75 protein-coding genes and 1 pseudogene are annotated in these 84699 nt (G+C 44.7%); 37 read left to right on the top strand and 39 right to left on the bottom strand.

Annotated elements, in window-relative coordinates; all coding sequences use genetic code 11:
* From ACQEXT_RS13890 to ACQEXT_RS13880, 3 genes and pseudogenes are all read left to right on the top strand, one after another.
* Nucleotides 1-515 (top strand): annotated as a pseudogene (locus tag ACQEXT_RS13890) (hypothetical protein); the annotation flags it as partial.
* Nucleotides 515-2149, top strand: a complete 1635-nt coding sequence (locus ACQEXT_RS13885) for a BatD family protein (RefSeq protein ID WP_426952579.1) — start codon at nt 515-517, stop codon at nt 2147-2149. The pseudogene ACQEXT_RS13890 and the gene ACQEXT_RS13885, both read left to right, overlap by 1 nt.
* A gap of 161 nt (nt 2150-2310) precedes the next feature.
* Nucleotides 2311-2787 carry a L,D-transpeptidase family protein gene (locus tag ACQEXT_RS13880; protein ID WP_426952577.1) on the top strand — a complete coding sequence of 159 codons (477 nt, stop codon included), beginning with the start codon at nt 2311-2313 and terminating at the stop codon, nt 2785-2787.
* Here the strand turns inward: ACQEXT_RS13880 and yddG are convergent.
* From yddG to ACQEXT_RS13850, 6 genes are all read right to left on the bottom strand, one after another.
* Nucleotides 2777-3682, bottom strand: coding sequence for an aromatic amino acid DMT transporter YddG (gene yddG, locus ACQEXT_RS13875; RefSeq protein WP_331417464.1), 906 nt, complete (start codon nt 3680-3682; stop codon nt 2777-2779). The genes ACQEXT_RS13880 and yddG overlap by 11 nt on opposite strands.
* Nucleotides 3683-3740: 58 nt before the next feature.
* Nucleotides 3741-4139, bottom strand: a complete 399-nt coding sequence (locus tag ACQEXT_RS13870) for an OsmC family protein (protein WP_138973210.1) — start codon at nt 4137-4139, stop codon at nt 3741-3743.
* A gap of 11 nt (nt 4140-4150) precedes the next feature.
* A complete protein-coding gene (locus ACQEXT_RS13865; protein ID WP_426952575.1) occupies nt 4151-5149 on the bottom strand; it encodes a Gfo/Idh/MocA family protein in 999 nt (332 codons plus the stop codon).
* A gap of 35 nt (nt 5150-5184) precedes the next feature.
* Nucleotides 5185-5799, bottom strand: coding sequence for a LysE family translocator (locus ACQEXT_RS13860; protein ID WP_331417466.1), 615 nt, complete (start codon nt 5797-5799; stop codon nt 5185-5187).
* A 110-nt stretch (nt 5800-5909) separates the two neighbouring features.
* On the bottom strand, nt 5910-6830 hold the full coding sequence (locus tag ACQEXT_RS13855; RefSeq protein ID WP_138973207.1) for a LysR family transcriptional regulator: 921 nt from the start codon (nt 6828-6830) through the stop codon (nt 5910-5912).
* Nucleotides 6820-7272, bottom strand: coding sequence for an Lrp/AsnC family transcriptional regulator (locus ACQEXT_RS13850; RefSeq protein WP_331417468.1), 453 nt, complete (start codon nt 7270-7272; stop codon nt 6820-6822). The genes ACQEXT_RS13855 and ACQEXT_RS13850 overlap by 11 nt, the downstream gene beginning before the upstream one ends.
* Before the next feature lie 203 nt (nt 7273-7475).
* Between ACQEXT_RS13850 and yjeH the strand changes: the two genes are divergently transcribed.
* On the top strand, nt 7476-8735 hold the full coding sequence (yjeH, locus tag ACQEXT_RS13845) for an L-methionine/branched-chain amino acid transporter (protein WP_426952572.1): 1260 nt from the start codon (nt 7476-7478) through the stop codon (nt 8733-8735).
* Here yjeH and ACQEXT_RS13840 read toward each other — a convergent pair.
* Nucleotides 8728-9486, bottom strand: a complete 759-nt coding sequence (locus tag ACQEXT_RS13840) for a class II glutamine amidotransferase (RefSeq protein WP_331428032.1) — start codon at nt 9484-9486, stop codon at nt 8728-8730. The two genes, yjeH and ACQEXT_RS13840, sit on opposite strands and share 8 nt — an antisense overlap.
* Before the next feature lie 38 nt (nt 9487-9524).
* A complete protein-coding gene (locus ACQEXT_RS13835; protein WP_426952569.1) occupies nt 9525-10946 on the bottom strand; it encodes a PLP-dependent aminotransferase family protein in 1422 nt (473 codons plus the stop codon).
* Between the two features lie 96 nt (nt 10947-11042).
* On the opposite strand from ACQEXT_RS13835, the gene ACQEXT_RS13830 reads away from it, so the two are divergent.
* Entirely contained in the window at nt 11043-11702 is a 660-nt protein-coding gene (locus ACQEXT_RS13830) for a pyridoxamine 5'-phosphate oxidase family protein (RefSeq protein ID WP_426952567.1), read from the top strand.
* Here the strand turns inward: ACQEXT_RS13830 and ACQEXT_RS13825 are convergent.
* Nucleotides 11699-12718, bottom strand: a complete 1020-nt coding sequence (locus ACQEXT_RS13825; protein ID WP_426952565.1) for a helix-turn-helix domain-containing protein — start codon at nt 12716-12718, stop codon at nt 11699-11701. The genes ACQEXT_RS13830 and ACQEXT_RS13825 overlap by 4 nt on opposite strands.
* A 108-nt stretch (nt 12719-12826) precedes the next feature.
* Between ACQEXT_RS13825 and ACQEXT_RS13820 the strand changes: the two genes are divergently transcribed.
* The 6 genes from ACQEXT_RS13820 to ACQEXT_RS13795 all read left to right on the top strand — a co-directional run bounded on the left by ACQEXT_RS13820 (nt 12827) and on the right by ACQEXT_RS13795 (nt 20409).
* Nucleotides 12827-13150, top strand: a complete 324-nt coding sequence (locus ACQEXT_RS13820) for an MFS transporter (protein ID WP_269375671.1) — start codon at nt 12827-12829, stop codon at nt 13148-13150.
* The gene (locus ACQEXT_RS13815) at nt 13150-14373 is read left to right on the top strand and encodes an HlyD family secretion protein (protein ID WP_426952563.1); all 1224 of its coding nucleotides are present in this window, start codon (nt 13150-13152) and stop codon (nt 14371-14373) included. Before ACQEXT_RS13820 ends, ACQEXT_RS13815 begins: the two co-directional genes overlap by 1 nt.
* A 196-nt stretch (nt 14374-14569) precedes the next feature.
* Nucleotides 14570-15916: a magnesium transporter gene (locus ACQEXT_RS13810; RefSeq protein ID WP_426952561.1), complete on the top strand. Its 1347-nt coding sequence runs from the start codon at nt 14570-14572 to the stop codon at nt 15914-15916.
* Between the two features lie 727 nt (nt 15917-16643).
* Nucleotides 16644-17882, top strand: coding sequence for a cytosine permease (gene codB, locus ACQEXT_RS13805; RefSeq protein WP_138973200.1), 1239 nt, complete (start codon nt 16644-16646; stop codon nt 17880-17882).
* Nucleotides 17883-17891: 9 nt separating this feature from the next.
* The gene (locus ACQEXT_RS13800) at nt 17892-19169 is read left to right on the top strand and encodes a cytosine deaminase (RefSeq protein WP_426952559.1); all 1278 of its coding nucleotides are present in this window, start codon (nt 17892-17894) and stop codon (nt 19167-19169) included.
* Between the two features lie 790 nt (nt 19170-19959).
* Complete coding sequence (locus ACQEXT_RS13795) at nt 19960-20409, top strand: dCMP deaminase family protein (protein WP_138973198.1); 450 nt, start codon at nt 19960-19962, stop codon at nt 20407-20409.
* On the opposite strand, the gene ACQEXT_RS13790 is transcribed toward ACQEXT_RS13795, so the two are convergent.
* Entirely contained in the window at nt 20410-23046 is a 2637-nt protein-coding gene (locus ACQEXT_RS13790) for an ATP-binding protein (RefSeq protein WP_426952558.1), read from the bottom strand. It abuts the gene before it with no gap.
* 153 nt (nt 23047-23199) lie between these two features.
* Here ACQEXT_RS13790 and ACQEXT_RS13785 point away from each other — a divergent pair, with 153 nt between their 5' ends.
* From ACQEXT_RS13785 to ACQEXT_RS13775, 3 genes are all read left to right on the top strand, one after another.
* Nucleotides 23200-23622 carry a hypothetical protein gene (locus ACQEXT_RS13785; RefSeq protein WP_426952556.1) on the top strand — a complete coding sequence of 141 codons (423 nt, stop codon included), beginning with the start codon at nt 23200-23202 and terminating at the stop codon, nt 23620-23622.
* Nucleotides 23597-24670, top strand: coding sequence for a porin (locus ACQEXT_RS13780; protein ID WP_426952554.1), 1074 nt, complete (start codon nt 23597-23599; stop codon nt 24668-24670). The genes ACQEXT_RS13785 and ACQEXT_RS13780 overlap by 26 nt, the downstream gene beginning before the upstream one ends.
* A 337-nt stretch (nt 24671-25007) precedes the next feature.
* Complete coding sequence (locus ACQEXT_RS13775; RefSeq protein WP_426952553.1) at nt 25008-26444, top strand: glyceraldehyde-3-phosphate dehydrogenase; 1437 nt, start codon at nt 25008-25010, stop codon at nt 26442-26444.
* A gap of 195 nt (nt 26445-26639) precedes the next feature.
* On the opposite strand, the gene ACQEXT_RS13770 is transcribed toward ACQEXT_RS13775, so the two are convergent.
* The gene (locus ACQEXT_RS13770; RefSeq protein ID WP_426952551.1) at nt 26640-26846 is read right to left on the bottom strand and encodes a hypothetical protein; all 207 of its coding nucleotides are present in this window, start codon (nt 26844-26846) and stop codon (nt 26640-26642) included.
* Nucleotides 26847-27099: 253 nt separating this feature from the next.
* Here ACQEXT_RS13770 and ACQEXT_RS13765 point away from each other — a divergent pair, with 253 nt between their 5' ends.
* Both ACQEXT_RS13765 and ACQEXT_RS13760 read left to right on the top strand, forming a co-directional pair.
* Nucleotides 27100-27585, top strand: a complete 486-nt coding sequence (locus tag ACQEXT_RS13765; protein WP_269375683.1) for an acyl-CoA thioesterase — start codon at nt 27100-27102, stop codon at nt 27583-27585.
* A 123-nt stretch (nt 27586-27708) separates the two neighbouring features.
* On the top strand, nt 27709-27954 hold the full coding sequence (locus ACQEXT_RS13760; protein WP_138973194.1) for a hypothetical protein: 246 nt from the start codon (nt 27709-27711) through the stop codon (nt 27952-27954).
* Between the two features lie 336 nt (nt 27955-28290).
* On the opposite strand, the gene malG is transcribed toward ACQEXT_RS13760, so the two are convergent.
* The 3 genes from malG to malE form a co-directional block, all read right to left on the bottom strand.
* A complete protein-coding gene (malG, locus tag ACQEXT_RS13755) occupies nt 28291-29181 on the bottom strand; it encodes a maltose ABC transporter permease MalG (RefSeq protein ID WP_138973193.1) in 891 nt (296 codons plus the stop codon).
* Nucleotides 29182-29193: 12 nt separating this feature from the next.
* Complete coding sequence (gene malF, locus ACQEXT_RS13750; RefSeq protein ID WP_426952550.1) at nt 29194-30768, bottom strand: maltose ABC transporter permease MalF; 1575 nt, start codon at nt 30766-30768, stop codon at nt 29194-29196.
* A gap of 74 nt (nt 30769-30842) precedes the next feature.
* A complete protein-coding gene (gene malE, locus ACQEXT_RS13745) occupies nt 30843-32024 on the bottom strand; it encodes a maltose/maltodextrin ABC transporter substrate-binding protein MalE (protein WP_138973191.1) in 1182 nt (393 codons plus the stop codon).
* Nucleotides 32025-32677: 653 nt separating this feature from the next.
* Here malE and malK point away from each other — a divergent pair.
* Nucleotides 32678-33796: a maltose/maltodextrin ABC transporter ATP-binding protein MalK gene (malK, locus tag ACQEXT_RS13740; RefSeq protein ID WP_138973190.1), complete on the top strand. Its 1119-nt coding sequence runs from the start codon at nt 32678-32680 to the stop codon at nt 33794-33796.
* Between the two features lie 225 nt (nt 33797-34021).
* Here malK and ACQEXT_RS13735 read toward each other — a convergent pair whose 3' ends face one another.
* A complete protein-coding gene (locus ACQEXT_RS13735) occupies nt 34022-34852 on the bottom strand; it encodes a phosphate ABC transporter substrate-binding protein (RefSeq protein WP_426952548.1) in 831 nt (276 codons plus the stop codon).
* Between the two features lie 172 nt (nt 34853-35024).
* Between ACQEXT_RS13735 and ACQEXT_RS13730 the strand changes: the two genes are divergently transcribed.
* Both ACQEXT_RS13730 and ACQEXT_RS13725 read left to right on the top strand, forming a co-directional pair.
* Entirely contained in the window at nt 35025-35378 is a 354-nt protein-coding gene (locus ACQEXT_RS13730; protein ID WP_426952546.1) for a DUF3024 domain-containing protein, read from the top strand.
* Between the two features lie 413 nt (nt 35379-35791).
* The gene (locus tag ACQEXT_RS13725; protein WP_138973187.1) at nt 35792-36421 is read left to right on the top strand and encodes a response regulator transcription factor; all 630 of its coding nucleotides are present in this window, start codon (nt 35792-35794) and stop codon (nt 36419-36421) included.
* An 84-nt stretch (nt 36422-36505) separates the two neighbouring features.
* On the opposite strand, the gene rnb is transcribed toward ACQEXT_RS13725, so the two are convergent.
* Entirely contained in the window at nt 36506-38512 is a 2007-nt protein-coding gene (gene rnb / locus ACQEXT_RS13720) for an exoribonuclease II (protein WP_426952544.1), read from the bottom strand.
* Between the two features lie 405 nt (nt 38513-38917).
* On the opposite strand from rnb, the gene ACQEXT_RS13715 reads away from it, so the two are divergent.
* A complete protein-coding gene (locus ACQEXT_RS13715; protein ID WP_426952542.1) occupies nt 38918-40870 on the top strand; it encodes a DEAD/DEAH box helicase in 1953 nt (650 codons plus the stop codon).
* Nucleotides 40871-40927: 57 nt separating this feature from the next.
* Here ACQEXT_RS13715 and ACQEXT_RS13710 read toward each other — a convergent pair whose 3' ends face one another.
* Nucleotides 40928-41914, bottom strand: a complete 987-nt coding sequence (locus tag ACQEXT_RS13710; protein ID WP_138973184.1) for a chemotaxis protein — start codon at nt 41912-41914, stop codon at nt 40928-40930.
* Between the two features lie 179 nt (nt 41915-42093).
* Nucleotides 42094-42516 carry a hypothetical protein gene (locus ACQEXT_RS13705; RefSeq protein WP_331417489.1) on the bottom strand — a complete coding sequence of 141 codons (423 nt, stop codon included), beginning with the start codon at nt 42514-42516 and terminating at the stop codon, nt 42094-42096.
* Nucleotides 42517-42651: 135 nt separating this feature from the next.
* On the opposite strand from ACQEXT_RS13705, the gene ACQEXT_RS13700 reads away from it, so the two are divergent.
* On the top strand, nt 42652-42789 hold the full coding sequence (locus tag ACQEXT_RS13700) for a hypothetical protein (protein ID WP_331417490.1): 138 nt from the start codon (nt 42652-42654) through the stop codon (nt 42787-42789).
* A gap of 16 nt (nt 42790-42805) precedes the next feature.
* On the opposite strand, the gene ACQEXT_RS13695 is transcribed toward ACQEXT_RS13700, so the two are convergent.
* The 6 genes from ACQEXT_RS13695 to rbsD all read right to left on the bottom strand — a co-directional run bounded on the left by ACQEXT_RS13695 (nt 42806) and on the right by rbsD (nt 48756).
* Nucleotides 42806-43810: a substrate-binding domain-containing protein gene (locus ACQEXT_RS13695; protein ID WP_426952538.1), complete on the bottom strand. Its 1005-nt coding sequence runs from the start codon at nt 43808-43810 to the stop codon at nt 42806-42808.
* Between the two features lie 27 nt (nt 43811-43837).
* A complete protein-coding gene (gene rbsK / locus ACQEXT_RS13690; RefSeq protein WP_331417492.1) occupies nt 43838-44764 on the bottom strand; it encodes a ribokinase in 927 nt (308 codons plus the stop codon).
* Between the two features lie 123 nt (nt 44765-44887).
* On the bottom strand, nt 44888-45766 hold the full coding sequence (rbsB, locus tag ACQEXT_RS13685) for a ribose ABC transporter substrate-binding protein RbsB (RefSeq protein WP_331427631.1): 879 nt from the start codon (nt 45764-45766) through the stop codon (nt 44888-44890).
* Between the two features lie 60 nt (nt 45767-45826).
* Nucleotides 45827-46810, bottom strand: a complete 984-nt coding sequence (gene rbsC / locus ACQEXT_RS13680) for a ribose ABC transporter permease (protein WP_426952535.1) — start codon at nt 46808-46810, stop codon at nt 45827-45829.
* Nucleotides 46807-48312 (bottom strand): ribose ABC transporter ATP-binding protein RbsA, encoded by a 1506-nt coding sequence (gene rbsA / locus ACQEXT_RS13675; RefSeq protein ID WP_331417494.1) that lies wholly within the window; start codon nt 48310-48312, stop codon nt 46807-46809. The genes rbsC and rbsA overlap by 4 nt, the downstream gene beginning before the upstream one ends.
* A 24-nt stretch (nt 48313-48336) precedes the next feature.
* Entirely contained in the window at nt 48337-48756 is a 420-nt protein-coding gene (rbsD, locus tag ACQEXT_RS13670; protein WP_138973177.1) for a D-ribose pyranase, read from the bottom strand.
* A gap of 309 nt (nt 48757-49065) precedes the next feature.
* Here rbsD and ACQEXT_RS13665 point away from each other — a divergent pair, with 309 nt between their 5' ends.
* Nucleotides 49066-49329 (top strand): DUF3012 domain-containing protein, encoded by a 264-nt coding sequence (locus ACQEXT_RS13665; protein ID WP_331417496.1) that lies wholly within the window; start codon nt 49066-49068, stop codon nt 49327-49329.
* 62 nt (nt 49330-49391) lie between these two features.
* Here ACQEXT_RS13665 and ACQEXT_RS13660 read toward each other — a convergent pair whose 3' ends face one another.
* The 4 genes from ACQEXT_RS13660 to ACQEXT_RS13645 form a co-directional block, all read right to left on the bottom strand.
* A complete protein-coding gene (locus tag ACQEXT_RS13660) occupies nt 49392-50060 on the bottom strand; it encodes a LuxR C-terminal-related transcriptional regulator (protein ID WP_426952532.1) in 669 nt (222 codons plus the stop codon).
* A 208-nt stretch (nt 50061-50268) separates the two neighbouring features.
* Nucleotides 50269-51264 (bottom strand): trypsin-like serine protease, encoded by a 996-nt coding sequence (locus ACQEXT_RS13655; protein WP_426952581.1) that lies wholly within the window; start codon nt 51262-51264, stop codon nt 50269-50271.
* Nucleotides 51265-51364: 100 nt separating this feature from the next.
* Entirely contained in the window at nt 51365-52483 is a 1119-nt protein-coding gene (gcvT, locus tag ACQEXT_RS13650) for a glycine cleavage system aminomethyltransferase GcvT (protein WP_331417498.1), read from the bottom strand.
* Between the two features lie 258 nt (nt 52484-52741).
* Entirely contained in the window at nt 52742-53362 is a 621-nt protein-coding gene (locus tag ACQEXT_RS13645; RefSeq protein ID WP_138973173.1) for a helix-turn-helix domain-containing protein, read from the bottom strand.
* Between the two features lie 372 nt (nt 53363-53734).
* Between ACQEXT_RS13645 and ACQEXT_RS13640 the strand changes: the two genes are divergently transcribed.
* The 10 genes from ACQEXT_RS13640 to ACQEXT_RS13595 all read left to right on the top strand — a co-directional run bounded on the left by ACQEXT_RS13640 (nt 53735) and on the right by ACQEXT_RS13595 (nt 72634).
* Entirely contained in the window at nt 53735-55030 is a 1296-nt protein-coding gene (locus ACQEXT_RS13640; protein ID WP_331427635.1) for a serine hydroxymethyltransferase, read from the top strand.
* A 34-nt stretch (nt 55031-55064) separates the two neighbouring features.
* Complete coding sequence (gcvH, locus tag ACQEXT_RS13635) at nt 55065-55445, top strand: glycine cleavage system protein GcvH (protein ID WP_138973171.1); 381 nt, start codon at nt 55065-55067, stop codon at nt 55443-55445.
* Between the two features lie 121 nt (nt 55446-55566).
* Nucleotides 55567-58440, top strand: coding sequence for an aminomethyl-transferring glycine dehydrogenase (gene gcvP / locus ACQEXT_RS13630; protein WP_426952529.1), 2874 nt, complete (start codon nt 55567-55569; stop codon nt 58438-58440).
* A 580-nt stretch (nt 58441-59020) separates the two neighbouring features.
* A complete protein-coding gene (gene lnt, locus ACQEXT_RS13625) occupies nt 59021-60556 on the top strand; it encodes an apolipoprotein N-acyltransferase (RefSeq protein ID WP_426952527.1) in 1536 nt (511 codons plus the stop codon).
* Nucleotides 60549-61076 (top strand): hypothetical protein, encoded by a 528-nt coding sequence (locus ACQEXT_RS13620; protein ID WP_426952525.1) that lies wholly within the window; start codon nt 60549-60551, stop codon nt 61074-61076. Before lnt ends, ACQEXT_RS13620 begins: the two co-directional genes overlap by 8 nt.
* Nucleotides 61073-68095, top strand: a complete 7023-nt coding sequence (locus ACQEXT_RS13615) for an RHS repeat-associated core domain-containing protein (RefSeq protein ID WP_426952523.1) — start codon at nt 61073-61075, stop codon at nt 68093-68095. The genes ACQEXT_RS13620 and ACQEXT_RS13615 overlap by 4 nt, the downstream gene beginning before the upstream one ends.
* Before the next feature lie 3 nt (nt 68096-68098).
* Nucleotides 68099-68440: a hypothetical protein gene (locus ACQEXT_RS13610; RefSeq protein WP_426952521.1), complete on the top strand. Its 342-nt coding sequence runs from the start codon at nt 68099-68101 to the stop codon at nt 68438-68440.
* A 239-nt stretch (nt 68441-68679) separates the two neighbouring features.
* A complete protein-coding gene (locus ACQEXT_RS13605) occupies nt 68680-70158 on the top strand; it encodes an RHS repeat-associated core domain-containing protein (RefSeq protein ID WP_426952519.1) in 1479 nt (492 codons plus the stop codon).
* A 386-nt stretch (nt 70159-70544) separates the two neighbouring features.
* Nucleotides 70545-70922, top strand: coding sequence for a hypothetical protein (locus ACQEXT_RS13600; RefSeq protein ID WP_426952517.1), 378 nt, complete (start codon nt 70545-70547; stop codon nt 70920-70922).
* Nucleotides 70923-71872: 950 nt separating this feature from the next.
* Entirely contained in the window at nt 71873-72634 is a 762-nt protein-coding gene (locus ACQEXT_RS13595) for a hypothetical protein (protein WP_426952515.1), read from the top strand.
* 169 nt (nt 72635-72803) lie between these two features.
* On the opposite strand, the gene ACQEXT_RS13590 is transcribed toward ACQEXT_RS13595, so the two are convergent.
* The 7 genes from ACQEXT_RS13590 to ACQEXT_RS13560 all read right to left on the bottom strand — a co-directional run bounded on the left by ACQEXT_RS13590 (nt 72804) and on the right by ACQEXT_RS13560 (nt 77351).
* Nucleotides 72804-73232, bottom strand: coding sequence for a hypothetical protein (locus ACQEXT_RS13590; RefSeq protein ID WP_426952513.1), 429 nt, complete (start codon nt 73230-73232; stop codon nt 72804-72806).
* A gap of 54 nt (nt 73233-73286) precedes the next feature.
* Nucleotides 73287-73676: a hypothetical protein gene (locus ACQEXT_RS13585; protein WP_426952512.1), complete on the bottom strand. Its 390-nt coding sequence runs from the start codon at nt 73674-73676 to the stop codon at nt 73287-73289.
* A gap of 209 nt (nt 73677-73885) precedes the next feature.
* Entirely contained in the window at nt 73886-74239 is a 354-nt protein-coding gene (locus tag ACQEXT_RS13580; RefSeq protein WP_426952510.1) for a hypothetical protein, read from the bottom strand.
* A complete protein-coding gene (locus tag ACQEXT_RS13575; RefSeq protein ID WP_426952508.1) occupies nt 74227-75525 on the bottom strand; it encodes a pesticin C-terminus-like muramidase in 1299 nt (432 codons plus the stop codon). Before ACQEXT_RS13575 ends, ACQEXT_RS13580 begins: the two co-directional genes overlap by 13 nt.
* A gap of 312 nt (nt 75526-75837) precedes the next feature.
* Entirely contained in the window at nt 75838-76098 is a 261-nt protein-coding gene (locus ACQEXT_RS13570) for a DUF5062 family protein (protein WP_138972736.1), read from the bottom strand.
* A 216-nt stretch (nt 76099-76314) separates the two neighbouring features.
* Complete coding sequence (locus ACQEXT_RS13565) at nt 76315-76491, bottom strand: hypothetical protein (protein ID WP_426952506.1); 177 nt, start codon at nt 76489-76491, stop codon at nt 76315-76317.
* The gene (locus ACQEXT_RS13560) at nt 76485-77351 is read right to left on the bottom strand and encodes an MBL fold metallo-hydrolase (protein WP_426952504.1); all 867 of its coding nucleotides are present in this window, start codon (nt 77349-77351) and stop codon (nt 76485-76487) included. The genes ACQEXT_RS13565 and ACQEXT_RS13560 overlap by 7 nt, the downstream gene beginning before the upstream one ends.
* A gap of 108 nt (nt 77352-77459) precedes the next feature.
* On the opposite strand from ACQEXT_RS13560, the gene ACQEXT_RS13555 reads away from it, so the two are divergent.
* On the top strand, nt 77460-78347 hold the full coding sequence (locus ACQEXT_RS13555) for a LysR family transcriptional regulator (RefSeq protein WP_426952502.1): 888 nt from the start codon (nt 77460-77462) through the stop codon (nt 78345-78347).
* A 47-nt stretch (nt 78348-78394) separates the two neighbouring features.
* Here the strand turns inward: ACQEXT_RS13555 and ACQEXT_RS13550 are convergent, their stop codons facing one another.
* Nucleotides 78395-79321, bottom strand: a complete 927-nt coding sequence (locus ACQEXT_RS13550) for a DMT family transporter (RefSeq protein ID WP_426952500.1) — start codon at nt 79319-79321, stop codon at nt 78395-78397.
* Nucleotides 79322-79412: 91 nt separating this feature from the next.
* On the opposite strand from ACQEXT_RS13550, the gene ACQEXT_RS13545 reads away from it, so the two are divergent.
* Nucleotides 79413-80354: a LysR substrate-binding domain-containing protein gene (locus ACQEXT_RS13545; protein ID WP_331428442.1), complete on the top strand. Its 942-nt coding sequence runs from the start codon at nt 79413-79415 to the stop codon at nt 80352-80354.
* 17 nt (nt 80355-80371) lie between these two features.
* On the opposite strand, the gene ACQEXT_RS13540 is transcribed toward ACQEXT_RS13545, so the two are convergent.
* From ACQEXT_RS13540 to ACQEXT_RS13530, 3 genes are all read right to left on the bottom strand, one after another.
* Nucleotides 80372-80911 carry an isochorismatase family protein gene (locus ACQEXT_RS13540; protein ID WP_138972734.1) on the bottom strand — a complete coding sequence of 180 codons (540 nt, stop codon included), beginning with the start codon at nt 80909-80911 and terminating at the stop codon, nt 80372-80374.
* Between the two features lie 58 nt (nt 80912-80969).
* Nucleotides 80970-82040 carry a threonine aldolase family protein gene (locus ACQEXT_RS13535; protein ID WP_331418652.1) on the bottom strand — a complete coding sequence of 357 codons (1071 nt, stop codon included), beginning with the start codon at nt 82038-82040 and terminating at the stop codon, nt 80970-80972.
* A 104-nt stretch (nt 82041-82144) separates the two neighbouring features.
* A complete protein-coding gene (locus ACQEXT_RS13530; RefSeq protein WP_426952497.1) occupies nt 82145-82759 on the bottom strand; it encodes a LysE family translocator in 615 nt (204 codons plus the stop codon).
* A gap of 32 nt (nt 82760-82791) precedes the next feature.
* Here ACQEXT_RS13530 and ACQEXT_RS13525 point away from each other — a divergent pair, with 32 nt between their 5' ends.
* From ACQEXT_RS13525 to ACQEXT_RS13515, 3 genes are all read left to right on the top strand, one after another.
* On the top strand, nt 82792-83031 hold the full coding sequence (locus ACQEXT_RS13525; protein WP_426952495.1) for a cupin domain-containing protein: 240 nt from the start codon (nt 82792-82794) through the stop codon (nt 83029-83031).
* Between the two features lie 54 nt (nt 83032-83085).
* Nucleotides 83086-83985 carry a DMT family transporter gene (locus ACQEXT_RS13520; protein WP_426952493.1) on the top strand — a complete coding sequence of 300 codons (900 nt, stop codon included), beginning with the start codon at nt 83086-83088 and terminating at the stop codon, nt 83983-83985.
* 137 nt (nt 83986-84122) lie between these two features.
* A complete protein-coding gene (locus tag ACQEXT_RS13515) occupies nt 84123-84584 on the top strand; it encodes a copper resistance protein NlpE (RefSeq protein ID WP_426952491.1) in 462 nt (153 codons plus the stop codon).
* The last annotated feature ends 115 nt before the right edge of the window (nt 84585-84699 follow it).

Below are 84699 nucleotides of genomic sequence, written 5' to 3'. Positions count from 1 at the left end.
AGCAACAGCAACAGCAACAGCAACAGCAACAGCAACAGCAACAGCAACAGCAACAGCAACAGCAACAGCAACAGCAAGGTGAGTCGTCTCAGCAAGAGAGTCAACAACAAAATGGCTCTCAATCCGCCTCATCTTCACAAAATCAGCAAGAGAATAAAGGCGATCAACCATCGTCAGACTCTCAGCAAAGTGCTTCCCAGCCGTCAAGCGAACAAGAGCAGTCCGGTCAACAAAACGATCAGCAAAGCCCATCTGATTCGACTCAACAGAGTTCAGAGCAGACACAACTTGCGCAACAAAATCAAAAAGCAAACGATCAGCAGAAGCCGGAGGATTTGTCCCAAGAGCAAATCGGTGAGGCAACAACACAAGACAATCAACAGGCGATTGAGCCTGAGCTAAGGAAGCTTCAGCAGGTAGAAAGTGCGCGTGACCCAAGCCGACTTCTCCGAGCTCAAATCTTGCTCCAAGCTCAGCAAAAGAAACCGCCTCAAGATACAGGTAAGAAATGGTAATGAAGAGAATCATCAAACGACCTATTGTCGGCTTATTGGTCGCCGTGCTCACACTAATGAGCCCGCTAGCGCTAGCAACCAACATCACTGCCACAGTAAGTACCAACAAAGTAGTGAAAAACCAAGTGTTTCAGTTACGAGTGGTGGTTGACTCAAAAGTCTCATCTGATGCGTTGGATTTGTCTGGACTTGAAAAAGACTTTTATGTCGGCAGACCCAGCTTTGGCAGTTCCATGAACTTCATCAACGGAAAACGTTCCAACAGCAGTGAATGGAACATATCGCTTGCTGCACAACGCCTCGGTATCGCGACCATCCCTAGCTTTACCGTAGACGGCGCCACATCTCAGCCGATCACGATTCAGGTATCCGTTGACAATGATCAACCTCAAGTCCGTGATTTGGTTGAACTGCACAGTAGCCTCGGTAAAACAACACTTTACCCAAAAGAAAGCACTCAGTTGACCACCCGATTAATTGTCAAAGCCGACCCAAGACGACTACAAAATCCCAATATCATTGCGCCAAGATCACAAGGTATTGTTCTAGAGCCGATGGGAGAACCCAATCAGTATCAAGCTGTCGTTGATGGTGTTGAAGTCACGGTCGTCGATCAAAACTATCGAGTGACAGCACAACAATCTGGGCAATTCACGGTGTCGGGCATCGGCTTCACTGGCAGTGTCGTCTTTGGCGACAATCGGACTGGCACGACCAAACTGGTGTCAGCAAACACGCCAGCCGAAGAATTTCAAATCATAGTACAGCCCATTCCGAGTGAGTATCAGGGACAATGGCTACCAGCGGCAGCGCTGACCTTATCCCAACAATGGCGTGATTCCAATGGTCAGAACATCGATCCTTCTCAGCCATTTACGACCTCGGTCGGAGAGTCGCTCACCCGAGAGATTTACCTAGACATAGAAGGTTTATCTCGCGAGCAGTTTCCCGACCTCAAAGTAAACTACCCAGATTCAGTACGAGTCTATCAAGAGAAACCTCAGTTTAGCGATCTCGGGGATGGAAAAACGCGCATGACTTTAAAACAAGTCCTTATTGCTCAGCAACAAGGTCAAATCGAACTAAGTCAGATTGAATTGAATTGGTGGGATAGCAGCAATCATCATCAGGCAAAAGCCAGTTTAGACGGTTTACAGCTTTTCGTGAATCCCGCTGACCAAGTCAACAACGAGCCCATTTCAGCACCGACAGTGTCGTCGCCACAATCAAAAACCGTCACCATTTATCAAGCTGGAATCTGGCCCTATTTGACGGCGCTATTTGCCCTACTCTGGCTGGCTACCTTAGTATTGTGGAACAGAGCACGCCACGCAGACATACCTAACAACACCGAATCTGTTGCCAGTCCGACAGAAGATAAACTCAAGGCTGCCTTGGCGGCTGACGACAGATTACAGGCTAACTTCCTGCTCAATTGCTGGCTAGAAGAACACCCTCAAATAAACGCCGAGATTCGCCAACAAATTGAGCAACAACGTTCGATGATGAACCAGAGCAGTTACTCTCAATCCGAACAGTCATGGCAAGCAACTGAACTGCTCAGTTTGCTTAAAAAGGCTCGCAAATCGAAAACGAGTCGCAGCAACAAAACCTCTCAGCTCGCCTCTCTGTAAGCCGCTTAATAAAAACCAGGGCAGCCCATATGTGGCGGCCCTGTTCACTTTAACTCAGTTGATGATGAACTTTCAGTTTAATACCAAGTGATGAAATCACTCCTTATTAGTAAAAAGATCGATTAGACTGATAAAAGTATAGTTAGCAAGGGAATGTGGTTTTGGCTAAGTGGTTGTTCGTTGCTGGTTTAGTGTTTTGCTTGCCTACTTGGGCGAGCGTAGATCTCATTAAAGTCGATAAATCAAAGCGTCGAATGTATTTGATTGAAAACAACGAGGTGATCAAAGAGTTTCGAATTGCGCTTGGTAAGAGACCAAAAGGTCATAAAGTCTATGAAGGTGACCAACGCACACCTGAAGGACGTTATTTTTTAGATTTTGTTCTTGAGGACTCAGATTTTTATCGCTCTATTCATATCAGTTACCCTAACCAACAAGATTTAGCCTACGCAGAAAAGCGTAACTTAAACCCAGGTGGCAACATAAAAATCCACGGTCTCAAAAATGGTGAGACTCGCCCAGTCAACTTTGTGCAAAGCTTTGACTGGACGGATGGATGTATCGCTATCAGTAATCAGGAAATGGATCAGTTGCTTCAATTAGTTGAAGTGGGGACGCCAATAGACATTACTTGGTAGCTGATGGTAATTTTTCGCGAGTCACCCACCAGCACATCAAAGAGCCAATAGTCACCATTACCACCCCTTGAATAAAACTTTGAGTCAACACCAACCCCAAAATAAACGAAGAGATCACCGTCGATAGCACGGGAGTAAAGTAGGACATAGTCGCTAACAGCACCATGTTACCGCCTATAATCGCGTAGTTCCAAAGCGCGTATCCACTGCCCATTGCGATACCCGACACCAATAGAAGCCCACCGGATTCAAGAGTCAGAGTCATGCCAGTTTCATCACTGAAGGCGTACTTAATCCACAAAGAAACCGCCGTCATGATAAAAAATAGCGTTATCGCATTCTGACCATTGGAGATTCGTTTCGTCAGATTGCAGTAGATCGCCCAAAGAAATGCACCAATAAAGGCCATGGCATAAGTCGTGGGATTGGTCGCCACATTCGCGGCTATCTGCGCGAGAGACAGCCCCTGATCACCAGTGATGCTCCAAGCAACACCAAAGAAAGCCAACGCAATACTCGGATAAACCAATAGGTTGGTTTTCTTGCCACTGCCCAACACCGCAAGCAACACCGTTAGCGCAGGCCAGAGGTAGTTGATCACGAGCATCTCAATCGCTTGTTGTCGCGAGTTTGCCATTGCCAGAGCCAGCGCCAGACAAATTTCATACGCAACGAACAAGCCACCACCAATCAGAACGTAGCGCAAAGAGTATTGACGCAGTTTAGGTGCCCCCATCACCAGCACCAAAAACAGTGACGCTACTGTATAAATTGATGCCGCTCCGCCAACCGGCCCGAGCATTTCAGTGACGGCCCTTGCCAAGCCCATAACACTGCTCCACAGAAGAATAGCGATCATTCCGGCAATGGTGAATTTATGATTAGTATTGTTCATCGCAATTTGCTCAAAAAAAAACCGAGCTGAACGCTCGGCGTTATCAAGTGAAAGGGAGTTAGACGATTGCCCAGCTGTGTGTCATCTCGACACCTTTTCCAAGCATTAAGCACACTGAACAATACTTCTCTAGCGAATCCGCTGCCACTTTCGCCACGACTTCAGGCGATAAGTTGTCACCTGACACCTCAAAGTGGATATTGACCTGAGTAAAAATACGCGGCGCGGTTTCACGGCGTTCTGTGGTCAGTTTTGCTGTACATGCTGTCACTGCCTGACCCGCTTCTTTAAGACCATCAACCACGTCAACGGAACTACAACCGCCCGCTGCCATCAACACCATTTCCATTGGGCTTGGTGCCGTAGCTCCGCCGTTACCGTCCATAACGATTGAGTGACCCGACTGAGATTGACCCAGAAATTTAAACTCTTCTACCCACTTTACTTCAGCTTGCATGTATCTCTTCTCTATTGTTTAGGAGAAATGGCGTCATCTGTCGGGAATACTACCCCTGTTTGACGACGAATTTCTTCAAGTAACTTAGCGACAACGAGTGAACGTTGAGTGCATTGTTTATTGGCTGATTGTTGCTTAAATTGGTCTGCAAATTCAAGTGCTTCGTAATACATTGGGTTACTGACCTGATCGACGCTTTCATCAACCCGACACTTATCACTGCGTAGGATTTTCGTCAGCTTGCTAGCAGTGGAAATCATTTCCATCTGCAACACCCCTTCTTCCCCCTGAATCTCACTAGGCAAGTAAGAGTCACTGGTCTTTGAGTGCAGGAGTACGACTTCAAAGCCCTCATAATTAAGAATGACACTCCCACTACCATCGACACCTGAATCAAGCAGTTGCGCTTGTGCCTTAACCATCGTCGGTTCGCCAAATAACTCAATTGCCGAGCTCAGACAGTAAAAACCAATGTCCATGATTGAGCCATTGCCAAACTGAGGATTAAAGGTGTTAGGATTTTCACCAGCTAGATACTTGGGATAACGGGATGAGTACTGACAGTAGCTAATCATTCCTTTGCGTATCTGACCAATCGACGGTAACAACTGCTTTAGCTTTTTAAAGTTAGGCAAATGAGCCGACATAAACGCTTCAAATAGCAGCACATTATTTTGCTCTGCTACCTCAAACATCTTCTTAGCTAGCGCGTAATTGGATGCCATTGGCTTTTCAACAATGACATGTTTTCCTGCTCGCATCATCTGAATAGCCTGTGGGCCATGCAACGAGTTGGGACTGGCGATATAGACCACATCGACTAGCGAAGAAGCGCCAAGCTGCTCTAGATCATCGAACAGTTTTGGAGAGCCATATTTTTGTGCAAAACGGCTTGCCTGCTCCATCGAACGCGAATAAACCGCTGTCAGCTGATATTCCTTGGTCATCAAAGCTGCTTCGATAAACTGATCCGTGATCCAGTTTGTTCCTATGACCGCTAGCTTTATCATTACAAGATCTCCTTAGTGAAGCGCAATTGTCTGTCCTAAACGGTCATGACAACGCGCAACGCAAGTAAAATTAACACTGCACCAGACAAGCGGTCGATCAACATCGCTTTGGAACGAATTTTATCAATCAGCTTAGGACTGGAGAGTAAAAAGGTAATTAGGGTATACCATAAGCCGTCAACAATCAGCGGCGTCATGACAATCAGACTTTTGGCGGTATACGTATCCCCTACCGCAACAAACTGGCTAAATAATGCAATAAAAAACAGGGCAATTTTAGGGCTTAGCAGAGAGATCAAAAAACCTTCTTTTGCCGATTGCCACACGCTAGTTTGTTCTCCTGATTCAAGTCGAGCGGCTACTCCCCCTTTTGAACGCAGTGCGTTGTAACCCAAATAAGCTAAGTAGGCTGCGCCAGCGTAACTGATTGTTTTAAAAAGCAAGGGAGATTGCTGTAGCACGACGGCTAAGCCAATGAGGGTGATAAAGGCATAGATGCCAATACCAAAGGCATGTGCCCACGCTGTCGCTAAACCGTTGACTCTGCCACCAGCGAGGCTATGTTTGGCAACCATCGCTAAACTCGGCCCCGGAGACATAGCCCCGAGAATACAAATGGTGAAAAGTGAAAGCCAAATCGTGAACGTCATTGATATTATCCTTGTTGGAGTCGAGCGATCTCGACATTGCTAACTGGCTATCCAAATTAAATCATACTGATAATGATCTGAAATCAAATGTTGTCATGGCCATAATGATTTCAAATCATACCTATTGAGTAAGGAGATGTCTGCATTGCATCAAGGAGATTGCTGCGCATCCACTGGTGAGCCTTATCCTGATCATACTTGGGATGCCACATTAACCAATACAGATGCTCACTGGTGTCAAAAGGCAGAGGACGATAGGTCAAATCTGACTCCCTAGCCAGATGAAAAGCAATGTGTTCAGGCACTATCATCAGGTAATCACTGCTTTTCAGTGCATTCGCGGCAGCAGAGAAAAATGGCACTTTCAAAGCAATCCGTCGTTGATAACCTAGCTCAGCCAGAGCCAAGTCAGCATGGCTATCCTTGTCACCCCCTCCTGTCACCTTGAGGTGAGGATAGGCGACCAGCTCTTGGCAAGTGATGCTTTCAAGACGAGCAAGCGGATGCTCTTTGCGCATCACACACATCGATTTATCATGACCAATTTTGATACTGCTTAAATGTTCGGGCTTATGTGACAGCATCGTTGACGCTAAATGAATCCCTGTCTGGTCAAACTGTGCCAAATACTCAGGCTGCCATAAGCGGTAAGCAATATTGACCTTAGGCGCCTGAGCGGTAGTCAAAGACACCACGTCCGGTAAAATATACTGGGCAACATAATCACTGGATGACAACACAAACTCTTGCTGCCATACCTTAGGATCAAACGGCTTATCGGCCAGAAGAGCATCAAACTCTCCAAGCAAGCTACGTAGCTTGTCCTGCATTTCAAGGGCTCTTGGTGTCGGCACAAGCTGGTTACCATCACGAACCAGTAACGGATCACCGCATACATCACGCAGTTGCGATAGCTGTCGGCTCACAGCAGATTGTGTAATATGCAGTCGCTGTGCCGCTCTGCTGACGTGACACTCTTCAAGTAAAACATGCAGCGAACGCAACAGATTGAGATTTAAATTACTTAGCATGGTGTAAGGTGTTAAAAAATTCGGTTAGCACGGTGTGGGTCATCAAATGACGAAGCTCTGGGATTTTTTGCAATCGATCTCGAATCGCATTCAATTGCGTCATCGTTTCAACTTCAACGTAAAGCATCATATCGGTTTCTCCACTAATTGCATGGCACCATTTGACCCCATCAATTTGATAGATTTGATCGGCGTAGGTCTCGCAATATTGAGTCGAACTCGACATATCAAATTTCAACGCTAGATAAGCCTTAATGAATTCGGTGCTCTCCTTTTTTGCCACCGATGCGTGATAACCAAGAATAACCTTCTCGGATTCTAGTTTTTGAATGCGTGCGGTCACTGCTGAGCGCGAAAGATTTACCTGGCGTGCAATATCGCTTACGCTCTCTCGGGCATTGAGTTTTAAGATATTAAGAATCTGCTGATCAAACTTGTCCATTAAGTTACTTCCCATATGCTCCAACTTATCCTGTCGGTTGAGTGCAATGTGACATAAAAAGTCGCCAGATGAAAGCAGACAAATTGACAGCGCTTAGTTAGCAAACCGACAATATGACGGCAAACTGCGACGAAATGACTAATGCATAGATAAGCCGCTTCAGCTAATCTATGTGAAAAAATATGCAGGGATGCAAGGAAGACATGAGCCAATTAAAACAAGAGATTACATTGCTGTCAGGGATCGGACAGCTATCAACGACCTTGCTAGGCACGGGATTATTTATGGTGCCAGCCATCGCTGCAGGCATCGCTGGTCAGTTGTCGTTATGGGCATGGCTGGTGCTGTTTATTGCCATCTGCCCTATCGCTTTAACCTTTGCTCAACTGGGTAAACACTTTCCCAACGCTGGCGGCACCGCCTATTTTGTTCGCAAAGCATTCAATACCAAACTTGAAAAAAGCGTCGCTTGGCTGTTTTTAAGCGTCATACCGGTAGGGGTGCCTGCCGCGATCGCTTTAGCCGCGGGTTTCCTGCAACAACTACTACCCGACGGCCTCGGGTCCTCGTTAACAGCGCAAATAGTAACCGTTGCACTGTTGGTTAGCGTCAATCTGGCAGGTGCGAAATCATCAGGCCGCCTACAGACCGTCATTGCCATCGCCATTTTTTCTTTGATTACGGCATTTTGGTGGAAAGGCGGCTTTACTGTCCAAGACCTCACCTTGCCTCCTCTCACCACTGAAGGCTTACTGCCGATTGGATTGGCTCTTGGCGTGATGTTTTGGTGCTTTGTTGGTATTGAAGCCTTTGCCCATATGGGAGAAGAGTTTAAGAATCCACAACGCGACTTTCCAATCGCTATCATTATTGGCTGTTTTGTCGCGGGGGCTACTTATTGGATCTGTTCAATCATCATTCTCAAAATGGGCGCGTTCGGTAACCCCGCGTTCGACAGTACCTCTATCCCCTGGATATCAGAGCAGTTGTTTGGGGTTGAATTCAAAACACTCATCAGTGTGATTGGTTTTGCTGCCTGTTTTGCCAGTGTCAACCTATACACTCAGAGCCTGTCACGTATGTTGTGGGCACAAGCAAGAGAGTACACACCTCAAAGCGCAATCGCTCGTTTATCCATTCGAGGGGTACCCGCCAACGCCACCCTAGCCGTCGGCGCAGTGGTTTTGGTGTCATGTCTGTTCGGTGAAATGTCTGGCTTAGACTTGGAGTTTTTCCTTAAGCTCGCGAACGGAATCTTTGTACTTATCTACCTGCTCGCGATGCTGTCAGCCTATAAGCTACTGACCGGTTTTAGCCGCAAGCTTGCGGGTCTCTCACTAGTGCTGTGTAGTGCAGTATTTGTCTGCCTAGGTTGGTCGATGCTTTATGCAGTCTCTGTGTTCGCCATACTAAACCTACCTTGGAAAAGATGGCGAACGCTAAGACAGAGCAACGTTAGATAAGAAAACTTTCGACAACGTCAGAGTGGATTTGGAGAATACTTTGTGGTGTAACCGATTTCCACTCACTGCTTTGCTCTAAAGGCTCAGAAGCCAATACGATGTTGGCGCCATCTTGTTTGATAAACACGGTCGGCGCATCTTGGTTAGAGCTATAACGCACTACCCAGAAGTGTTGACCATCAGAAATACAGATCGACGCTTTTAGCGGATCGCCAATCTGTTTCTTTTCCATCTCGATACGAATCGTTTCCAACGTTTTTCTTATCGCTTCAATCGGGTTGTCTACCAAACCATTTTGCAACATTAACAGGAAAATCAACTCGCTGTCAGTTGTCCCCATACGTTTCAAAAATAGTGGCTCACTGAGCAATAGCTGCAATGGGTATTTAACCTGATCAAAACCACCTATCTGACCATTATGAAGAAACATCCAGTTCTCATAGATGAATGGATGGCAATTAGAGCGCGAAACTTGCGTTCCGGTGGACGAGCGTACATGTGCCATAAAGCGATGTGAACGGATATGGTGAGCCAAAGAGCGAAGATTCTCATCTCCCCACGCTGGTAAAACTTCATGGAACTGGCCCGGCGTTTTCCGCTCAGTATACCAACCCAGTCCAAAACCATCAGCGTTGACTCGAGTCACTGCTTTTCTCGCTTCTAAGCTTTGATGGACCAATGAGTGTTCCGGCTGATAAACCAACTCATCTAAATAGATCGACTCTCCCTGATACGCTAACCAGCGGCACATGTTCTTCCCTTATATGATGTTTACTTTGCTTCATATCATCACGATTCAAACAACTCGGCAAGCGTTTGAATGTGCATTTCTATCTCGTTTAACGCAACGTTTCCAAAACCAAGTACTGCACCAGACCAGTCTCGTTGAGTTTGACTAGTATGTTCATAATAGCTCAAAGGACGAATCACGATTCCACGTTGTTTCGCTAAGTCCGTCCACTGCTGTTCATCAACATAACCTCGCCATTTAAGGGTAATGTGTAAACCTGCCGCTTGGCTGATGACTTCAACCTTATCCGCAAAATAGAGCGTGATCATTTCAAGCATTCGTTGATGCTTTAGCTTATACAAACGGCGCATCTTGCGAATATGGCGGATAAGATCGCCTTCTGAGATAAAGTCTGCGAGAGCCGCTTGGGCATGAGTGGGCGAGTCCCCTGTTAGCGCATCTTTAATCATCAACGCCTTCTTAACCTGCGATTCCGGAACCACAAGGTAGCCGAGCCTCAAGCCGTTAAACATCACTTTGCTCAAAGAGCCTACATAAATCACATGATCGTCATAACCGGTTTTTGCCGCCAATCCCTGTAAACTTGGGTAAGGACGATGAGCAAACTGGAACTCACTGTCGTAATCATCTTCAATGATCCACCCCTGCCTCTGCTGCGCCCACTCAATCAACCTGAGTCGTTGATTGATATCGAGCGTTGTCCCCATTGGATATTGATTACTGGGTGTCACATAAATCACCCGTGCTTCGCTTTGCTCAACCCTCTCTAAATCGAGGCCATTTTTTTCTGTCACTGTCGCTTCAAGCAACGCTAAGTTGAACAGTTTGAGTACTTTAGCCATTTGTGTATAACCAGGCTGTTCCATTAACACACCTGAGTCCTGCTGCTTAGTTAACAACGCGGCAATGGCCAAAGCCTGCTGAGCACCAGATGTAATAATGATCCGACTGGGCTGACAAACCACGGAGCGACTTGATGCCAGATAGCTAGATAGCGCCTGACGCAACGTCATATCTCCTTGCACCTCTTGCCCTCCTAATAACGAGGCTCGACCTAAGTGACGCATGAGTAGCCTTTGCCATTTCTGCTGAGGGAATTGAGCCAAATCAGGAACTCCGGGAGCAAACGCTTGATTATTAATCGAAGAGGTAGTCACACACTGAGGTTCGGCCCGCGCCACAGAGGTGGCAACAAACTGATCGGGCAGTTCAAGTGCGACGAAGTAACCTGACCCGATGCGACTTTCTAAATAGCCTTCTGCGTGAAGCTGTTCATAGGCGTGTATCACGGTGTTTCGACTCAGATTGAGCTCTTGTGCCAGTTTTCTCGTCGAGGGAAGCTTTAAGCCTTTACCCCATAACTGCGCGACTATCTTGTTGCGAATCGCCTCAAACAACGCGGTTTGTTTGGTGGTCGTCTTGTCATCAAGTTGCAAGTCGCCAATATCAATCAACGCCATAAAGTGGATCCATCCATTATCTAAAACTGGCTCTAAATTAAGATCCAATCTAAAGCTACATTAACGATAAATCAAACCGTTATCGAGGAGAGAGTCATGTTATCGACCACCAGCCGAACTGAAATTAAGAAAGGGGCGCATAAAGCCGTCAGCGACAGGCAAGCTTTGTACGACATCATCGATGAATCACTGGTCGCACATATTGCGATTACCACTCAAGATCAACCCTACGTGATCCCAATGCTCGCTTGGCGTGTTGACGACTATGTCTACATCCATGGCGCTCACAATAGCCGCTTATTGCGCAATTTAAAAAGTGGAGCTCAGACATGTTTGACCTTCACTCTGTTTGACGGTTGGGTATTGGCAAGAAGTGCATTTCACCACAGCGCTCACTATCGCAGCGCGGTTGTATTGGGCCAGTTTACTCCGATTGAAGATCTGAGTGACAAAGACAGACTGCTCAATCACTTTATTGAGCAAATCGCGCCACAACGTACACAGGATGTCCGTTTAAGTAGCACTAAAGAGTTAAACGCCACCATGCTGCTCGCTATTCCTTTGACAGAAGCGTCAGTGAAGATCAGTTGTGGTGAGGTAAACGACGATCAGAGCGATCTCTCACTAAACACTTTTGCCGGCTACCTACCCTATCGCACCGTTGTTGGTCCCCTAACGGCCGCCAGTGATTCCAAGCATCAGCACCTCCCTGATTACAGTCAGGCCTATGGTTCTCGTTGGCACGAGGAGACTTAATTCACTCTCTGCCCATCCAAAGCAAAATGCTGTATGTATTGGCTGGGCGTCATCCCGCGATTTTTCTTAAACATCCGATTAAAGCTCGCGGTATTTTGATAACCTAATCGTCTCGCCACGGTATCCGTGTCCACCCCTTTAGCCAGCATAGAGACAGCGATATTGCTCAGCACATAGCCACATACCGTTGAAAAGTTCATGCCCAGTTTTCTCAATGCTCTTTGAAGCTGTTGGGGTGACATAGCTAATAAGGAGCTAACATGCTCAAGAGTCGGCAAACCATAGTAACGGCTATAATTGATGACCTCATAGATGACTTTGACTTCATCTTCAGGATCGGGCATGTTCAATAACTCATCGAGGTCAGCGAAGTTCATCGCTAAACGCCCTTTCTGTATCTGGCTTTGCTGCTTGGATACCAAACGTAAATCAGAATGGAACCATATTTCCGTACATGAGTGGCTCCAATCGACGTCACAGCCAAAATAGGTGACATACTTACTGTGGTCTTTGCGTATCCCTGACAACCTGACCCGTAAGGGTGCAAAGTCGTCGCCAAGATACATACGCATTACTTTGACCAGAATCATCGCCATTCGAATACTGTCGTGAGCTTTACAACTCGGTTCAACATGCGGATTTCGATATGACCATTTGATGATGGAACCGCTGATGGACGCAGAAAGGAAAGCGCCATTTTGCAGGCTGCTCAACCCATAGTTAAGACGACGAATGGTTGAGGCAAAGTCGGAACCTGACAACAACCAATGACTGATCGCGCCAGCACGAGAAACTTCATGATCCCGCGCAAGATCCAAAATCACATCAGGGTTGCCAGTCAGACACTCAAGTCTCGAGTACCATTCATTGACCACGGAGATGGGGATCAAGGTCATCGGATTATTGAAGATATCCTCAGGGATACCCAGCTCACCAGATCCAATGTTGTAGCGTCTACGTGCTTCATGGTGGATGTTCATAATCCCGATAGCACGGATAAATCTCACTTTCTTCACTGACAGATCCATTCATTTTGGAGTGATATTTGACTCAATGTGTCACAATGTCTACCAACTTTCAAATCTAGATCACAATCAAGCTCCGCTATTACATTGGAGCCTTGAATGAGTTTACTAAGTGTCCCGTTCGTTGGAACCAGCGCCGATACCATCTTGCACGTCGTCGCTACTGTTGTGCTTGTAGGCACTATCTCTGCCGCACTATTTGGATTTTGGAAATTCCACGAACTACCCATCAATAAAGCCCACAGTAAAGATCATCATCAAATAGGATTAATAACTGCACTCACTTGGATTGGTTTTATCTGGCACTGGGTTTGGGTTCTCGCTGTCATTCTTGCATTCGTTGATGTGGAAAAAGCCATCATCAACCTTCGTGATACTTGGCGCCATGCACCAAAAGTCAACAACGATCAGGAGGAAGCGTAATGTTAGAAGGCTTAGCAGTATGGTCACTGTTTATCTATCTATTGCGTTTGATCGGTATGCCTTGGAACAAGGCAACGAAAACATTCGCCTATCTAGGTGGGGTATCCTGGCTAATGTTTGTTTGGGTTGGCTTAATCAACTTCACACCAATGGACTTATCCGGTGGTTCTGTTGTTCAATCTCCTCATATTCAACTGCGCCCTGATTCAACCAATGTTACGGGCAAAGTAGACAAAATCTACATTGAACCTAATCAACAAGTACACAAAGGACAACTTATTTACGAGATTGATCCTACCCAGTACCAGATTGCGTTCAATCAGGCCAAAGTGGCCGAAGAAGCAGCACAAGTGGCTCATCAAGTTTCGATTGAAGACATTGCCATTGCAAAAGCAACCTACACCTCGATGTTGCAGGACGTTAAGACGACTCAAAGTCGCTTAGCCTCAGCCAAAGCAGACTACGAGTTGCAACAGAAAATGCTTAAACGGTACCAAGAGCAGAACCGTGTGGTAAAAAATACCATTACTGCCAGTGATATCGATAAGCAGCAAACCACCGTTGAAAAAGCTCGACATAACATCACAACGATTGAGTCTGAGTTAAGCAGTAAGAAAGTCGCGGCAGATAAAGCAAAGTTGGCGATTACCAAGTCAGAACTTACGGTTCAGAGCCGCCAAGCGGATTGGAAAACCGCAAGCGAACAACTGGCGAAAGCTCAATGGGACTTAGACAGCACCAAAGTCTATGCTCCGGCGGATGGATTCGTGACGAACTTTATTCTGCGAGAAGGTCAGCGCGTCTCTATGATGCCTCGCCTCCAAATGTACACCAATGAGAAGTACGTATTAATGCGGGTTAATCATCAGGCTATCCGCAATGTCAAACCGGGTCAGCCGGCTGAATTTGCCTCTTCAGTCTACCCTGGTAAGATTTTCTCAGCTCAAGTAGAAGGTATTGTTGAAGCCACTGGTGAAGCACAGGGTAACTTATTAGGTATGGACCAATCCGTGCGCACGACAACGGGAAATAACTTGCAAAACAAGCACCACTTTGTGCGTCTGAAGATTGAAGAAGGTCAAGGCTACGATATACCCGTTGGTTCCGTCGGCTTGGCGTGGGTGAGCGGTGAAAAACCGATTGGATTCATGGCGTTTTTGGATGCAATTCGCGGAATTATCATCCGCATGAAATCGCAGCTTTACTACTTCTATTCCATTTAATCACTGTAAGGACACAAATATACCGCCAGCCCGTCTGGCGGTATTTGGTTCACCAGCGATTAATATGGCTTAAAAACGTCCACTCAACCTCAATCCAATGCTCAAACTATTGTCTGTGACTCGCTAGTGTATTGTTTTTCTGCTAATTTCAACTACCGTGATAAACAGAATCTCCGTATAAACAACGAGGTAGTTAGTGAGCCAGTTCCAAGATCTCTCCACCCTTATTGCGCAGATCGCGCAAGCAGATGAAGCCGATCAGATTAGCATTCTTAATAACGCGATCGAACTTGGTTTAGATTCCGGCTCTATTGCACTGGTTCTTGAAGCCTTTCCCCTAGAGGATCGTGTGCGTTTATGGCGCAGTCTCCCTCTTGAACTACATATCGATGCATTGACCGATGCCCGTGCTGAAGTACGTCATTCTATTATCGACCAGCTTTCTGAAACCGAGTTGAAGCTCACTCTAGCAAAACTCGACAACTTATCGCTTATCGAATGGGCCGATTCTCTTCCTGAAGAGATCATTAATGAAGCCTTGCAGTTAATTGAGAAGGACGAACTTGAGCTCTACGACCAAGCAAACCAGTACCAAGACGATGAATTAGGTCGTTGGGCAGAACGTAAAGTGGTGACATTACCTTTTAGTATTTCGGTCGAAAAAGCGAAAGGGTTGATGGAGCGATACAGCTATGATGCACCGCAACAAATCTACTTAATCAATAAAGCTAAACAGTTTCGTGGCATGGTGAGTTACATTGATCTACTCCGTGCCGATCCTGTTGAGAGACTGAAAAATCTCGCGTTAGACAATATCGTGCCCCTCAGTGCTAAGCTGAGTTTGGCGGAAAGTATCGATGCTTTGGAGCACTCCCCTCTACCCGTTATGCCCGTCACTGACGAATCACAATTGCTGGTTGGTGAAATAGATTGGCAATTTGCTCTAAGCAGCCAACGCGAAATCTACGAAGCGCGATTAATGGCCGGTACCGGTATGGACGAAGGCGATGACCTGTTCGCTCCGGTTGTAAAGAGCTCACAGAAACGTGGGGTTTGGCTTGGTATCAACCTAATGACGGCGATTTTAGCCTCTGTCACCATCGGCCTGTTTGAAGATGTCATCGCCCAAGTCGTGGCATTGGCGGTTCTAATGCCGATTGTTGCCTCAATGGGCGGTATCGCAGGTAGCCAAACCCTTACCCTGATGATCCGCGCTATGGCTCTTAACCAGATCACAACGGGTAACCGTTGGGCGCTACTTAAAAATGAAATTGGCATTGGTTCGATCAACGGACTGCTGTGGGCATTGATCATCGGCGCGATTGCTGGTTTATGGTTTCAATCATCAATCCTCGGGGCAACGATCGCCTTAGCCATCATAGTCAACATTATTACCGCTGCTATGTTCGGGGTGCTGATTCCAATCGCACTGGATAAACTTAAGTTGGATCCCGCTCTTGCGGGCTCTGTAATCCTCACCACAGTCACGGACGTCGTTGGCTTCTTTGCTTTTCTTGGCACGGCGAGTTTGGTCATGCTGTAAAGGCAGAATTAGCAAATATGATATGAGTTGCATTTTGCAATTTCAATATGCAAAAAAAAGCGTAAATATCTGCAAATACCCGCCGTTTTAGCGCAATTAGTCGCTATTAAAACTGGCACATATACTGCAATAGTATGCTTGACCCTTTTTAAGCCGAGGGTCACCTAGCCAACTGACGTTGTTAGTGAACCTGATTTGTTCACATTTATAGCGGCCAATCTCCGAACTTGAGATTGGCCTTTTTGTTATATGAAGAACTGACTCAAACCATCGGCTCTCTACATCAGAAACATTCTTTTTTTAAGCTTTAAACCAAATCCACCCAACAAGCCAACATTAACACCACTCAAAGATCGAAAATTAACCACCCATATTAGAACAAAGCGCAATGATGATAAGAAAACGTTTGCTTATCTGAAGAGAATGGCTAGCACCAGCAAACACTAATTACAGAATGCCATATATGGCAACTTATACAAAAAATTCATATTTGTTTGAAATTAATCAGATTTAAGTTCAACTAAATTCATCTTAAACGTGAAATAAACATAAAGAAACAAAACCAATAACGCATTGTTTTTAATACACTTAAAATAAACATATAAGGAATTTATTAAAAAAACTCACCTAGAGAATTGACAGCAAATTAAATATCAACATAATACGCGCCGTTTACCTAAAATATACTGACAAATTTTCATCATTATTCTATTTGCGGAGGTTATAGATGGCTGCGGACAATAACTACAGTCTTGGACCAGTACCGGACACAGCGAGAAAAGGCGTTGCTTCACTGACCATGGTCATGTTGGGACTGACATTTTTCTCCGCAAGTATGTGGACAGGCGGTTCACTTGGTACGGGGCTCTCATTTGACGATTTCTTCCTCGCAGTCCTAATTGGTAACCTCATTCTTGGCATTTACACTTCTTTTCTCGGCTACATCGGCGCTTCTACTGGTCTCTCTACTCACCTTCTTGCACGTTTCTCATTTGGTACTAAAGGCTCATGGCTGCCATCCGCTCTATTAGGTGGCACTCAAGTGGGCTGGTTTGGTGTCGGTGTTGCCATGTTTGCCATTCCAGTTCATAAAGCAACGGGAATTGACACCAACACCTTGATTATCATCTCTGGCCTGTTAATGACGGCAACGGTTTACTTCGGAATTAAAGCGTTAATGGTACTTTCAGCGGTTGCGGTACCGGCAATTGCTATCCTTGGTAGTTACTCTGTGTCTATGGCAGTAGACAGTGTTGGCGGATTGGCACAACTGCAACTTATTGAGCCTGAAACCCCGATGGACTTCTCAGTGGCGTTGGCAATGGTAGTAGGTTCGTTCATCAGTGCTGGTACCTTGACCGCCGATTTCGTTCGTTTTGGTAAAAAGCCAGCGGGCGCAGTACTGGTGACCATGGTGGCGTTTTTTATTGGTAACTCACTGATGTTTATCTTTGGTGCAGCAGGAGCGGCGGCAACAGGTCAAGCGGACATTTCTGATGTGATGATTGCGCAAGGATTACTGATCCCGGCTATCATTGTTCTCGGTCTAAATATCTGGACGACCAATGAAAACGCCCTATATGCATCGGGACTAGGCTTCTCTAACATTACAGGCCGTTCAAGCACCATAATGTCTATAGTCAACGGCATCGTAGGAACGATATTCGCTTTGTGGTTATACAATAACTTCGTTGGCTGGTTAACCTTCTTATCGACTGCAATCCCACCAATTGGCGGCGTAATCATTGCTGACTTTATCATCAACCGTAAACGTTATGAAAACTTTGCAAATGCCCAATTCAAAACCGTTAACTGGGCTGGTATTGTTGCTGTAGCCGTTGGCGTTGCAGCAGGTAAATTTATTCCGGGAATAGTACCGCTAAACGCTGTACTTGGCGGTGCACTTTGCTACGCACTTCTAAACCCACTATTCAACAAATACGCGCTGAAAACACAAGCAGCGTAAGGAAGCATCATGACAACGTTATTGATCAAAAACGTAACACTACCAGACCAAAAGGGTTTGAAGCAGATCCTGATTGAAGACGGTCAATTTAAGCAGATCTTAGACAACGATGCTGATTTGGCTTACCAAGGAAATCTTCTCGACGCAGAAGGTGGATTAGCTGTTGCGCCGTTTTGTGAACCACATATTCACTTAGATACCACCCAAACCGCAGGTGAGCCTAACTGGAACATTTCAGGCACTTTGTTTGAGGGGATTGAACGCTGGGCTGAGCGCAAAGAATTGCTTTCTATTGACGATGTCAAAACACGCGCTAAACAGACTCTGAAATGGCAAATTGCCAATGGTGTCCAACACGTCCGTACCCACGTTGACGTATCAGATCCAACACTGACTGCGCTAAAAGCGATGGTTGAGTTGCGTGAAGAGATGAAACCATGGGTTGATATTCAAATCGTCGCTTTTCCGCAAGAAGGAATACTCTCCTACCCAAACGGTAAAGAGTTGATGGAACAGGCAGTACAATTAGGTGCCGACGTGATTGGCGCAATCCCTCATTTCGAGTTCACTCGCGAATATGGCATTGAATCTCTGCATTATGCCTTCGAGTTAGCACGAAAATACGATTGCTTGATTGATGTTCACTGTGACGAAATTGATGACGAACAGTCGCGCTTTGTAGAAACCTTAGCAGCGCTCGCGCATAAATATCAGATGGGTCACAAGGTGACGGCAAGTCATACCACGGCTATGGGTTCATACAACGGTGCTTACGCTTCTCGCCTGTTCCGTTTACTGCGTATGTCTGGCATCAACTTTGTTGCGAATCCTTTGGTCAATATTCATCTTCAAGGACGCTTTGATGACTACCCTAAGCGTCGCGGTGTCACGCGAGTTAAGGAGATGCTGGCAGCCAATATCAATGTCTGCTTTGGGCACGATGATGTATTTGACCCTTGGTATCCGTTGGGCACGGCGAATATGCTACAAGTGCTTCACATGGGGCTGCATGTTTGCCAGGTGATGGGTTACGAGCAAATCAACAACAGTTTAGATCTCATCAGCACCAACTCAGCACGTACGCTGAACATTACCGACAAGCATGGCATCGAAGTCGATAAACCTGGCAGCTTGCTGATTCTACCTGCTGAGAATGGTTTTGATGCCGTCCGACGCCAGGTTCCTGTTCGATACTCTGTACGCGCAGGTAAGATCATTGCACAAACTCAACCTGCAACAACGGAAATACATTTGGATAGCACTGAAAGCGTGACGTTCAAGCGATAAGAAAACCCCACTAAGCTTTCGCCTAGTGGGGTCTATTCTTACTCGCAGCAATCCGGCTACTAATAGGTGCTCCCTGCATCTATTCCTTGATAGTAAGCTGAATCCTTCAGCACTTTCCTTATCATCGCCTTCCTAGCGGTGTCCTTGGCAATCCAGCCCGTTAACTATCCTAGTTAACTCTCATCACTCAATCCTAAGTGGTGTCCCTGATTCTATCATCCTGATAGCAATTGCCTTAGTCCGTTAAGCGTCCATTGTCTTTCCTTGTGTAACCATCCTAGCTACTAGCGTCCAGCCAATGTCCTTCGCTTTCCATGCCAATTATTCATCCTGAATAATCGAATCTTCTTCCTGAAGATGACCTATCCTTGGGTCTTTCCTGTTCCGTGTCTGCATCCTGCCGACAAATTAAGATTAAGCTAACGGTATTTTTTCACAACGGATAAATTTTCATTTTTGATAATTTCTCCTTTGCTCAAGAAACATACAAAGCATTTAATATTAATAAGTTACGATTAACTTTACTGTTTTTCTCAAACAACCAAGCTCTCAATGCTCACGACCTCGTGAGAGATCTCGCACAAAGTGACAGGCGTATCACTGCATTCTTCCGCTTTGATAAAGTGACTTGGATCACTAAGCCTCCTTGTACGAGAGTGAATCCACCAAACAGCAGCGCTTTTTTCTGGACTAACTGCACTTAAATTAGGATATTATGACCAGATCAATATCACAGAACTCAATTAACCTAGTTCAATTCTAGGCCGATATCTTTTAGAGGACAGACTCAATGATTTCTAAGTGGGCTCAACGTTTTTACCAAATGGCGGAATTAGTCGGCTCTTGGAGTAAAGATCCGTCTACTCAGGTTGGCGCCGTTATTACTAAACAGAACCGAATTGTCTCTGTGGGTTTCAATGGCTACCCGCACGGTATTTCCGATAGCGCGATGACCGATGATCGAGAGATGAAATATTTGAAAACGCTTCACGCCGAAGAAAACGCCATTTTGTTTGCTAAACGTGATTTAGATGGATGTGAAATCTGGGTAACTCACTTTCCTTGCCCGAATTGCGCCGCCAAAATTATCCAGACAGGTATTTCCGCAGTCCACTGCCCCGAGCAAACAGCTGACTTTCTATCCCGTTGGGGAGACAAAATCACCGTAAGCCAAGAGATGTTTTTGCAAGCCGGAGTAAAAGTGAACTGGCTGCCATTGAGCGAACTTGGTCAACCTTAATTAAAAAGTAACCTGAAGTCTCTCTAAGGTCTCAAACAATTGTTGTGATTTGTAGGGTTTAGGCAGATAAGCGTCCATACCAACGTCAAAACAATTCTGAATTTCTTCAGGCAATACGCTAGCCGTCAAGGCAATAATCGGCGTATTGCCTATGCCTTGCTCCTTCTCCCATTCTCGAATCTTCTTGGTCGCGGTTAACCCATCCATGATCGGCATCATACAGTCCATCAAGATCGCACAATACCGCTCACCAGACTTGATTGTATTCAACGCATCGAGGCCATTGCTTGTGATGGTGTAGTCAATGCCCATTTTATTGAGGAAAAAGGAAGCGATTTTCTGATTCATAAGGTTGTCTTCTACAATGAGCACCTTCTTGACTGGCACATCGAGATTGTCCTGCCAACTGTCTCCCTGAGTAAAAGACTCCGAATGCCTAGCGGAAAGCGCATTTTTAAGTGTCGACTCCAATCTTCTCCCCAGTACAGGTAAAGTGACGTGCGCTGACAGTAAGGCCTCCAGTTCTGGCTCTGCGTATAAATGATGATGTAGACCAATCAGTTCCGAATTTGGAAAGCAAGTTCTTATCTGAATGAGATCCTGTCTTGCACTTCGTTGTTGACTGATGCAGTAGAGCACTAAGGAAAACTCGTTATCAATCGATAAGGTATCTTCAACGGTTTCACACGTCAGCAGTTCCACACCTAAACGTACCGTCTCTTTGATAACCAGTTGGCGATACTTGGATTCATTCACCACCAGCAACACACGCTCATGCAACTGAAAGATAGCGGGTTGCTCTTGACTGATAATCAAAGGGACCGAAACCGTGAAACGGCTACCGACACCGAGTGTTGAACTGACAGAAATCGTACCTTGCATCACATCGACTAATTGACTGCATATCGCAAGTCCTAAGCCCGTTCCACCAAATCGGCGTGTAATACTGCCATCCTCTTGAGTAAATGGCTTGAAAATTTCACTCAACTTTTCCTGTGAAATGCCTACCCCACTGTCAGCAACATGACAAACGAGGAACCCTTCCTGTGCTGCCACTTCAATACTGACCGATCCCTGTTGGGTGAACTTCACCGCATTACTGAGCAAGTTCATCAGAACTTGTTTAAAGCGAAAGTCATCGATATCAATATGGTTAGGAAGATCATCCGCGAACTCAACTTTCAATTCGACGTCCTGCTTTAGCGCTTTTGAACTAATCATATTAATTGTGTCAAACACCATTTCTCGTAAACTGACGCTGTGAATTGATAGCACCAGGTTTCCAGATTCAATCTTAGACAAATCTAAAATATCGTTGATCAGCACTAGCAGGGCATGAGACGAGGTATCAATGTCCGACAAAATCTCTTTCTGACTGCTCGATAGATGGCTATCCGAGAGTATTTCCGCCATGCCAATAATTCCGTTTAGGGGCGTGCGAATCTCATGGGACATATTGGCAAGAAAGATACTTTTTGCTCGGCTGGCTGCCTCAGCGTCTTCTTTTGCCATTACCAGTTTTTGTTCATACTCTTTTTGTTGTTCTATGATTTGGTTGAGCTCGCTGGCGAATGCCGAAAATTCATCTTTACCATCGACAGGGATCTGCTCCGCACCATCTTTCTCTTTCAAGCGACCCATTACGTGAATGATTTTGGCAAGCTTGCTGTTGATTCGCATCAGGGTGCTAGATCCCCAGGTAAACATCACAGTAAAAATGGTCACGCCTAAAATTGCGATTAACCACAGTGCTTGCTCCGCGTTGCTGATGGCGTGTTTTAGTTCGGTTTGCAACTGCTGGGTGAAAATAATCAGTTGACGTTTCACGGTTTTATTTCGCTTTTGAATGATGTCAACGAAACCCTCTGGCACATTGTTGCTCTGTGAAAAAGTCAGTAGTCGGTCTTTAACCAGCAGACCTTGCTGAAAATCTCGGCTAGCAAAAATGTCGAGTAGCACATCGATCTGCTCAGAGTCCGCGCCAAGATTAATAAATTTGTCCAAATAGAACTGCTGCCTTTCACTGATACGAAAGTACTCCTCCGCATAATCTGTGTATACCCAACCGAACCAGTTGATTTCCTGAGTCAGCCAAGCCTCTCTCTCCATCCAGTAATAGAGCCAACTCAAATCAGAAAGCACCAAATCTAAGCTGTGAATCGCAATCGAAGAGTTATGGCTAGCCAGTGATTGCACTTCCATGATTAAGTCATGGTAGACAGTGTAGATTAACCGGCCAATCTCGACTGTTGACTCTGGGCTCGCTGACTCTAACTCTGGCATAAGTTGTTGTAACTCTTCGATATAGCTAAGTGCCTGATTAACTGTGGGCTTACCGTGATGGTCGTGATTCTCAGTATGAGCGGTGACGGCGACAAGTTGGAGTAGCTCCTGCCCCATATTGATTGAAGTCGACGCACTTTGGCCGTTCAAACGCTTATTTAGAGCAGTAGATAAATGGTTGGAGAACTCAGTTAACAAATTAATCGTGGTGTTTTTTTCGTCTACAAGCTGATAGCTGTGAAGTCTGCCCTGAAAATCCTTCGCTTGATTGGCACTGAACGCAATGATTACTAAAGTAGGTATGAGGCATAAGATAAATAGTCTAGTTTTTATAGACATATTAGTCAGTCGCATCCGGATTCATTCCTTGAATCAATTTGGTTTAACGAAATATAAGCGTAGATGAACATTCACAACGTCGCATGATATTTCATATAAGTGTGTCATCTTGGTTGTACTAAAATGAGATAGACAACATGCTTCTTATAAGCAGTTGAGAGGATTTCTTTGAACAGACTACTGATGTTTGCACTTCTGTTTGGGTTCTGCCTGCCTGTGATGGGACAAACGTTTGTCATCATTACTCTGAATCCTGAGATAAAAGCGCTACATTCAAACCAAGTCAAAATGCTCTACCGAGGCCGAATATCCAGCATCAATGGCATTGCTACCCGATTGATGGATCTTCCGCGCGACTCTGCCTATCGAAAACTCTTCTACCAACAATTACTCAATAAAACACCTAGCCAAATGTCGGCTATTTGGGCTAGGCAATCCTTTTCTGGCAATGCAGTTGCGCCAATCGAAATAAAGGATGAATCAAAAATCGTCATCGTTAATTGGCTAAGGAACAACGCGAATGGCATTGCGTATGTTCCAGAACACTTACTTCCAGAGGACGCTTATGTCATCTATAAACTCACTGAATAGCGCCGTGGTCACGGCTATTTTGATACTGTCAGCTTTGATACCTAAGCCAAGCTCTGCACAATATAATTTAAATGAAAGCATACAGTTAAGTGGCTTTGGCACTCTCTCAGCAGCAAAAAGTGACAATGCAACACCCGTGATTGACACTCGAGATATTACGAACGAATGGTGCTTTGATTGTGATACCACCTTAGGGCTGCAAATGGACTGGCTGATGGGGGCGAACTTCCGATCTACTGTTCAAGTCGTAAAACGACCTCAAGATCACTTTTCTTCCCCTGAAATCGAACGAGCATTTGTTGAATACGCGATGGGTAACGCTCGAATCACCGCCGGCAGATTACGAATCCCGCTCTTTATCATGTCTGAATACTACTATGTTTCAAGTGCCTATCCCTGGCTCCGTCTTCCGTTGGAGATTTATAGCAACAACCTCGGAATCACCTACTACGATGGCATTACGGGAGATATGTCATATTTTATAGGGGATGATCTGCAACTTAACATCAGCCCCTTTTATGCACTGCCCAGACAAGTCGATTACCACTATTACGGACAAAGTATCGACCTTGATATTTCACGAGCTATCGGGCTCTCTTCTGAGTTGTACTACGGCGATAACTTAGTTCGATTCGCGTATGTAAATGTTGATGCAACAGAAGCCAACACTATTTCGGCACAGTCTGTGTACAAAATGGACATGTTTTCCGTTGGTCTGAGCCACTATTTCGACGCCCTTCACTTTCAAGCAGAAGCTATCTTAACCAAGGATATTAGTGCTAACTGGTATGCGGGGCTAGATTACAGTTTGGGGAAAATCACACCTTATATTCAATATGGTCAGGCTCGGGTTTCAAGAACCAGCGAAAGCTACTTAGTCGGATTTCGTTATGACTGGACACCACAAATCAATACATCTCTCGAATGGCAACGGTTCACAGGAGAGCAAAACGTGATCAGTGGACAGTTTACTCAGTTGCAAGATCCGAGCAAACCGCTCGCGTCTAAAGTCGATGTCGTTTCCGCGGGTGTATCGTTTACCTTTTAAGTGTATTAATCAACCCTGATCACAGACAGACGAGATAAATCGCATTCTTGTTACACATTTTATGTGCGACAAGTATTTTTTATCACGAAATAAGCTACATCCTTTAAAAATGTCAATAGGCGATCCCTCGTACTCATTACAGTATTTTTCGCCAAATCACCCTCAATCTATGGCCTTTAGGTCTCATATTAATTTTACTAGCAGAATAAGATGTTAGACCTTACAATCCTGCCGCATAAAAATTACAAAAATAATACATAGTTTATTTATCTCTACCTGCTCCCCTACAACAGCAAAGTAGAGTCAGTCCCCAAAACGTGAAAGGTCCAAACGAAACATGAGTCCAGAGAAACATCTTTTAGACTGGCAAACTAGCCAAACGATTGCGGAATCTATTTCTCCCCTGCTTGGTCAGCTTTACCGTCAGAAAGGCGTAGAAGTTTTACTTTTCGGTAAAACACTAGTCAACGCGGCAACCATTGATATCATCAAAACTCACCGTCTAGCACGCCGTTACACAGGTACTTCTCTTACCCCAGAACAAACTCTTCCACTGATTAAAGCGTTATCTGAAATGGAACTGTCACCATGTCGTGTCGACGTTGGTCAGCTTGCGCACGAGTTCTGGAAAGGACGAGATGATGAGCATGGCGTAAAGGATTTCCTTCACACTTCTCTAATGGGTGCTATGGATGGCAAGAGCGTTACGGAACCACGTGACGTCGTGCTTTACGGCTTTGGTCGTATAGGTCGTCTGCTTACTCGTCTACTTGTTGAGAAAAGCGGCCCAGGCTACCCACTAAGATTAAAAGCCGTTGTCGTTCGTGGTGGTAAAAAAGGCGATCTAGAAAAACGCGCCAGCTTGCTACGTCGTGATTCTGTTCACGGTCAGTTCAATGGCAGCATCATTGTTGATGAAGAACGCAAAGCAATCATTGCAAATGGCAACTTCATCCAGTTTATCTACGCAAACAAACCACAAGAAGTGGATTACACCAGCTATGGCATCAACAACGCTCTCGTTGTTGATAACACAGGTGTATGGCGTGATGCTGAAGGTCTGAGCCAGCACCTAGAGTGTAACGGCGCAGAAAAAGTTCTGCTGACGGCTCCAGGCAAAGGCGACATTAAGAACGTTGTGTTTGGTGTTAACGACAGCGTTATTCAACCTGAAGACACGATTATTTCTGCGGCGAGCTGTACAACGAACGCTATTACTCCGGTACTAAAAGCGATCAATGATAAATACACTGTCACTTCTGGTCATATTGAAACCGTTCACTCGTTCACTAACGACCAAAACCTAATTGACAATTTCCACTCAGGAGAGCGTCGTGGTCGTAGCGCTTCGCTAAACATGGTATTGACTGAAACGGGTGCAGCGAAAGCAGTTGCTAAAGCACTACCTGAACTAGCAGGTAAGCTAACTGGTAACGCAATTCGAGTACCAACGCCTAACGTCTCTATGGCTGTTGCAAACCTTAACCTAGAAAAAGGGACTAACAAGGAAGAGTTGAACAACTACCTACGTGAAATCGCTTTGACCTCTGAGCTAGCGGCGCAAATCGATTACACTGAATCTACTGAAATCGTATCAACTGACCTTGTTGGTTCTCGTTTTGCTGGTGTCGTTGATGGCGCGGCGACGATTGCTCAAGATAACCGTTGTGTTCTGTACATTTGGTACGACAACGAATTCGGCTACAGCTGCCAAGTTGTTCACTGTATGGAACAGATGATGGGTGTTCGTTACAAAACATTCCCTACAAAATAATCTCGCGGGATAAATAAGCGGGTTCTATTGAATAGAGCCTGCTTATAACAGAATATCGCTCTCACCTTCTCGGGAGCAAAACTCCACAACACTAATACCTATAATAATCCCCCGTAGTTGCCACTTCCGTTTTATGGAAGTGGCCTTTTTGTTTTCACCACGAGAGAGTCACAAGTGCCGTCTATACTACGGTCATTATTTGGAGACTTCTTCAAATTCACCCTCGATAACGTTTTTACGGTTACCTTGGCTGAACAGTGGGTGGTTCATTTTAATTGCTCGTTCGAGTTTTTTACCTGTAATAAGCGCCGCTATCGTTAGCGGTATAGCTAGAATCAAGCCAAATATGAGGGTAAAGAAACCGATGAAAAGCGCAAATACGCCAGTAATCATTCTATTCATAATCAATCCTCTATTAAGTTAGCTTCAGCTTAACGAACTCAAAATGAATCAAACATGAACAGAAGTTTAAAAAAACGCCCAAGAGTATACCGCTTCAATCGAAATACCACGAAGTGCTGCATACGACGACAATATCAGGCTTGAGACCTTGTTTTTGCGTCTAAACTCCAATAGATGTTGCAGATAATTGACAGCTTTGTTATCTAGTATTTTAGCGAGTCGCAAACACACCTATAACAATAAGGATTGACAGATGAGTACTGGTCAACGAGATATAACCTTACGTTTTCTAGCTGAGCCCGGAGATGTTAACTTTGGCGGTAAAGTCCATGGTGGCGCCGTGATGAAATGGATAGATTTAGCGGCATACGCTAATGCTGCCGGATGGAGTGGTAAGTATTGTATTACTGCCTACGCAGGCGGAATTCGCTTTGTTCAACCTATTCATGTGGGTAACTTGGTCGAAGTCAGTGCCAAAGTGATTTACACAGGTCGAAGCTCCATGCATATCGCAATCGATGTACAGGCTTGCGATCCTAAAGAGCTCAAAAATCGTCTTACAACTCACTGCATCGTGATCATGGTAGCCGTGGATGAAACAGGTACACCAACTTCTGTTCCAGAATGGATTCCAGAGACACCTGAAGACATCGAATTACGCGACTCAGCCATCCGTCTGATGAATATGCGCAAGCAGATCGGTGAAGAGATGGAAGCTCACGTCAAGTATCTGAAATAACCCATTCAACACACGGTTGTGATGGCAGAGAGTGTTTTGGCACCACAACCCAGCCTCTGTCATTTTTCTTTCATGTTTCTTTGTTTAAATCCTTGAGCACAGAAACAATTGAAGGAATAGACCTTGAACCTGAGTCAAACCACATTGAGTGAATCAACGCTGCTGAACCTGAAAGCGATAGAGTATCAATGGGTTCGGACAATGTATGTTGAAGGCTATGGGGACGCAGAGATAAACCACTACATACGCACCTGCTTTGGTGGAGATGAACTGTTCGCCGACCTGTTTAGAAAAGTCGCGTTGTCGCAGGAAAGTATCTATGTGCTTTTGCAACATTTAGGCTGTGCACCTTCTAACCGCGAGCTATAAACCCTAGCATTTCTGTGCTTTTTGCCGCAACTATCTGCAACGCCTCTATGCGTTGCATTTTGTAATCACCGCCTCCTCGCAACACCGCTATTCGACCCTGCCGTTCCATTTTTGCCTCCGTATAATCCCTTGATAGCTGAATTTCAGACATAAAAATACCCGGACAAGCCGGGTAATGGTTACAAAAACTGTTAGTAGTAAATAGTAAGGAATCTAGCTAACAGCCAGCTATGCGTAACGCCAGTTATGCTCTCTTCTTAACTGATCGGCGGCCAAACCAAAAGTGTTAAGCAGAGAAACAAATGGGCGACCTTGCGGTCGCCCTTATCGTTCTTATTAACCTTTCACACCACCGGCGGTCAATCCTCCGACCAACCAGCGCTGAGCAAGTAAGAATACGATGGTTATTGGTAAGGCAGACAGTACTGCTGCCGCTGCAAAATCGCCCCACAAATAGTTTTGAGGGTAGAGGTATTGCTGCATACCAACCGCTAATGTGTAAGAGTTTACATCAGAAAGTAGCAATGACGCCACAGGAACTTCTCCTACAACACCAATGAACGACAGAATAAACACTACCGCAAGAATTGGCACAGAAAGAGGGAGTAGTACCAATCTAAACGCCTGCCAAGGTGTCGCACCATCAAGAGCTGCGGCTTCTTCCAATGAGGTGTCAATCGTTTCAAAGTACCCTTTGATGGTCCAAACATGCAGTGCGATACCACCAAGGTAAGAGAAAATTAGACCACCGTGTGTATTCAAACCAAGGAACGGAATGTACTGACCCAACTTATCAAACAGCGCATAAAGTGCCACAAGGGCTAGCACGGCTGGGAACATCTGAAAAATCATCATTGCTTTCAGAATCGTTTCTTTGCCTTTAAAACGCATACGAGCAAAAGCGTACGCTGAAGTAGTAGACAGAGCCACAATAAGCACAGATGTAATACCCGCAACTTTCACAGAGTTCCACAACCAAGTAAGAACAGGGAACGGTGGTGGTGTAACCGAGCCATCAGCGTTTGTAACAGAGAAACCTAATGCCAGTTTCCAGTGCTCCAGTGACGGATTATCTGGAATCAGGCTACCCGTTGCGAAGTTACCTTCACGGAATGAGATCGCAACCACCATCAGTAGTGGGAAGATAATCGCTGACAAGAAAATCCATAGAGCAATATGCGTCGCCCATACGCGGTATTTAAGTGACTTACCTTGTACCATTGCCATTGTCAGTACTCCTTAATCTTGAGACAGCTTAGTGAAGCGTAAGTTGAGTAGTGCCAATCCACCAACCAATAGGAAGATAAGCGTTGCGATAGCACTTGCTAGACCAAAGTCCTGACCACCACTACCTTCAAAAGCGATACGGTAGGTGTAACTTACAAGTAGGTCGGTGTAACCCGCTGGCTCAGAAGTACCAATCATGTTTGGTCCACCTTGAGTCAACAACTGAATTAGAACAAAGTTGTTAAAGTTGAACGCGAAACTCGCAATAAGTAACGGAGTAAGCGGCTTGATCATCAACGGTAATGTGATAGTACGGAAGTTATCAAAGAAGTTAGCACCATCAATTGCCGAGGCTTCGTAAAGGTCATCCGGAATCGCTTTAAGCAGACCCATACACAGAATCATCATGTAAGGGAAACCTAGCCAAGTGTTAACGATGACGATCATTGCCTTCGCCATTAGCGGATCTGAAAACCACGATGGACTGATACCAAATAGTGCTTCTAGTACCATGTTGATCTCACCAAAGCTTTGGTTAAATAAACCTTTAAAGATTAGGATTGAGATAAACGCTGGCACTGCGTAAGGCAAAATTAGCAACACTCGGTAAATTGCACGACCTTTAATCTCCTCCCATTGAACGATACTCGCAAGTACCAGACCAATGATCACGGTCAGACCAACGGTCAACGCTGAGAAAAGAATTGTCCAAATGAAGATGCTGACAAACGGTTCTTTAATACCTTCGTCTTTCCAAACTCGCTCAAAGTTCTTCGCACCAATGTCGACGACAAAACCAGGAGATACCGTCGCACCAATAAATTGGCCGTTCTCGTCAATAGGCTGGTAGAAACCAATCTCCATGTTTGGACGTAGAGTTTCACCAGTACGGTTGTTGTAGAGCGTCTCGCCGTCATCTTGCATCGTGTAGAGCGGTACAACCGCAGCAAACTTACGTAAGCCGCTCATGCGGATATCGTCACCATTTGGAAGGTGCAGGTCGAGATTACCCAGTGCCACTTTGTGGCTGATAATCGTCTTAATTTGTTCCTTGTCACCCTCAATCGAGTCAACAGGCTTCAAATCCATATCGGTTGCTGTCAGGGAAGCAAGGTCAAAAACATCAGTTGCTAGCAGTTGATCACCCTTCTTGATTGAAAGAAGGTGACCTGTCTCTGTTTTATACAGAGTGAATGGATAGCTATCACCACTTTGGAATGTACGATCCATCAGTACCACTTGGGCACGGTCAAATGAAAGTTGGTTTTTCGCACTGTAGTTAGTGAAAGCAAGACTGACCGTGTAAGCAAGAGGGAACAGGATGAATAGAATCATGCCTGCGATGCCTGGATAAATGTAACGGTGTGCGTATGTCTTTTTACTACCAAAAATGTACAACGCCAGAGCGGTTAAAATAAGGGTAAGTAGCGCAAAAGCCGTCTCACCACGAGAATACATAAGAACGGTTGCGTAGCCATTAACAATACCAACAGAGGCCAATACGCCCCATTTGATGAATACGCTTTTACTTGATGGCAAGCTCGTTGTTGTAGATGGCATAACATCTGTACCTTGAACTGACTGCATAAGAGAACCTGCTAGCGATAATAAAACTTGAAAAGGAGGAGAGGTTACCCTCTCCTCAAAAGGGTATTACTAAATTATTTGGTCATTTGTTTTTCTGCATCAGCAAGTGCTGCATCTACAGTTTGGCGACCGTCAACAACGTTAATGATTGCGTTTTTAGCGGCACCCCAGAATGCGCCCATTTGTGGGATGTTAGGCATGATTTCGCCATTCATTGCGTTGTCCATTGTGGCTGCAATACGCTTGTCAGCATCAAGTTCACGTTGGAATGAGTTAAGAGCAACCGCACCAAGTGGTTTGTCGTTGTTTACTTTACGTAGACCATCGTTGGTTAGTAGGTAGTTCTCAATGAACTCAACCGCGAGATCTTTGTTTGGTGAAGCAGTGCTGATACCAGCAGTTAGTACGCCAACAAAAGGTTTTGAAGATTGGCCGTTGAACTTAGGTAGCGTCGTTACACCGTAGTTAATGCCAGACTTTTCAATGTTACCCCAAGCCCATGGGCCATTGATTGTCATTGCTGTTTTACCTTGGTTGAACGCTGACTCAGAGACAGAGTAATCCATGTCTGAAGAAATCACGCCTTTGTCGACAAGACCTTTCACAAAGTTCATTGCGTCTTTAACGCCATCTTTCGCGATACCTGCATCTTTCACATCGTAACCAGCTGCGCCATATTTGAATGCGTAACCGCCATCAGCTGCCATTAGAGGCCATGTGAAGTACGGTTCTTTCAGGTTCCACATGATTGCGGATTTGCCATCTGCTTTTAGCTTAGCGTCTAGAGCCGCGACTTCTTCCCAGCTCTTAGGTGGATTTGGTACAAGATCTTTGTTGTAGATAAGAGATAGAGATTCTACCGCTACTGGGTAGCCGATTAGCTTGCCGTTGTACTTAACTGCATCCCAAGCAAAATCGACAATACCTTCTTTAAGTTGTTTTGACGGGTTCACTTCAGCCAGTAGACCCGCTTCTGCGTAGCCACCGAAACGGTCGTGGGCCCAGAACACAATATCAGGACCGTCGCCAGTTGCAGCAGTTTGTGGGAACTTGTCTTGAAGTGCGTCAGGGTGAGCAACTGTTACCTTGATACCAGTATCTTCTTCAAACTGTTTACCTACTTCAGCAAGTCCATTGTAGCCTTTGTCACCATTGATCCAGATCGTTAGTTGACCTTCTTCGATAGCAGCATTTGCGCCAAATGAGCCAAGAGCAACAAGAGTTCCTAGTGCTACTGTGCTTAGGGCATTTTTCATGTTCATATCCTTTTTATATTTGTGTTGTAGGGCTCAACCAGAGGCTTCACCGTATTTCAGCAGTTATTTTCAGCCAAACGAATCAATGGCTCATCCTCCTACTCCCTACGCCCTCGCTATTATGGACTATTTTCGTGATCTCCATCGATACAGGTTAGCGACCTAAGTCACAAATCAACTCTCGAACGTGATCGAACTCTATATAAATGCAAGCAATAATTTGAACTTGATCTCTTTGTGCTTTCTCATCCCTTGATAACCTCATCCCCTCCTACTCCCCCTACAATTATTGCGTATAGGAGGATGTCGCTGCCCTCATTTTTCCGCAAACTACAGTCATCCAAGAGTGGATGGTAAGAACCCTTTCCAGTAAGACATGAATCATGTCACTGGTTGCAACGCCGCGAGGGTTTGCTAAGAGTACACAAGTGACATAGGTATTCAGGTAACTGATTCAACCGGGGGAGAAGCTTGTGTTACACGGGGGAAGCAAACTTGACTTTGGCTTGATGGGTGTCGCGAGGAACTCCTTCACCCATATTTTCTTACCTGTAAAAAATCCATTTTCTTACCCAATTCCTACTATTATTGCCTTGTCCATAATTCATATAATGATAGGCAGTAAAATATAAAATTGATCGAGGACGAGCTAGATGGCGAGTGTCACGTTAAAAAATGTATGTAAAGCTTACGGTGACTTACTGATTTCAAAGAATGTAGATCTAGACATTCAAGAAGGTGAGTTTGTCGTATTTGTTGGTCCATCAGGCTGTGGTAAATCTACACTGCTACGCTGTATCGCTGGCTTAGAGGACATCACTTCCGGCGACCTATATATTGGCGATGAACGAATGAACGACGTTGAGCCATCAAAGCGTGGGGTCGGCATGGTGTTCCAGTCGTACGCACTTTATCCTCACCTAAACCTTTACGACAACATGTCTTTTGGTCTCAAACTTGCCAAAGCGGATAAAAACGAAATAGATAAACGCGTTGAACACGCAGCGGAAATCCTCCAGCTCAGTCATCTTCTAGAACGTCAACCAAAAGCGCTTTCTGGTGGTCAGCGTCAACGTGTTGCAATCGGACGAACACTCGTTTCGCAACCCGATGTATTCCTACTAGACGAACCTCTGTCTAACCTAGATGCTGCGCTTCGCGTACAGATGCGTTCAGAGATCACAAAGCTACAGCGCAAACTGGGCTGTACCATGATCTATGTAACGCATGACCAAGTAGAAGCGATGACCATGGCTGACAAAATCGTGGTATTGGATGCTGGTTTTGTCTCTCAAGTGGGCAAGCCTTTAGAACTTTACCACTACCCACAAAACCGCTTTGTTGCAGGCTTCATTGGCTCTCCTAAAATGAACTTTATGAGTGTATTTATCGAAGCCGTTGAGAAAGAGCGCGTTATGGTTCAGTTGGCAAACGGGACGACTTTCTGGATCCCTGTCGATGGCACGACAGTGACGCGTGGTGAACGTATGTCACTGGGTATCCGTCCTGAACATTTACTACCGTCAAATCAAGGTGACGCAATCATTGAAGGTGAAGTCAATATCGTCGAAAAACTAGGTAACGAGACACAAGCTTATCTACATATCGATGCCGCTGATGCAGACATGATCTTCCGTCAACCAGATACCCTAGCGGTTGAACCAGGTGATAAGTTATCGGTAGGCATTCCAGCTCACCGTTGCCACTTGTTCCACAGTGACGGCAAAGCATGTCGTCGATTGTATAAAGAATCTGGAGTGGAGCTCGACTAACAAGTCTGCTCATTAAAACTCCCGCTGATAGAAAGCCCCTACTTATAGGGGCTTATTTTATCTCTATAGGCGGTCATCATTGTTTCAGCCATACCTAGCCCTGTGATCTTGTTTGTAACGAGGTTTCGGCATAAGGCTACGCTGATTAACTGATGTAGCTGATCAGATCGTAACGTCCTGATTTAGTTCCATCAAATTACCCAACAAAGTCGTGGAAAATCGCTATTACTTCTGTTTTTTGTCTCTGATGGAGGTATAACCGTACTCATCAATCAGATTTTTCGCTTCATCTTCCGCCAAGTAGTGTACAAACTCTTGAGCGCTTTCGCTCAGACGACTTTGATCGTAAAGCACTAAGAACGGGCGGGCCAATCCATACTTCCCTGACGCAATGTTATTGGTATTAGGATCGACGCCCTCAAACTGAATGGCTTTAATCGAACTATCTACCGAACCCGTTGAAATAAAACCGATCGCCTGCTTGTTATGGTTAACGATCGTTTTAACCATACTATTGCTATTAACGACTAAGTTATCTGGATTGATGTCTGAGACCATTCGACCGTTAATCGTCTTAGTTAAGCCCATTAAGCTTTCAAAGCTATAACGCGAACCTGAAGACGCTTCTCGCGTTACCACAGCAATTTTTTGGTCACTACCACCGATCTGCTTCCAGTTAGTAATCTTGCCCTTGTAGATATCAAACAACTGTTCTCGTGTCACATTGTCAACCATATTCGACTTATTCACGACAACAGCGAGTCCATCGTAAGCAATTGGCATCACCGTCAATGATTCAGTTTGTTCACTCTCAGTCAGGTAACGCGAGCTCATTCCTATGTTTGCAACACCCTTATTAACAAGCGTGATTCCCGCACTTGAGCCTACACCTTGAACCGCTATAAAGCTTTCAGGGTGAGTGGCATTGAATTTTTCCGCTAAGACATCCATGATACGTGCAACAGAAGTTGAACCTGATACGTTTACTTCTTTCGCAAATATTGGCGCTGAAACCAATGATGTAGATAAAAGTGCAGCCAGCGCAATGCGAATCATATTTTTCTCCTGATAGTTGATAGACTCGAGTTAGCCGACCTCATAATATTTCCATAAGATGACAATTTTGTGAAAAACTGGGCAGATAAATAGTTCTGATGTAAATAGTATCTGTATGCATTAGGTATTCTGCTCTGATTAGAATACAGCACATTACTGAAGTGAGAGTGCAATGGGATTAGTAAGTTTGCTACAACGTCAGGTTGAAAGTCGTGCAGAGTCGATCTGTAAAGTGAGAAACCAAAACACACCAGCCGAGTTAGGTAAAGCCCGTTACGAGGTCACCAATAACGGGGTCATCTTCATAAAACAGCATTTCTTACTCGATTCAGCTCACTGCGATTACATGGATTATATTGCGAAACTATCTTGGTGCGCCAATACCCAACGTTGGCAGTTGTTCATCCCCCATGAAACTCAAATAGACACTTGGATACCTTACCCATTTCTACCTCACAGTACCGACTTGACCGCCCTGATACGAGAAATAGATAAAGATCCCAAACAGATGTTCTGGAGTGATTGATAGCGAGCGCATTCCATTGCCCAATAAACAAGGCCACTGCGAATAAAACACACCAAAATTAAATAGAATGATATTTATTTAAGTCAACTGAAGCATTTTCATTATAGGCTAGTTTGACATTTATTAGCCTTTTACTCTAGAGAAAAAAATCCTACATTTCTCATTCTCTTCGTGTAGGAAATATCGTATTTAATGCAAAACTATAAATGTTATCCCCATAAATCAGGTTATATTCTACAAATGTATTATAGAATATGACATGCATTAATATGCTCAGTTGAACAAGAATTGACATACATGAGTCACATCTAAATAAAAGTAAAGCAAGTACTTAATTACCCATATAAATCATGTAGTTAATGTTTTTATTCAGCTCACGTAACAGTAGCGCAAAACTAAAAAGAAGTAATACTATGTTTAAAAGTAATGGAATGGAAAAACACGCCGTCCTTATATATGATGACCACCCTATCGTGTGTGAGTCACTTAAAATCATCTTATCCCGAATTAAATCGGTTGATAATATTGTCTGTACTAGCAATTACAAACAGGCTATCAGTATTATCTCTTCACATGAGTTTGATCTATTAATCTTGGACGTCAACTTAGATAGCGCCGATGGATTTCAGTTTTTCCGACGCGCAAAATCTCACGGATACAGTGGAAAAACTGTGTTTTTCTCCTGTAATAGCCAAGACTACTGCTCTAAAGTCGCTTATGAACTGGGAGCAAATGGCTACATAGATAAATCAGAGGGTCAGGACGTTATTATTAACGCCTTGGAAACGGTACTGAGTGGTTATAACTTTTTTAAGTCAAATCAGAGAGATATATCATCTAAGGTGCCCAAACTATCCAATCGGGAGGTGATGGTATTGAACTACTTATTGCAAGGAAAATCGAATAATGACGTGTCGCATATTTTGGGGTTGAGTCCAAAAACAGTGAGTACATATAAGCGAAGAATCTTAGACAAATATGGCGTATCAAGCGTTATTGAGTTAATTGAAGTCAGTAAGCGGGAAGCAATTACTGGTGATTAACCTTTTTCGAGAACAAAAAAATGTGCGCAACGATTATTTGAAATGCCAGTCAGACGACTGGCATTTTTTCGCAGGCAGGAAAGGTTACGCATCTGTCTCAGAAGTGGGCTCTTCTGCACACTCTAAGTCAGCAAATACTTGAGTAGGTTTGGCAACTAAACTGCGCGTTTCCTGATTAACTTCCGTTAACACCACTTCAAGAACATCACCCAAACGGTATGTTAGTTCTTTGTCGACAGAAACTGTGCCCATGTCACCGTTGCAATCCAGACGCTCTTTATTGGCTAAGATGAGGGAACCAGGGATAAAGGCAGCAGCACCATTCTCTAATAAACGAACACGCATGCCTGCACGGTTAATATCAAAGATTTCACCTTGGAATTTGGTCTCTTTTGCTGGCTCTTCCGCCAACGTACGAGCATATAGCCAGTCACCAACGTTACGTTCAGCAATCTTGTGGTGCTTTCTATGAATCGCCAACTCTTCGCCAACGGTTTCATCTGCAACTTGCTCAGGCTCTTTGCCTAAAATATGCGCTTTCAACATACGGTGATTGATCATGTCACCATACTTACGAATTGGTGAGGTCCAAGTCGCATAAATGTCTAAACCCATCGCATAGTGTGGTAACGGCTGATTGCCCATTTCACTGTAACTTTGGAATTTGCGAATGCGGTTGTCCAAGTAACTCGTCTCTTGTTGGCTTAACCAACGACGTAACTCAGCAAATCCTTCCAACGTTGCCACAGACTCTACAGTGAACGGCAAATCGCCTTCTGCATTGACGAACGAGATAACATCTTGGATTTTCTCAGCTTTAAAGCCAGAGTGAGTGTTAAACACACCTGAATTAAATGCCTGCTTCAGTGTACGTCCTGCGCAAATATTGGCGGTAATCATCGCCTCTTCAACCAAACGGTTCGCACTGCGGCGCATATCGGCATGAATCGCGACCACATCGTTGTCTTCGCTGAGTTCAAATCGATAGTCTGGACGATCAGGGAACACCACTGCATTCTGTTCACGCCACTGTGCACGAGCCAACGAAAAGTCGTATAGGTCACGGACAACTTGCGCCGTCACTTCGCTTGGTTGCCACTCACTGGATGAACCAGACTCTAACCAATCAGACACATGGTCGTACACTAGGCGTGCATGAGACTTGATATTGGCGGCAAAGAACTGGATATCATCCGCAATCACACCATCTTGTCCGACGGTCACAGTACAGCAAAGGGCTGGGCGAACTTCATCTTGCATTAATGAACATAATTCATCAGCAAGGTCTCTTGGCAACATTGGGATATTGCGCCCAGGTAAATAGATAGTAAAACCACGTTCGCGTGCCACCTTATCCATTTCACTGTCTGCTGAGATATACGCCGTTGGATCCGCAATAGCGATAGTGAGTTCAAAATCACCGGATTGAGTTCTCTTTGCATACAGAGCATCGTCCATATCTTTGGTAGAAGCGCCATCAATTGTGACAAACGGAATGTGAGTCATATCGATACGTTCTAGATCGGCATCATCTTTAATTTCCCAGTGTTCAATACCAGCAGGTTCACTATTGGGTAAATCATTCTGAGCCAGTGTTACCCACCAAGGTGCGATCTTATCGTCCGCATCGGTGATTTTGTCGCTAATCTCGACAAAGAAACCATTGTCACCTTTTAGCGGGTGGCGAGTTAAATGACCGACGACCCAGTCGCCCTCTTTTAGATCATCGCTTTTAATCCCTTTGCGTGTCTTCGCTTTTAAAGCCAGCTTTTTAAGCTGCGGATGATCAGGGGTGACATTTAGGTTGCCTTTGATCAGTTTCACGCGACCAATAAAACGAGTTAGACTTTGCTCAATCAGCTCCTCAGGTTCCGCTACTTCACGCTCTTTCTCTGTACGGATGATGGCTTTGACTTTGTCACCATGCATACATTTCTTCATATATGGTGGTGGAATAAAGAAGCTCGTTTTACTGTCGACTTCTAAGAAGCCGAAGCCTTTCTCAGTTGCCTTAATCGTGCCTTCTTTCTTAGGAAGCGTTTCTTGAATTTGCTGCTTGAGTTGAGCCAGTAGAGGGTTATCTTGGAACATCTATCTTGTTTTACCGAGTAAGTATCTAACCAAAAAAATTCCGCCCACTATATCACTGCGTCTATAGCCTAGCTAGCGCATAAACATGACAACTTATCGTTTCGCCATTAATTCAATCAGTTACCCTATGCCATAAAATGGTCAGATTTCATGCTATTGGTGTATCGAGATGAGCAAGATATATACTAGATGACTTAATTAAGGGAATAATTGTGATGAAATTCAATTTTTTCTAGCTTTTTTTATGCTTTTAGGGAATAATCCGCCCCCTTATTTACGTCCCTAGTGGCTTGATGCGATTTACGACTTTTCCGCATCTGAATGGAATCAGCTCTCAACTGGATTGGTATTGGAATTGGTAGAGCTCGTGGGACCTTTTGTTGACATATATAAAGTAGGATCCCAATGACAGATTCCGTAATTCAGTTCAGCGACCTAGCGCTTAACGACCCAATTCTTTCAGCTCTTGAAGGTATGGGTTTCGTTTCACCAACTCCAATTCAGGCTGCGGCTATCCCGCACCTATTGGCAGGTAAAGACGCACTAGGTAAAGCTCAGACTGGTACTGGTAAAACTGCGGCTTTCTCTCTACCTCTTCTTAACAAGCTAGACCTAGCACAACGTAAGCCTCAGGCTATCGTTCTTGCGCCAACTCGCGAACTTGCGATTCAGGTAGCGGCTGAAATTAAGAACCTAGGTAAAAACATCGATGGCCTTAAAGTGCTCGAAATCTACGGTGGTGCATCTATCGTTGATCAAATGCGTGCACTTAAGAACGGTGCGCAAATCGTAGTCGGTACTCCTGGCCGTGTTCAAGACCTTATCAACCGTGATCGTCTGCATCTTGACGAAGTTCATACATTCGTACTTGATGAAGCAGACGAAATGTTAAACATGGGCTTTGTTGATGATGTAACAGAGATCATGGAGCACGCTCCAGAATCTGCGCAACGCGTACTATTCTCAGCGACTATGCCTCCAATGCTGAAAAGCATTGTTGAACGTTTCCTTCGTGATCCAGAAACGATTGACGTTGCTGGTAAAAACCACACGGTAGACAAAGTAGAACAACAATTCTGGGTTGTTAAAGGCGTAGAAAAAGACGAAGCGATGTCTCGTCTTCTAGAAACTGAAGAGACTGACGCGTCAATCGTATTCGTACGTACTCGTCAAGACACAGAGCGTCTAGCAGACTGGTTATGTGCACGTGGCTTCAAAGCATCGGCACTACACGGTGATATCCCTCAGTCTCTACGTGAGCGTACTGTTGATCACATCAAACAAGGTGTTATCGATATCCTAGTTGCAACTGACGTTGTTGCACGTGGTCTTGACGTTCCACGTATTACGCACGTATTCAACTACGACATCCCATTCGATGTTGAATCATACATCCACCGTATCGGTCGTACAGGCCGTGCTGGACGTAAAGGTAAAGCAATCCTTCTAGTTCGCACTAACCAGCTACGTATGCTGCGTACTATCGAACGTGTGACTAAATCATCAATGGAAGAGATTCAACTTCCTCACCGTGACAAAGTTGCAGAGTCTCGTCTAGCTAAACTAGGCGCAGAACTAGAAACAGAAAAAGAACACAAAGCACTAGAAAAATTTGCTGAGCTTGTAGAAAAGCTTCAAGAATCTCTAGAACTAGACGCAGCGACATTAGCCGCTATCCTGCTTAAGCGCCAACAAGGTAAACGTCCACTGTTCTACATTGGCGAAGACCCAATGACTGAAGCAATTGAGCGTGACAAGCAACGTCGTAAAGAGCGCCGTGAAGGTGGTCGTGACGGCGGACGCGAAGGTGGTCGCTCATTCAATACTCAAGATTGGGATACTTACCAACTTCAAGTTGGTCGCGAGCAAGGTGTTCAGGTTAAAGATATCGTTGGTGCACTTGCAAACGAGCTGGGGCTGACTAAAGGTTCTATCGGTGCAATCAAACTAGCACAAGGCGAAACTTACGTTCAGCTACCAAAAGCGATGTCTTCTGAAACTGCTGGCAAACTACGTAAGCTACGTATCCGTCAGAAGCAAGTTGACGCTGTAGTCTGTGACTTCAACGATTTCCGTGAGCCACGTCGTAGCGGTCGCGATGGTGGACCTCGTCGTGACGGCGGTTTCCGTGGTAACCGTGAAGGTGGTAATCGTGAAGGCGGCTACCGTGGTAATCGCGAAGGCAACCGTGAAGGTGGCTACCGTGGTAACCGTGAAGGCGGTCGTGATGGCAACCGTGAAGGTGGTCGTGCTCGTCGTGAAGGTGAACGTCGCTTTGACCGTAACCGTGGTGGTGATCACCGTGGTAACTACCGTGGCGAACGTGGTCACGGTCGTAGTACTCGCAGCGAAGGTTAATCTACTGCTTGAATACAAAAAAGGATACGCATTGCGTATCCTTTTTTTATTTGTTAATCATTTAGCATTGTCGCGAAAAACATACTTATCCATCATCGACACCATGCGACCAATTTCTGGTTTAGTAATCGTGTCATTTGCACCTAAGGCCAATGCTTTCGCTCGGTTGTCTTCGCTCATCAGTGACGAAAACATCACAATTGGAATGTTAGCGTAAGCTTCACTATCTCGTAACCGTTTGACCAAGTGCATACCATCCATTCGCGGCATTTCCACGTCAGTCACTACGCCGTCGATCAATTCACTGACTGGTAGATTCTCTTCTTTGGCAACTTCAATCAAATTCATTAATTTGTCGTGTGCCTCACCGCCATCTTTACACGCAATGACGTTGTAACCAGAAGAGCTCAATGTATCTTGAATCATCGAGCGGATGAACGCTGAATCGTCAACCACCATCAGAGTCTTGGCGTTGCGCTTCTTGACCATACGTTGGTTAAGATCCACGCTCTTATCCAAAGTCACATCGTATTTTTCCATACTCAGTTCTGGGTTGATGTCAGCAATGATCTTCTCAAAATCCAATATCATGATGAGATTGCCATCTTTACGAACTACAGCAACCACACAATCTTGTTCACCCGCTTCCAAAAACTGGCTAGGTGACTCGACATCATTCCAAGAGATTCGATGAATGCGGCTAATGCTATCGATTAGAAAACCATTAGTCATATTGTTAAAGTCAGTCACAATAACGAATTTACGTGAGTTGTCATTTGAGGTCGGAACACCAAGCCAACCAGCCAAATCCACCAGTGGTGTTAAGATGTCTCTTGACGAGAACACCCCAACCATATGAGGCTGTGCATTTGGGTAATCTGTCGTATCTGGTACTTGAATTACTTCACGAACCTTAGCGACATTAATCCCGTAATAGCAGGTTTTCTTTCGACCGTCCGGCAACTCTTTGACTAAATGGAACTCGATGATTTCCAGCTCGTTGGTGCCGCTTTCCGTTAAAATCGTACTACTTGATCCGCTCATAATTCTACTTTCAATATTTGCTCATTATTAGTTATCGTCATCAATGACTAATACTTTGATACTTTTTAACTGCAATTCAATATTTTGTAAATCTAATCAGCAGACTGACTTCAAACTTCTTACTATCTGCTAGTTTGACTACAACATTTACTCAACTTGCTGCCAGTGGGATGGCATGTTTAGCCCCAACGCGACAGCTCACTTTTCGAATAGATCGCCTTACCTTGGTTTCCGGTCACAATCGGTATTACGGTTGATGCGCCTTGTACTGCAAGTTGAAGGAAGACGATGGAAATTGGCTCATCGTACAGTTTTAGGAGCATGTAGCTAAGTGCATTGTCGTCACCCAGCATGACGATATCAGGCTTAAACTCTTGATAGGCGGTAAAAGCCTGATCTGATTTCCGTTCAAATTGTTCCATCGGTAGACGTTTAGTGTCCATCTGAAATGTTTCGAACTCAATAGAGGGCAACAACGTTTGCTTTATGCCTTCGATGTAACTCGCATCCCAAGAGTAACCTGAGTGATAACTTTCAATAAGTAGCACTTTGGTTGCTAAGGCTTGTGACGAAAAAATAAGGCAAATGACTATCCAACGCATTGGGCTCTCCTACCGTATTTGTTAAGTGTAGTTGCCCTTCCACAACCTTCCACTTTATGTCGTTAATCACAATCAAATCTCGAGGTCTATACTGAACTTCCTGTAGCCCCGAGATTACAAGGAGAACTCTCGGTAATGATGAACAGCTTACCCGGTGTTTTGACTCAGGTTATTTCTAACTTAATCATCAATAGCATCAATCATGCGTTTAATGAACAACCCAATCCGGAGATAAGTATTGAATTTGAACAAGAGACTTCCGTCAACTGTTGAGTAGCGTGTTTCTGGGTTACTTTATGTTTTGTACGGTTGCCCTTTCAACTAGAGTAGGCTCTAGCTGAACCACTTGTGCGTCCGTTGCGCCTTTTTCAAGTCGATTAAGCAGCGCTTCCACCGCCGCTTTTCCTAAGCGGTATTTTGGCTGATGGATAGTCGTCAGTGATGGGCTCATAAACTTAGCAATATGAATATCATCGTAGCCAATAATTGAAATATCTTCAGGAATACGAATCCCTTTCGCGTTAGCTGCGTTGATCACCCCCATTGCCATCATGTCGTTACAGACAAAAATAGCACTCGGTAATCTGCCTTTCGCAAGCATTTTGTTGAATGCCTCAAACCCGCCTTCACATTCAAAGTCCGCTTCAATGATCCAATTGGCGTTAAAGTCTAAGCCTGATTCATTCAGTGCGCGTTTATACCCTTCATAACGCATTTGGGCTTGGTGTTTGACCAACGGGCCGGTAATACAGCCAATCTCGGTGTGACCTGAATCGATAAGATGTTTTGCCGCCAGATATCCTCCGCGCAAAGAGTTATCCTGAATCTTATCGCTGGTAAACAGCATTGGCCCCCAGTCCATCACTACCACGGGAATATCAGGGTACTGTTCGAAGACTTCGATGCGCTCTCCTTCAAGTGAAGAACACATCAGGATCAAACCGTCGACTCGCTTTTGCAACAAAGTATTGATAGACTCTCGCATTCGCTCATGGTCGCCTTCAGTGTTACACAAGATAAGATTGTAGCCTTGATGATAGCAACTGCGCTCAACACCTTTCACGACCTCACCAAAGAAAGGGTTGGTCGAAGTCGTCACCAACATCCCAATGGTCTTCGTCCTGTTAACTTTGAGACTTCTTGCTAAAGCTGACGGACGGTAGTTAAGTTGTTGAGCCGCACTATTCACCCGCAGAGAGATCTCTTCGCTCACATAGCGTGATTTGTTTATGACGTGGCTAACCGTGGAAGTCGAGACTCCCGCAAGCTTTGCAATATCTTTCATGGTTGCCATGTCATTTTCTCCATCAAATAACGATCTCTACGACTCACTGTGTTCGGCTAAAAATGTATCCACTTCTTCTCTGGTTGGGATTGACGTCTGTGCACCAAACCGAGTTACTGAGATAGCCGCCGCTGCATGAGCAAACTTAATCGCTGATTTTAGAGGTAAATCTTCCAACAGACCAGTGACCAATGCCCCATTAAAGGTATCTCCTGCGGCAGTGGTATCCGTTGCGTCGACTTTAAAGCCCGAGATCAGCTCGCCTCGGCCATTCTCACTCAACCACACACCTTTGGCACCTAAGGTAATCAAAACAATTTCGATGCCCTTACGGTGTAACGCATTTGCGGCTTCTTGCGCACTCTCGTCGTCAGTCACCGTGATGCCTGTTAACACTTCTGCTTCCGTTTCATTCGGCGTAATCACATCAACACAAGCGAGCAGTTGATCAGACAGTTCACGCGCTGGAGCTGGGTTTAAAATCACGTTAGTTGCGGCGCTTTTTGCAACACTGGCTGCTTTTTCGATACCACACATTGGTGTTTCAAGTTGCATCAGTAGGAATCTTGCACCACGGATGCGCTCCAAATCGGATTCAATCGCTTCAGCGGTCAGTTTGGCGTTGGCTTCAGCAGAAATACAGATACTGTTTTCACCACTATCAGAGACTTGAATCATCGCAATGCCAGTTGGGCAGTTTGGCTCCATTTTGACACCAGCGATATTGATGCGATCCATCTTAAAATTTTCTCGGATATTGATACCGAAAGCATCATCCCCAACACAGGCGATAAAACCGGTATCCGCATTAAGACGTGCAGCAGCCACCGCTTGGTTTGCGCCTTTCCCACCGGGAATAACTTGGTAATTACGACCATGAAGCGTCTCGCCAGGGCGAGGAAAAGAAGGCACTTGAAGAACATGGTCAGCGTTAACACTACCTAAAACCACTAACTTATTCATAAGGTAATCCTCGGCTCAATTGAGCCTTGCAAATGTGAACAGGAGTAATAGCGATAAACTTTGCGACAAAGCTCATGGCTATTCGCCCTCCGCACCCTGTTTAGGCGGGAGGGCTAAGCGATATTATTTAGTGATCACTTTTAGCGGTACTGGGATGTACGCTTCAACCGCTGAACCTTTCAGTACTTTATCCGCGGTTTCAACGCCAAGCGCACCGATTAGGTCTGGTTGCTGCGCGATAGTTGCAGACAATTTGCCACGGTTCACCGCTGCAATACCGTCGTCAGTACCATCGAAGCCGACAATCATCACATCTTTACCTGAAGCTTGAACGGCACGTAGCGCACCAAGAGCCATCTCATCGTTCTGAGCGAACACAGCCTGTACGTCTGGGTTAGCCGCGAGTAGGTTTTCCATCACGTTAAGACCTTTAGTACGGTCAAAGTCTGCCGGTTGGCTCGCAAGAACTTCCATTTCGCTGCCTTTAACCGCGTTCATGAAACCTTCGCCACGCTCACGAGCTGCTGATGTACCCGCGATACCTTCAAGCTGGATAACTTTCGCTTTCATACCCACTTTTTCAACGATGAAGTTACCTGCCATTTCGCCACCAACAATGTTGTCTGAGGCAATGTGACTCACAACTTCACCACGGCTAGCACCACGGTCTAGTGTTAGAACAGGGATATTAGAGCGGTTTGCCATACGAATTGCATTCGATACTGCATCAGAATCCGTTGGGTTGATCAGAATCGCTTTTACACCACGAATGGTTAAGTCTTCAATATTTGATAGTTCTTTGCTTGGGTCGTTCTGTGAGTCCAGAACAATCAGGTCGTAACCTAGCTCTTTAGCTTTCGCTTCTGCGCCATCTTTCATCGTTACAAAAAATGGGTTGTTCAGCGTCGACAGTACGATTGCCATCGTGTCCTGTGCTTGCGCCGATACAGAAACGGTTGAAGAAAGTAGTGCTGCAGAGATTAAAGTTGCGAGTTTTTTCATTTTCTCAGTCCTTGTGTAGGGCGAGCCAAGACACGTCACTTGGCTCTATTTAGTTATGATTTACTTGTTTTTGTTGTCGACCAGTACCGCAAGCAAAATAACAACTGCTTTCGCGATCATTTGGTAGTAAGACGAAACATCGAGTAGGTTGAGCGCATTGTTGAGGAAGCCGATGATTAGTGCACCAATCAAGGTTCCCATAATTCTGCCCTTACCTCCCATCAAGCTAGTGCCACCCAATACCACAGCAGCGATAGCGTCTAGCTCATAGCCCATACCCGCAGTCGGTTGAGCAGAAGAGAGTCGAGAAGTCACGATGATGCCTGCCAATGCAGCGAGTAAGCCACAGATGGCGTATACGCCAATTTTTACACGATCAACGTTGATACCAGATAAACGGGTTGCCGATTCGTTACCGCCCAAGGCGTAGACGTAGCGACCAAAACGGGTGTGATTCAGCAGATACCACGCAGCAGCAAACACAATCACCATTAACCAAACCGGTACTGGAATGCCTAGTGCGTAGCCCGCACCAAACCAAGCAAACGCATCCGCCGTATCAGTAAAGCCTGTAGAAATAGGACGACCGTCGGTGTAAACCATAGTGACGCCACGAAGCAAAGTCATGGTTACCAAGGTAGCGATAAACGCCTGCACCTTACCTTTAGCGATAATGACACCACTAATAGCACCCAGTGCGGCACCCGCTAGCAGAGCGGTTGGCACCGCAATCAGGACAGGCACTTCCATTGCGATAAGGCTCGCGGCAAACGCACCGCAAAGTGCCAGTACCGAGCCAACGCTAAGGTCAATACCCGCGGTAAGAATGACCAATGTCATACCGACCGCAATAATTGCATTGACGGACGTTTGGCGCAGAATGTTGAGAATATTGTCAACGGTAAAAAAGTTCGGGTTTAAAAACGATACGACGACAATTAAGAATAGAAGTGCGATCAAAGACTTTTGTTCAATCAACCACTCTTTGCTAAACAGCTTCTTGCCGTTTGTTTGTGTTGGTTTGCTCATGGTATTGGTACTCATGCTGCTTCCTCGTTAATCTTTTTGCCTACGGCACAGGCGAGTAGTTTTTCTTGATCGGCGTCTTTAGCATTGAACTCGCCGCTAATTCGTCCTTCATGCATCACTATGATTCTGTCACTCATACCCAGAACTTCCGGCATCTCTGAAGAGACAAGAATGATGCTCATACCGTCGGCTTTAAACTTATTGATCAGTTGATAGATTTCTTTCTTGGCACCAACGTCTACACCGCGTGTCGGTTCATCCAAAATTAGGACTTTCGGCTTGGTCATTAGGCCTTTCGCAATCGCCACTTTCTGCTGATTACCGCCTGATAAGTTGCCAATGATCTGATCACGTGTCGGTGTTTTGATGTTGAAAAGCTTGATAAAGTCTTCAACGGCAATAATTTCGTCTTGGTGCTGGATTCGACCACCTTTTGCCAGCTTATCGAGCGCACATAAAGACATGTTTTCTTTGACCGAAAGCCCCAGAATCAATCCGTCTCCTTTACGATCTTCAGAGATGTACGCAATCCCATTCGCCAAGCCATCTTGTGGGCTGACTGGGTTGATGGTTTTATTGTCGAGATTGATGACACCTCGTTCACTTGGCAGTGCTCCGTAGATCACCTTCATCAGTTCAGTTCGACCCGCGCCCATAAGACCGGATACACCCAAGATCTCACCGCGTTTGAGCGTGAAGCTCACATCCTGGATGCCTGAACCCGTTAAGCCAATCACTTCAAGGCAGGTTTCACCATGGCGGACATCAATGCGTGGGTATTGTTCATCAAGCTTACGCCCAACCATCATTTCGATTAGGCCATCTTCATCGGTATCCGACACCTGACATTGACCAATGAACTTGCCGTCACGTAAAACGGTAATATCATCGCAAATTTCAAAAATCTCTTTGAGACGATGAGAGATGTAAACAATGCCACATCCTTGAGCGCGTAACTCGTTGATGACATTAAACAGCGACTCTGTTTCAGTATCAGTCAACGCGTCTGTCGGCTCATCCATAATGATGACTTTTGATTCGAACGACAGCGCCTTCGCGATTTCAACCATCTGTTGTTCGCCCAAGCTAAGCTCGCCAAGCAAGGTGCTTGATGGATGTTTAACGTTAAGGCGGCCAAGCAACCGATCGGCTTCTTGGTACATCTTTTGCCACTGAATGCCACCAAACGCGTTGGTAAACTCACGGCCAAGGAAAATGTTTTCGGCAATCGTCAGTTCAGGGATCAGATTCAGCTCTTGGTGAATAATACTGATGCCCGCCTCTTGAGAGTCGCGAGGTCCTTTAAATGCTGCGGTTTGGCCTTGGTATTGAATGGTGCCCGCATCTTTGCTGTAGATACCAGTCAGTACTTTCATCAAGGTCGATTTGCCCGCACCATTCTCTCCCATCAGGGCCATGACGCGCCCAGGGTAGACATTCAGGCTCGCCTTATCTAACGCCTTAACGCCAGGGAATGCTTTCTCGATCGAGCTCAACTGTAGGATAGCTTGAGTCATAACTCTTCCTTACTATTGCGAGGGTTAGAAAACCACGCCCGCTTGAAATATGACGTTTGCATAAGGAGTACACTCGCCCGTACGAACAACTGCTCGGCTCTGTCGGGTACGCGCTTTAAATTCCTCATGTGACACATAGGAAATAGAGATCTCTTTACCGCAACGCACACTCTCTGCAAGTAGCTCAACTTTCAGCGCCTCATGGAGTTCTGGACTAACCGTTGCAAATTCTTGCGCAACCACTACGCCTTCAATTTGAGATTCAGACAACATCACTTTAACGGTTTCCATAAACGACGGAACACCATGTGTCAGGGCTAAATCAATACGCTGAACCTCGTCTGGTATTGGTAATCCTGCGTCACAAATCGTTATCTCATCGGTATGACCTAACGTCGCTACCAAGTACGAAAGCTCAGAATTTATTAGGGTACTTTTCTTCATCTCATCGACCTATCAAATACACGTTTACAAAATGGTGAGTCTTGATTTCACTATCAGATTTGTTATTGAGAAAAAACTCATCGAAACGTTTCGATAGAATAATAGTCGCTCACCTCATAAATTCGAGAGCAAGATAAGTAGAGTGTGAATTTGATCTTCTTTGGCAACCACTATTGTTCGCACAGAGTGATTCAGATCACCTCATCGAAACGTTTCGATAGGCTATTTTCTTTATTTTTTCATTCCCCAAACACCAAACCCGGCCGTTTTAGGTATAGTGACGTCCACTGACAATCTTTGGAAAACAAAATGAAGAAAATCATACTTTCTGTAGTCACTCTTCTTGCACTAAATGCCTGCAAAGCTGAGGTGGGTACTCAAGCGTGGTGTGACGAGATGGCGGACAAACCAAAAAGTGAATGGAACGCTCAAGGTACCGTCGATTACGCTAAACACTGTGTGTTACTCGATGCGGTTGGAAGCGAAGCTTGGTGTAGTGCTCTCGAAGATAAACCAAAAGGTGACTGGAGCGCCAATGAAGCGACCAGTTACGCGAAACATTGCGTATTCTAAACAACAAAGGTCTGGTGTTATCCAGACCTTTGTATTTCATTGATTGAGATGAGATTGTAAAACTAAACGCGCTCTTCTAGCGAAATGTTGTTATTAGCCCATAACAAGGCTTGCAGGCGATTTTTCGCATTGATCTTCTTAAAGATATTATGAAGATGCGTTTTAACCGTATTCTCACTGACGAACAGTTCGTCTGCAATTTGGATATTTGAAGCACCGTGACCAAGTAAACGCATGATCTCTTTCTCACGTTTAGTGAGGTTGGCATAAGCCTGAGACGTGGTCACTGTATTGGCACAGCGGAAATGCTCGATGTAGTCTTGCGCGACTTTTCGCGATAGCCACATCTCATCTCTCATTATTTTTTCCATGCCTTTAAGCAGCAGAGGAACTTCGTCATCAAGGTAAAAGACCCCAACCAAATTGCGCCATTTAAACAGTTGGCTTGAAGACGCATCAATTGGGCAATTGAAAACAATTTCTTTGATCGTAGCATCGCTATGAGATTTGGCGCTGCTATAGTACTCAAACTTGCTATCATCCAAATAGTGGTAATCAATAAGCACTAAGCTATCTAATTGCCCCTGCCCTTCATCCATTGCTTGCAAAGTATCAGCTGTCACTATGCTAACTTGTAATCCCAAACCCTTCTCTAAAGAGTCCTTAAGCAGTTTAGATTGCATGCTTACATCAGAAATCAGAGTAATTTTTTCGTTATCACGGTTAGTCATAATGGGGTCCCTGCACACGTTGTTGATAAATTAAAACTATCGTTTAGAACTAAATAGTCAACATGTTGATTAATCAAGTGAATTAAACTACCGCCATTTAATTCATGGTAATCATGGGCTTAGAACTAATTTCTTATTTTTGAGAACACACCGAGTTATCTGTTAGGCGATTCACAACAGCAAAAAAATTATACCAGAAGAATGACGGTTAACTATGCTGTTGCAGATAAGAAGACTTACGACGCCATAGAGCAATACCACTCAAGATAAGTAGTCCCAACCAACTGTTTGCCCCACCTGAGTCTCCACCCGAGCTATTTGCGTTTATCGAATTGAGGTAACTGATTCGCTGCGCATCGTTGACCGTCACTTTTGGCGTTTCTGAACCATTGAGTACTGAACTTATCCAGGCCCGATGGTCTGACACCTCTGTAAATATTGAATTGGCAATCACACTCATATCACCACAAGTCGTTGGACCAAAACTGGTAATGCCTACCTGCTTGTTGTTCCAGAATAATGGGCCACCGGAATCCCCCTGACAGGTTGCATTATCACGACCATTTTTGCTTGACGCTCCGTCCATGCATAAATTCGCTGACGTATCGACATTGTATAAATCACAGTTCGAATTGCTAACGTAGCGCAGCTGAGTTTCCTGAAGAGCCTCGCTATCGTCATAACCAGACTGGGTATTACCATGACCAACCGCAAAGAAAGGATCACCTGAACTGATACCTCGATAGTTGGTCGCATCGGTACTGCTTGCGAGATCGGCGTAATCGAACACGGCGGTAATAGGCTGGGACAGCTTCAAAATAGCAATATCATTGGCTAAAGTATCGTTGTTGTAGTTGTCTGGGTAATAGTATTCACTCACCATCACTCGCTGTGTGATAGCGTTGGGAAAGTCCGACTCATTCTGAAGTTGGGGAACGACTGAGGTAAACAGCTGGGTATTGGTATCGCCATAAATACAGTGCGCCGCCGTCAGTACATAGTACTGTGTTAACAGCGTGGCACCACAGTACGGCGACGTACCATATATACGATCATAATCAATACGATCGTACATGAGACTCGTAAAAGAGGGATACTTGGTTGCACTAATATCATTACCATTTACTACATATGGCGTAATTTCAACACTGGTATAAGCGCTGGTTACATATAAACTAGAAAGTAAAATGGCTAACTTTCGAATCACGGCTCGCTCTCCATAGCACTTGGGTACTATATAAGTATAAAAAAACCTCTCAGAATTGAGAGGTTTTATCACAAGAATTTATTTTGGTCACGAAATGTTAACCTCGGTAATACCTTTGCGGAACAAATGGCATTTTTTCAACAGTCATTGGTAGCTTCTTACCACGTACATCTGCAAACAGTTCTGTGCCAATAGCAGCAAGGTCTGCACGCACATAAGCCATAGAAACTGGCTTACCCGCATTAGGACCAGCAGTACCACTCGTCACGACACCCACTTGATTATCCTGAGCGTCAAACAGCTCTGTACCTTCACGAACTGGCGCTTTAGTTTGACCAACTAGACCAACACGCTTGCGAGAAACATCTTTATTTTCAATTTGGTTTAGAATGATATCTGCACCAGGGAAGCCGCCTTCGCGCTCACCACCGATGCGACGAACCTTCTGAATACCCCAAAGTAGGCTTGCTTCTACTGGAGATGTAGTTGCATCAAGATCATGACCGTATAAGCATAAACCACACTCTAAACGAAGTGAGTCACGTGCACCGAGACCAATCCACTCAACTTCTTCTTCGTTTGTCAGCTTTTGCGCCAGCTCTTGAGCATGGGTGTTCGGTACCGAGATTTCATAACCATCTTCACCCGTGTAACCACTGCGGCTCACGATACACTCTACGCCAAGAATCTCTAGCTTCTTCACATCCATAAAAAGCATATCGGCAACTTGTGGGTTGAATCGCTTGAGAACGTCTACAGCCTTAGGGCCTTGAAGCGCAAGAAGAGCACGATCATCAATCACTTCCAGCTCTACGCCAGACGGTAGGTGCGCTTCCAGATGGTCAATATCCTGTTGCTTACATGCCGCATTGACAACAACAAATAGATGATCGCCTAAGTTAGCCACCATCAAATCATCCATAATGCCGCCCTGTTCATTGGTAAAGAACGCGTAGCGCTGGTTGCCAGAAGGCAGATCGATAATATCAACAGGAACCAGTGACTCAAGAAACGCCGCTGCGCCCTCACCATGAAGACGAAGCTGTCCCATATGCGACACATCAAACAGGCCTGCCTCATCACGCGTGTGTAGATGCTCTTTTTTAACACCAAGTTTGTACTGAACTGGCATATCATAACCAGCGAAAGGTACCATCTTTGCGCCAGCTTCAACGTGCAGTGCGTGCAAAGGTGTTTTGAGTAGTTCTTGAGTCATTGTTGTCTCCATTTAGTCAGGTTCGTTTTCCATTCAAGGAAACCTTGTTTCCAATAATAAACACGAGTAGATAGAATTTGCACGATTAACAAGATCAGAACCGTTCAAAATGTGACATTTAACATCATATTCACAATAAAGACTGAAAATAAAAACGCCACCTTGACGAACAAATCGTCAAGATGGCGGTATTGTATTCATGTTTAACCCAAAAGCAACCGTTTGCATTCACTATAAGAAATTAACAAACCGTTCACGTTACTTTGCAGTAACCCACAAAATGTGCGCGTCTTGCTCACTGGTTGAGACCAACATATGCCCCATATTGGCATCATAATAGACGCTATCACCTGCATGCATTTCTACTGGTTCATAGAATTCGGAATAGAACATTACTGAACCAGATAAAATCAGTAGAAACTCCTCTCCGTCATGTCGCACCCAATCGGTGTACTCATCAAAGCTTCGAGCGTGGACCTGACTCTTAAATGGCATCATTTTCTTGTTAGATAGTTGCGTAGCCAGAAGCTCATGCTCATAGGTAGGTGTAGGATGCGGTTTACCCTGATTTGCCTTGGTAATATCCCTACGCCCTGTCGCCACCTTTTTTCTAGGCGGTTCAAACAGTTGCGGCATATCTATCTGCAATCCAGATGCCAATTTCTGCATCGCTTGGAAGGTTGGAGAGATCTGCTCATTCTCGATTTTACTTAACGTCGAACGCGCCAACCCTGTACGCTGACTCGCCTCTTCTAATGTAATGCCCAACTTGCCACGAATATCTTTAATTCGCTGCCCCAGTTTTAGCGGTTCAATGTTTTCTTCAGCCTCTTTGGCCAGAGTCAAAGATGGATAATCATCAAAGATATCTTCGGGCATATTTCCCTCTTAATTTCTACTACTTCCTGTCTCATTTTTCATTGTGCACGAAGCGTAAAGTGGAAGAAAGGTTCGAATGAGAAATAAACCGTGCTCTTGTTAACAAAAATAGAAACCTTGTTTCCAATAGGAAATTTTTGGTTGATTGTTCCTTTCACAACCGTTATGTTACCAACTTGTTAGTTGTAGAGATGTTATTTCGGAAGCCAAATGTTGAGGAATTTAACCCTTGGTTTCAGTTTTCCCCGCTATTTTGGGGTATGGAAATTCACCCTGCTCGTGCAGAGTAATGAGCAGACAAAGAAGTAGAACTGACGAGAACCAATTAGCGTATATAAAAATCTCGTTGGCACGAATGGAAGGTCATCTACCATGAACAAACCGTTTCAAAATCATAGCCTAGAGAACTTTTTCTCTACTAACCTTGCTGCTACTGATGATGCTGTATTCGCTGGCATCCAAGCCGAGTTCACTCGTCAAAACGAACAAATTGAGCTTATCGCTTCTGAGAACATTGTTTCTAAAGCGGTAATGCAAGCACAAGGAACGTGTTTAACAAACAAATACGCAGAAGGTTATCCAGGCCGCCGCTATTACGGTGGTTGTGAACACGTAGATACGGTTGAGTCTATCGCTATTGAACGCGCAAAACAGTTGTTCAAGTGTGAATATGTCAACGTTCAGCCTCACTCTGGCGCTCAAGCAAACGGTGCGGTAAAACTGGCTCTACTTCAACCTGGTGATACCATCCTAGGTATGTCTCTAGACGCAGGTGGTCACCTGACTCACGGTGCTCGCCCTGCACTTTCAGGCAAATGGTTCAACGCAGTACAGTATGGCGTTGACCGTGAAACACTTGAAATCAACTATGAAGATGTTCGCGCATTAGCGGTTGAACACAAGCCTAAAATGATTATTGCAGGCGGTAGTGCGATTCCACGCACGATTGATTTCGCTAAGTTCCGCGAAATCGCAGACGAAGTGGATGCAATCCTAATGGTCGATATGGCACACATTGCTGGCCTAATCGCAACGGGCGCTCACCCTAGCCCACTACCGCATGCACACGTGGTGACGACCACAACTCATAAAACACTACGTGGTCCTCGCGGCGGCATGATTCTGACCAACCACGAAGAGATCATCAAAAAGATCAACTCAGCCGTTTTCCCTGGTCTACAAGGCGGCCCACTAATGCACGTAATCGCAGCTAAAGCAGTCGCATTTGGTGAAGCGTTAGGTCCTGAATTTTCAACTTATATTGATTCAGTGATCGACAACGCAAAAGTTCTTGCGGAAGTATTGCAAACTCGCGGTTGTGACATTGTGACTGGTGGTACAGATACGCACCTGATGTTGGTTGACCTACGTCCTAAAGGACTGAAAGGCAACAAAGCAGAAGAAGCCCTAGAACGTGCTGGGATCACATGTAACAAAAATGGCATCCCATTCGACTCAGAGAAGCCTATGATTACATCGGGCATCCGTTTGGGTACGCCTGCAGGAACAAGCCGAGGCTTTGGCGCTGAAGAATTCAAACTCATCGGTAACTGGATTGGCGATGTACTAGACGGGTTGGTTGATAACCCAGAAGGCAACGCTGAAGTAGAGCAACGTGTTCGCAAAGAAGTGAAAACACTCTGCGCTCGCTTCCCACTTTACCAATAAACAATTTAATACAGTTATTTTTGGAGAATAAGCAATGGACAACACACTGAAGTTTGCAGACAGCCATGAATGGGTTCGTGACAACGGTGATGGCACAGTAACTATCGGTATTTCGGAGCACGCACAAGAGATGCTAGGCGACGTTGTATTCGTAGACTTGCCTGCTGTTGAAGACGAAATCGAAGCAGGCGACAGCTTCTCACTTGTTGAGTCTGTAAAAGCAGCGTCGGACATTTACGCCCCAATCACGGGCGAAATCGTTGAAATCAATGAAGATCTAGAAGACAGCCCAGAGCTTATTAACGAAGAACCTTATGAAGGCGGCTGGATTGTTAAAGTGAAGATGTCTGATCCATCAGAGCTAGACAATCTAAAAGACGCAGAAGAGTACCTAAACTCAATCGAAGACGAGTAATTAGGAATACAGCAAAGCTGCCCCGTTTAGGTGGCAGCTTTTTTTCAACGTTCGGACGTATAATCAATATTATCAGCAATGCTGTAATCCGTTACCCGAATGATGGAGTAGGTAAAGGACAATGACTGAATTACTTCAAAGCCTCAGCACACAAAATGAGTTCGTTGCACGCCACAATGGACCAAACAAATCTGACCAACAAAAAATGTTGGAAGCGATCAACGTAGCGAATCTAGACACATTGATCGAAGAGACGGTTCCAGCGCAAATTCGCCTAGAAAAGCCAATGACGCTTGCAGAAGCAAAAAGCGAAGCAGACATGCTGGTTGCCATGCGCGAATTTGCTAACCTTAACCAAATTAAGCGTACCTTTATTGGTCAAGGTTACTACAACACTTTCACACCAAACGTAATTTTACGTAACGTGCTAGAAAACCCAGGTTGGTACACTGCGTACACGCCATACCAACCTGAGATTTCTCAAGGTCGTCTTGAAGCACTGCTTAACTACCAGCAGATGGTCATGGATCTTACTGCAATGGACATTGCGAACGCATCACTGCTTGACGAAGCAACAGCAGCCGGCGAAGCAATGACTCTGTGTAAGCGTGCAGGTAAGAGCAAGAGCAACGTTTTCTTCGTTGCTGATGACGTTCATCCACAAACGCTTGAAGTCGTCAAAACTCGTGCTAAATACATCGGTTTCGATGTTCAAGTTGGCGCAGTTGAAACACTGGCTGACCAAGACGTGTTCGGTGCATTACTTCAGTACCCAGGCACAACGGGTGAAGTTCGTGATCTGACTGACATCATCACTAAAGCACATGAAAACAAAATTCTAGTAACGGTCGCAACCGACCTACTCGCCTCAGCTCTTATTAAACCTGCGGGTGAAATGGGCGCTGATGTAGTAATCGGTAGTGCTCAACGCTTCGGCGTACCAATGGGCTACGGTGGCCCACACGCTGCATTCATGGCAACACGTGACCAACATAAACGTACGATGCCTGGCCGTGTTATCGGTGTTTCTATCGATGCCAACGGCAACCAAGCGCTACGTATGGCAATGCAGACTCGTGAACAACACATCCGTCGTGAAAAAGCGACCTCGAACATCTGTACTGCACAGGCTTTGCTAGCGAATATGGCCTCTTTCTACGCCGTTTACCACGGAGCAGAAGGTCTGCGTACTATCGCGCGCCGTACTCACCACATGACAGCGATCCTTGCGGCCGGCCTTAACAAATCCGGCTTTGAACTGGCTCACAACAGTTTCTTTGACACCATCACTATCAACTCGGCAGACAAAACAGACGAGCTATACGCGAAAGCGCAAGCCGCTGACATCAACCTGCGCAAGCTTGATGGTAAGTTAGGCATCAGCTTCGACGAAACAACAACCACGTCGGATATCGAAGCACTATTTGCAGTATTTGCAGTATTTGCAGTTAGCCAAGATGTGAATACCCTTTCTTCAGAAATTGCTAGCAACGAGTTTGCCGCGATTCCAGAAGCATTGCGTCGTACATCTAAGTACTTGACTCACCCTGTGTTCAACACGCACCACAGCGAAACGCAAATGATGCGTTACCTGAAGCAACTTGAGAACAAAGACTTCTCGCTAACACACGGTATGATCCCACTAGGCAGTTGTACAATGAAGCTTAATGCTGCTGCTGAAATGATCCCAGTGACATGGCCTGAATTTGGCTCAATTCACCCATTCGCACCAATGGATCAAGCCGCAGGCTACTCAGCTCTAGCTAAAGACCTAAAAGAGAAGCTATGTGAAATCACAGGCTACGACGCGTTCTCACTTCAGCCAAACTCTGGTGCATCAGGTGAATACGCAGGTCTTATCGCGATTCAGCGCTACCACGAAAGCCGTGGCGAAGGGCACCGTAATGTGTGCCTGATCCCTAGCTCAGCACATGGTACTAACCCTGCGACTGCGTCTATGGTGTCAATGAAGGTCGTCGTTGTTAAGTGTGATGACGAAGGCAACATCGATATGGCCGACCTAGCCGCTAAAATCGAAAAGCACGCAGAAAACCTATCAAGCATCATGATCACCTACCCTTCGACGCACGGTGTGTATGAAGAGCAAGTGAAAGAAGTATGTGAAATGGTTCATGCGGCTGGCGGTCAGGTTTACCTAGACGGTGCCAACATGAACGCACAGGTGGGCTTAACGTCTCCAGGCTTTATCGGCTCAGATGTTTCACACCTGAACCTACACAAAACGTTCTGTATCCCACACGGTGGCGGTGGTCCTGGTATGGGTCCTATCGGTGTTAAATCACACCTAGCACCTTTCCTACCTGGTCACATCGAAAATGGTGTTGAAGGCAACGACTACGCGGTATCTGCTGCGGATCTAGGTAGTGCTTCAATCCTGCCAATCTCTTGGGCTTACATCGCGATGATGGGTGAAGCGGGTCTAACAGAAGCAACAAAAGTCGCGATTCTAAACGCAAACTACGTGATGGAGCGTCTACGCCCTCACTACCCTGTACTTTACCGTGGTACTAACGGCCGCGTTGCTCACGAATGTATTATCGACATTCGTCCGCTTAAAGAAGAAACAGGCATCAGCGAAGAAGATATCGCTAAACGTCTTATGGACTACGGATTCCACGCGCCAACGATGTCGTTCCCTGTTGCGGGTACACTGATGGTTGAGCCAACAGAATCTGAAGACCTAGAAGAACTTGACCGCTTCTGTGATGCCATGATTGCTATCCGTGAAGAGATGGACAAAGTCAAAAATGGTGAGTGGCCACTAGACAATAACCCTCTAGTGAAAGCGCCTCACACTCAAGTTGACCTGTCGAAAGACGAATGGGACCGCCCTTACTCGCGTGAGCTAGGCTGCTTCCCATCACCTGCGACTAAGAGCTGGAAGTACTGGCCAACTGTTAACCGTGTAGACAATGTCTACGGTGACCGTAACCTAATCTGCTCTTGTCCAAGTATCGACAATTACGAAGATTAATTATCTCGTTGATCACAGATAACCAAGTTGGAAACTAACTTGAATAAAAAGGCGAACCGTTTGGTTCGCCTTTTCTTTGGGGGGCGTTGTAGCTCATATGAACAACCAACTTAATAGCGTTAACTTAACTACCATACCGTCCTTAAAGCTGACTGGTTGGTCGGTAAGGATTTCCATTGATCGTTTAGTGTCCACTTTTAGAAATTAGATACAAGTGTTTCCTCGCTCTAGACGAAATCACATAAAGTATGTCTCCTCGCAACCTAGTCCTGATGTGACCTACTACAATCGATAATGTCATTCCAATGCGGGACGAGCATCAGGGTTACCTAAGCCTCACATTTCTCTCTTGCATACGCTGAAAAATGTCCCAAGCAGTCCTGATTCGATAGATGCATTTAGAACTAACTATAAGCGCAATAAAATCACGTTATTCAAGTCAGCATTTACTTAAAATTCACACTGTAAGATGCTCGTTCCGCCTCTGTGTTTTGTACAAAAAAAACACGCTAAATTGCCAGTTGCATATGTTAATAATACCACCTAGTTATTGTGGTTATATTATAAAAAAGAATGATGTATGTGGTGGTTAGGGATAGTCGTAGGCGTTGCTCATGCAATGTCTTATCGCTTTGAATTAATAAGTTTAGGGATAGCACTGATTAGTTTTGCTGTTCTTTTCTTTGTGCATATTCAGCTCAAAACAAAAAGCGCTCGATGTGCCTTATGGATGTTATTTGGATTAGGGTATTACGTTACCTCACTGTTTTGGGTGAACGGTTACCTCGCTGATGAGTACGGTGACGCCAGTTGGATACGTTGGGGACTTTGGCCCTTACTTATCTTCATATTATCACTAAGCTTTCTGATTGTTCCTATTGTTACTCTCGGGCTGTCTCGTCGCAGTGCATTGGTGACGCTTCCCTTTATCTTAGTGTCTATTGATATCTTACGTGAACTTACCAGCTTTTCGTTTTCATGGTTACATCCCGGTTTCTTATTCCAAGATGTCGGTTTGTCCGGCTGGTTAAGTGTTATCGGGGCTTTTGGTGGCAGCTTTTTAGTTTATGTCGTGGCGAGTTTGTTGGTTTATGTGTTTATCAATCGATCATCACCGGCTCGCCCCTTGAGCCAATTTGTGATGAGTATTTTGGTTATCGTTGCGCTCGATAAAGGCATTCAAGTGGTGAATAACTACTACTTCTCGCCTGACCAAGCGAAGGTTCGAATGATTCACGGGAATTTCAGTGGTACACACAAGCTGTCCAAAAATGAGGTCATTGAACGTGTTCAGCGTTACGCATCTCTTTCCTTGCAAGCGCCAAGAGCCGACATTGTCGTGTGGCCTGAATCTTCGATGTCCATGCCGTATCGAGAAATTGCTCCTTTTGTTCAGGAAAGCCTACAGAAAATTGACGACAAACACGTGGTAGTTATTTGGGGTGGACAAGCGAGAAATGGCCAACATTTACAAAACGTGATTTACCGAAACAATGAGCTTGCCCCTATTTACTATAAGCAGCGTTTGGTGCCTTTTGGTGAGTATCGCCCCACTTGGTTTATTGATTGGATGGAGCGCGTGACGTTATCTAGAGGTGGCGATATGCAAGTCGTCCCCAATACGAGCAACGTCCATAATATTGGGCCGCTCAAAGCGGTGTTGGCCGTATGCTATGAGGCGCTCTATTCAGATGTGTTCGCCTCTAAATTACAGTCCGGTAATGTCGCGATTTTACTGAGTGATGTGGAATGGACACAAACCCCTTGGGTCAAACAGTTTCTACTCAAATTGACACAGGTGAGAGCGGCTGAAGTTGGGAAGTCGATTATTTATCCGACCAATCAGGGCTTTACTTCGCTTGTCGCACCTAATGGCGATGTGCTTTCTCAAGTTACTCATCAAAGAACGCAGGTATTGGATGTCGTTGTGCCACTCCAAACACGCCAAACTCTATACACGCAGTACGGACACCAATGGCTATTGTGGCTATCACTCGGTGTCTTGCTGTTACTGCATGCACTTAATCAGCTTGGGCTAACAAATGTTCGCTCTACCCATAATAAGCGCCTCTTTAGCGCAGCGAAAAATAACGAAACAAGGATACGTCATGGTTAAACGTTGGTTCACGGTAGGGGCTGGTTTTGCTCTTGTTGTCGGCATTGGTATCGTTGCCCTTAACTACGATAAATCGGTACATACTCAGAGAATAGGCACGCCTGTCGCAAGCTCTTCTTCTCCAGATATGGGGAGTGCGTCAGATTCATCAACCATAGCACTCACTGAGTCGAGCCATGACTTTGAGTCTCAAAGCGAGCGCATTGAAGCTCAGATGCTGGCAGAGCTGGACACGTTTAACCAAGATATTGCTGATGCTAAACGTCAGTTAGATGAAGAGACGGTGATAGCTCAATCTGAAGAAGAGTCCCCTGAATTGGTGTTGGCTAAAGCGAGTATGATTTTGTCAGAGCTTGAGCAAGAGGGCATTGTATTCACCTACGACCCTGTATTACTGACTCCTGATACGCCGTCGACTCAAGTTCAAGCAATTGAAAAGCAAGTGATTGAGGTCGAAGACGATCTTATCAATATTGAACAACGGTTTAACAATTTGGGTAACAACAAGGAGTCGTTATGATGAGAATTAAATCGAGCTTATGTATCGTTGCACTCTCTTGTTTCTCCCTCCCTTCTCTTTCCTCTTCTGTGGGGGAACTCAGTGGTAGTGCATTTGTTTCTCAAGGAAAATCAGGTTATCAAGTTGATTTGCAGTTACCGAGTGGCGTCAATGAGCTTGTCCCTTCTTTGTCTGTCAGTTATCAACAGGGCTCAGGGAATGGGCCACTAGGCTTAGGAGTGAGTTTGGATGGCTTATCTAGCATCACTCGCTGTAGCCGAAATGAACAAGATGATGGTGTCAACAGTGGGCTCCGTTTTGATGATACCGATGTCTACTGTTTGGATGGCAAAAGGCTTTTCCTAGTCTCGGGGCAGTTAGGTAAAAATGGCAGTGAATACCGCACTAAGGGAGGTTGGCAAACTAAGGTAGTTGCAAACGGCAGCCTGACTTCGGGGCCTGATAGTTGGACGATTTATTCCGCAGATGGTTATGTGACCCGATACGGTTCAAGAGAGGACGCACAACTTACGGTTGATGATCATGGGCTCGAATGGTTTATTTCTCAGCAATCTGACCGATTTAATAATGGTATCGACTATCGGTACCGAACTCACCAAGGTCAACATTATCTTGATAAAATCCAATACGCAGATGTAAGCCTTAACTTTAATTACGTCAATCGCCCTGATGTCCTCTCTTCCTATCGGTTTGGTCAGAAACAAACATTGGCACAAAAGCTCGATAATATTCAAATTAACCGCAGTGGTCATGCGCTTCGCCGCATTGAATTCACCTATGGTGAAGTGAACTCTCAAGGCATTGAACTGACGCGTTTAAATAGCTTGCGAGTGTGTGGCTCGGATGAGGAATGTATGCCTGCTCATACCTTTGAGTGGGAAAGTAACCCTTATGCCGGTAGTGAGCCGGAGCAAAAAACGCTCTACCGCCTGGGTGAGTTTAAAGGCTTTGTTGCTGGCGACATCAATCGAGATGGTTTGAGTGATATTTGTTATTTAAAAGACGGCCTCTACTGTGGCTTGAATGAAGGTAATGGCCGTTATGGCAGTGCGGTGAAATGGAGCAGTGATTTCCAAGGTAGTGCATGGGAAGAAGCAGAAAACTACGCATCCATCAGCCTAATGGATATCGACGATGATAGTTTTCAGGATGTCTGTGCATTCAATGAAACGGGCTTTTTCTGCGCATTAAACCGCAATGGACGCTCGTTTGATTCTGGGCATTACTGGAGCCGAAATTATACGATTGATAAAGCGGTACGCCTATTGGATGCCAACAATGATGGATTGGTGGATGTTTGCCGCGTTGAATCGAACCGTGTGGTGTGTGCGAACAATACCGGAAGTGGCCTATCATCAGACTATGTGCTGATTAATCATGGTTACCCATTGGAAAAAACTTACAAGTCCATTTCCTTAAGCTATACCGATATTGAGTTTGATTCGGTTAAGATGCCACAAAACCAGTTTGTTGACATAAACAAGGATGGCTTTGCAGACCTTTGTGGAGTAAGGCTTGATGGGCACTTTTACTGCTCATTAGGCAAGAAGTCGGAAGGAAACCTGTCATTTGAAGCGCCAGAGCGCTGGGCCAGCCATTTACCTATTGGACTCAAAAATACGGCGACTCACTCCCCGACAAATGATACCCATAAACGAGATTTAAAAACGGTTGAACAGCTTCAACGCACCATGAACTTGGTGGATATCAGTGGTGATGGTTTATCAGAACTGTGTTATCGAAGTGGGAATAACTATGTCTGTCATCAAAATACAGGCAAAGGTTTTGAAACTGCCACAACGCGTTTGGTTCTTGGGCGCGACCACTTTGAAGTCTCTAACGATAGAGAAAATAATGTTGCCCAAGTTGAAGGCTCTATCATGCTATCTGATAGAAACAGCGATGGGCTAGCCGATTTCTGTTACATCGCTGGAGAGCGTGTTTATTGTGCTTACGGAAATGGAAATGGCTTCAACGAGCCTGAACTTCTCGCCACCATCAATGCAGATTTAGAGAAGCTTGATGACCAAATGACCTTTTCAGGCAATCGCATTAAAAAGTTGTTTGGTATCAAGACCACTATTTATTCTCTTGGCGTGAATAACATTTACGGCCCGTTTAAAAAAGGCGTGGATGCGAATGGCGATGGTCTACTTGGCGATTGTTACCGCTCTATCGATGGCTTAGCGTGTTTGTCTTATGAGTTTGAGCCATTAGCACTACTTAAATCTGTGACATCTGGCTTAGGGATAAAAAGTGAGTTCGAGTATGGCATGACGGGCGATGCTTCAGTGTTCCAAAATGCAGCCCCGCCGCAAGGACTCATTGGCTTAACGCCAAACTTCAAAGTAGTGAAAGCCCTCAAGCAAGACAATGCTATTGGTAGCACTAATCGAACTGAATACCTCTATAAAGGTTATCACGCACATAAGGACAAGGGACTACTTGGATTTGGTGAAATCCAGACTCATGATGTTGAGCGCAAAACGAAGTCGATTAGTACGACTGCGTACCACGGAGACTGGGTGCCTTATATCGCTAAAACCGAAACTAATATTAACAATCGCAAAGTAGCAGAAAGTCATTTTGTTTATCAAGATGTTAATGCACCTGTATCAGGTCAAACGTGGCCTCAATTGGTCGAAACCAACCAGAAGGCGTGGGATTTATCCTCGAACCTGTTAACGAATACGACGACTCAATACCGTGGCTATGATGCGCTTAACTTCCCAGATACGATTACCAAAGTCATTGAAGATGGTGACGGAGGGCAATTCATTGAAACCACGACAACACGCTACCAACACGACACTCAGCGCTGGCTGATTGGTAAACCAACTAATATCAATGTCACTAAATCGAACCGTCACGACTCCCAAGTAAGGCGTACCTCTTTCTCTTATGACGCTGATACAGGCGCATTAGTTGAACAAACTTTAGAGCCCGGACATGCATTGGCATTAGCGACTCGATTTGGTTATAGCCCTAAAGGGTTTAGAACCTCAGAGCAAACCACGGGAAGTGGTGAAACCAGACAATCGGCAACGGCTTACGATGTCTATGGACGAGTGACCAGACACACAAACGCACTCGGTCATGCTGTGAGCACCACCTATGACAACCAATGTGGTCTGCCGCAGAGTATTACCGATGCGAATGGTTTGGTCACACGCTTTGAGTATGATGATTATTGTCGCGAAGTGAAGAAAACACTTCCTGACGGCAATTGGGTTGCGCAGGTGTATGAGTGGAGCGATGGTGCTGATGCAGGGTTAGACCAGCATGGATTAACCCTCGGTGACCGCAGTGTCTTTATGGTGACCACACAAACCTCGCAAGGCGGGCTGACAACAACGTATTTCGATGGATTAGGCCGAGAAGTTCGCACGACACAACTCAATGGTGATGGTAAAACGGTTATTGTCGATATCGCTTATGATGCCAAGGGGCAAAAAGTGGGCGAAACCATGCCTTACTTTGAGGGCTACTTCGCTGGCGATGCGACTTTCTGGTTGCAAACTGCTTATGATGATTTAGGTCGCCCAATTAGGCAAACCCAGCCTACAGAAGATGTTGGTGACCTAGTATCCACAACGTACTATCAAGGCTTAACCGCGACAATAACTGGTCCTGGTCAGTTTGAAAAAGTCGAGCAAACCAATGGCCTAGGTCAGACGGTTCAAATTGCTGAAAATGGGCAATCGACGGTTCGCTATACCTATGACGCAGTAGGGAACCTAACAAAAACCGATACCAATGGTTTGGTGACGGAGCTGACTTATAACCAGCTAGGTTATAAAACTCAAATGAACGACCCTGCAATGGGCGTGTGGACGTACGGACATAACGCTTGGGGCGAGCTTGTTTGGCAACAAGATGCTAAGGGGCAACGCACCACCTTTACTTATGATGCACTTGGCCGAAAAACGGGTGAAACTCGTCCTGATGGAGTGAATCAGTGGCAATATGACCAAGTCTTGAAAGGTGGCCTTGATGTCGCAAGTAGTGATAGCAGCAATCGCAGCTACACATACGATGCCCTCGGTCGAACAGAGTCTATGACCTTAACGATTGATGGCTCTAGTTACATCACTCAGTATGAGTACAATGAGCAAGGCCGACTAAGTCGAGTGATTTTCCCATCGGGTATGAATCTGGATAAAGATTATGATGTCAATGGCCTACTCAAACGAATGAGTATTCCCTACTCAGACATTTGGGATAGCCAATATTTGCAAATTGAAACTGCGCTGATGGAAACCTCAGAGCGCATCATGGAACTTGAGGCACAGGCCTACGAGCTAGAGCAAAGCGCCCAATTTTACATTGAAGAATCTGAACGTCTTCGCCAAGCCGCAGAGCAGTTATTTGCACAAAGTGCCAGCCATCAAAACACGGCGAATCAGCTAAGCGCCAGTGCACAGTCTTTGTTCAGAAGTGCCAACATAAATGCCAGTCAAGCGGCGAGTTACCGCAATACAGCCCAATACTATTGGCGTGTGTTTGGTAATCGAGTCTTCAGTAATTACAAAACTCAAAATGGGTATGCGTATTATAAATATGACCGCTGCCTGAAGAAAGACTGGAAGGGGAACTGTAAGAGAAAAGAATACTTTACGGCTAAAGTACCATTATGGATGGTGCAAACACGTCGTTGTTCAACATGGAAAGGTGGAACACTCTGCTTCAACGGTGCTCAAGCTAGTATTAACTTGACGCAGGTGTATAACCAATGGGCCAATCACTATCAGGCCATTGCAAATCGCCAACGTGCACAAGCAAACCAGGAACAAAGCCAAGCGAATCATTATCAAGCGTTATCTGATAATGCTGAAGCGAGGGCGAATGAACTGATTGTTCAAGCTCAGCAAAATGCGGCTTTGGCAAGACAGGAAACCGACTTGTTGTCTGACTTGACGGATGAACTGGATGATTTAGTGGTGGCAGAGGCAGAACTTCAAGAAATCCTTGACCAGCGTCTTGAAGATGAAACGGCTGAAATTGTTTGGGTGGCGACGAGTCGTGATAACTTCGGTCGAATCGGTGGTGAACTGTTTGGCAATGGTCTACTAACTCGACGTGATATAGACCGCTCTCGTGGTACGGTTCAACGCATCACTACAGGCATGGGCGATACCTATCTGCGTGATATCAATTATACCTATGACGAGCGCAGTAATGTGTTAAGTAAAGTCAGTGCGATACGCAATCAATCCGAATACTACCAGTATGATGACTTTGACCGTCTAACGCAGTGGAACTTCAGCGATAACAAGAGTGTCTCCTCTATTGAGCGCGACTATCGTTACGATGTCTATGGCAACTTGACGTATAAAACCGATCAAGGTGACTTTGAAGTCAATCCAAATGGTCAGTTAACGAACGGATATACCTATGATGCCAACGGCAACATGCTGACAGGTCGTGGCCGTACACTTGCTTGGAACTCGTTTAACAAAGCTAGACATATCAACGACAATGGCAATATCGTGCAATATCAGTATGGCAGTGAACGTGAGCGTGTGAAACAAAGCGCGAATGGTGTGACGACATACTACATTAGTCCTGAATATCAGCTTGAATTATCAACGGATAACAGCGGTAAGACCGTGACAACAATGCGTCACCGCTTCCTTGCCGATAACCAAGCGGTTGCTGAGCATGTCAAAACGTTAATTGGCAGCGAAAAACAAATTGACCGCACAGCTTATTTCCATCGCGATGCTCTCGGTACGGCTGACCTCATTACAGACCCGAACGGACAAGTGCAGATTGAGCGTGGCTATACGCCATTTGGTGAGCTCCTAGCCTCTGCTGAGTTGCAAGCAACCCCAATGTTTACCAACGCAGAAATGCGCGGCTTTACTGGGCATGAAAATGTTGGCAATAGCAGTGGTCTTATTAATATGAACGCGCGTTTGTATGACCCTGTGATTGGTCGTTTCTTAAGTGCCGATACGTTCGTGCCAGAGCCGAGCTTTAGCCAAAGTTACAACCGTTACGCATACGTGTATAACAACCCGTTGAAATATACTGACCCAACAGGGCACTGGGTGTGGTGGGCTGCTGCGATGGCATTCTTTGTTGTGAGTCAGACGTTTGAAAACCCTGTAATCCAAATGGCTGGCATGGTGGTCGGTGCAATTGCGATGGGTTATGCCACCTCGGGGCTATATGCTGGCTTGGGCGAAGTAGCTCAAGCGGCAGCGAGCGGTGCAACCGCTTCATTCTCTACGACCTATATCACTACTGGAAATTTTGGAGACTCAGTCCAAGCTGGTGTGATAGGAGGCCTATCTGCTGGTATTACAAATGGGCTTGCCCATGGTGAGGGCAGTCCATTCAATGCACAAACAGGAAGCTTAAGAGCGGCGTTACCCCTTGCTCATGGTGTAGCTCAAGGTGGTATCCATGAATTGCAAGGTGGCAGCTTCAAGCAAGGCTTTATCAGCGGCGTCATTGGTAAGCTTGGTGGAGGAATTGTTCATGCCAATGTTCAAACGCAGACTCTTCAAGCTGGAGGTATGATTATCGTGTCAGGTATAGCGGCCGCAGCAAGTGGTTCCAATAGCCGAGATGCGGTGATGCGTTCTGCTGTTAGTGTGATTACTGTTTATCTCTATAACGATATTGCACGTATGCAAGAAATGAATCGACGTTCTGGTCCTACTACAGCAAAGGATATTATGCATGGTGTCTCAAATATTGGCTTTGCCAGCGATAAGATTGCAACGGGATGCTTGCTAACAGCAAATATACCTTGTGCTACATTTTTCGGTGGGATATCACTTGGAGCAACGAGTGGGAAGTATGCTTACGACCTTTATAACGAGTCTGCCACAATGACTCAATCGGCAGACTTAGCAAATGACGTAGGCTCATTAATTTTGAACGATTTGGCTATCGAAGCACTTCCGGTACAACTTGAATTGCCCGTTATGATAGGGTTTGACGCATATGGAAAAGTTAGTGATTTTCTATTTCAAGAAGCGATGCTAAATGATCATGCAGAGGATTAAAGAGTGAAAAATGCGTTTCAAATAAAAGGTATTTACCCTAAGTTACTATTAATGATGATGTCTGGTGCAACAATTCCATTAGTATCAATCTTTATAAATGATGGGCGATATGATGTGTTAATTATTGCGATATTTTGTTTATTTGGTTTTATGCAGAAATACACACGTTTAATGTTTAAGACTGACCGTGGGTACAGGGGGCGTGTTATAGCAATATTAGTAATCTCTGCGGTAGGTTGTATTGTTATACCCGAGTTTATCGTACTAGTGATCGCGTTGCCTTGCATGTTTTATGTGTCGCTGAAGGCGTTGGAAAGCTATGCATCTAACACTATTGATAGGTAGGTGAGCTCATCAAGTACTAGATGCCACTTGAATTAACTTCAAGTGGCTTTTAGAAAGGGTCTTATTTATTGGGGTTAAATAAGAAGACTTTTATTACTTTGAATGTAGTGTGTTTATATTCGCCATCACGATCTCACGTTGTTTATTTAACTAATATATAGGTGAATTTATGAAGCTATATTATGTGTTAGTCTCATTGCGACTTCGTGCAATATGAGTATGGCAGTGAACGTGAACGTGTGAAACAAACTGCTAATGGTGTGACGACCTACTACATTAGCCCTGAATATCAGCTTGAATTATCAACGGATAACAGTGGTAAGACCGTGACAACCATGCGTCACCGCTTCCTCGCTGACAACCAAGCGGTTGCTGAGCATGTCAAAACGTTAATTGGTAGTGAAAAACAAATTGACCGCACAGCTTATTTCCACCGTGATGCTCTGGGTACGGCAGACCTCATTACAGACCCGAATGGCCAAGTGCAGATAGAGCGTGGCTATACGCCATTTGGTGAGCTACTGGCTTCTGCTGAGTTGCAAGCGACCCCAATGTTTACCAACGCAGAAATGCGCGGCTTTACTGGGCATGAAAATGTTGGCAATAGCAGTGGTCTTATTAATATGAACGCGCGTTTGTATGACCCTGTGATTGGTCGTTTCTTAAGTGCCGATACGTTCGTGCCAGAGCCGAGCTTTAGCCAAAGTTACAACCGTTACGCATACGTGTATAACAACCCGTTGAAATATACTGACCCAACAGGGCACTGGGTGTGGTGGGCTGCTGCGATGGCATTCTTTGTTGTGAGTCAGACGTTTGAAAACCCTGTAATCCAAATGGCTGGCATGGTGGTCGGTGCAATTGCGATGGGTTATGCCACCTCGGGGCTATATGCTGGCTTGGGCGAAGTAGCTCAAGCGGCAGCGAGCGGTGCAACCGCTTCATTCTCTACGACCTATATCACTACTGGAAATTTTGGAGACTCAGTCCAAGCTGGTGTGATAGGAGGCCTATCTGCTGGTATTACAAATGGGCTTGCCCATGGTGAGGGCAGTCCATTCAATGCACAAACAGGAAGCTTAAGAGCGGCGTTACCCCTTGCTCATGGTGTAGCTCAAGGTGGTATCCATGAATTGCAAGGTGGCAGCTTCAAGCAAGGCTTTATCAGCGGCGTCATTGGTAAGCTTGGTGGAGGAATTGTTCATGCCAATGTTCAAACGCAGACTCTTCAAGCTGGAGGTATGATTATCGTGTCAGGTATAGCGGCCGCAGCAAGTGGTTCCAATAGCCGAGATGCAGTGATGCGTTCTGCTATTAGTGTGATTACTATCTACTTGTACAATGATGCTCAAGCAGAAAAAGACTCTTCGAGATCACAAATGGTAAAACGCGGTGACGGCATTTGGCAGTATAGAGATAATGCAGCATTTAAGGCCGCAGGCCTTTCACCCGATACATCGAATGGATGTTCGCTATTTAAAACAACATTCTGCTCATTAAGTGGTACCCTCTCTGGTTATGGGGGAGATGAAGTCACAGAGGCATTAAAAACTGCGCATGATACAACATCAACGCTAGTTGAATTGAAGAACTTAGAAATGCCGAAAGAGATTGATTTTGGTGTGTATATATATACTTTTAGAGAGAGGTATATAAGTAATAATAATTATTGTATGTCCGTTTGTGAGCAACAGTCTTTCCAAAGAAATATAGAGTGAGTTTGTTATGTATTCTTTTTTGCTTTATTTTTATCTGTTTGCGTTTAATGCTTTTTTTATAGCTCTATTTATTTTGACGTCGATTAATATCGGCTTTGATGTAAGTATGTTATTTGGCGTTGGGTTTTATTTATTTACTATCTGGTGTTTTTGGTACTCGAAGGTGGTTAGTTCAAAAAACATTAAAGCATTCAAGTTGATATTTTTGACTCTTTATATGTTTTTTTGTATTCCACCTTTGCAATTGATTTTATCAAGCTGGGGACTTTCATTTCCATTGTTAATTGGTCTTTGTGTCGCTATGCCAATGCCATTTTATATTTTGAAGAGGTCCAGTATTCAAAGAGAGATATGAGCCAATGCTATTATAGATTGGCGGTGTTCCAGTGGTTCGTTCTGCTGTTAGTGTGATTACTATCTACTTGTACAATGACTCTATGAGTTTTAAAGATAAGATGACCAAAGGTTGGTCAATATTTAAAAAGGTTGAGTTTAAAGAAGGAGTTCAGGCACATCTAGCAGATCATTCAAATGGCCACCACCTAGCTGGAGGGGCAAGCGGTAGTGCTTCAGGTTTTGTTGGTGTTAGCGGAGTTAGTTTGTCTAGTGGTGTAATAATGGATACTAACGGAAATCAATGTCTAACTTCTACTGTATGTATGCAGTTCGGATTGGGAGTGTTTGGTGGTACTGGTGCCAGTTATTCAGGGGCTTATGGAGAAGCGCTAAGTAATGGTAATGCGGAAACTTGGGGTATTTATTAATGGAGGTGCGGGGCTATTATCTGGAGGAGTTTCGGCTGATTTTTCTCAAGAAGGAGCAGGAATTGGTAAAGGCTTTGTTGGTCCTGGAAGTGGCATAGCTGCTGGTGTTCAATTTTGTGATGTTAAGGTATATGGATGCGATTAGGTCAGAAATATCAGTTGTTAGCATTCCTTTTCTGGCTGCTTATTATGGGGGTGTTTTGGCTAGGGAAAACAAATGTCATATCTAAGGAATCAAGCACTGTATTATTTTTTATAATATGGCTTTTGGGAGGAGGATGTGTTGTTGGTGGACTTCGAGAAGTTATTGCATCACTTCGGCGTAGAAATAAGTGATGTTAGTTAGCCGGAGAGGAATGATATATGTTTCGTTCGTTTAAAGAACCTTGGTTCATTGTATATGCATTTATCCTAATATTTGCAATTCTCGCTCAAGAAGCAGTATCCCCCTTGCTAGTATGTTTGGGGGGTATTCTTGAATTCCCCTCTTCAGAGTTACTCTTTTGACGTAAACCAAAATGGCTCGAGTGTGGGACGAGGAATATGGGGTCCAGGGGCTGGATTAGCGGCAGGGGTGCAATTCTGTCAGGTGGAGGTTAAAGAATGTCTTTAAGGTTAATATGTTACGCTATTTCGTTGGTTAGTTTCTTAGTTGGATTTATTGCTTTTAAAGCTGGAGGAGATGTCGGTCTTGGGTGGTTTTTTTGGCTCGCCTTAATTTGTGGTGTCGCGTCAGTCTTCGTAGGTTCTTCTTGTAAGAAGAGTAGTTAATTGGCGCTATACAAGATTGACTATCGTGAGGTCAATAGAAACATTGTGTTAGTAAAGATTTATAAATGAAAATATCAATTGGGTCTTTTAACCTACTAAATATTGGCGATATGGCGTCATCGGTGGAATTCTCGAAACAGTAAAGAAATGTAATAATAGAAATTAAGGGTTAGAAAGGTATGAAATTATATTTAGCATCAGCCTTAGCACTTCTGGCGGGCTGTGGCAGCGGAGATAGTGACAGTTCAAACTCCTTAAACACAGACTCAAATGTAACTCGTTACAGCAGTGATTATGCTACGTCAGATTTACAAATGTTCTTCACACTATCAGCAACAAGCACCTCCAATGCTGAGATTGAGGGGTATGTGCAAGATACCTCGTTTAATTACGTTGCTATTAATGGAGGTGACCAACTAGTCGCTGAAGTTGACAGCGTGAACTTCTCGTTAGCTGAAACATCGGTAGAAGGAGGCGTTTACTATTATGGTGCAGATGTTTCAGCAAACGCATCCGAATATATAGTTAAGTTATTAAGAAATGGTGTTGTTCAAAGCTCATTAACGGTGAATGAACTTCCGCTACCCTTCACATTAACTACAAGCTTTGCAGGGGAAGTGATAGACGTCTCATGGGCACCAGAAGCTGACCATACATACTCTTACGTTGTTGAAACGCTAACTTGTACAAATAGTGTTGAGACCAATATCAGAGCTGTATCGCCAGATATAAACTCGGGTGAGTATCTACTCAACGCTGGTTCTTATAATAAGAGCCTGAATGAGATATTCGGTCAGACTCAAGCTCAGCTAACTCAAGGTTACGACACTTGTACTTTTGAGATGGATATTGTTGCTACTAAAGACTCCATACCAACTCAATCCAATGGGCAAATAACTCTGGATGTTGAACAGAAAAGAACGGTAAGAGTAGATATATAAAACCCTATCCACAATTGCTCAAGCATTGTAGCTAAATGCTTGAGCTATGATTTTTAAGCCGTAAAACTGTGTGTAAGCTAAATAACGACTAGGTTAAATATCACTAAAAAGAGAGCTTTTGCGTTAAGCGTTTGAATCGTCTTACAGCAAATAATTTAAGTTAAATGTATTAATTAGTGTAAGGCTCATCACAGGTCGGCTTTTCTTTATATATGTAATACTTACACTTTTTTGAATACCACAATGTATGGTATTCAAAAGAAACTCTCTCATTTGAAAGATTTGTAAGTGTAATGAAAAAACCAGCCCCATCACTCTTACTTAAATCTTCAGTCGTAGAATCAATAAAACAAAATTCTTTATGTTTTTCTCCAGACAAAACGTTTAAACAAGGCCTTTTAATTGGGATATAAGCTATAAGTTCCCCAGTGTTACCAGTTCTATTGTCATAATTTTGCTTTAACTCTCTAATTTCCAAACTATTAGGAAGCTTATTGCTAGCAAGAGTTATATTTGAAAAAACCACCAAGCAACAAAACATGCTCTTATAAATATTTTTCATCTCTTCCATCCTATTAAAATCAACCAAATCAGACACATAGGTTTCGGATAACAGCGAGTTCGCTAATTTAAGTACGATAGCTAATTCTGACTACTCACAACTCACTGCCTGAGTTTGAACATCGATGATACATGATAGATCTGACCAAGGAGTCGCTACTGTAAATGTTACGTCACCACTCCACATACTTAAATCCATGACATAAGCAGTAGGATAGTCTCGCTGTAAGTTGGTTAATGATACATCACCATGCACAGAGTTTGCCTTTTTCTCTTTATTTCCTAATTCACAATATTGGACTGATTTCCCTGTTTTAAATTCATATACAGTGATACATGGATTATCTTTCAAGACATAGGCAGCAAAATTTTCTTTCTTCGTTCTAACTGAATAATCCGAAGCATACAGTCGATATTCGGAAGCACTTGTATAAGCTGAAACCAATACCAAGCCTATCATCAAAATACGTTTAAGCTTCATTCTAGATACTCCTTTCTTGCAATACACCTACTACGTGGAACATCAAATTTCCTCCACGCTTTTACATTCGAAATAACTGCTTTAAAACTTTGGGCATTGTAATCAACCAATGCAGGAACAAAGCCTTCCCTTGTTCTAGGGCTGTTTTCGCCTCAACACATCACAGACATTTTTAATATCCTATCGAGTGTATCCTGATAAAGGAGAAATCAAGGTAAGTTAATCTTTTCAACTAAGTAATCATTGAACTTTGTATATTCATCAATCAAACAACTGCAAATATTTAATGTTTCTGCTTCAGTCCCTATACTTTCAAAATACTCAAACCTACATTTCTCTTCTATATATTTATACTTAGTTGAAGTCAGACTAGAAACGATAGCTTCGTTATAGTTACCTTTAGATAGATTATCAGCATTGATTTGTATATCCTTCTTTAAGGAACTTATCTTTATTTCACATTGATTTTGCTTTTCGAAAATCCAATTTGCACTAGACTCACCCATCGCTATTATTTGAAAACTTATGCAATATAAACAAATAACCATTACTAATTTAACCACTTTAACCTCAGTTTCAATCTTTCTGGCGGAATATTAACTAATTCTTCTAGAGCGTTATAAAAATTTGAGTAATCATTTAAGTCTTTGTCTAAAACCAAAGCTGGTACAAAGATTTTCCGGCTATAACCGTGATTATCGCCTCTATAAGTTAAATCAATAAGAATATCTTTAACTTTTGAAGGAAGATCGTCCCACCCAACATCACCATATGCTTTTTTAACATCTGACTTAGTCAGCAAGATGCGAGTCTTTTCTTCCATATAATCATAAACATCATTAAACATTAAGTGTTGTTGTTTACGTGTTATTGTCAGTTCATCATCAGTCAACCCTGAACTATCAAGAGACTCTAGGGCACTTGCTCTTTTAACCCCTTCGACACTGAGTAACCAATCCGATAATTCAGGGATTAATTCCGCCTCTTGAAATAGCGCTTTTAAGTCCAACTTAGCAGGTGATTGTCCGGTCGCTCCTGTAGGTGGATTTCCTAAATCTAAACCTCGCCCAATTGTAACACCTGATTGACCAATCACCACTCTACCGTTCTTAGGAACATGAGCTTTCCTCGTGAAATAGGGGGATGATTCAATATCATCGCCTTCACAGTCAAATGTGAACTGCCCTCTTGGTACAGTTAGCCATTTTTCATCCATCGCATCATCAAGATATTTCCAACTTTCATTAACGGCTTCATCTAAAGCAAGAATGGTGTTCTTGCCGATGACTCCGTCTACTTCACCCAATTGATAATATTGATGCGTGGTATGTGTCGGATGGTATTCTTTTTGAAACTTTTTGACCGCTTGCTCCGTTTGACTTCCAAAATGTCCATTTACCTTTCCCTGATACACATTCACTTCTTTCAATGCTTCTTGAGTTTTTAATACCTCAAAGCTCTCCATTCCAAATGACAGGTAAGAAAATGAACCACTTCCTAGCGCATTCATATTCTCTTCATTTTTTAACAGCCTTGATTTAAGTATTGGCGCGTTACTTACCTGTGGAGGATTATCTTTAGTCAAAGAAGCCTGTTGTTTCAGTCTTCTTTTTTCCCTTTCATCATATTCAGCTAAAGCCGCTTTTGTGCGCTTAACCTGACTTTCTCTCATAGATCGAGCCATCTCTTCACTGCTTATGATTTCTCTTGGAGGATAGTGATATCTGGACATTGATAATAACTCCCTTACTTTTATTAAGGGAACTCTACCAAAACATAATATTGATGGTAAGTAGCGTCTTAAATGGTCAATTAACCCAAAAGCACAATATCCAAAAAATAAATACATAACAGAACTGCTTTTACACCTCAACGAGCGACTTAATTACAGTTCCATTAATTATTTTTCAGATTGTTTAGCCCGACTATAAGCCTTATTGCTTGGTCAATTCAATAAAACACATCGCTCCGCTTATAGCGGATATTCTTTTATCAAGATAAAGTACCGTTAATATCCTACCGTATGTATCCCGATAATTAATTAGGCTAAATTTCAGACTTTACCTACAACAATAAAGGAAATTAGTACTGACCAATAGAAGCCATTCGTATATTTGTACCCAACGCTCAGTCCATCCTTTTTGCTTTTGCATTGAGGGAATTACTTCAGTGGGTCATTATCAGGTAGTGCTTTATGAATCCACATCGCCAATCGGTGTTTGATACTAGCACCATCCAGTTTGTTATCTGGTAGTGGTGCAATTTGCTTTGCATCGACTAAGAACAAGTAGATGGCCTTCACCCTGACAGGCTGTGGCGTACTGGGTAAGTCAAAGCCTTGCATTTTGGCCATCTTCTCGCCAATTTCTAACGCCTTCTTTACTAGCTTATCTTCGTTCTGGAGCTTTGCTGTTTTAGACATATCATCACACTCTCGTTACGATTCTTTGTGTGAGTATACCAAGTTGAATATTTATCTTAGCCACTAAGATCTCAATTTGAAAAAGGACTTTAAATTGTAAAGACGCCATCAATCGACATTATCATGCTCTCGCTGCTCATGAGCCGTGAAAAACGAATGACCGCAGTCGATATTCAGAGAGAGGTAACATATGTTACCTCTCTTACAGTGAGGAACTTATTGATCTGAAGATCGCATAAAACCTCTGTGTGATTGGAACTCATTCATATCAATGAACTCGTCATGGTTAGTATCAATACGCTCAAACATCTCATCACTGCTTGAAGAGTTCGTTAATAAACGACCTCGAGACTTGCGAAGTGCCTGCCTTGGCTTTTGAAACTCCGTTACCATTTCATTTCACCCATATGCACTTTTGCTCCAATGTCGAGAGCCATTGGAAGCTGCGCATCCGGATAGTTTGCAGACATTTTGTCAATCAGTTGCTCACTGTTACGACTGGTGCTCTTTGCACGCTGAAAATCGCTCAAATACGCTTGAGTGTAAGCAATTGTAGAGGCATCAAGCTGAGTGCCCGTTTTCATATGACCAGGAATCACGAGGGCCGGATTTAATTGTTGGATCTCCGTTAATTGTTCCTGCCACGCTTGCTGACTCTCATCCGACTGTGCATCTGCCATCCAAAGGTGAACCATGCCATATACGGAGACGTTACCTAATACAGCTTTGCTCGAAGGAATCCACAAATATGGGCGATGCGCAAGATCCCCATCGGTACCGCGAATCTCAATAGCGTGCCCGTCTAGCATTAGGGTGTTGCCACTAATGGCTTGAGGTACATAAGGTTTAACCGGAGCATTACTACCCATTTTCGGTCCCCAAAACGCCAGTTTACCCGCCAGCTTTGTCTCGATAACTTTTTTAACAGCTGGTGTCGTTAGAATTTTCGCTTCTGGAAATAGCCCATGTAAGACTTCCGCACCAAAGTAATAATCAGGATCAGCCTGACTAATAAAGATAGTTTTGAGCTCTTTTCCACTATCAAGCACTTTTGCCGCAATGCGCAATGCATCCGCTTTGGTAAAACCGGTATCCACGACCATTGCTTCACTGTCACCAAACACGATTGTTGAGTTCACATGAAAGCTATTCTCGTCGGCGTTATACACGTCAAAAGTTAATGGCGTAAGATCTTGTGCAAGCGCACTTGTCGCGAGTAGTACTGATGCCGCAGCTAGAGTTAACTTTTTCATCTCATTTCTCCTGTCAATATCTTCGTTAACGACAAGATACTAGGCAATTGACGTGTTCAGAAAAACACACCAAACTGAACATGATTATTTCTTATTTCGAGCATATAAATGGACAAACTCACCGCAGCCAAAGTCTTTGTTGACGTCGCCACGACTGGAAGCTTTACCGCAACCGCAGAAAGACTGGATATGTCTCGGCCTATGGTCACTCGCTACATTGAGGCAATGGAAGACTGGTTACACACGCGTTTGTTGCATCGCACCACACGAAAAGTATCCTTGACGTCAGCAGGTGAAGAGTGTTTGCAGGAGGTAAAACAATGGCTTAGACAGGCAGACCATCTTAGTGATCTTGCCAATACGCAAGGCGAGTTACGCGGAAATGTAAGACTGGCAACCAGTATGTCATTTGGATATTCGCAGCTGATTCCTGCCATTCAAGGCTTTTTAACCGCTCACCCGAACGTCAACATTGATATCGACTTGCACGACTCAGTGACTGACCTGACTGACGAGCAAATCGACCTCGCCATTCGGATTGCATCGGCACCAGATCCCTCGCTGATAGGAAAACCTATAGCGATATGTGAATCCCGAATCGTTGCGTCACCACACTATTTGTCAAATCATCGCCCTATTAAAAAGCCAACTGATTTATCCAGTCATGTGTGCCTAGGCTACAAAAACTTCCAGCAGCACATCTGGCATTTAACCAGAAATGGGGTTCAGCAGTCAGTCGAAATAGAGTGTCGCCTGACTGCGAACGAAGCAACAACACTTCTTCATGCTGCTCTCAATGGCGCAGGTTTAGCGATACAGCCCACCTATCTGGTCAATCAATACATCCAAAGTGGACTGCTTCAGCCAGTGTTAGCCGACTGGAAGCCAGACGACATGACGGTGTATGCGCTTTACTCCTCAAGAAAGCACATGAGACCCGCTGTTCGAGCACTAATCGATTATCTGGCAGACTATTTTGCTCAGCCTCGCTGGTAATTCTCTGTTAAGCAGTGGTGGGGCTAGCGCCATTGCGCGCACCATCATCAACTGCGGCCAAAGACGCGACTAACACCAAGGTATCGGAACAACGACGTTGCAAAATTATTCATGATGGTTGCCACTATAATGATTGCGATGCCCGCGATCTGATAGGTTGAGAAACTTTCATCAAAAAACATCGCCTGCCACAGAGCGGTGAATAGCAAGCTAGTAAATATCAGCGGTGCCACTTGTGAATTGCTATCTGCCAACTTATAGGCTTTAGAGCGCAAGATTTGATTGGCAACCACAGCCAATGAGAGAACCAATAAATACGCCCAAACAAGGGAGTTGTGTTGTGGTTCTAATACGATTGAAACGTCGACCTTTGACAGCCCCGACACAACACACAGTGGCAATACGCTTATCGCCGCGATCAAAAATGTCCAACTGTTAAGCAGTGCCGGCGTTACCTCCTTTTTACTGGCACGAAATAGACAGACTTGGGAGCCTGCACTAAATAGCCCAGAGGCTAATCCAATCAGCAACTCAGGCCTTAATTGAATGCCGCTGACATCACCAGCGAGCAACACGACACCAGCAAACGTGGCCGCTAAGCTAAATTTGGTTTCGGTCTTAATCTTGACCTTAAAAAAGATCTTCTCCAACACAGCAATAAAGAGTGGCCCTGTACCAAACAGCACAGAGCTTTCCACGAGTGTCAATCGGTTGAGTGATGCTATAAAACAGAGTTGGCATGCCGCAATGCACATACCTCTAATCACGATCGGCTTCAACAGAGCCGGAGGAGGCAAACGAATTTTTGTTGCAGCGACCAAAGCAAACAGGAGCAATGTCGGCAATATAAATCTGAGAAATGTCAGCCATTCAAGGCTCAATATTTCTGTTAGTTTTTTTAAAGCTAAACCCGTTAACGACAAACTAAAGGTTGAAACGAGCATATAAGGTACAGCAAGGTTATTTAACAACATGATTCCTCCCTATAGGCGTGCCTATAGTAAAGGAATGACAAGGGCTTAAAAAACGAATATATTTAAACAAATCTGTTAGATAAACTTACATATGAACAAACGACCACCTCTTAAGTCTCTTTACGCTTTTATCGCCGTTGCTGACACCGGTAGCATGACTAAGGCTGCTGAGGTACTTAGTGTCAGCCACTCTGCGATCAGTCAGGCAATCAAAAGCCTAGAGTCACTTATTGGGCAGCCGTTGTTTCAGCGTATAGGCAGGCAAGTTCGTCTCAATCCGATTGGTCAAAAGTACTACAATGACATTGCCCCTGCTTTGAAGACGATCGTCGATGCAACGGACGCGGTAACCCAAAAACCGCACTCCCATCAAATCACTTTAAATATGATCAACTCATTGGCGATTCATTGGTGGGTTCCAAGAGTGAATAACTTCCAACATTTTGCTCCCAATGTCGATATTCGCCTGTCTAATCTAGCTGGCCCTTTCAATCTGACTCAAGAAGGTGTTGATGTCGCCATCATTCATGGAAAAACGGATGAATGGCAAGATTATTACTGTGAAAAACTTGGCGATGATGAGCTTCTTTTGGTTTGTAGCCCCCAACTGCTCGATTCATCTCAACCCAAACCAAGCGCAGCGGAATTGTTGCAGCACTACCCCGCTATCTATGCACAAAACTTGCGAAGGAAAAATGACTGGAGTGTCTGGTGTCAGGGAAATAACGTCCCCGCCCCTAAGCAGCACAACAACTTGAACTTCATGGTCTCTGTCCATGCCATTCAGGCCGCCATACAAAAGCTGGGGGTTTTCGTTACTCACCGCCTATTTGTAAGAGATGAAATCAAGCATGGCTTTTTAGTGGAGATCGGCAAGCCTGTCACTAATCCTCATCAAGAGTTTTTCTTTGTGTGTCGACCAGAAAAACTTCGCAATGACAATGTCTTGAAGCTGAAATCATGGGTTTGTAAAGAGTTTGACGAGTCGCGAAGCGAGCACCAGAGAGCGATACCAGAACCTCACATCGATTAACACCGCTCAGTTTGCGGTTACTTGATCAGTTGCAAAATCTGTTTGAACTCATCACTACGGCAATCTTTAACTAATTCATAAAGGCACATTTCAACGCATGTGATATCTATTCCTTTATGCTGTAATTTTCTGATGCTCAATTGCTTGTGTTGGGGATTTCGAGACGAAACACAGTCTGTCACGAGCTGTACATCATAATCCCGTTGGGAAAGGCTTAATACTGTTTGGTACACACAGATATGCGCTTCAATACCACACACTAGCCAAGTGCCGACATTGGCACTGCGAATAGCTTGAATAAACTGAGGCTGTGAGCAAGCATCAAATGTGTATTTACTTATAGGCGACGCACCTTGCAAATGCTGGCTTATCGCCTCTACCGTATCACCTAGTTTGGTCGGATTTTGCTCAAGCCAGACAATAGGCAAATCTAAGATTTGAGCACCTTGAATCAAGGTGACACAGTTTTTTACCAGCGCCTCAGATTCATCAACCAAACTGGCTAACTTCCCTTGAACATCGACGATGATCAATCCGGTATTGTCTCTGTCTAGCATGCTCTCTCCAAAGTAAACGGTGCGTTAGTCGCGTCGAAAACTCCCGACTCTAAGATGATTAATTTGCCGTCAACTCTGCGAAAAACGCCCGCAGTTCATCATCACTGATCTCAAGAAGGTTATCACCGACATACCACTCGATAAGCGACTGATTCGGGTGAGAAGTCACTTGAGGATTCCCAAACCAAATGCCTCGATTAGTTGCAAACGCCTGTTGTAACGCCTGAGCCTGTTCAAAGCTAAACGGTAAAATCAGGTGTAACATATTCGATTGTGGCTTGGGAGGATTCACCGCTAAAGTTGGAAACTCAGCAATGATTTCATAGACCTGTTTGGTACGCTCAAACAGAGAAGGGAGCCGAGCCAGTCTCTCATCAAATTGCATAGCGGCTGACACCACATAAGGCGTTCTATGGTAAACATTGCCACCTTGTCGCTTCATCCACATCGAGGCAAGTTGAATAAACGCCTTTGAACCTAGTAGCATCGAACCACCTAATCCATTGATGCCCTTATAAAGAGAGACATACGCCGTATCAAAGCCTTGAGCAATCTGATGATACTCTTTTTGGTAATAAGCGGCCGTCTCCCAAAGACGTGCACCATCCATGTGTAGATGGATGTTGTTCTCCGCGCAGTGTTGCTTAATACGTTCGAGCTCTTGCCATGATGGTAATTGCCCGCCAATCTCACGCATTGGCAGTTCGTACAAAACCGCAGCGATTTCATCTGGCCAAGCCTGAAGATCTTCAAGCTTCCACGGCTTGAACTCATTTCCTACCGGCAAGATGTTAAATCGGTTTTGCAGCTGGTAGCCCTGCCTTTCATGAACATAAATATGGCTTGAAGGGTGCATCGCAACAATCGGATTGCGTTTCTGTCTGGTCACTAACTCAAGTACTGTCGGTTGGGTCATAGTACCGGTGATAACAAATAGACCTGCTTCGTAACCCAGTAGGTCGGCCACTTTTTGCTCGAAAGCCTGTATAGTTTCACCTTCGCCGTAAACATCGTGGGCAACATTATGCTGTTCACACCACTGCGCCATTTTAGAAAAATGGACTGCCGGCGAATCTTCTTTATTTCCAGGTAAGTGGGTCGTACATAGCTGTTTTAGATGGATGCTCATTTTTCTTTCCATAGATTGTCATGCCAGTGGCAATCTAACGCGTTCGAGTTTAACTGTAAATCTTTCCAGAGCAGGAGCTTGATGCTCAACGGGTGAACCGCTTCTCACGCGATAATTTGTTCAATCACACCTCGGATTACTGGCACAATTGACACCACCAGCAGCAAGGCCATGGTCAGGTTAAACCAACGCAAATAGTGCTGCTTGGTCAACCAATGACGCAGCGCCGAACCGAACATCAGCCATACGCCTACACAAGGAAAAGATACGACCAGAAAAGTCACGGCAATAGTTAGATTTTGAGAAAAATATCCTTCGCCAACCGCCGTAAATGCAGAAATAGCCCCAATCGCCACCACCCATGCCTTGGCATTGACCCACTGAAACAGTGCCCCTTTCATAAACCCGAACGGCGCTCCCTGCTGCTCTCCTGTGCCAATGTCTTTGGTTGTCGCAATTTGCCACGACAGATAGAGCAAATATGCGCTACCGAACACTTTAATTATCAGTTCGAGTTGTGGAAAAAAGTGAAACACCTGACCAAAACCAACGCCCACCAGAAGTAACATGATGGTAAAGCCAACACATATCCCACTCAACAGTGGCAAGCTTTTGCGCGCGCCAAAGTTAACACCAGATGTCATCACCATAATGTTGTTTGGGCCCGGAGTAACCGAAGATGACACCGCAAACAGAGCGACAGAGAGCAGATATTCCATATTCCTGTTTTCCTTTTTCTGCATTAAGAGAAATGTTCCCTAAAGCTAACAATAATTCCAATATATTGAACGAACTTTTTTTCTCTGAGCCCCATAACTCAGGTACTATTGAACATGTCGTGATCATCCGAGGACGAGCTAGGCTCGGTACCGCTAATGACCTTCATAAACTTAGTGAGGGTGACTACATCACCTACCCGGGAGACCGTCCACATATGTTTGAGGCACTTGAACCCAACACCAAAGCGATGTTGATTTCGGAACACCGTTAACGATTTCTCTAAGCAAAGGGCTTCGACCCTAATCAATTTAATGCGATGACTATTATGCCAAACCGCTATTTTACTCAGATCCCTGTTGGGGTTCGCTTTATGCTTCTTTCAGCGCTTGGCTTTGCATTAATGTCAGCCTGCGTGAAGTATGTTAGCAATCATGGTATCCCACTGTTTGAAATCGTCGCGGCGCGTGCACTGGTGTCTTTGATCATCAGTTATGCGGATATCAAACGAAAACATCTTTCTGTATGGGGCAACAATAAGCCTTTGCTGCTACTCAGAGGCTTTGTGGGCACCATTTCGTTAATGTGTGTCTACTACTCAGTGACCACATTGCCTTTGGCAGAAGCGACCATTCTTCAATACGTTCATCCCGTATTTACCGCTTTACTAGGCCTCATGTTTCTAAAAGAGTCGATTCAGAAATCAACCATGATCTGTATCGCTTTCTGTCTGGCGGGTCTCTGGGCAATGGTTCAGCCAAGCCTTAGCAGCAGCATAGATTACCAACTGCCTATCTTTAGTGTCACCACCGCTTTACTTGGAGCCATGGGCAGTTCTATCGCCTACGTGATTGTTCGCAAACTGAGCCAAACTGAAGATAGCTCAGTCATTATCTTTTACTTTCCCTTGATGGCGCTGCCTACATCGCTGGTTTTGATGTGGCACGAGTTTATCTGGCCAAGCCTGCCACTGCTGCTTGTCTTAGTTCTCGTCGGTATTTTCACCCAGATCGGTCAATATGGGCTAACCAAAGCGATGCAAACCCAAGCTGCGGGAAAAGCTTCTGCCTATTCTTATGTTCAGATCGTGTTCTCGGTTCTACTTGGGGTATGGTTATTCAATGAAGTCCCATCTGTCTGGACATTTTTGGGCGGCGGCTTGATTGTCACGGGGGCGCTGATAAATGTGCTGGGAAAACATTTGCTAACGCCACTGAGACGACGCTGATGCAATACCCACGTCACTCGGACAAGAAACTGACCAGAACGCCAAATAACCTTAACGGAAATCTCACCTGCTATTGACGAGTAGGATCGGTGGAGAGATATGATAGACACACTCCCCCGTAGGTAAAGGAACTGAATATGAAAAAGGCTCTATTTCTATTAACTGGTACCCTATTTGTGCTGGCTGGTTGCCAAGACGAACAACCAACACAGGCGGCTCAACCTGTTGCTCAAGCTCAAGCAGAAATCATCCTAGATGCGCCAGCAGATAGCGCGCACACAGCAAACAACGCATTAGACTGGAACGGAACTTATGTCGGTATTTTACCTTGTGCTGACTGTAGTGGCATCGAGACTCATATTACTTTGAATCATGATGGAAGTTACACTGCAACGCAGACCTATCTAGGTAAAGAAGATGGATATATCGAGTCGCAAGGTCAATTCCACTGGAATGACAAAGGCAATACCGTGACCCTAGAAAGTGAAAGTGGCGCAAATCAATACTTCGTTGGTGAGAATGTCTTGTTCAAGCTCGATATGAATGGCGAACGTGTTAAAGGTGAGCTGGCTGAGAGTTATCAGTTACGCAAACAGTAGCGATAGCCTCGCACTCAAATCAAAAAAGGAGCCCGAAAGGCTAATGCCAGTCAGTTAAGCTGACTGGCTTTCTTTTTATTGGGGTATTTCTTTGCCTTTGGTTTTATTGCTCTCG

Origin of the sequence: Vibrio sp. TRT 29B02 (assembly GCF_050113655.1) — a bacterium.
Lineage (GTDB): Bacteria > Pseudomonadota > Gammaproteobacteria > Enterobacterales > Vibrionaceae > Vibrio.
Note: the sequence above shows the minus strand (reverse complement) of the source record. Positions and strands in the feature narration are given on the sequence as shown.

Bases quoted from the DNA above. Each gene is read 5' to 3' on its own strand.
- ACQEXT_RS13885 (WP_426952579.1), top strand. From the start codon at position 515: ATGAAGAGAATCATCAAACGACCTATTGTCGGCTTATTGGTCGCCGTG.
- yddG (WP_331417464.1), bottom strand. From the start codon at position 3,682: ATGAACAATACTAATCATAAATTCACCATTGCCGGAATGATCGCTATT.
- ACQEXT_RS13870 (WP_138973210.1), bottom strand. From the start codon at position 4,139: ATGCAAGCTGAAGTAAAGTGGGTAGAAGAGTTTAAATTTCTGGGTCAA.
- ACQEXT_RS13865 (WP_426952575.1), bottom strand. From the start codon at position 5,149: ATGATAAAGCTAGCGGTCATAGGAACAAACTGGATCACGGATCAGTTT.
- ACQEXT_RS13860 (WP_331417466.1), bottom strand. From the start codon at position 5,799: ATGACGTTCACGATTTGGCTTTCACTTTTCACCATTTGTATTCTCGGG.
- ACQEXT_RS13855 (WP_138973207.1), bottom strand. From the start codon at position 6,830: ATGCTAAGTAATTTAAATCTCAATCTGTTGCGTTCGCTGCATGTTTTA.
- ACQEXT_RS13850 (WP_331417468.1), bottom strand. From the start codon at position 7,272: ATGGACAAGTTTGATCAGCAGATTCTTAATATCTTAAAACTCAATGCC.
- yjeH (WP_426952572.1), top strand. From the start codon at position 7,476: ATGAGCCAATTAAAACAAGAGATTACATTGCTGTCAGGGATCGGACAG.
- ACQEXT_RS13840 (WP_331428032.1), bottom strand. From the start codon at position 9,486: ATGTGCCGCTGGTTAGCGTATCAGGGAGAGTCGATCTATTTAGATGAG.
- ACQEXT_RS13835 (WP_426952569.1), bottom strand. From the start codon at position 10,946: ATGGCGTTGATTGATATTGGCGACTTGCAACTTGATGACAAGACGACC.
- ACQEXT_RS13830 (WP_426952567.1), top strand. From the start codon at position 11,043: ATGTTATCGACCACCAGCCGAACTGAAATTAAGAAAGGGGCGCATAAA.
- ACQEXT_RS13820 (WP_269375671.1), top strand. From the start codon at position 12,827: ATGAGTTTACTAAGTGTCCCGTTCGTTGGAACCAGCGCCGATACCATC.
- ACQEXT_RS13815 (WP_426952563.1), top strand. From the start codon at position 13,150: ATGTTAGAAGGCTTAGCAGTATGGTCACTGTTTATCTATCTATTGCGT.
- codB (WP_138973200.1), top strand. From the start codon at position 16,644: ATGGCTGCGGACAATAACTACAGTCTTGGACCAGTACCGGACACAGCG.
- ACQEXT_RS13800 (WP_426952559.1), top strand. From the start codon at position 17,892: ATGACAACGTTATTGATCAAAAACGTAACACTACCAGACCAAAAGGGT.
- ACQEXT_RS13795 (WP_138973198.1), top strand. From the start codon at position 19,960: ATGATTTCTAAGTGGGCTCAACGTTTTTACCAAATGGCGGAATTAGTC.
- ACQEXT_RS13790 (WP_426952558.1), bottom strand. From the start codon at position 23,046: ATGCGACTGACTAATATGTCTATAAAAACTAGACTATTTATCTTATGC.
- ACQEXT_RS13780 (WP_426952554.1), top strand. From the start codon at position 23,597: ATGTCATCTATAAACTCACTGAATAGCGCCGTGGTCACGGCTATTTTG.
- ACQEXT_RS13775 (WP_426952553.1), top strand. From the start codon at position 25,008: ATGAGTCCAGAGAAACATCTTTTAGACTGGCAAACTAGCCAAACGATT.
- ACQEXT_RS13770 (WP_426952551.1), bottom strand. From the start codon at position 26,846: ATGAATAGAATGATTACTGGCGTATTTGCGCTTTTCATCGGTTTCTTT.
- ACQEXT_RS13765 (WP_269375683.1), top strand. From the start codon at position 27,100: ATGAGTACTGGTCAACGAGATATAACCTTACGTTTTCTAGCTGAGCCC.
- malG (WP_138973193.1), bottom strand. From the start codon at position 29,181: ATGGCAATGGTACAAGGTAAGTCACTTAAATACCGCGTATGGGCGACG.
- malF (WP_426952550.1), bottom strand. From the start codon at position 30,768: ATGCAGTCAGTTCAAGGTACAGATGTTATGCCATCTACAACAACGAGC.
- malE (WP_138973191.1), bottom strand. From the start codon at position 32,024: ATGAAAAATGCCCTAAGCACAGTAGCACTAGGAACTCTTGTTGCTCTT.
- malK (WP_138973190.1), top strand. From the start codon at position 32,678: ATGGCGAGTGTCACGTTAAAAAATGTATGTAAAGCTTACGGTGACTTA.
- ACQEXT_RS13735 (WP_426952548.1), bottom strand. From the start codon at position 34,852: ATGATTCGCATTGCGCTGGCTGCACTTTTATCTACATCATTGGTTTCA.
- ACQEXT_RS13730 (WP_426952546.1), top strand. From the start codon at position 35,025: ATGGGATTAGTAAGTTTGCTACAACGTCAGGTTGAAAGTCGTGCAGAG.
- ACQEXT_RS13725 (WP_138973187.1), top strand. From the start codon at position 35,792: ATGTTTAAAAGTAATGGAATGGAAAAACACGCCGTCCTTATATATGAT.
- rnb (WP_426952544.1), bottom strand. From the start codon at position 38,512: ATGTTCCAAGATAACCCTCTACTGGCTCAACTCAAGCAGCAAATTCAA.
- ACQEXT_RS13715 (WP_426952542.1), top strand. From the start codon at position 38,918: ATGACAGATTCCGTAATTCAGTTCAGCGACCTAGCGCTTAACGACCCA.
- ACQEXT_RS13710 (WP_138973184.1), bottom strand. From the start codon at position 41,914: ATGAGCGGATCAAGTAGTACGATTTTAACGGAAAGCGGCACCAACGAG.
- ACQEXT_RS13705 (WP_331417489.1), bottom strand. From the start codon at position 42,516: ATGCGTTGGATAGTCATTTGCCTTATTTTTTCGTCACAAGCCTTAGCA.
- ACQEXT_RS13700 (WP_331417490.1), top strand. From the start codon at position 42,652: ATGATGAACAGCTTACCCGGTGTTTTGACTCAGGTTATTTCTAACTTA.
- ACQEXT_RS13695 (WP_426952538.1), bottom strand. From the start codon at position 43,810: ATGGCAACCATGAAAGATATTGCAAAGCTTGCGGGAGTCTCGACTTCC.
- rbsK (WP_331417492.1), bottom strand. From the start codon at position 44,764: ATGAATAAGTTAGTGGTTTTAGGTAGTGTTAACGCTGACCATGTTCTT.
- rbsB (WP_331427631.1), bottom strand. From the start codon at position 45,766: ATGAAAAAACTCGCAACTTTAATCTCTGCAGCACTACTTTCTTCAACC.
- rbsC (WP_426952535.1), bottom strand. From the start codon at position 46,810: ATGAGTACCAATACCATGAGCAAACCAACACAAACAAACGGCAAGAAG.
- rbsA (WP_331417494.1), bottom strand. From the start codon at position 48,312: ATGACTCAAGCTATCCTACAGTTGAGCTCGATCGAGAAAGCATTCCCT.
- rbsD (WP_138973177.1), bottom strand. From the start codon at position 48,756: ATGAAGAAAAGTACCCTAATAAATTCTGAGCTTTCGTACTTGGTAGCG.
- ACQEXT_RS13665 (WP_331417496.1), top strand. From the start codon at position 49,066: ATGAAGAAAATCATACTTTCTGTAGTCACTCTTCTTGCACTAAATGCC.
- ACQEXT_RS13660 (WP_426952532.1), bottom strand. From the start codon at position 50,060: ATGACTAACCGTGATAACGAAAAAATTACTCTGATTTCTGATGTAAGC.
- gcvT (WP_331417498.1), bottom strand. From the start codon at position 52,483: ATGACTCAAGAACTACTCAAAACACCTTTGCACGCACTGCACGTTGAA.
- ACQEXT_RS13645 (WP_138973173.1), bottom strand. From the start codon at position 53,362: ATGCCCGAAGATATCTTTGATGATTATCCATCTTTGACTCTGGCCAAA.
- ACQEXT_RS13640 (WP_331427635.1), top strand. From the start codon at position 53,735: ATGAACAAACCGTTTCAAAATCATAGCCTAGAGAACTTTTTCTCTACT.
- gcvH (WP_138973171.1), top strand. From the start codon at position 55,065: ATGGACAACACACTGAAGTTTGCAGACAGCCATGAATGGGTTCGTGAC.
- gcvP (WP_426952529.1), top strand. From the start codon at position 55,567: ATGACTGAATTACTTCAAAGCCTCAGCACACAAAATGAGTTCGTTGCA.
- lnt (WP_426952527.1), top strand. From the start codon at position 59,021: ATGTGGTGGTTAGGGATAGTCGTAGGCGTTGCTCATGCAATGTCTTAT.
- ACQEXT_RS13620 (WP_426952525.1), top strand. From the start codon at position 60,549: ATGGTTAAACGTTGGTTCACGGTAGGGGCTGGTTTTGCTCTTGTTGTC.
- ACQEXT_RS13615 (WP_426952523.1), top strand. From the start codon at position 61,073: ATGATGAGAATTAAATCGAGCTTATGTATCGTTGCACTCTCTTGTTTC.
- ACQEXT_RS13595 (WP_426952515.1), top strand. From the start codon at position 71,873: ATGAAATTATATTTAGCATCAGCCTTAGCACTTCTGGCGGGCTGTGGC.
- ACQEXT_RS13585 (WP_426952512.1), bottom strand. From the start codon at position 73,676: ATGAAGCTTAAACGTATTTTGATGATAGGCTTGGTATTGGTTTCAGCT.
- ACQEXT_RS13575 (WP_426952508.1), bottom strand. From the start codon at position 75,525: ATGTATTTATTTTTTGGATATTGTGCTTTTGGGTTAATTGACCATTTA.
- ACQEXT_RS13570 (WP_138972736.1), bottom strand. From the start codon at position 76,098: ATGTCTAAAACAGCAAAGCTCCAGAACGAAGATAAGCTAGTAAAGAAG.
- ACQEXT_RS13565 (WP_426952506.1), bottom strand. From the start codon at position 76,491: ATGGTAACGGAGTTTCAAAAGCCAAGGCAGGCACTTCGCAAGTCTCGA.
- ACQEXT_RS13560 (WP_426952504.1), bottom strand. From the start codon at position 77,351: ATGAAAAAGTTAACTCTAGCTGCGGCATCAGTACTACTCGCGACAAGT.
- ACQEXT_RS13555 (WP_426952502.1), top strand. From the start codon at position 77,460: ATGGACAAACTCACCGCAGCCAAAGTCTTTGTTGACGTCGCCACGACT.
- ACQEXT_RS13550 (WP_426952500.1), bottom strand. From the start codon at position 79,321: ATGTTGTTAAATAACCTTGCTGTACCTTATATGCTCGTTTCAACCTTT.
- ACQEXT_RS13545 (WP_331428442.1), top strand. From the start codon at position 79,413: ATGAACAAACGACCACCTCTTAAGTCTCTTTACGCTTTTATCGCCGTT.
- ACQEXT_RS13540 (WP_138972734.1), bottom strand. From the start codon at position 80,911: ATGCTAGACAGAGACAATACCGGATTGATCATCGTCGATGTTCAAGGG.
- ACQEXT_RS13535 (WP_331418652.1), bottom strand. From the start codon at position 82,040: ATGAGCATCCATCTAAAACAGCTATGTACGACCCACTTACCTGGAAAT.
- ACQEXT_RS13530 (WP_426952497.1), bottom strand. From the start codon at position 82,759: ATGGAATATCTGCTCTCTGTCGCTCTGTTTGCGGTGTCATCTTCGGTT.
- ACQEXT_RS13525 (WP_426952495.1), top strand. From the start codon at position 82,792: ATGTTCCCTAAAGCTAACAATAATTCCAATATATTGAACGAACTTTTT.
- ACQEXT_RS13520 (WP_426952493.1), top strand. From the start codon at position 83,086: ATGCCAAACCGCTATTTTACTCAGATCCCTGTTGGGGTTCGCTTTATG.
- ACQEXT_RS13515 (WP_426952491.1), top strand. From the start codon at position 84,123: ATGAAAAAGGCTCTATTTCTATTAACTGGTACCCTATTTGTGCTGGCT.